The following is a 115,343-nucleotide window of genomic DNA, read 5'->3' on the forward strand; positions in this document are numbered from 1 at the left end:
GGAAAGCATGTTGGTTCCCCGCAACCGGTCAGAAGAAGGTGAGGACGCCGCCGCTGACGCGGTAATCATCCTCCACCAGGGACAAAAGCCGCCATTTGTCGAAGGTGGTGCAGGGGTGGGAGATGCCGAAACACACCATGTCGCCCACCCGCAACGGGCTGTCGTCGGGCAGTGACAGGTAGCCATGCTGGTCGTTCATCCCGATCAGACGATGGTCGGTCAGCAGCAAAGGCCCCGCCCCGCCGATGCGGTGCCAGGCGACGGGCATGGGCAGGTCGATATCGGTGCCGGCATCGCGCTTGCCCAAGGTGACGATGGCGCGGCCGGGATCGGGCCGCGACTGCACATAGGCCCACAGCTCGATCGCCGGACGCGGGGCCGGCGCCAGGCCCGCCAGATGCGGGCTGCGTTCCAGCAGCCTTTGCCACGCCCGTTGCGCCCAGCCATGGTCATGGGTCAGATAGCAGCCGCTGCGCAGCACGATCTGCACGGGGGACGACAGGCCGATGGCCCGCATGGCATCGGCCGCCATGTCGTAATAGATCGACCCGCCCGCCGACAGCAGCACGGGGCCGGGCCGGAACCAGCCCTTCATCTCTACCGCACGCGCGACCTGGCCCATCAGGGCGAACAGTTCGGCGATGCGCGCCTCGATCGCCGCGTCGTCGGAGCCGGGCAGGATGCCCTCGTAACATTCGATGCCGGCCAGGGACAGCAGATCGGGCACCGAAGCCACGGCAGCAGCCACGGCCAGGGCATCCTCCAGGCTGCGCGCGCCCGTGCGCCCGCCCGACTGCCCGACCTCCAGCAGCACATTCAGCGGCCGGGTCGGGGCGGCGGCGCGCAGATGCCGGACCAGCAGGTCGACACCGTCGAGACTGTCCACCAGACAGTAGAAATCAAAATCCGGATCGCGGGATATCTCCGCCGCCACCCAGGCGACATCCGGGCGCGACAGAAGCTGGTTGGCCATCAGGATGCGATTGATGCCGAAGCGGCGGTATGTCGTGGCATGACCGATATTGGCCGCCGTGACGCCCCAGGCACCGTCGGCCAGCTGGCGATGGAACAGCTGCGGGCACATGCTGGTCTTGCCATGCGGGGCCAGCGACAGGCCGGTCTGCGCCAGGAAAGCCCGCATCCAGCCGCTGTTGGCGTCCAGCGCCGACCGGCGCAGCACGGCCGCCGGCAAGGGCAGATCACCCGCCAGCAGGTTCCAGCCCTGCCGCCCCATGTCGCGCAACGCGAAGGGGGCCGTGCCGGCCGGAATGCCCTTGAACCGGTCATCGATCTCCATGTCTTCCAGCATCATCCCTTCCCTCACATTCTTATCCTTGTCGCCATGGCCGGCCGGGCCTGCAGCTTTGCCAGCAGATAGGCCGCCACCGCCAGATCCTGCGCCACGATGCCCACCGATTTATAGAGCGTGATCTGGTCCGCCCCCGTGCGCCCCGGCACCGTACCGGCCAGCACGCCGCCCAATTCGCCCCTGATATGGTCGTTTGTGATCAGCCCCCGCCCCAGCGCATCCTGGATATCGCCACCCAGGGCCAGGGCCGACGGCAGATGGTCCACATAAAGCCGGCCGCGCGCCAGCAATTCGCCATCCACCTCCCGATGCTGGGGGAAGGAGGCGCCGACAATGTTTACATGGGCTCCCGCCGGCAGCCAGGGACCGGACAGGATCGGCTCCGCGGCGGATGTCGTGGTGCAGATGATGTTGGCCGACGCCACGGCATACCGCACGCTGGCGGCGGGTTCGGCGGACAGCCCGTGCCGGTTCCGCATGTCGCGGCAGAAGGCGACCGCCTTGTCCGCCGACCGGCCCCAGACCGACAGGTGCGTCAAGGGCCGCACCAGGCCGATCGCCTGCACATGCCGCCGCGCCTGCTCGCCTGTGCCCAGCAGGGCCAGTCTTCCGGCATCGGGGCGGGCCAGTGCCCTTGTGGCCACGGCACTGGCGGCGGCAGTGCGGATGGCGGTGATGGCACCGGCATCGAACAGGCCGACAGGGGCGCCGTCCACCGCATCGAACAGCAGCACAGCACCCCGGTGCGAGGACAGTCCGGCGGCGGTATTGCCGGGAAAGGCCGTGGCCACCTTGATGCCGAAACAGGCCGGATCATCGATGTAACCCGGCATCATGCCCAGCAGCCGGCCGGAACCGGGCAGGTCCAGCCGGCTGCGCGGCGGCTGGCGTACATCGCCCAGCGCCATGCGGGTCATGACCCCGGCCACGGCCTCAATGGCATCTGCCATGGGCAGCAGCGCCTCCACCCCGGCCGCATCCAGCACCGCCAGGCTCATAGCGGGTCCAATGGCCAGACGGGCCGCTTCAGGTGTTGAAACCGGATGTCGCGGAAGCCCAGGTCGATGCCGCCGGGCGTATCGACATAGAGGATTCGATCTGTGATCGAAACGAAATTGCTGAAAAAATGCACCGTGGATTTCGGCACCAGAATTCGTTTCGATAAAGGATCAATCCCTAGTTCCGTATAGACATCCGGGCTGAAGGTCTGGCTGCGCCCTTCCGTCACCACCACATCCACTCCGCCGATGCGGATGGCGGCCGCCCCGCCGATGGGCAAAGGCGGGGTTTCCACCGCGCAATGGCGCTGCACCCCGTCATCACGCAAGGCAAGCACGGTGGCCGTGCCGGTGACGGGTTCGCCCGAACAAGCCTCCCGCCTGCCACCGATGCGGGCCTGGAACGTACCGCCGATCCCGGCGGCCCAGGCGGTCTCCACCGTTTCCGAATCATGCAGCAGCCCGACCGCCGCCCCCTGCACCCCCGCATCGATCAGGCCGCGCAGGATATGGGTGGCGTCACCCGGCGCCCCGCCGCCGGGATTGTCGCTGCCATCGGCCAGGACGAAGGGCGGGCCCGGCGGTGCCGTCGCCACGATGGCCAGCGCGTGGTCCAGCGGGATCGGCCGCAGGGCCAGTTCCTCCCGCTGCCGCCAGAACCGGGTCGCGATCTCTTCCGCCGCTGCCTGGGCCTGGGCCGGGTCACCATCGGCGATGGCCAGGGCCCGCGCCCCTGCCTGTTCATGGTCACCCCAGGGGAAGCCATGGATCAAGGAGACGGACAGGATGCCATCCCGCCCCTCCATCTCCACCATCCAGTCGACGAAACCAGCCATGGCAGGCCGCACCGTGGGGAAGGCGCCAATGACGGGTACCGCCACCATTTCCATGACCGGCCGCACCTGTCCCAGCGCCGTGGCCAGGGCCAGCCGGTACAACTCCCCCGCCCGTGCGGCGACATCGGTATGGGGATAATGCTTGTAAGCCACCAGCAGGTCGCAGCTTTGCAGCAGGCCCGGCGACAGGTGGCAATGCAGGTCCAGAAGCGCCCCCACCACCACGCCCGGCCCCGCCAGATGGCGGATATCATCCATCAGCACCGCCTCGCAATGCGTGCCGTCGTCGGCCAGGGTGGCGCCATGCAGGTTCATCAGGATGATATCCACCGGCCCGGCGGCGCGCAGATCATCCAGAATGCGTGCCCGCAGCGCCTGCCAGCAGGCCAGTTCCAGCGGGCCGGTGGGCGGGGCGAAGGCGATGGTGCCGCCAAGCACCTGATGCCCGCCAGCCTGGGCCAGGGCCGCCATGTCGCTATGGCCATTGGTGGGCGTGGCCATGCGGGGCTCGGCACCCTCGCGATACAGGCAATGGAGGGCGAAATCGTCCAGGGTGGCGCGGGCGGTGACGAAACTGTTCACCTCGCACCCGAAGCCGGCGATGAAGATGCGCATGATGGTCATCCGAAGGTTCAGGGTACGGAGAGGACGAACTGCCCGTTCGCCGCCAGCAGCCCCAGATAGAGGCCCAGCAGCAGGATGAACCCGCCCTGGCCCCTGGATCGGAACCGCCCCAGCAGCGCCGCGACGCCCAGCAGCAACGCCGACAGCCAGGGCAGCAGGAATGCCGGCCGCAGGCCCAGATAGCCCATGCCGTAGAGCAGGTCCCATTGCGAGGCGGCGGCCAGGACCAGCCCGATCCAGACCGGGAAGGCCAGGATGCCCAGCGCCGACAGAGCCAGCATCACCGACCCGGCCCGCAATGCCGGCCGGCGGATGGCGGTGATGATGCCGTACAACAGGGCCGCCAGCGCCACCGCCAGACCCGCCAGCAGCAAGTGCAGCTTGATCGCCGACTGGCGGTACCAGGGAAGCGGCAGGGCCGAGAGGTTGTAACCGGCAATGTCCAGATGGAGGGTGCTGACCGAACCCGATCCGTCGCGCACCACCGACAGGATGCGGCCGACGCGGTGACTTTCATCGTCGGGAAGCAGGCTGTACCGGTCGGGGGCCGTTTCCACGAACCGATGGCTGGTGCCGCCATAAAGGCCCGGCATGGACAGTGTCAGCACGCCGTCGGCTGCGGCGGTCAGGCGGAATTCGCTCAACATCGACAGCATCAGCAGCGGATCGGGATTGGTGAAGCGGAAATCCTGATAGGTGCCGGCGATGGCGGCCGCGTCGGCGGCGGCACTGGGCAGTGCCACGGGTGCCGCCACCGTCTCCGGCAGATATTCATTCTGGAAGGCGGTCAGGAAATCCCAGGGCAGAAAGCCGCCATCGCCGGTAATGGCCAGGAAATAGCCGAAACCCTGTGCCGGGAACAGGCGCAGGTCGGTGGAAAGCCCCCGCTGCCCGCCGGAATGGCCGACAACCAGGGTCTCCCCCACCTGCTGTCGCTGCCAGACCAAGCCCAGGGACGTGGCGATATCGGGGTTGCCGCCCTGGTGGCGCAGCAATTCGCCGATGCCGGCGGCCGGGATCAGGGCCGTGTCGCGACCCGCCGCCCCTGCCAGATAGGCCATCATATAGCGGGCCATGTCGCTGGCACTGGCCTGCAGCCCCGCGGCACCGATATTGAGGGAATATTCGGTCGGGGCTGGCACCAGCACCCCGCCGGGCCCGACCTCATAGGTGCGGGCCGGCCTGGCGGCGGGATCGGTGGCGGGGGCGGCCCCCGGCAGGTTGAACCGGCTGTTCTCCATGCCCAGCGGCGCCAGCACCTTGTCGCGCAGCAGCCCGGCATGGTCGCGGCCCGTCACCTGTTCCAGCACGCCCGATGCCAGAGCGGTGCCGAAATTGCTGTAGGAATGCACCTGTCCCGGCGGCAGTACCGGGGTGGGCTGACGCGCCGACAGATATTCCTTCAGCGGCAACAGGCTGCCGGGACCCCAGGCGGAACTGCCGATCATGCGGTCGGGGATACCGGTGGCATGGGTCAGCAGGTCGCGCACCGTCACATCCCGTTCGCCCGCCTGTTTCAGGGGGAAGGAGAGATGGCGCTGCACGGGATCATCCAGACCCAGCCTTCCTTCCACCATCAACTGCGCCACGGCGGTGGCGGTGAATGTCTTGGTGATGGAGGCCAGGGGAAACATGGTATGGTCGATTTCCACGGGCAGGCCGGCCTCCCGGTCCGCCATGCCATAGGTGCGGGCATGGAACACCTGCCCATCCTTGACCGCGATCAGTACCGCCCCCGCTACCGGCCGTTCCGCCAGCTTCGTGAACAGCACCCGATCGGCGAAGGATGCGAATTGCGCCGGGTCGGTCGGCATATCCGCCAAGGCCGGCGATGAAGCCAGCAGAAGGACCAATCCCATGATCGAACGCAGCATCGTCCCAGCCCTTCCCCTTGCAACCAAGTCACAGGATGATTGCGCCATAAAATGATATTGTTTTCAAGTTCAGTTTTTGGCAATCTCAATTCCGACAGGTCCTGCGGAGCCATCCATGCGTATCCTGGTCGTCGGCGCCGGCATCATCGGTGTCACCAGCGCCCATTACCTGCATGCCCAGGGGCATGAGGTCACCATCATCGATGCCGCACCCGCCGTGGCGGAAGGGGCCAGCCACGCCAATGCCGGGCAGGTGAGCTGGGGCTATGCCAGCCCCTGGGCGGCCCCCGGCATTCCGGTGAAGGCGCTGCGCTGGATGTTCGCCCAGCATCCGCCGCTGCTGATCCACCCGTCGGCCGACTGGCGGCAATGGCGCTGGCTGGGCTGGATGCTGCGCAACTGCACGCATGAACGGTATCAGCGCAACAAGATTTGGATGCTGTCGCTGGCCCGGTACAGCCAGCAGGCGCTGGCCGCTTTACGGGCGGAGACCGGCCTGCGCTATGACGACCGGCAGCAAGGCACGCTGCAATTGTTCCGGGCGCAGAAAGCCATGGATGCCTCGGCTGCCGACAGCAAGGTGCTGAGCGACCTGGACATCCCGCATGCCCTGCTGTCCCCCGATGAATGCGTGGCGCGGGAACCGGGACTTGCACACATGCGCGACCGGCTGGCCGGCGGCCTGCTGATGCCGGGGGACGAGACCGGGGATTGCCGCATGTTCACCGAATTGCTGGCCGACAGGCTGCGTCAGGCAGGTGTCACCTTCCATCTGGACACCTCCGTCGACCGGGTGGTGCGCCATGGCGACCGGGTGACGGGGCTGGTACTGGGCGACCGCATGCTGGCGGCCGATGCGGTGCTGATTGCGGCGGGGTATGAGACGGCGGGGCTGTTGCGCCCGCTGGGGCTGGACCTGCCGGTGATGCCGGTGAAGGGCTATTCGGCCACCGTGCCCATCACGGACCCAGGCAAGGCGCCCGTTTCGACCATCCTGGACGATCATCACAAGATCGCCGTGACCCGGCTGGGCGACCGTATCCGTGCCGCCGGCATTGCCGAGTTGGCGGGACCCGACCGCACCCTGACGCCGCAACGCTGCGACACGGTGCGCCATGTCGTGGCCGACCTGTTTCCGGGGGCTGCCGATATGGGTGCCATCCGCTTCTGGACCGGCCTGCGCCCGATGACGCCCAACGGCGTGCCCATCGTGGGGGAAAGCGGCGTGAAGGGGCTTTATCTCAATACCGGTCACGGCACGCTGGGCTGGACCATGGCCTGCGGGTCGGGACGGCTGGTCGCCGATATCATCGGCGGGCGCCCGGTGGCGATCGACGCCGCCCCCTATGCCTGGCCCCGGCCCTTTGCCGAATGAAGGACATGATGCGCAAGGATCATCCGCTTCGCCAACCTGCACAACGCCTGTCGCTGGCCCTGGCCGATCTGTGCCGGCAGGGCACGACCGGCGCCGTTCTGGGCCTGTCGGTGCCGGGACGCGACCCGCTGCTGCTGGCGGCGGGCCATGCCGACCGGGCGGGCACCGAACCGGTCACGCCGGACCACCGTTTCTGCATCGGCAGCCAGAGCAAGGTGTTCACCGCCGTGACCGCCCTGTCGCTGGCGCGGGCCGGGCTGCTGGATATGGACCGGCCGGTGGGCGAATATGCCCGCGACCTGCGCCATGGGACCGGGGTGACGATGCGGCAATTGCTGACCCACCGGTCCGGCCTGGGCAATGGCCATGCCCTGCTGACCCCGCCCAAGCGGCTGCCGACCCGCGACTTCACCTTTGATGAGCTGGAAACCCTGTCCCTGGCCGACGGGCGGCATTTCCCGGCGGGCGAGCGGTTTGAATACAACAATTACGGCTACGCCCTGGCCGCCCATGTCATGGGCTGTGCCACGGGACAGGATTATGGCCGGCTGCTGCGCGACCGGGTGCTGGACCCGCTGGGGCTGGCGCGTACGCGCCTGGGGCCGGGAACTGGGCCGATGGCATCGGGCTATTTCCGGCCCGAGGGGGCGACAGATCCCGTCGATGTCAGCCAGGGCGGCGACCTGTGCTGGGCCGGTGCGTCGGGTGCCATGGTGTCGGACGTGGCGGACCTGCTGCGCTGGTATACAGCGCTTCGCGACGGACAGGCGGGCGGCATCGGGCTGACGGATTGTCTGGCGACACAGGTTGCCGATCCCAATCCGGGCATGCGCACCGCCTATGTCATGGGCCTGGAGCGGCGGATGTTCGGCGGCATTCCCTGCTGGGGCCATGGCGGCAAGGTGATGGGCTATCTGTCTGCCGGCTTCATCGAGCCGGAAAGCGGCATCGTGCTGGTGCTGCTGACCAATCTGGCAGAGGCGGCCAACGCTGACCTGACCGCGACCATGATGCTGATCCAGTCGGTGGCGTCGCTGGCGCTGGCCGCCGGCCTGGACGGGGTGGAATGATGATCATCGACATCCCCACCCTGCCCCGGCTGGGCGATTATCTGGGCCATTACGCCCATCACACACCCGACAGCGATGCCGCCGTGCTGGACGGGCGGCGCCTGTCCTATGCCGGGCTGCATGCGGGCGTGACGGCGGCGCAAAGGGCGCTACTGGCGCTTGGTTTGCGGCCGGGAGACAGGGTGGCCATGCTGGCCCCGCCCTGCCCCGCCTTCTGGACCCTGTTCCTGGCCGTGTCCGGCATCGGCGGCATCTGGACCGGGCTGAACCCGAAATACCGCGCGGCGGAATTCGCCCATGTGCTGGCCGATGCCGCACCGGCGCTGGTGATCACCGTGCCGCATTGGGGTGGGCGCGATTATCGGGCCGAACTGACGGAACTGGCGGCCGATGTGCCATCAGTGCGGCGGGTGCTGTGCCTGGAAGGCGACAATCTGCATCCCGACCTGCTGGCCATGGGCGACGGCCTGTCCCCCACCCTGCTGGCCGCCGCCAAGGAACTGGTGACCCCCGACAGTCCGGCTCTGATCGTCTATACGTCCGGTTCCACGGGCAAGCCCAAGGGGGCGGTCCTGCTCCAGCGCGGGCTGGTGGAATGTTCCCTGGTACAGGGGGAACATTTCGGCGGGCCGGGCATGCGCATGCTGAACAACCTGCCCATCAACCATATCGGCAGCGTCGGCGACGTATCCTGCGCCACCCTGGTCCAGGGCGGGGCCATCATCTTCATGGAAGGGTTCGATCCCGCTGGCATCGTGCGGGTGCTGGATGCGGAGCGGGTAACGGTCTGGGGCCAGATCCCCACCATGTTCCAGCTGGTGCTGGACGATCCGGCCTTCGCATCCGCCCGGCTGGACCATCTGCACGACATCGTCTGGTCAGGGGCGGCGGCACCGGAAGGGCTGGTGCGGCGGCTGGCTCTGCTGGGCAAGCGGCTTGTCACCTGCTTCGGCATGACGGAGACGACAGGCAACATCACTTTCACCAAGCCCGATGCCGACATCGCCACCCTGGCTGGCACCATCGGCTGGCCCGATCCGCATTATCAGGTGCGGCTGGCCGATGCGGATGGCAATCCGGTGCCCGACGGCACCGCCGCGGAAATCCAGGTGCGCGGCGGCTGGGTCATGCAGGGTTATTTCAACCGGCCTGAGGCGACGGCGGAAAGTTTCACCGCCGATGGCTGGATGCGCACCGGCGATCTGGCGGAAATCGTGCCCGGCCTGGGCTGGCGCATCGTCGGGCGGCTGAAGGAGATGTTCAAATCCGGCGGCTACAACGTCTATCCGCGCGAGGTGGAACAGGTGATCGAAGCCCACCCCGCCGTGGAACTGGCCGCCGTGGTCGGCGTGCCCGACCCGCTTTACCGCGAGGTCGGATACGCCTTCATCCAGCCGCGCGCCGGCCATCCGCCACCCGACGCGGCGGCATTGGCGGCGCATTGCCGGGAGAACCTGGCCAATTACAAGGTGCCCAAACGCTTCATCCTGTCCGATACCCTGCCCCTGCTGCCCATCGGCAAGCTGGACAAGCAGGCGCTGAGGGTACAGGCGGCGGGTTTGGCGGCAGGTGGCGTAGGCCAGGTCGAGGCGCAAGCCGAGCCCTGACAGCATTGCTTTCAATCCGTTTCTGTCAGGGCTCGCCTCCGGCTCGACCTGACCTACGGATGCCTTGAACGCAACAGCCCTTGCCTTAAAAATGAAATTGTGTTCGATTTCTAAAAAAATACCATGCGAAGAGCCGGGACCACCGGCATCCACAGATCAGAACAAGGGGGTTTCAATGGTTCGGGAAAGCAAACGGGTACGGCTGGCATGCGCCTCCACCCTGGTCCTGCTGGCGGCCACCGCCGCGCAGGCGCAGGAGGCAATCCTGCTGGAGGAGATCATCGTCACGGCACAGCGGCGCATCGAAAATCCGATGGATGTGCCGCTGTCCATCACCGCCATTTCCGGCGATGCGCTGGACCGCGCCGGCATCGGCACGGTTGATCAGGCCATCCGCCTGATCCCCAACGTGTCGCTGGACAATAACAACTCGCTGCGCTCCGGCCGCGTCTCCATCCGCGGCATCACCTCGGACGTCAACAATCTGGGCACCGAGGGCAGCGTCGCCGTCTCCGTCGACGGGGTCTATCAGGGTCGCGCCACCACGCTGAACAGCGACCTGATCGACCTGGAACGGGTGGAGGTGCTGCGCGGACCACAGGGCACGCTCTATGGCAAGAACACCACCGGCGGCGCCATCAACATCATCACCCAGCGCCCGGCGAAGGCGCCGGAAGCGGCGGCCGACATCCGCTTCGGCAATCACGACACCCGGCGCTACCGCGCCACCGTGTCGGCCCCGCTGGGCGATATCTTCGCGTTGCGCGCCTCGGCCTCCGTCACCCGCCGCGACGGGCTGCTGACCAACAGCTTCCAGGGCCGCAAGGTCAACGATATCGACAATGAAACCGGGCGCCTGACGCTGGAGGCGCGGCCGTCGGAAGTGGTCACCATCCGCCTGTCCGCCGATGGCAGCCGCGATGACGGCACCGGCGACAGTAAGTCGGTGCTGACGCTGGGCGGCACGGTCGGCGGCTTCGCCCAGGCCGTGGGCGTGCCCCTGACAGTGCCGCCCTTGTTCGACCGCGTCACGGCGTTCGACGCGCCCAATAACGAGAACCGCCGCACCTGGGGCACGGCCGCCACCATCGACTGGGACACGGGCGAGGATACGGTCACGTCGATCACCGCCCTGCGCGGCTTCACCTTCGACAATCAGAGCGACAATGATTTCACACCGCTGTCGCTGGTGCAGTCGGGCCTGCGGGAGAAGCAGCACCAGTTCAGCCAGGAGCTGCGCTATGTCGCAGCGGAGCGCGACAATTTCCGCTACACGGCCGGGCTTTATTATTTCCACCAGATCCTGAAGGGCAATCAGGTCGCCTCCGTCGGTCCGCATTTCTCCCTGCTGACCGGGGTGATGACGGGCGGGGCGCTGGTGGTGCCGGCGGGGTCCGTGGCCCCGGCCTTCGTGCGCACCGAAACCGACAGTTACGCGGCATACGCGGAGGGCACCTATGACCTGACCGAACAGTTCAGCCTGACCGCCGGCCTGCGCTACAGCCACGAGACCAAGGATGTCCGCCACGACCAGTCGAAGGTGAACCCGCTGTTCGTGCCGCTGGGCTTCCCGCCGCCCATCCCGGTCTTCACCGCCGGGCTGAAGGAGAACAATGTCTCGCCCAAGCTGACCGCGCAGTACCGGTTCAGCGACGACACGATGGCCTATGCGACGGTCAGCCGTGGCTTCAAGGGCGGCGGGTTCAGCACCGGCCTGATCAACAGCGCCGCCGATACCGAGTTCAAGTCGGAAAAGGCCACCAATTACGAACTGGGCCTGAAATCCACGCTGATCCCGCGTCGGCTGAACGCCACGCTGACCGGCTTCTACCTGGATTACAAGGATCTGCAGGTCTCAACCTTCGTCACCAACCGCTTCATCGTCTCCAACGCCGCCAGCGCCACCAGCAAGGGCGTGGAACTGGAGCTGGAATTCAAGGCGACGCAGGAACTGCTGTTGCAGGCATCGGCGGGCTATCTGGATGCCAGCTATGACGACTTCACCAACGCCCCCTGCCCGGCCGGCAGTGCCGCGCGCACCTGCGACCTGTCGGGCAAGCGCATGTTGCGCGCACCGGAATGGACCACGACCCTGACCGCTGACTATGAGCGGGAGATCACGGCCGGCATCAACGGCTATCTGCGCGCCGACTATACCTACAAGTCCGGGCAGTTCTTCACCCTGGAACAGGACCCGGACCTGTCGCAGTCGGGCTATGGGCTGGTGGGCGGCAAGGCGGGGCTGCGCTTCAATGACGGTGCTTATGAACTGTCGGTCTATGCGCAGAACCTGTTCAACCGGCATTACATCAATGGCGGCGGCACGGGCATCCCCTTCTCCGACACCAAGGGCGTGACGCTGGGCGACCCGCGCCTGTGGGGCGTCGAATTCAAGGCCCGCTTCTGATGCGCGATGCCGGCCCGCCCACCCCGCACCTTGTCATCGACCGCGACGTCCTGGACCGCAACCTGGACAGGATGCGATCCATCGCCGACCGGCACAGGGTGCAACTGCGCCCCCATATGAAGACCACCAAATCGGTGGAAATCGCCCTGTTGGCGCAGGGTGGACGGGCCGGCCCCATCACCGTTTCCACCCTGCGCGAGGCGCGCTATTTCGCCGAATCCGGGTTCACGGACATCCTCTATGCCATCACGGCCACCCCGGCGCGGGTTGCGGAGATCGCCAGCATCGGCACCCGCATCACCATCGTGGCGGAGGATGCGGCGACGGCGGCACAGGTCGGGGCGGCTTGCGTCACCCGCGGCGTTACCCTGCCCGTCCTGATCGACATCGATTGCGGCTATGGCCGTTCCGGCCTGCGGCCCGACGATCCGCAGTTGTCGGCACTGGGACGCCTGATCCATGACCATCCCGGCCTGATCCTGGCCGGCGTGATGACCCATGCCGGTCAGGCCTACGATTGCCGCGGGATCGACGCGGTGCGCGTGGCGGCCCGGCAGGAGGTGCGGGCCACCGTCGCGGCGGCCAACCTGCTGCGGGCCCATGGCCTGCCCGTACGCAGCGTCAGCATCGGATCGACGCCGACCATGCTGGCGGCACAGGACCTGACCGGCATCACGGAAATCCGCCCCGGCAATTACCAGTTCCTGGACCTGACCCAGGCTGCCATCGGCGTCTGCACCCAAGGCGACATCGCCTTGCGCGTGGTGGCGGAACTGTTGAGCCATCACCCGTCCGGCCATGCGCTGATCGATGCCGGCGCCCTGGCCCTGTCCAAGGATACCGGCGCCGACGGGCATTACGGCATCGTCGCCCGCATCGGCGACAACCCCGCCCCACCCGGCCTGTTCATCGCCAAGGTGGCGCAGGAACAGGGCTATCTGCGCGGGCCGGCGGGGCTGGATCTGCCCACCCTGCTGCCGGTGGGCACGCGGGTGGAGATCCTGCCCAACCATGCCTGCATGACCGCCGCCGCCCATGATTTCTATCACGTCCGTTCCCCCGGCCGGCCCCCCGCCCTCTGGCGGCGCGCCAATGGCTGGCACTGACAGAGCACAAGGAAAACAACAATGACCGAGAATGCCCGCCCGCATATGGACCAGTTGCCGGACCTGATCGGCATGGAGTTGGGTGTATCCCGCTGGATCACGCTGGGCCAGGAGGATAACGACCTGTTCGCCCGCGCCACCCGCGATCCCGACCCGCTGCATATCGATCCCGACTGGGCAAGGCGCGAGGGGCCGTTCGGCGGTACCATCGTCTTCGGCTTCCTGACGCTGGGCATGCTGACCCATCTGGCCAATGATATCGGCCTGCCCAGGGGATCGAAGTACCAGCTGAATTACGGGTTGAACCGCATGCGCTTCGTCTCCCCCGTGCATGTCGGATCGCGCATCCGGCTGCGCATGGTGCTGGCGGAGGTGAAGGAACATGCACTCGGCATGCTGATCACCAACAACTGCACCATCGAGATCGAGGGTTCCGACCAGCCGGCCATCGTGGCGGAATGGCTGGGCGTGCTGGTGCGGGAGGATTAAGGGAAATGCGGAAAGTCTGAGCTGCCGGGGTGACGGTAGAAAGAATGGCAATGAAGGTGCCCAAGGGCATTGTAGAAGTGTCAGCACAAGCGGAGCGGTGCTAACTTATCCTTCTGCCAAAGCTAGCGCTCCTGGTCCGTGCGTGCAGCCAGCGATCTCGCCAAGCGCTCATTCTGTCAGAGAAGGGCGCGGGTCGGCGTCCGCCTTTGTTATGCGGGCACGAATGCTGGCCAAACGTTCAATATTCCGCATCTTCACCCCCCCCCCCGCTCCTGCGTGGATGGTAACGCAGAGCATTGTCCCATACCATCCACACAAGCAAGGGGGAGCCCAATTACGGCTTCGCCGGCAGCAGTTTCAGGAACCGTGCCGGCGTCACCGTGCCTGGTGCCGGCTTCATCCCCTGCAAACGTGGCGAAACCAGCAGCTTGCGCGACACCTGCAACAAAGGGATCACCGGCGCCTCCTCCATGGCCAGCCGTTCCGCCTCCCCCAGCTTCGCATACATCTGCGCCAGGCCCGGCTGTTGGCGTGCTTCCTCCAGCAGCCGGCCGAAGGTGGGGTTGCGGTACCCCGGCCCAAAGCCGCCGCGTTCTCCGTCCAGCAGTTCCAGATAGGTGACGGGCAGGTCGGAATTCCAGCCGTTCAGTGCCAGATCGGGATAATCCCGCGCCCGCAGATGCGCCACGACCGACTTGGTTTCCTCGTTGCGCAGATTGGCGGTGACGCCCAGCTTCTGCTTCAGCATGGCGGCCACGGCGATGTTGATCTGGCGGAACCGGTCACCGGTGGGATGCAGGATCTCGATCACCAGCGGCTTGTCCTTGCCGTAGCCGGCTTCGGCCAGAAGCTGCCGCGCCTTGGCGTCGCGTTCCGCCTGGGTCTGTTTGGCCCAGGACAGAACCGGCTGCGTATAGCCTGGAATGCCCGAGGGCACGAAATTATAAGCCGCGATCTCCCCGCTGCGCAGCACCTTCTGCGATAGGGTTTCCCGATCAATGGCCAGGCTGATGGCCTGTCGCAGCTTGACCTGCACGCTCCATGGCTCGCGCGTCAGGTTGGGGCTGAGATACAGCACCCCGGCGCTGGGATAGACCATCAGCGCGTCCCCCCATTCCGCCCGCACGGCATCGAGCTGCCCCGGCGGCACGGAAACCGTCATGTGCAGATCGCCGGTGCGGAAGCGCTTGAACTCCGTCTGCTGGTCCTCCGTGACATGATATTCCACGGTTTCGGTGGGCACCGATGCAGCATCCCAGAAATAGGGGTTCTTCTGCAACCGGACCAGCGCCTGCGGCTCCCGCGCCACGGCCACATAGGCACCGTTGGAGATGGGCAGCGGTGGGGCGTTGGTCCCCTTCTCCAGGCTGGGCCGGTGCACCGGGCACAGCATATGTTGCGGCAGGTAGGCGGCGAAATCCGCCTGCCGGCGCGACAGGCGCACGGTGAAGGTATGCGCTTCCGGTGCCGCAACGCCCAGCGTTGCCGGATCGGCTTTGCCCTGCAAAATGGCCTGGGCATTCTCCACATTCAGCAGCCGGTCGGCCGTGGCCGCTGCCGTGGATGGTGTGACAAGCCGGCGCCAGCCGGCCACGAAATCCGCCGCCGTCACCGCACTGCCGTCCGACCAGCGTGCATCGGGCCGCAGCTTGAATGTGTAGGTCAGCCCATCGGCCGAAACGTTCCAGTCCGACGCCACGCCCGGAGTGGCCTCCCCCGACGCGCCATAGGCCAGCAGCCCCTCGCACAGATCATTGGCCACCCGCACCTCGAACACGGTGGATGCCTTTTGCCAGTCCAGGGTGGAGATGTCCGGCCCATTGCCCAGCCGCAGCACCTCCGCCCCCGTCGCAGCAGGAGCCGCCAGGCCCAGTGCCGCCAGCATGCCCATGGTCACAACGCGCATGAAACCCCTCCCGCATCGGTTCCGGCGGGACCGTTTCGCGATTTCCGCAAGGGTCCGGCCGACAGCCCTTATTGACACACCATCGGGCCGATGTTTCAATAGTGAAGTTGCTTTCAATTTCATAAATCGGAGGTCTTCATGTGGTTCAGGTCCCCAGGCCGGCGTACGGTCCTGGTCAGCCTTCTGGGATTGCTTCAGGGCATCACGGGGGCCAGCCACGCCCAGGATGCGGCGGACGGCGAGATCATGCTGGAAGAGATCATCGTCACCGCCCGCAAGCGGCAGGAGAATATCCAGGAGACCCCCGTTTCCGTCACCGCCTTCACCGCCGTTTCCATGGAACGGCTGGGGATCGAGGACATTGCCGACGTGGCCAAGCGCACGCCGGGCCTTCAGTACGGCGATTTCGGCGATGTGAAACTGTCGCCCACCACCCTGCGCGGGGTCATCGGCGGTGCGGGCTCCGCCGGTTCCGACCCCGCCGTCGGCTATTATGTGGATGAGGTGTTCGTCGGCCAGGGGGCGGGGGCCAACCTGGACCTGTATGATATCGAACGGGTGGAGGTGCTGCGCGGGCCGCAGGGCACTTTGTTCGGGCGCAACACCATCGGCGGCGTGGTCAGCCTGACCACCAAGCGCCCAACCCAGGACCCCGAAGCCTCGGTTCAGGCTCAGTACGGCAATTACGATTACCTGCGCCTGGGCGCGTCGGTGTCGGGTGGGATCAGCGAGGCGGTGGCCGCCAAGCTGTCGGTGCTGCGCGAACGGCGCGACGGCACCATGGAAAACATCTTCCTGAACCGCGACGCCAACACCCAGGGCTCGCTCAGCCTGCGCGGACAGGTGGCCGTCACGCTGGGGCCGGATACCGACCTGCTGCTGACGGGCGAATACCGCAATGTCGATCAGCGGCCGCTGGCCTATGAGACCTTGCGCTACAACAACGCCACCACCCTGCCCAACGTCATCGATCTGTTCGGATACGACCGCAATACCGATCCCGGCGACCGCCGCATCCTGCTGGACGATCCCAACAAGGAAACGCTGGACGCCTATGGCTTCGCGGCCCGGTTGGATACCAGTTTCGATGATCTGGACCTGACCAGCATCACGTCTTACCGCTGGCACGATTATTACAGCCGCGCCGACACCGACCGCTCGCCGGTGAAGTTCCTCTATGATGGCGATCCGGAAAAGGTCGACCGCTTCTCCCAGGAACTGCGCCTGGGCCGGGAGGGGGAGGTTTTCGACTGGATGACCGGTGTCTATTATTACCGCCAGGTCGCCCGCAATCAGAGCTTCGTGGAGGTCGGGTCCGATCTGGCCACCCTGCTGGGGGCGCCGGAACTGGCGGGTCTGGTCACCGGGTCGGATGCGAAGATGAAGACCACCAGCCTGGCCGGCTTCGCCAGCCTGACCTGGAAGGCCACCGACAAGTTCGACGCCACCGCCGGCACCCGCCTGACCCGCGATAAAAAGAAGATCGATTACGCCCAGGATGATCCGATCAACCTGCTGGGCGGCACCTCGCAATTGCAGGGATCGGACAGTTGGACGCGCCTGACGCCCACCATCAATGCCCGCTACCGCTTCGATGGCGATGTGATGGCCTATGCCACGGTCAGTTCCGGCTTCAAGAGCGGCGGTTACAACGACGCGCTGGGCGACGCCGACGGCATCGCCTTCGCCCCGGAAAGCTTGTGGAATTATGAGCTGGGGTTGAAGTCCGATCTGTTCGACCGCCGCGTCACCGCCAACATCGCCCTGTTCTACATGGACTGGAAGGATATCCAGATCACCCAGGACGACCCGCGCACCCCGCTCTACGATCCCGTCATCAGCAATGCCGGTGCCGCCCATTCCAAGGGCATCGAGATCGAGGTGAATGCACGGCCCGTCCAGCCCCTGTGGATCGGCTTCAACGCCTCGATCCAGCAGGCGGAATTCGACGAGGGCACGATCCCGGCCCGCCCGCCGGCCCAGCCCATCCGCCTGAACAAGGTGCCGCAATCGCCCAGCTATACCGCCACCCTGTTCGCCGAATATACCGTACCGCTGACCGGCCTGGGCGATCTGTCCTTCCTGGGCGAGGTGGTGGCGCGCGGCCCGTCCTACCTGTCGCTGGACAATCAGGCCGACGGGCGCGTCGGTGCCCACCGGCTGCTGAATGCCCGCGTCACCCTGGCGGCGGACAATGGCTGGCGGCTAGCCTTGTGGGGCAAGAACCTGACCGATGTCCGCTACCACACCCGCCTGTTCGACCTTTATAATACCGATGAGGTCGGGCAGAAGCTGGTGATGCTGGGCGATCCCCGGACCTATGGCGTCGAACTGCGGGTGGATTTCTGATGAGCGGACGCCTGCGCAACGCGATCATCGCCGGCGTGGCGGGCGGTGCCCTTCTAGGCATCGCCGTGCCCGATGCCAAACCCGATGGCTGGAGTGACCAATCCTATTACCTGTCCATGCGCGACGGGGTGCGGCTGGCGCTCAGCCTTTATTATCCCGACGGCACCCCGCCGGCCGGCAAGGCGCCGGTGCTGCTGGTGCAGACGCGCTATGGCCGCGCCGGGGTCTATCTGTCCAACCCCGATTACGGGCGCTGGCGCAAGGCCGGCTATGTCGTCGCCATCATCGATACGCGCGGTTCCACCGCCTCCTTCGGGTCCCGGCTTGTGGATATCGGGCCGGATGAACAGGCCGATATGGCGGAGATCATCGCCCATCTGGCCACCCGCCCCTGGTCCAGCGGGGAGGTGTTCACCCATGGCGTCTCCTACATGGCCGACACGGCTGACTGGTCCACGGCCAGCCCCGCGCCGGCCCTGAAGGGGGCCATGCCCAGGCAGACGGATTTCGATGCCTATCTGCATCTGTTCATGCCGGGGGGCGTATCCAACGACTGGTTCCTGTCCGAATGGGGTGGCTTCACCCAGCGCATCGATACCGGCCGCGCGGGGCGGGAGGATTGGGATTGCGTGGCAGACCTTGCCGACTGCCCCAAACTGTTCCCCGCCCTGCAGCCGGTGGATGGCGATGATGGATATCGCCTGATGCGCCAGGCCGTGACCGGGCGGGAACGCTGGGCGCCCGGCGATTACATGGATGCCCCCTTCCGCGACGATCCCGGCCGGAACGGGCACAGCCTGTTCAATTCCTCTCCGGCATCGGCCCTGGACGCCATCCGGCAACAGCGCAAGCCAGTGCAATATTGGGGTTCCTGGGTCGATGGCGGCACGGCGGAGGCGGCGCTGGCCCGCTACCGTTCCGCCCCGGACGTGCCGATGGAGGTGTGGATCACCGCCAACAGCCACCAGCATGATGTCGGCGCCGATCCCTTCCTCCCCGAACGGCGCGAGCCGCTGCCCGATATGGAGATGCAGTTCGCCCAGAACCTGGCCTTCACGGAGAAGGTGCGACAGGGCGGCAAGCCCGACCGGATGATCCATTATTACGTGATGGGCACCGGCCGGTTCCGCGACACCGATATCTGGCCGCCGGCCGGCACGCGGGAGACCAACTTCCATCTGGCCCCCGGCGGCGCCCTGTCGGCCACACCGGCACCCTCTGGCAGCATCGCCCACAAGGTGGATTTCACCGCCACGACCGGCGACGCCACCCGCTGGTCCACACAGTTCGGCACCCCGCCGGCCTATCCCGACCGGCGGGCGGAGGGGGAAAAGCTGCTGAGTTTCAACAGCCCGCCCTTCGAGGCGGACATGGAACTGGCCGGCACGCCCAGCGTCACCCTGCATGTGGCCAGCGCCACCGCCGACCCGGCCTTCTTCGCCTATCTGGAGGATGTGGCGCCGGACGGGCGCGTCACCTATCTGACGGAGGGCATGCTGCGCGCCGTGCATCGCAAGCCGGCGGACCCGGCCAGCCTGCCCTATGACCAGGGATCGGCCCCGCATTCCTTCCGCCGGGCCGACGCCCTTCAGGTGATACCGGGAGAGGCGATGGAGGTGCGCTTCGCCCTGTTTCCGACGGCCGCCCTGATCAAGCGCGGCCACCGCCTGCGCCTTTCCATCGCCGGTGGCGACGCCAAAATCTTCCGCCGCTATTCAGAGGGCAAGGAGGAGGTGTTCACCGTGCAGACCGGGCCGGCGAATGCCAGCCGGGTCACGGTGGATCTGCGTCCCTGGCGGGATTAGCAGCGCCGGATAAACACCATCGACCCCGCCAGCAGCACCGGCGGCACCAGCAGCATGAATAGGCCGGCCCCCGTCACCTGGGCCTCTCCCGCCATTTGCAGGGTGAGGCCCAGCAGCATGGGGCCGGCCGCCAGCCCCAGCTTTTCCACCGCCGTCCACACGCCGGTGAACACGCCGACCGCCGATCCGCCCTCTGCCCGCGTCAGCCCGGCCAGCAGGGTGAAGGGCAGCACCTGCAAGGCCGCGAACGCCACACCGCACAGCGACAGCAGCCCCAGCATCAAGCCCCAGCCCAGGCCCAACAGGCCGGCCAGCCCCAGCAGGACCAGCAGCAAGGCATAAAGCCCGGCCCCGGCCAGGGCCGCGCGCCCTTCACCGACCCTGCGCCCCACCACAGCCCAGATGGGCGTGGCCAGCACCGTCGACCCCAGCATCACGCCCATGGCGACACCGATCGCCGCCTCCCCCTGCCCCGACAGGCGGGCGGCCAGATAGGGCAATGCCGCGGTGGAACCGCTGGCCGCCGCCATCTGCAGCAGATAGGCGATGGCCAGCGCCCGGAAGCGCCGGCTGGCCCAGGCCTGGAGCAGCGACCCGGCCAGGGACGCTGCCCCTCCCCCGCCACTTGCCGCAATCCCGCCCAAACCCAGCAAGGGCAGCAGCATCGCCAGCAGGCAGAAGCCACCCATGGCCAGCGCCATGGCACCATAGCCCGGCCGATCACCCCCGAACCACGCCACCAGGGTCGGCGCCAGGGCCGCCCCGGCCAGCACACCGGACAGGGAGAACACCATGCGCGCCGCGACCAGCCGCGACCGCCGTCCGGCATCCGCCTCCATCAAGGCCGGCATCCCGACATAGGGCACGGCGAACAGCCCGTTGAAGCAGGTCAGCGCCAGATAGAAACCGGCAACCCAGACGAAGGCACCGGCCATCGGCGCCTGGAACAAGGCCGCGAAACAGGCCGACGCACCGACCGCCCCCACCAGCAGGAAGGTGCGCCGCCGCCCGGTGCGATCCGCCCACAGCCCGACCAGCGGGTCCCAGACAATCGCCCAGCCCTTGGCCAGCAGCAGCGCCAGCCCGATCAGGCCCGGCGCCAGCCCCAGCGTCTGGGTGCAGTAATAAAGCAGCAGCACCGCTGGCACGGTGGACAGCACGCCCGTGCCCAGCGACCCCGCCGCATAGGCCGCGATCAGCGCACGACCCCGCCGCTTACCCTCCCCAAGGTCCATGTTTCTCTCTCCCCGCAAAGCCCGGTATCATTCCCGGACTTGCCAAAGAAGAAATTGAATACTATTTCATTTTCTGTCAACCAGCCGGGAGCGAAGCAACATGCGCGTCTTCATCTGCGCCGATATCGAGGGGGTGGCGGGCGTCGTCACCCGCCAGCAGACGGCGATCAGCGGCTTCGAATATCAGCAGGCGCGGGAATGGATGACGGCGGAGGTCGCCGCCGCGTGCGAGGGCGCCATGGATGCCGGCGCCACGGAGATCGTCATCGCCGACAGCCATGGCGAGGCGCAGAACCTGCTGCTGGACGGGCTGCCCGATCAGGTACAGGTGGTGCGGTCCTGGCCGCGCCCCCTGGCCATGATGCAGGGGATCGAAACGGGGCCGTTCGCCGCCTGCCTGATGATCGGCCACCATACGGGCGTGCATCACGCCGACGGCGTGCTGGCCCATACATTTGCAGGCCTAACCATCGCCGGCCTGCGGCTGAACGGGAATCCTGCGTCGGAAATCAGCGTGAATGCCGCCATCGCCGGCCATTTCGGGGTTCCGGTCACGCTGGTCACGGGTGATGACTTCACCTGCCAGCATGCGCGCGAATTGCTAGGGCCGGGTGTGGAGACCGTGGCCACGAAATACGCCTATGGCCGTCTGTCGGCCCGCAGCCTGATGCCGGCCGAGGCAAGGCGACGCATCAAGGCCGCCGCCGCCGATGCCGTGACCAAGGCGGCCGGCATCGAACCGCTGCAACCGGTCACGCCCCTGGCGGTGGAAGTCCAGTTCAAGAACCACTGGAACGCGGAACTGCTGGCCTATCTGCCCTGCTTCACCCGGCTGGACGCGGTAACCATCGGTTTCACGGCCGAGGATGCGCCGGCCCTGGCCCGGACGCTGAAATTCATCACCAGCTACACACCGGTGCCCTGAAACCGGTGGCGAGGGGGAACCGTAGGTCAGGTCGAGCCGAAGGCGAGCCCTTACAAGCGACGGTGCCAATGAATGTCAGGGCTCGGCTAACGCCTCGACCTGACCTACGGCAATTATGCTTTCAGGCCGGACATGCCTTGGAAATCGCCCAACTGATCGCCGGGTGGGTTGGCCAGGAACACGATGCGGTACCACAGGATCGACAGGAACCGCGCAATGCGCGCCGGGTCCCGGCCCGCGTCCGCCAGATCGGGCACGGGCTGGACGTAAAGGTCGAACAGCGCCCGGTCCACCATGCCGCCCAGCGTATGGGCCAGGGCCACATGCAGGGCCGGGTCGACCCCGGCATCGGCGAAGCGGCGCTGGGTATTGGCCGCCACGCGCTGGCTCCACGCCGCACTCACCTCCTGATAGAAGGCGGCGAAGCGGGGTTCGGAATCCTCCAGCTGCAACAGGCTGCGCATGATGCCCGGCCGTTCGGCATATTGCCGTGCCAGCACCTCGGTCGCGCGCTGCAACGGATCGAACCCGTCCACCCCGCGCTGCCGTCCCTCCTGCGCCATGGACAGGCGCAGCCGTTCCATCATGTCGGTGACCGCCTCCTGCAGCACTTCCATGGCCAGGCTCTCCAGGTCCGGATAATAGTGGTACAGCAGCGAGATGGGCACATCCGCCTCCGCCGCCACATCCACGACGCGCAGCGCCCGGTAGCCTTCACGCTCCAGCACCTGGGCGCAGGCTTCCTTGATGCGTTGACGGCTGCGCGCCCCCCGGTTGGTGACGGCCGCACTACTCTCCCCCTGCGACATCGAATATCCGTGCGGTGATTGTTGCGGGTGCCAGCCTACCACCCCTTGCCTTTGCCTGCCTAGTTCCGCTCCAATAAAATGAACTTGTTTTCAATATCATTTTATGATGTCATCGCCGCCGTTCCCGACAGCGTGGATCCTTTAGAGATGGAAGCCGGTCAGGCCGGCGAACCGGCCCAGGCGATCCGTCGGCGGATCGCACAGATAGAGCGCGCGATGCCAGAGCAGCGACACGAACAGCGCCATATCGTCCCGGTCCTCGGCGAAGACGGGGGCCAGCAGCGGGCTGCGCAGCACCAGGCATTCATAGACGAAATTGTCGACCATGCTGCACAGCGCATGGGCCAGCATCAGCCGCTCCCCCTCCCCCAGCGTCAGGTCGGGGAATTGCCGCGCGATGGAGCGGGCGACCGCCTGGTTCCAGCGCTGCGACATCTCGCGGAACAATTGCTGGAATTCCGGCTCATCCCCGCCGAAGGCGATGATGCAGCGCAGCAGGCCGGGATTGCGGGCATAGAGGTCGATGATCCGCCGGTTCTTGTCCAGGATGCGGTCGAAGGCGGCGCCGGCACTGTCCGCCGCCAGCACATCCTGCACCTCGTCGCGCAACCGGGTCAGGGCCGCCAGCACGATCTGCGGCTTGCCCTTGAAATAGCGGTAGATCAGGCTGGACGGCACGTCGGCTTCGGCCGCGATGTCGGCCAGCCGCAGATCCTGATAGCCCAGGCGGTTGACCATGCTGGTCGCCGCATCGATCAGCCGTTCCCGCGTCTCCAGCCCCTTGCGGGTCCGGGGCAGGCCCGGGTCCCGCTGCACGGCGTTGCGTCTGGGCCTTGTCGTCACGCTTCCCCCACCATCCGGCACCATGCCGACAGCACCAGAATAAATGAATTTGATTCCAATGTCGGTTGGAAAATGCCGACAGGACGCGCACCCGCGCGCAACCAGTTCCCCCTACATCGCAGATTAAGGAGATAACCCCATGTCCATCATCGTGCTGGACCGGCACGCGGTCGAAACGCTGCTGCCCATGGATGAATGTATCGATGCCGTGGCCCATGGCATGGCGCGCACGGCCCGCGGCGGCACGCGCCAGCCGCCGCGCAGCCGCCTGGACCTGCCCCTGCCCGGCAATCTTCTGTCGATGATGCCCGGCTGGATCGATGAACCGGAAGCGTTCGGCATCAAGGTGGTCAGCGTCTTCCCCGGCAATTTCAATGTCGGGCTGCCGTCGCATCGCGGCCTGGTGCTGCTGTTCGAGGCGGTGCATGGCGCCCTGGTCGGCATTTTCGATGGTGGCGCCATTACCGCCATCCGCACCGCCGCCGCCAGCGCGCTGGCCACCCGCCTGCTGTCGCGGCCGGATGCCACCCGTCTGGCCGTGCTGGGCTATGGCGAACAGGCCGAACAGCATGTCGCCGCCATGCTGGTGGTGCGCCCGATCAGCCATGTCGCGGTCTGGGGTCGGTCGCCCGACAAGGCCGCCGATTTCTGCCGCCGCCTGTCGGAAAAGCACGGCATCGATATGGAACCGGCCGCCAGCGTGCAGGAAGCCGTGGCCAAGGCCGACATCATCTGCACCACCACCGCTTCGCGCGAACCGATCCTGCAGGGCGCCTGGGTGCCGGAGGGGTGTCATCTGAACATCGTCGGGTCCAGCTTCCCGCAGAACCGGGAGATCGACGCCGAAACCGTGGTCCGCAGCCGCTTCTACGTGGATTACAAGCCCTCCACCCTGGCGCTGGCCGGCGATTACCAGGACGCCCTGGCCCGGGGGCTGATCGATGAGAACCACATCATCGGCGGTACCGGCGACGTGCTGGAGGGGCTGGCCCCCGGCCGGGGCGACGCGCGCGACATCACCCTTTACAAGTCGGTGGGCATCGTCGCGCAGGATCTGGTGGCCGCCCAGCATCTGCTGAACAAAGCGCTGAACGATCCGGCGGCGCGGGACAGCGGGCTGGTGCAGTCGATCAGGCTGTAAGGGAAACGGCGGGGAGCCTTCGCCTCCCCGCCGCCATCCTCATTCCTTCACGATGCCTTCACGCCAGGCATAGACGGCGGCCTGCGTCCGATCGGTCAGGTACAGCTTGCCCAGGATATTGCTGACATGGGACTTGACCGTCTTTTCCGAGATGGTGAGGCGCATAGCGATATCCATGTTGGACAGGCCGCCCGCAATGCATTGCAGAACCTCCATCTCCCGATCGGTCAGGTCCCCGTGCAGCGGGGCCGCCCCCTCCTTCCCGCCCCGCTTGCGCGTGACCATGGTCATCATCGCCTTGGCGATACGGGGGCTCAGCGTGCTTTCCCCCACCGCCGCCCGGCGCACGGCACGGACAAGGTCCTCCGGCGTCGTGTCCTTCAGAAGGTAGGAGATGGCGCCGGCCTGGGTCATGGGCGCCACATGCTCCTCCCCCTCATGCGAGGTGACGATGATGATCTGGCTGCGCGGACTGACCTGCCTGATCTGGCGCACCGTCTCCGCCGCCGGCTGGTCGGGCATGAACAGGTCCAGCAGCACTATGTCAGGCGCATGCCGCATCGCGGCGGATACCGCTTCCACACCGCAGGTGGCGGCGGCCATCACCGCGATGTCCGGGGCGGTGGCCAGGAAGGCGATCAATCCCTTGCGGACCATGGCATGGTCGTCGGCCAGGATAAGGGTGATCTTGTCGGTCATGCCCCATTCTTCCATGACAGCCTGACCTGTGTTCCCACACCGATGGCGCTTTCCATGGCAAATGTCCCGCGCGGCAGGTCGCGGGTCCGGTCGCGCATGGAGATGATGCCGAACCCGTCCGATTTCCGGCCGGTATCGAAACCGACACCATTGTCGGTGACTGTCAGCAGGGTCGTGTCGCCATTGATCCTGCCGGCGATGACGATCTTCGCCGCCTTGCCGTGCCGCACGGCGTTCATCAGCGCCTCCTGCACGATGCGCAGCACCTGATGCTCCGTATGGGCGTTGCCGGATTGGATGGGGCCGCAATGGTTCAACTCGATGGTCACGGTGAAACGGCGGCGGAAATCATCAACGATGATACGCATGCGGTCGTGAAGCGAGGTGTCACTGGTTCCCGACGGGCGCAGCTGGGTGATGATCTGCATGAGGTCGTGCTGGGCCTCGCGGGTGATCGTCTCCGCTTCAAGCATCTGTTCGCGCGCCGCCTCCATCACCGCCGGCTGTGCCCTGGCCGCCGCCAGTTGCAGGCCCAGGGCGAATAGTTTCTGCTTCACCGTGTCGTGCAGTTCCCGCGCCATGCGGTTGCGTTCATCCGTTACGGCGAGGTCCTGCTTCAGGCTGAGGGATAGGGCCAGATCCTGCGCCATGTCGTTCAGGTGCTGGCTGTGGCGGATCAACACGTCATCGTTGGGCAGTGCGATGCGCACCTGGAAATTTCCCCGCCGCCAGCTTTCCGTCACCTCGTTCATCCGGCCCAGTTGCCGCGTCACATAGCGGGCAGCCACCAGACCACAGGCAATGCCAATGGGCACAGAAAGCAGGATGACGGCTCCGATAGCACTCAGCAGGAATTCCACGATGCTGCGGATCTGGATCCAGATATCGAATTCGGCGATGTAGAGGACCAACAGGCGGCCCATGTTCCCGCCATCGGCATCCTGGATGGGCATCTCCACCCAGATCGGCCCGTTATCCGCCAGCCAGGCGGCGCCATCCGCGTCGACGGGCATCTTGCTGCGCGCAGCGAACAGGGGGGCCACCTGTTCGGGCAGAATGGCGGGGTCGGACAACAATGCACGCCCCTGCCCATCCTCGATCCGGATATAGACTTCGGGCCGGCTGGAATTGGCGATGCGATAGATAGAGGCGCCATCGCCATGCTCGATATTGAGCAGTTTCTCGCGGATGCTGTTGACCGCCTTGTCCCGCCATCCGGCATTGCCGGGATCGCGGATCGCCTGTGCCACGGCCAGCCTTTCACCGGCCACGCGCTGTTCGACATTCACAAGCGTCACGGCCTTGTGAAAATCCCTGTAATCATTGATGCCGTACAGGGTGACGATCAGCAGCGTCATGGCGCAGAAGGCAAGCAACGTGTAGCTGACAGCCAGTTGGAACCATAAACGCCGTGTGAAAGCCGGAAGATAATCAGGCCAGTTCCTCATCCATCCACCCTTCCCGCCAGCCGGATTTCGCCATCCGATCTTCAGCAGGATAAAGGACAGATCGAAAACCGCCTCCTCCTTACGGCGGATGTGCGGCCAGGAAAAGCCCATAGGATCGGGCGCCAGGTATCAACCCGAAGCCCTGGAGCCTTCGTTCATGACCGGTCACAAAGCCTCTGTTTTCCTGCGTTCCATCCCGCTGGCGGCAGGTCTCGTCCTCATCGCCGCCACGATCGCCCAGGCTGCGGATAGCCTCTCCCCTGCTCCGGAAGGGGAATTCACATCCCCTCTGGATGGGCCGACATCAGCAAATGATTGGAAACTTTCCGCCGGCATTGCCACCCTCTACATGCCCGCCTTCGCCGGTTCCAAGGATTACCAGGCCATGGTGCTGCCCGATATCAAGCTGGAATATCGGGACGAATTCTTCGCGTCGCTGTTCGACGGGGTGGGTTACAACCTGATCAACAATGACGGATGGCGGGCCGGCCCGATCATGAAGTATGATTTCGGCCGTACCGAGGATGACGACAACCCCTTCCGCATCGCCGGCAAGAAAACCAAGGCCCTGCGCGGGCTGGGCGATGTCGATGGAACGGTCGAACTGGGCGGCTTCGTCGAATATAATTTCGATCCGGTCAGCTATACGGCGGAACTTCGCCAGGGTGTGGGTGGGCACAAGGGCCTGACGGGGGAGGTCGCCATCAGCTACATGGGTATGCTGGACGGGTTCGGCCCACCGGTGATTTACGCGATCGGTCCCCGTGCCACCTTCGCCAATGCCAAGTACAACAATGCATATTTCGGCATCAGCAGGACCCAGTCGGCCAATTCCGGATTGGACCGGTACACGGCCGATGCCGGTCTGGTGTCATACGGGCTTGGCGCGTTCGCCATGATGCCCGTGACCGACAGCCTGTCGCTGGGCCTGATGGCCCGATATGACCGTCTGGGCAGCGAGGCGGCGGATTCCCCCCTCGTCCGCGAACGCGGCCGGAAGAACCAGATGATGGGCGGCCTGCGCCTCACATACGAGTTCGGTTTCTAGAACGGCTTACGGGTGGATTTCCGGCAGCACCCGGCCGCCAGCCGTCACCGGCTTCGCTTCGATCAGGATGAAGGCGATACGGCAGATTTCGGTTGGTGACGGGTTGCGCCAGAGATGGTTGGTGGCCCGCTGCACCACGATATCCCCGGCCGCCAGCGGCGTCACCGACCCGTCATCCAGTTCCAGTTCGAGCACGCCCGACAGCACGATGCCGTAATCGATGGAATAGGATCGGTGCAGGGGTGACGCCTTGCCCGGCAGCATGTCCACGATGCGGATCACCGACCCGCCATGCAGCGTCTTGCCGGCGGCCAGCATGCCGTCGGTCCCGTCATTCAGATCGGCCGGGACGGTCGGTGTGGCCCAGACCAGTTGGAAGGCCGCATCGCCGCTGTCGATCAGGCTGGGGGTCAACGTGTCGACGGCACGGATGATGGAGATGCCATCGTCATTGTGATCGGTGACGATACGGCGAAAGGACGGGGTCATCGGGAACTCCGGACACGGATGAACAGGATAAGAGCGATGCCGGCCACCAGCAGGGAACCGGCACCGATCAGCGGCAACGTGTCGATCACCGCCCCCATACGCAGGGCCAGCGCCGGCACCACCAGGGCTGACAGGAACTGGCCGATGGCGAAGCTGGATTGCCACAGGCCGGTCCCCCTGCCTCGCACCTCGAACGCCAGGGCCGACATGGTCCAGGTCAGCAATGTGGGCAGCAGCAGGCCGGCGGCGATCTGCCCGACAAAGGCCGCCGCGATGAACCAGCCTTCGTCGGGCGCGTTGCCCATGGCGACGAAAGCGGCCGCCATCAAGGCGAATTCGCCGGCCAGCAGCAGGCGCACATCGCGTCTGGCCAGGGCCCAGAAGATCAGGCTGCCCAGCGGCGTGCCGATGCTGGCCAGGGCCGACAGCAGGCCGATGCGGCCGGGATCGGTGACGCCGAAGCCGGGCAGCACCGTGCCGACATTGATCTGGATCGTGTAGAACAGGATGGCGGCCAGCACCGTGGCCCCGCAGGTCAGCGCCATGTGACGGCCCGGCAGCAGCGACCAGCCCGGCATGGATCGTTCTACCCGTGCCGGTTCCCGCACCAGCAGCAGCACCGCCAGCGCCATGGGCCAGCACAGGCCATAGACCAGGAACGGCGCCTGCCATCCCTGCCGGCCCAGCAATCCGCCCAGCGCCAGGAACAGCAGGGCGGAAACCGACGCCACCGCCGTCTGCGACGACAGAAAGCGCTCCCGCGTCCGCCCGTCGAACAGATCGCCAATCAAGGTGGTGCTGAGTGTCAGGATCAAGGCCTCGCAGATGCCGACCAGCACACGGCTGGCCAGGATCTGATGCAGATCGTCCAGCATCATCGGCGCCATGCCGGCCAGCCCATAGGCCAGCATGGCGATGATCAGCAGCCGGCGCCGCCCGAACCGGTCACCCAACAGCCCGGCGACGGGGGAGAACAGCGCGATGCACAGACCCGGCAGGGTCAGCAGCACCGGCACCAGGAATTCCACCCCCGGAACATGGGCGAAGGCCGCACTGATCTGCGGTGCGACGGGCACCAGCAACAGAATACCCATCACCGCCGATGTACAGGGCAGCAGCAGCGCCAGACCCTGTGCCAAACCCGCCTTTTGTGCGCTTTCCATCCCCGCACCCATCAGAAGCTGACCGAACCGCGCAGCCCATAGGTGCGGGGCGGACGCAGGCCGTTATAGACGACGTTCAGGATTGGCCGGGTGAAGGAGGTGGAGTAGATATCCTTGTCTTCGATATTGTTCACGAAGGCCGTCAGCGACCAGCCCTGACCCGGGGCATCCAGCGTCAGCCAGGCGTCGGACGTCATGTAGCCGCCCTGATGCTGTTCCGGGCGATAATCGATGGACAGGAACCGCCCGCTTTCGATGCGGCTGCGGGCCCCCAGCACCAGATCATGGTCGGGCGACAGGGTGAAACTGTGGCTGTAGGTCAGGTTCAGCGACCATTTCGGCGCATTCACCGCCGGCTTGCCCGAACAGTCGATGGTGAACAGCCGGGCGGGTGCCGCCACAGGCAGCGAGGTATTGGGCGTGACGCTGCAACCGCTGGGCAGCGGCGCGCCGGCGGCGGAAATGGCCGTATAGACGAAGCTGTTATATTTGGTGTCCATGTACTGAAGGTTCACGCCGAATTCATCGGCCGGGGTCGGGCGGAACTGCGCCTCGATCTCCGCACCCACCATCCGGGCCTGACCGACATTGGCCGTTACCGCCGCCTGGGTGAACACGCCGGGTGCCGTTTCCACCGGCCCGATATAGCCCACCTGCTGGTCCTTATAGTCCCACCAGAAGGCTTCGGCGTTCAGTTGCAACCGGTTGTCCAGGAAGCGGTTCTTCGACCCGACCGTATAGGCCGTCAGCTTCTCCGGATCGAAACTGTTGTTGCGCACGGCGGCGAAGAAGCCGCCCGCCTTGAAGCCGGTGGCGACATTGGCATAGAGCAGGGATTGCGGGCCGGCATCGAACTCCACCCCGCCTTTCCAGGTCACACTCTCGAAATTCTCATCCCCCGTGGCCAGCAGATAGGGCGGGTTGGGATTGGCGGCACTGCTCTGGCGCACCGGTGTGGCCTGCTGCTTGTTCTCATGGGTGTAGCGGACGCCGGCCACCAGACGGAAACCGGGCTGCAGGTCGTAAGTGCCCTGGCCGAACACCGCCTTGCTGGTGGTTTCCAGGTTGGGCATGAAGGTCGTCGTCGACAGCCCGCCCTGGAAGAAGCTGTTATAGGCGTCCATCTTGTCCTTGAACCAGAAACCGCCCAGGACATAGCGGAAAGCCTGCGCATCGTCGGACGCGAACCGCACCTCCAGGGAGCTTTGCTTGGACACTTCCTGCACCGTGCCCTGGAAGCCGGGGCTGTACATGACGAAGTCCGGCCGGCTGTCGCGGTAGGCTGGCAGCACCGTCAGGGTGCCGGCATCGAAGCTGTAATCCAGCGTCGCCGACACGCCCCAGAATTCACTGTCGATGAAGCCGTCATCCTCAGGCGGCACCACCAGACCGGAATTGACCAGACCGGCGAAGCGGGTGCGCAACTCCGCAATGCTGGCCGCCTCCGACCCGCCGATGCGGTCGCCCACGGCGGGGGCGGTGGGCGTCAGGCTGCCCGGCACCAGCACGGAACCCACGCCCTTGCCGCCCTGGTGATAATAATCACCGGTCAGCAGCAGGCTGACCCGTTCCACCGGCTCCCACAGCAGGGACGCACGGCCGGCCTCCCCTTCCTCGTCATCATACCCGTCGGACAGATAGCCGTCGCGATCCACCAATTGCCCGGCGATGCGCAGGGTCAGGGTATCGCTGACGGGAGCATTCAGCATGCCGGTCAGCTTGCGGTGCTGGTAATTGCCGATCTCCAGCCCCACCTCGCCCTTCGTGCCGCCATTGTCCGGGCGGTTGGGGATGACGTTCACCGCACCACCGGTGGCGTTGCGGCCATAAAGCGTGCCCTGTGGCCCCTTCACCACCTCCACCCGCGCCAGATCGAAGAAGGCGCCGACCGGGGCCGTGGGCCGGCCGATATAGACGCCGCCATAATTGAAGGCGATGGCATTCTCCGCAAAGGAATTGGGACCCAGCGAGCCGACGCCGCGCAGGTAGAAGCCGGTATTGGACCCGCCCGCCGGCTGCACCACCAGGGCCGGGACCAGCCGCGTCAGGCTGGCGGCCTCCGTCACCCCGGCATTGACCAGATCGGCGGCACCGATGGCCGACACGGCCACGGCCACCTTCTGCAAATTCTCCGACCGGCGCTGGGCGGTGACGATGATTTCCTCCAGCATGCCCTGATCGGCGCTCTGGGCGCTGGCCGTGACGGCGGACAGAAGGGCTGTGGTCAACAGCAAGGTGGCGCGCATGATGGTTTCCTCCCTGGTTCTTCTTGAAGTTCCCGGAAGGCAGGCGGACGGGTTCAGTGCCGCCAAATAAAGGCGGCCTGTCATTCATCTGGATATGGAAGCGGTTTCTGCTCCCCCGGCCGTTGGCCGGCATCTCCCCGATCGCCGGCCTATGGACCGGTCAAATTTTCTTTGCTGATGGAACCATAACAGCCGCAAATGCATCGGCGAAATCGTATTTCACGATCCGACCTATCGCCCCGACCAATAGTTCACCCGGCATCCTGTTCGGCCGCACAGCGCCGCATCAGGCCCCGGAACCAGACCAGGGCCGGGTCGCGCTGGAAATGCCGGTGCCATTGCACCATCTCCGTCAGGACGGGAAATTCGATGGGCAGCGGCAGGATGCGCAGCGGCAGCCTGTCCACATAAAGCCTGGCCAGACGCTCATGCATCGTGGCCACCAGGTCGGTGCCGATCAGCATGTTGGGCACGGTGGTGAAATCAGCCACGAACAGCTCGGCATTGCGGCTGTAGCCATAGCGGTCCAGGAACCATTGATCGAAGCTGGGCGCGCGTTTCATGCCGAAACGCACCAGCACATGGCCCATTTCCATATACTGCTCGAAACTGATCGTATCGCCCAGCTTGGTATTGTCCTTCCAGGTCACCACGACATGGGTGTCGGTGAACAGCATCTCCTTGGGATGATCGGGATGGGTGAAATTGTCGGGCGTGACCAGGAAATCCACCTGGCCGCGCGACAGCCGCTCCAGCACCAGATCGTCCATCCCGTCGATCTCCACCTTGATGCCGGGGGCCAGGCGCCGCGCCTCGCGGATGACGCGGGCCAGAAGCACCTCCGTCACGTAATCCGACGCGTGCATGCGGATGGTGCGGGTGGCGGTGGCGGGGTCGAAGCTGGGCTTGGTCTCGATGGTGGACTGGATCTGCATCAGGATATCGCGCACCGGCACCGCCAGGCTTTCGGCCAGCGGCGTGGGCACCATGGACCGCCCGATCTGGGCCAGGATGTCATCATCGAAAAATTCGCGCAGCCGGGCCAGATTGCCGCTGACCGCCGACTGGCTGAGGTTCAGGCGATGGGCGGCGCGCGACACGCTGCGTTCCTCCAGCAGCACGTCCAGCACGACCAGCAGGTTCAGGTCCAGCTTCTGGAACCGCATCTTTCATCCCCCCAATCCATCGGCCAGGCCGATAGTTCGCCTCCATAAATACGATTTTGGCGATGGAGGTCGAGCCCTTAACGTGCCCGCATCGAAAGAAGCGGAGTTGAGGCCCCATGGACGCGACCGATTATGGCCGCCTGTTCGACCTGTCGGGCAGAACCGCCCTGGTCACCGGCGGGCAACGCGGCCTGGGGCTGGGCATCGCCACGGCCTTGGCCAAACATGGGGCCAGCGTCTGGATCTGCTGCGAGGATGAAGCGGCCGGTGAGGCGGTTTCGGTTGATCTGCGCACCCAGGGCCTGGCGGTGCAGGCCATCGCCTGCGACGTGACCGACCGTGTGGCCCTGGCGGCGATGGTGGAGCGGGTGGGTCGGCTGGACATCCTGGTCTGCAACGCCGGAGTGGCGCCGCATGCCGGTCCCATCGCCACGGCCAGCGACACCGACTGGCAGGCGACGATGAGTATCAACCTGCAAAGCGTGCTGTGGCTGACCGGACTGGTGCTGCCCGGCATGGCGGATGCTGGTGGGGGCAGTGTCATCATCATGTCGTCGATCGCCGGGCTGCGCGGGAACAAGGCGCTGGGGCTCTATGGGCTGTCCAAGGCCGCCAATGCGCAGCTGGCCCGCAATCTGGCCGTGGAATGGGGACCATCCAACATCCGGGTCAACGCCATCTCCCCCGGCTTCATCCGCACCGATCTGGCGCGTGACCTGCTGGCCAATCCTGCCTTCATGGAAAAGCGCATGGCCATGACACCGCTAAGGCGGCCGGGCGAGGTGGCAGAAGTCGCCGGCGTGGCCCTGATGCTGGCATCGCCCGCCGGTGGCTTCGTGACGGGGCAGAACATCGTCGTCGATGGCGGCACGCTGATCACCGACGGCAATTGACGAGGCATAAGATGCATATCCTGGTCACCGGCGCCGACGGGTTTGTCGGCAGCCATCTTGTCCGCCGCCTGCTGGACGGTGCCCTTGCCTTCGACCGGCTGACCCTGGTCGATCAGCGCTTTGCCGAGGCGGCCACCGATCCGCGTGTGCGACAGGTGGCCGGCAGCATCGCCGATCCCGGTATCTGGGCCGGGGTGGTGGATGGCGGTGCGGATATGGTCTTCCATCTGGCCAGCATTCCAGGCGGGCTGGCGGAGCGGGAATTCGATCTGGGCCTGTCGGTCAACCTGCAGGGCACCATCGGCCTGCTGCAAGCCTTGCGGCTGCAGGCCAAACCCGCCCGGCTGGTCTTCGCCAGCAGTGTCGCCGTCTATGGTGATCCGCTGCCGGATGTCGTGGATGACGACACGCCCACAGCCCCCACCCTGTCCTATGGCGCGCAGAAACTGGCGGCGGAACTGCTGGTGACGGATTACAGCCGGCGCGGCTTCATCGACGGACACAGTTTGCGCCTGCCTGGCATCGTCGCCCGCCCGCCGACGCCGTCGGGCCTGATCTCCGCCTTCATGAGCGATGTCATGTGGGCGGCAGCACGGGGGCAACCGGTATGCGTGCCGGTATCGGCGGGTGCCGTCTGCTGGTGGATGTCGGTTTCCTGCTGCGTGGACAATCTGCTGCATGCGGCCGGTTTGAAGGCCGACAGGCGCGTCTGGCTGCCACCCGTGCTGCGCCTGACCATGGGCGAACTGGTATCGGCCCTGGAAAACCGGTTCGGTGCGGTGGATATCACCTACGCCCCCGACGCGATGGTCGAGGCACGGTTCGGCCGGCAGCCGCCCATACAGGCCGACTGCGCGCTGGTAGCCGGTTTCCGCCATGATGGTGACGTGGACCGGCTGATCACGGCGTCGCTGGGGCTTTAATCCGCCATGATGGCAACCGCCCGCGTCCATCCCGCCGACGCGGCGCGGACCTTCACCGGGAAGCACGCAACCGTGAACCCCGTTGCCGGCAGCGTCTCCAGATTGGCCAGCTTCTCCATGTGGCAATAGCCGACATCCTTGCCGACATAATGCCCTTCCCAGATCAGGGAAGCGTCACCCGTCTCCTTGAACCGGGCGGCGGTATGCGGGAACGGCGCATCCCAGCTCCAGCCATCGATGCCCGTCACCCGCACACCGCGTTCCACCAGGTACAGCGTCGCCTCCCGCCCCATGCCGCAGCCCTTGGCCAGGAATTCCGGCGTGCCATAGGCGGCCCCGGCGGTGGTATTGACCAGCACGATGTCCAGGGGCTGCAGCACATGGCCGATGCGGGCCAGTTCGGCTTCCACCTCGGCCGCCGTGACGACATGCCCATCCGGCAGATGCCGGAAATCCAGCTTCACGCCGGGGCGGAAGCACCAGTCCAGCGGCACCTCATCAATGGTGATGGCGCGTTTGCCACCATCCATCGTGGAGTGATAGTGCCAGGGCGCGTCCATGTGGGTGCCGTTATGGGTGGAGATTTCCACCCATTCCGCCGCCGGCCCCTCGCCATCGGGAAGCTGTTCGGCCTTCAGGCCGGGAAACATCCGGCAATATTCCTCCGCCCCCTCCTGATGGGACGCATAGCGGATCTTGGGCCGCATGAAGGGCGGGTCGGCCGGGACGTCGTTTTCCAGATGCACGGACAGGTCGATGATGCGGGGCATAGGGTCACCTCGGGTGGATAACAGCGACGCGCAGGCAGGAACCGGGGCGCATCTGGCAGGACAGGCGGATGGCGGGATCGGTGATGTCGAGCTGACGGCGCAGATGCGCCTCGCCCTCACCCATCGGTCCCGGATCGCCATCCAATACACGCACACGGCAGGTGCCGCAGATACAGCAACCGCCACACAGGGCCGTGATCGCGTCACGGCCCTGTGTGGCGATTGCCTGCATCAGGGACTGGCCGGGAGCGACGGGGATGTCCCGCACCTCCCCCACCAGTTGCAGTGTGACATTCACGCCGTCCGCCCGCCCAGCGTATCGGCGAACCAGTCGGCGATATAGTCGCGGCCGAACGACATATTGTCGGCCCCGACATGTTCCACCCCGCCCTCGCGGTCGGTGAAGATCTTCAACTCGCGCTTGGGGGAATTGACCAGCTGGTCATAGGTCTGGTGGGCATAATCGACGGAGATCTGCCGGTCCTTGGCGCCATGGGTGACCAGGAAGGGCACCTTGATCCGGTCCAGCATGCCGTTCAGATGCATGCCCTCCGCCTTGGCGAAGAAATCATCCATGTCCTTGGCACCGAACACCCAGCTGACATGGGCCCAGTAATGCGGCACGGGGTTCTCCCCTTCCCGGTTCAGGCGCTTCTGCTGCACTTCCCGCCAATCATGGTTGGCACCCCAGACGGCACCGGACGCGAAGCGCGGCTCGAACGCGACCGCGCGCGGGGTGAAATAGCCGCCCAGCGAGATGCCGACCATGCCGATGCGGTCGGCGATCACGTCCGGACGGGCTGCCAGCCAGTCGAATACCGGCGTGGCCCAGCGCTCCGTCTCATGCGTGGCATAGAGATGGTTGGCGCGCAGCGCCTCGCCCGTGCCCGGCTGGTCGATGCACAGGGTGGATATGCCGCGCCGGGCCAGCGCATGCGGCAGCCAGGACCAGAACAGCAGTTCCTTGCTGCTGTCCAACCCGTTCACATACAGCACGCACGGCGCTGGGCCGTCCACGCCCTCGGCCTTGGTGAACAGGCCGGGGATGAAACTGTCGCCAAAGGGGATTTCGACACGGGTGCAGTTCTCGCGTGCCAGGACCACGCCCTTGCGGAAACTGTCCTGGCCCTTGGCGAACGTCTCCTCCCGGCCCGGATGGCCATGGCCCTGCATACGCTCGGCCGTGATGTAGTAGAGCGAGGCACGCTGCAATTTGGCCCCGGCGGACAGGGCGCGTCCCCGCGCCTCATCCTCCGCCGCCAACGCCACCAGCTTGTCGCCCATGGCGACCCACTGCGCCAGGAAGGCACCGGTGCCGGCATCCTCGCCACGGGCCGCCGCCTCCAGCAAGGGGCGGCACATATCCTCGATCTCGCCGACCCGCGCACCGCTTTCGATGGCGATATTGACCGACAGGTTCCAGATGTAATTGTTCGGGAAATACTGGAAAAGTGCCATGGATCAGACCTCCGCCGCCTGGAACAGGCCGGCATCGGGGACGGGATGCGGCATGGTCTGCGGGCCGCCGCTGCCGGCACCCCACTGGTCCATGGTCTCCGGGGTCGGCACATGCACGCCGGCCACCCAGGTCGCCTCGTCCACCCGCTCCAGTTCGGCCGTGTATTCCACGGCGAAGCCGGCGGGCGTGGTGAAATAGCTGAACGTGTTGTTGCCGGCCGTGTGGCGGCCGGGGCCCCAGCGCAGTTCCACCTCCTGGCGCTTCAGCTTACCCACGCCGCGCATCATCGCGTCCATGTCGGCCATGTCATAGGCGACATGGTTCAGGCAGGGCGGGCCGGGCAGGATGGCGACCCGGTGGTGCCATTCATTGCAGCGCAGGAAGCACATGAAATCGCCCAGCCAGTCCGACACGCGGAAGCCCAGGACATTGACGAAGAAATCCACGGCCCCTTTGTGATCGGGCGAGTGCATGACGATATGGCTGATCTTTTCCGGCAGCGCCTCCTTGGCGGCCACGTCGCGCGACGGGCCGCGTTCCACGCCGGCGGATATCTCGAAGCTCAACCCATCCTTGCCGAAGAAGCGGAAGCCGTAACCGCCGCCAAAACCGGTCAATTCCCTGGGCGTGAAGATCACGCGACAACCGGCTTCCACCACCTTGTCATGCAGCGCATCCACATCGGCATTGGTCTCTGCCGCCAGGGCGATCACGTCCACGCGCTTGGTTTCCGACGCGCGCAGGCGGACGACATAGAGTTCCGGCGAGCCTTCGGCCGCCAGATAGACCAATCCATCCCGGGCCGCCACCTCGCGCAGACCCCATTTGTCGCGGTAGAAGGTGCGTTCGGTCTCCAGGTCGGGCACGGCATAGCCGACATAGCGGATATCGGTAACGCGGTTCATTTCAGGGTCTCCTCAAAGCGGTTGGGCCAGGGCGGCCATGGTGGCATTCATCAGGCGGGGATGTTCCTCGCTATGGACGCCGCTCTGTTCGATCTCGCCCAGGCGGACGGAATTGTTGACGACCAGGGCGGCCCGGTCGAAACGCCTTGCCATGAAGGCACTTAGTGCTGCAGGCAGGCTGTCGGCGGCGGCCAGTTCCGCGCCCAGCACCACCGCATCCTCCATGGCCATGCCGGCCCCGCTGGCCAGATGCGGGGTGGTGGCATGGGCGGCGTCGCCGATCAGGATGGTCCGGCCGGTATGCCAGGGGCCGGGCAGCAGCAGCGCCTCCAGCGGCCGGAAATTGATGATGCTGTCATCGGTGATCTGATCGCGCACGAAGGCGATGGCGCCACCGAAGCCGGACAGGCGCTGGCGCAGCAGATCGGGCAGGTCGGCCGGCGTATGCCGGGTGTTGGGGGCAATGCTCTCCAGCGCGAACAGATACATCTTGTCGGCGGCACATGGGTTCACCCCGGCCTTGATGGGGGCGCCCAGATACATCTCCACCCCCGTCACCTGCGGCGGGCGGGGCACGGTGATGCGCCAGCAGGCTTGGCCGGTGAAACGCGGCCGGGGTGCCTCGGGAAACAGCAGGGTGCGCATGCGCGAATAGATGCCGTCGGCCCCGATGACCAGATCGTAACGGCCTTCGCGCCCGTCGCTGAACTGCACATCCACGCCCTCCGCATCCTCGGTCAGGCTGTCCACGGTGACACCCAACCGGATGTCAGCTGCCGCAGTACGGGTCCGGCTGGCCAGCATCTCATGCAGGATCGGGCGCATGATGCCGCCGCCGGCCGGCAGGTCGGCGGCCAGGGGCGGCGTGGCGATCTCCCCGATCGGGTGGCCCTGTGGCGTAAACAGACGGGTGTCCGACGCGCAATAGCCGTGCTGGCGGAAATCCTCCAAGATGCCAAGATGCTGGAACGCCCGCAGGGTCGGGCCGGTGATGGAGATGCCGGCGCCATAGACCCGCCAGTCCGGGTCCTGGTCCACCAGATCGATCTCAATCCCAAGGCGGGACAGGACCAGGGCGGCCGACATGCCGGCGATGCCGCCGCCGACGACAAGCGCATTGCGGATCAAGGGCACAATGATTTCCTCCCGGACCGCCGTAATCAAACGGCAGCCCGCCTCGCCCGCCGACAGAACGGCGGATCGTTATTCTGGGAATGGGTGGTGGCCGCCGCCGTCGCGGAACGCCATGTCAGCAACGATACGGCGTGCGAACAAATCACCAAAGGCGTTTGTACTGATACTATGCATCGGCAAAACTGATCGATCAGATCACCCGCCCGCCTTCACCACCTGCTGGTCGATGGCACCGAACAGGCTGACGCCGTCATTCAGCGCTTCCATGCGCACCCGGTCGCCGAAATGCATGAAGCCGGTGCGGGCCGCCCCTTCATCCAGCAGTTCGATGCCGCGCCGTTCGGCGATGCAGCTCGACCCGATCTCCCGGTAATTCTCGTTCGACACGGTGCCGGACCCGATGATGGTGCCGGCACACAGGTCGCGGGTGCGGGCGGCATGGGCGATCAGTTCGCCGAAGCAGAAACCCATGGCCCCACCATTTGCCGCCCCGAAACGCTTGCCGTTCCAGTCAACCAGAAGGTCCAGATGCACGCGCCCATCCTCCCAGGCGTCGCCCAACTCATCCGGCGTCACCGCGACAGGGGCGGCGGAACAGGCGGGCTTGGCCTGGACCCAGCCGAAACCGGTGGCCATCTCCGCCCTGCCCGTGGCGCGCAGAGACCAGTCATTGACCAGCAGCAGCAGCTTCACATGGCCACGCGCCGTGGCCGCGTCCGTGCCCAGGGGCACATCATCGGTGATGACGGCGAACTCGCCTTCAAAATCGATGCCATCCGCCTCCGTCGGCAGGGGCACGGGGGCGGTGGCCGGAATGAAGCGGTGGGACATGCCCTGATACATCAGCGGCCGGTCGGACTGCGGATTGCTGATGCCGAAGACCTTGGCCATCAGTTCGCCATGCGCATGGAAAGCCGACCCGTCCAGCCATTGCCAGGCGCGCGGCAACGGCGCCAGCGCCCGGGCGGGATCGAAAAGGATGGCATCGGATACCGACCCGGCATTCAGCGCATCGGACAGGACCTGAAGGCGCGGGGCAACCCCGTCCCAATCATCCAGGGCCTGCTGCATCGTATCGGCGATACCGGCGGCCGGCACCGCGCGGGAAAGGTCGCAGGCGACAACGAAAAGCCGCCCGTCGCGGGTGCCATTATCAAGGCTTGCCAGTTTCATCCCGGTTCCCTTGGGAATTGAAGAAGGGATTCCTGGCATACGCAGGATGCGGCCGGTCTTTAAGTCGGTATTACCGAAGCCTGGTATCGGCGCCGGCGATACAACCACACATAGGCACCTCGCGGGCAGGGCGATCTACGCAACCGGGGTACCGGTGATTTCCACACAGGTTCCATCCGGTGTGGCAACCACCGCTTCGTAAAAGCCGTCGCCCGTGACACGTGGGCCCGACAGAAGCAAACCGTCAGTCCGGCATCGCGCCGCCAGCCTGTCCACCGCTTCCCGGTCCCCCACGCAGATGGCAATGTGATCCCAGCCCACCATGTCCGTATGGAGCCGCCTTTCTTCCAGCCAGGGGGCCGTCATTAGTTCGATCTGGCCGCCACAAGGAAGCCGCGCGAAACGCGAGACGAAGCCGGGGCGGCGATTGCTGTGATAGGGCTCCCCCACATCGGCGTCGAAATGAAGCCGCCAGAAATGGGCGGCCGCTTCCAGATCCCGGGTCCACAGCGCGATATGGGCGATCGGCATGTTTCTTCCTTCACAGAGCGGGGGAGAAAACCGGTCCGGCGGACGCCATCATGATCGTGGCACCGGCCTGTTCCAGGGCCGCCACCATCCCGCATGGCGCGTCATGCTCAACGACAAGCCGGCCCAACCGGGCCACCGGCGTCACACGGTGCGGGGACCGCGTGTCCAGCTTGTCGCTGGTCACCATGGCCACGCACGTGGCGCTGACCGATATCAGGACGCGTTTCAGTGTCGCGTCGGCGAAATCCACGGTGCTGATGCCCATGGCGGCCGATATGGAACACGCGCCCAGGAAACAGCGGTTGATATTCATGCGCTCCACGGCCTGCAGGGCCATGGCATCGACAGCGCCCCCGATGATCGGATCAACGGCCCCACCCACCATGATCAACCTGATCTCCGGCCGGCGCAGAAGCACGGTGGCGATGTCGATGGAATTGGTGGCAACCGTCAGATCGGGAAGATCAGGCAGGAATTCCACCAGAGCCAGGTTCGTGCTGCCATTGTCGATGAACAGGAATTCGCCGGGTTGGATCAGCGACGCCGCCGCGCGGGCCAGCAGACGCTTGCGATCCTGCTCTTCGCCCATGCGGGCCGACATCGGGCCGGCGCCGGGCGTGATCGGCAGCGCACCACCATAGACCCGCCGGCAAAGCCCATCTGCGGCCAGGGCACGCAGATCACGGCGGATCGCATCCTCCGAAACCGCGAATTCCACGGCCAGGGCGGCAGCAACAACCGCCTGCCCCTGGGCAAGCCGGCCGGCGATGATGTCACGTCGTGCGAGAGGGATGTCCGTCATGATAATCACGCACTAACATGCAATATTTCAAATGGTCAATGGATAATCATGCATAATCAAGAATCGGTACTCTCTTTATTTTACACGATTTTCCGCTTCGGCCGCGCGATCCAGACGCCCTGGACCTGCTGCCGGCTTTCGCGGATTTGTTTCAATCGCCGCCGCGCGACGGGTTGACGGCCATGATCGCCGCACATATGGTACCGCTATCAAGAATAATAGTATGACTAATCTGGGAGAGAGCCATGAAGAAGCGGGGCGGGGGCCCACGGCATCCTGATCCAGACATCGCCAATCCTATCCGACGGCCCTGAACAGGCGGGACCGGTCGGACGGTAATCGCGGCCCCTTGAAAGGCCGCAAGAAAAGCAGCGACATGACACCGGTAGCATTTGATGGTGCACGAACCGGAAGCCCCTTATCCACCAGCCTGCTGCACGTCCGTAAACCAGCACCCCTTGCCGCCCCGGCGCCGGCCTTGATCTCGTAGACCAACAAGAACATTGATGAGAGGGAACCCAGAGATGACCGACATTTCCCGCCGCAATGCCCTGAGCCTGGCCCTGATGGGCGGTGCCGGTCTAGCCGCCGGCCCCGCCGCCGCTGCACCAGCGGCACCCCCTGCGGCTGCCTGCATTCCCCCCGGCAAGCCGGGCGGCCCGCAATGGGCGCGCGGGCTGGACAATCAGCGCAAGCCCGACCTGGGCGACGGGCGGTTCTTGAACCCGCTGATGTCCGGCGACCATCCCGATCCGACGATCTTGAAGGATGGGAAGGATTATTACATGACCTTCTCCACCTTCGACAGCTATCCGGGGCTGGTGATCTGGCATTCCCAGGACATGATCAACTGGCGCCCGGTCACGGCGGCGCTGACCAAATATATCGGGTCGGTGTGGGCGCCGGAACTGACCAAGCACAACGGCCGCTATTTCCTGTACATCCCGGTGAAGGGCAAGCCGGACGGCACCTATGTCATCTGGGCCGACAGGATCGAGGGTCCGTGGAGCGAGCCGAAATATCTGGGCCTGCCGGGCCATATCGATCCCGGCCATGCGGTGGGCGAGGATGGGTCACGCTGGCTGTTCCTGTCCAAGGGCGACCGTATCCGCCTGTCCGATGATGGTCTGTCGACGGTGGGGGAACCCGAGCATGTCTATAATCCCTGGCGCTATCCCGAAGACTGGATCGTGGAAGGGTTCGCGCCGGAAGGGCCCAAGATCACCCGGCATGGCGAATATTATTACATGATCACCGCCGTGGGCGGCACGGCCGGCCCGCCGACCAGCCATATGGTGATCGCGGCACGGTCGAAATCCATCCATGGCCCGTGGGAGAACTGCCCCCACAACCCGCTGGTCCGCACCAGGGATGGCGACGAATATTGGTGGTCGCGCGGCCATGCCACCCTGGTGGAGGGGCCGGCCGGCGACTGGTGGACCGTCTATCACGGGTTCGAGAACGGGTTCTGGACCCTGGGCCGGCAGACATTGCTGGACCCGGTGGAATGGACCGACGATGGCTGGCTGCGGATGAAGGGTGGGGACCTGTCGCAGCCCCTGCCCGCCCCCAAGGGAGGCAGCAAAGGGCCGCACGGCATGGCCCTGTCGGATGATTTCCAGACGCTGAGCATCGGTACAAGGTGGAACTTCTTCAAGCCCGGTCCGGATGAGGGCAAGCGGGCAAGCGTATCGGGTGGGGTGCTGTCCCTGGTGGCCAGTGGCGCGGCGCCCAAGGACAGTTCGCCGCTGCTGCTGGTCGCGGGGGATACGGCCTACCGGTTCGAATGCGATATCGAGATCCAGGCGGGTGGCGTGGCCGGGCTGCTGCTGTTCTATGACCAGCAGCTTTATTGCGGGCTGGGCTTCGATGAGCAGCGGTTCGTCACCCACCAGTACGGGATCGAACGCGGGCGGCCGGCCAATCCGCATGGTCGCAAGATGCGCATGCGCCTGACCAACAACCGGCACATCGTCACCTTCGACACCAGCAATGACGGCGGCAAGAGCTGGGCGCGGTTCGATCGCGGCATGGAGGTATCGGGCTATCACCACAATGTCCGCGGCGGGTTCCTGATGCTGCGGCCCGGCCTCTATTCGGCCGGCGCCGGCACCGCGAAATTCACCAATTTCACCTTCAAGGCGCTGTGAGCATCAGTTCAGCCCGGGGGACGGGCGGCATGCAACACGCAACCGCGGCCAACGCGCTACCGTGACAGCAGCCCCCGCACCTTCAGCCAGGTATGGAACTGGCCGGGCCACAGGTCGCTGGTGGTGCCCTGGATCTTCATGCCGAACCCATGATCGCCGCGTTCATAGAAATGCAGTTCCACCGGTGAGCCCGCTTTCTGCCATGCCTCCACCAGACCGAAACCGCTGCGCCCGAACAGCGGATCGTCGGCGGCCAGGGCCGTGAACATCGGTGGTGCCCCCGCCGGTACGGAGACATGGTTGGTCGGGCCGTAGATCAGGCCCACGAAATCGGGGCGCGCGTCGGGAAGGTTGGCCAGCGTCACCTGCAGGGCCGTCATGGCACCGGCGGAAAAGCCGATCATGCCGACGCGGGCCGGGTCGATCTTCCATTCACCGGCCTTCGCACGGACCAGACGCAATGCCTGCTGCCCATCGGCGATGGCCAGGGGCTGGTGGATCGGCGGCACCTTGTCGGCCCCGGCCCTGGCCGCCGCCCCGAACCGTTCACCGGCGACACGCAGGAAGGCGGCCGGGTCTTCGTCCAGCCGGTATTTCAGGACGAAGGCAGCGATGCCCTGATCGGCCAGCCATTTGGCGACCTTCCATCCTTCCTGCTCCATGGCCAGCATCATATAGGCACCGCCCGGCGCCACGATCACCGCCGCCCCCGTCGCCTTGGCCGGATCGGGCAGGAACGGCGTCAGCGTGGGCCGCGTCACATTGCGCACCACTTTGTCGCCGAAGATCAGGTTCCATTGCTCGACCTGACGCGCGCCCTCCGACCCCGGCGCCACGCCATTGTAAAGCGGGACGGCGCCCGCTTCCGGCGGTGCCGGGATCGGCGTGGCCGTCACGTTCTGTGGGAAGCCGGGCGGCTTTTGCTGTGCGACAGCCGGCAGACAGGCCAGGAGGAATACCAGGGCAAGGGCTGATACCGTCTTCATTCTATCCCCCTCAGGTGACCTCATAGACGCGGATGATGGCCCGGTCGGGCCGGCGCGCGCCCACGCAGATGAACAGGCTTTCGTTCAGCCAGCGGTGCGGGCCGTCGCCGACTTCGAACGCTGGCGTGGCGCGGAAATAATAGTCGCGGGGGCTCATCGCCTCCCCCGCCATCAGCCGCCGCATCACATCCGGCGGTGCCCGGCGCAGGCTCCGGTTCTCCACCCCGATGACGGCACCGTCACCGGCCTGCAGCCAGTGGCAGGCATGGACGCGCGTCAGGCCATCGGCGGGGCGGATGCCCTGCCAGTCGGCCCCACCCGGCATCACCCGCCCCGCCAGGCGCGGTCCCGCCACGCGCCCGCCGGTGATGGGCACGATACGCCGACGCAGGCCATCGACCGTGCCCTGTTCCTGCACCGGTCCCAGTTCGACATCGATCTGGAAGGCAAAGGACAGGCCGGGTTCGGGATAATCCTCCGCCGCCCCGGCCACCGACGCCACAGGGCAGGACGGCACCAGCCCGCACCAGCCAGCAGCAGCCGGCGCCGGTCCAGCAACGGCCCCGGCATCAGAAGCGGGTTTCCAGGGAAACGCCCAGAGTCCGCCGCCCCTCGCGCACATTCCAGTTCACGTAATTGCCGACATTGGCAAAGGGCGTGGCCAGGATGGCGGCCTTGAAATTCTCATCGAACAGGTTGCGGGCGAACAGGCTGATCCGCCAGGCATTGTCGCTGTCGGACACGCCCACGGATGCATTGAACACGCCGTAGGATGGATGCTTGGTATCGGTGTTGCCCACGGCGTTGAAGGTCTTGGACCGCCATGCGTAATTGGCCGACAGGTCCGCCACCAGACCGGCGAACACGTCCTGTTCATAGGCGAAGCCCAGATTGTAGGTGACCTTCGGCGCATTGGCCAAAGGATTGCCCTTGGCCTGATAGAGCGGAGTGGTGGCCGTGGAACCGGGCGCGTTGCACTGTGCCGCGATGGCCGCCGCCCCCTGCTGCTGGATATTGTTGGGGCACGAGGTGAGATAGTCGGTGAAGACCGCGTCGGAATAGGCGATGGCGGCATTCAGGCGCAGCTCGCGCGTCACCTGCAGGTTGCTTTCGATCTCGAAACCCTTGGTGCGCAGGCCGCCGGCATTCTCCGTCACGAACTCGTTGTTGCGCAGCACGGCGGTCTGCAAATTCTTGTACTTGTCGTGGAACAGGTTGCCGTTCAGCGTCAGGCGGCCTTCCATCAGGGTGGTCTTGGCACCGATGGTGAAATCATCCACGGTCTGCGGGTTCACCTCCGTCCGCGTACCGCTGAGGCCGGAGAAGGTGACGGTGGGGCCCAGATAGCCACGGGCAAAGGTGGCGAACAGCATCACATCCTCGACCGGCGTATATTCGCCGCCAAAGCGGCCGGACACGCTGGCATCCGTCACCTTGCCTTTTGACAGGGCGCGCGGCGCATAGGGCACGACACCGGCCGGCAGGGTCGTGTCGATCTGGGAGAAGCTGCTGGCTTCCACCCAATCCTTCGTTGCGCGCAGGCCGCCCAGCAGGCGGAAATCATCCGACAGGCGCAGCTTGCCATCGGCAAAGGCCGCCGCCCCCTCCGTCGTCGTCTCCCCCTGCGACAGACCGGCGGTGATGGACACGGTGACGGGGGCAAAGGGCAGCGCCGGGCGCAGCAGGGCGCTTTCACCCGTGTTCGTCACCTTCTGGCGGAAGATGTAAAGGCCCGTCACATATTCCAGGCTCTCGCCAGACGGTGAGGTCAGGCGCACTTCCTGCGAGATCAGGGAGCGGTTATTGCCCACGCGCCGCGCCTCGAACACCGGCAGCGGGCTGGCATCAATGGAATAGAGGCCGGGCTTCTCATCCTGGCGGCGCCAGGCGGAAAGTGCCGTCAGGCTGTAATCGCCCAGGGCCCAGGCCAGTTCCAGGGAAGAACCGAAATTCTCCACCTTCTCCGACCCGCCGCCATTTTCCACCGACGATTCATTGTCGAAGGACGGGGTGACGCCCAGGGTCGCCAGGTTCACGCCCGGCGGGTTGAACTTGGGATCGCCGGCCGGCACCTTGTTCAAGGTCCAGAGCTGGCCCGGCCCCTTCTGGCTGCGGCGCGAATAATCGCCGATCAGGTAGGCGCTGAAATTGTCGCTGACATCCCATAGCAGCTTGGCGCGGCCGCCGGTGCGCTTGTTGGCCCCCCACATCTCGTTGCGGACGACATTCTTGACGAACCCGTCATGGCGGCGGTCGAAGGCATAGACGGCCATGGCCAGATTGCCGGCCAGCGGCAGGTTCAGGTTGCCATGGATATCCGTCTCGTCCAGCGAGGCGTAGGAGGCGAACAGGTCTCCCGACGCGGCCGTCGCATCGGGCCGGCGGGTGGTGATGGAGATGACGCCCGACGACGCGTTCTTGCCGAACTGCGTGCCCTGTGGACCCTTCAACACCTCCAGCCGTTCGATATCGCCCAGGCTTTCCACCGGGTTGCCGAAGCCGATGACGACGCCATCCACCACCGTGCCCACCGGGCTTTCGGACGCGCTGGCGAAGCCGCCGGCATTGCCGACGCCGCGCAGGCGGAAACCGGCATCATTGGGGGTGGAGCCGAACTGCACGCCGGGCGTGGTGTACTGGATATCGGTCAGGTCCTTGATGCCGGTCTCCTGCAGCTGTTCCGCACCGATGGCGGTGACGGCCAGCGGCACTTCCTGCAGCCGTTCCTGCCGGCGGGACGCGGTGACGACGATCTCCTCCAGCGTGACCGCCTCCTGTGCGGCGGCAGCCGGGGCCAGACCGGCCAGCAGGGCGATGAGGGCAGCGCCGGCATGCAGCGGCGAACGGACAAGCGTGTTCATGGTTAAAGACCTCCCTTTTGATTTTGTTTGCGGGCCAAGCCGGGGCCGTTTCCGGCCGGCGGGGCGGTCGGATCGGGGAGAGGCTTGCCGGATTTTCAGATGATGGGTGCGGCTTGCTCAGACGCGCCGGATCGGTGCCAACGACCGGATCATGTTGTTCCTCCCCTTGGGCGGCCCGTTTACCGGGTTCCTGCCGGTGACGCGGTCACCAAACCTTTTCACATCCCATCCATAACAGAGGCCCGTCCCAACCGGTCATTTTCATTCAACATCATGTGTATTTCGCAAAATGATGATTGAACGCGGGGAACTATTTCCCGGATTGATCCATCCCCGCCGCCACGTCGCGCATGAAGGTGCGCATCCAGGCCATGCCGGGATCGGACGAACGGTGCTTGTGCCATTGCAGCATCTGGGTGAAGCCCCCCAGTTGGATCGGCAGTTCCAGCAGGCGCAGCGGCAGACGCCGGGCCCAGATATTGGCCGACCGGCGATGCATGGTGGCGATCCGGTCGGTGCCGACCACGGCATCGGCCACCAGGGTGAAATTGGGGGCATAAACGGTGATGTTGCGCCGGAAACCGCGACCGGCCAGCAACTCGTCATCGATATGCGGCACCTTGGTCGGCCCCATGCTGGTGCCCACATGTTCCAGGTTCAGATATTGTTCCAGGGCGATGGTGTCGCCGATCTTGGGATTGTCCTGCCAGCAGACACAGACGAAATCATCGCGGAACAGCGGCTCGCGCGGATATTCCTCCACCGTGCGCTTCTCCGGCACGATCAGGAAATCGGCCACACCCTGGCGCAGATGCTCGGCCGCATTCTCCGTGGTCAGCACGGTGCGCAGCCGGATACCCGGTGCGCGCTCCCGTAGGCGCCGCACCACCTCCGCCACGAACACCAGGAAGGCATAATCGGATGTGATGACGGTGAAGTTGCGCTCCTCCGTCGCCGGGTCGAAGCCGGCGCGGCTGGTGGAGATGCGTTCCAGTTCCACCAGCGTGTCGCGCACCTGGGCGCCCAGCATTTCCGCGAACGGCGTGGGCACCATGCGCCGTCCCACCTGCACGAACAGCTCATCCTCGAAATATTCGCGCAGGCGGCGCAGCGCGTTGCTGACGGCGGATTGCGTCATGTTCAGCTGCTGCGCAACCTTGCTGACGCTTTCCTCCGCCAGCAGCTTGTCGAGGATGACCAGCAGGTTCAGGTCAAGCCGGTTGAAACGCATTATCCACCCTGGGACTTCTTGTCATTGGCCCCAGCCTAGCCGTTCCCGCCGGGCAACGCCATGCGGACCAGCCGCACGGGGCCGACCAGGCCGGACGGCAGAAGCGGCGCCTTGGGATCGGGATGCAGCAGCGGATGGGTATTGGCCGTCACCCGCACCCCGCCAACACCCAAGGCATCACCGGTGATGCGGTTGGGCCAGAGATTGCTGACCGCCACCTCCACCTTGTTGGTGCCGGCCTTCAGCAACGGCCCGACATCGACGCGATAGGGCGGCTTCCAGGCGATGCCGGCCTCCCTGCCGTTCACCCGCACGGTCGCCACCTCATACACCCGGCCCAGATCGATCCAGGTTGGCTTGCCCAGCCAGGATGCCGGAACCTTCACGTCCGTGCGATAAGTGGCGGTGCCGGAGAAATGCCGGACAGCCGGGTCGGGCAGATCGTTCCACAATCCCAGCTTGGGAAGAAGGACGCTGTCCGGCATGGCCTGGGCCTTCGGGAAGAACAAGGTCCAGGCACCGGACAGCGCCAAGCTCTCCGCCTCCACCGGCGCGTTCACCGTGCGGGACGCTGCCACCGCCGCCCCGCGCTGCACGACGAACAACGCCTGATGCGGGGCCAGCGACAGCGGTACCAGGGTGCGACCACCCTCCTGGCGATACCCCGCCGGCTCCACAGCACCGCTGTCGGCATGCCACAGGGCGACATCCCGCCCGTCGCCGCGCAGGGAAACGGTCAGTGCCTCCGCCCGGCCCTTCTGGTTGGCGATGAACCAGATATCGGCCTCATCGGTGCGCCGGTGGGCCCAGGCGATGTCGGCATCCCCTTGCATCACCAGATCGGGTGCCTGCCCCAGATCCGCCATGGCGGCGGCGATATCGGCGACGGGGTACAACCGGCCCTTGCCGATGGTGCGCGGCGCCGTGGCCTGGACATCGGCCCCCCAGATCTCCGTGATCAGCGAAGCGACCTGGGCCGGATCATCCCCCAGGCTGGGGCTGCCATCGGGACGCGCAGCGAGCACAGCCGCCCCCTGGCCCAACAGGTCACGCAGCCGGGTCAGGGCGGAAAGGGTCAGCCCCTTCACCCAAGGCGGAATGACCAGCAGCCGGTAGCTGGCGCCCGACGGGGCCACCAGCCGCCCATCCTTCACCGACAGCAGTTCGGTCAGGGCGTCACGCCCCACGAAATCCAGCCGGTATCCGGCGGGTACCGTCAGCGGCAGCCGGTCCGGGTCGGGTGCCGACAAAGCCGCCCCCTCCCCCGCCAGCCAGACGATATCGGCGACATCGCGCCCCTGCTGCATCAGGAAGGAGGAGCGGGAGAGATATTCCATCCACGGCCCCGCCTGTTCCGCCCAGGTCTCGTGCCGTGTGAAATATTGCCCGAACGGCCCCAGCGTGATGCCGGGGCGCAGATCGTCGGATGGCTGATGGACCGACGTATGGACCACGAACCGGTTGACCCCGCGCGCCAGGAACCGGTCGGCGAACGGCTTCAGCGCCGCCGGCGTCGCCGTGAAGGGCGGCATGAAGGGCAAGGCAGTGAACGCCTCCGCCGCCACCAGGTTCTGGCCATAGAAATGCGCGGCGGACGCGGCCTCCGCGATGTCGCTGGTATGCGACGGGTCGGACGGCGCACCCGGCGGCATCTGCCAGAATTCGCCCATGGGAATATCGGTATAGCGCTTGTTCAGGAAGCCGTCGCCGGTGGTCGGCAGGCGGGTGCCCATCGCCTCCCCGTAATAGCCCAGGCCCATTTCATGGGCGAAGTCGCGGATGGTCTTGAAATGCGCCTCGGCCAGCAGGTCGGCGATGGTGCGGCGGAAATCCCAGAGGAAACGCTCGCTGTCGGCCGCGGAACCCAACACCCGGCCGGTCAGGACGGGCAGCCAGGGCAGCATGTCGTATCCGCGCCGCCCCTTGAACTCCGCCGGCAGGGCCGGGGTCCAATTGGCCTGCCCCGCCTCCCAGCTGTCGGTCAGCAGGTTCTTCAGGCCACGATTGCCGCGCAGTTCCTTCAATGCTGTATCGATGGGACCCAGATAGCCCTCCAGATAGGCGCGGACGGCGGCTCCATCCAGCTTGTCCACCTCGAACCCTGTCCCCTCCGGATCGGCCGGGTGGTTCTTGATGCCGGTCAGGGAATATCCCAGGCGCAGCACCTGCCAGCGCCCCGCTGGCGGGGTCCAGTCCAGCGTGCCGTCGGATTTCATGCGACTGGTCAGGTCCATCACCTGATCCCGCGCGGGGGCGGCGGGCGCACTGATGCCGGCATCATAGGATCGCGCCGTGTCATAGGCGGCCTTGGCCTGCCAGCGATCAACCATCGCCTCCGTCTCGAACCGGATTTCGGTGACGGCGTGCACCGTCTGCTGCGGCATGCCGGGCAGGGCCAGCGCCTGCGGCGGGATCGGATCCAGGCGGAAGCGCCAGCGCTTGGAACTGGCCTTGGGCAGCGACACCGTGCGCACCGGAGCCGATGCCGGAAAGGCCACCACCTGCTGCGGGTCAATGCGCACCAGTTCGCGGAAGGTGCCGGTATCGTCCGCCACCTCCACCAATCCGCTGGGCGACAGGGCGTTCAACGGGTCCTCGATGGCGGCGGCCAAGGTCAAGGCCGGCAGGCTTACCGGCCGGTCGAAGGCATATTCCACCCAGGCCAATTGCCCGTCCGGCGTCTTCTGTTCCAGCCGCAGGGGCGTGGCGTAGCTGCCATCGCCCAGGATGGCGGCGTCACCGGCACTACTGCTGATGCGCGGCTTCAGGTCGGACAGCGGTACCACCCCGTCGGGCAGGCGATAGGCGATGATGGCCACATCGGCATAATGGGTCGGGTCCGGCCCGTGCGGGGCGGCCGGCGGCCGTGTCCGCGCACCCGGCACCGGCGGCGGGGGCGGCAGGCGCAGTTCCGGCGCCGGCGCCATATCCTGGAACGGGCCGTTGCCGGTGGGCGGGGCCGGCAGCCGACCTTGGAACCGTTTGCCGCCTGTGACAACCGTCTCGCTCCAGACCAGCTTCTTCATGGCCTGCTCCGGCCTGACCCAGGGACCACCCGTCTCGCTCCACCCGGCCGAGGCGGCCATGGTCATTTCCAGGCCCAGCGCGTCGGCGCGCTCCGCCGTGTGCCGGACCATGGACCGCCATTCGGGGGAGAAGAACACCACCGGCCGGTCGACCAGCAGCGGGGTTTCCAGATTGCCGGAGAACAGCTGGAACCCGCCGATGCCGACCCGGCGCATCCAGGCCAGGTCCTTGTCGATGCCGTCGGCCGTGACATTGTTGCCCAGCCAGTGCCACCAGACGCGCGGCCTGGCGCTGTCGGGCGGGGCCTGGAACCCGTCGCGCATTGCATCGGCAGCCAGGGCGGATGTGCCGGACAGCAGGCAGGCGGCCAGCAGGATCATTGCCTTACGCATGGATTTCCCTCCCCAGGCCGCGCAGCGACCAGGATGTGACGGCCAGGGCGATCACGGCACCCAGCGGCATTTTCAGATAGAGCACCTGTGCCCAGTCCAGCCCCTCCACCCCGCGCAGCAGCAGGCTTGCCGCCGGCACCACCAGGGCGGCGGACAGCAGCGCCAGCCCCGCGCCGCGCAACAGGATGAAACGCACGGACAGGACCGGCGTCAGACGGCGACGGTTGATCAGGCTGGGCACGACAGAGCCCATCAGCGCGATCATGAAGGCGGTCGGGATCAGATCGATCACCAGCGCATCGACCGCCACAAGTTCCACCCCATGAAAGGCAAGCCAGGTGAAGCCCAGGTTCAGTGCGCTGTTGATGGCGATGCTGACCGCAACCTCCCGGACCAGAAGCCCGCTCACGCCGCACCGTTACGCTTGGCGATGGCGCCCAGATAGGCGGCACTGGGCTTGGGCGTGCGCTTCATCGTGGTGCGGTCCACCGCGACCAGCCCGAATTTGGGCCGGTAGCCGAATATCCATTCGTAATTGTCCAGGAACGACCAGTGCAGATAGCCCTTCACCGGCACACCATCGCGCACGCAGTCGCGCATGGCGGCGACGGCCGCGTCAATATAGGCGATGCGGCGGGTGTCGTCTTCGGTCGCGATGCCGTTTTCCGTGACATAGACGGGCTTGCCGGTGGCCGCATGGGCATAGCGGACGGTGGCACCCAGGGCCTGGGGATAGAATTCCTCCCCCATCTGGGTCAGTTCCACCCCTTCCGGCGGGTGCATGATGCCTCTGGCGTCGAACCGGTTGCGGCCATAGGTCTGCACGCCGACGAAATCGTCGGCCTTGGCCGCCTCCAGCCAGGCATCGTTCAGATAGGATCGCACCGCATCACGCTTGCTCCCCTCCCCCACCGCCTGATCATCGACGATGGCCAGCGACACGCCGACGGGGAAGCTGCCCGGCCCCGCCTTGATGGCAGCGACACCCTTGCGGTGGCCGTCGAGCATATTGGGCAGCATGGCATCCTGATCGCCGAACTGCGCGGCGGAGAAGCGGGTGGAACCGGCCAGGGCGGCCGCCCCCTGCATGGCCTTGCCCATGTCGGCGACGATGGGCGGGGGCAGGATGACGCGCAGCAGCCGGCCCAGGTTGGGCTCGTTCAAGGTGGTGGCGATGCCGGCGAATTCACCCACCGCCTTCACCGCCGCCTCGCAGAAGCGGGCGAACCTGTCGCCCGATCCCGCCACTTCCCACCCGCCCTGCTTGGCGAACCATAAGGGCGTGGTGAAATGGTTGAAGGTGATGGCCGGCGCCATGCCCTTTTCCCGGCAGGTGGCGGCCACGCGGCGGTAATGGTCCAGTGCCTTGACGTCGAACCTGCCCTCCTCCGGTTCGATCCGCGACCATTCCAGGGAGAAGCGGAAGGCGTTCAGGCCCAGCCGGGAGGCCAGTTCCAGGTCCTGTTCATAGAGATTGAGGAAGTCGCACGCCTTGCCCGACTTTTCCGAAAACGGGCCGGGCGACAGCTGTTCCAGATGCCAGATGTCGCTGTTGCTGTTATCGCCCTCCGTCTGGTGGCCGGAAATGGCAGCACCCCAGAGGAAATCCTTGGGAAACGCAATGCCCGCGGCCCGGCCCGGCAGTGCCGCCAGGGCCGCCCCCGCCGACATGCCGGCCAGCAGCGCGCGGCGCCCGATGCGATCATTGGTCAACATGGCTGATCCTCCCTGGTTCATCATTCATTGTTCGGGCGGCGGCGGAAACGGAACACGCGTTCGGCCTCCCCCAATGCCGCCATGTCCTTGCCGGAAATGCCCCATTGGTCGATGCGGTTGGGCGGCCAGGACCAGTCCTCCGGCGTGCCCGTGCGATAATCCTCGCCCACCACTTCCACCGCGGTGGAGAATTCGACGACGGCACCGAAGGGCGCGATGAAATAGGCGAAGACATTGGCGCCCGGCCCATGCCGGCCCGGGCCCCAGGCCGGCACCATGCCGACATCGCGCAGCCGCCCGATACCGCGCATGACGGCATCCATATCCGCCATCTCGAACGCGATATGGTTCAAGGAGGCAAAGCCGGCACGGGCGAAGGCGATGGAATGGTGCGAGCTGTTGCAGCGCACGAAGACCATGCCCTTGGTCCGGTCCGAGACACGGAAACCCAGCATATCTTCGGCAAACCGCGCCGTCGCCTCCGCATCCACGGCGTTCAGCACGACATGGGTCAGGCGCACGGCCCGGTCGGGGAACCCCGCCACCGGCGCCACCCGCCCGGCACCGGCCAGAAGGCGGATGACCGCCCCGTCCGGCAGGGACAGCGTGATGCCCGCCCCGGCACCGGGATCGGCGGACGACACCTCCGCCACCGCCACATCGCGCTGTGCGGCGCGCAGGCGCACCGCCTCGATCTCCTCCGCATTTGCCAGGAAGGTGACGGAGCGGACCAGCGGATGATCGGCGCGGTGCAGGCCCACCAGATAGGGCTGGTCCCCCGATCCGCGCAGGTAGCTGCTGTCGGTATCCCCACCGGCATCGCCCAGGCCCCATGTGCCGGTCAGGAACCGGGCCGCCCCGTCGGGATCGGGCAGGTCCAGTTCGATGCTGCGCAGTTCCATGGCCGGTCTCCTTGCTTCAGGCGGCACGGGCGGCGGGAACACCACCGACCAGATCGCGGACCAGGTCCCAGGCCAGCCCGGTGATCCCGCCCGCATCCGTCGCGATGCCGTAGATGTAGAAATCCGGACGCAGCAGCACGGCCGCCGCCCCGTTCGCATCGAACCAGCGCGACAATTGTCCCTCCGGGTCCGACAGCCCGTCCTGCCCCACCTGCCATACCGTGCCGCCAACCACCCGCCACAGGACCGGCAGTGCGGGCATGCAAGCATCGGCGCGCAGGATCAGGCGCCAGCCGCCGCCGGTGATATCGTCCAGCAACCGGCCATCACCATCGCGTGGCTGGATGAAGCGCTGTCCGGCGCCCGGCCGCACGATGCCGGCGGCAATTGCCGGGATCAGGTCGGCGGCGGTGCGCGGCGGGCCACCGGCCATCTGTGCCCGGATGGTGCGGTCACGCTCCGCCGCCTTGTCGCGGTCCAGCACGCAGATATAGCGTCCGGCCGCCACGGCGGCACCGATGACGCTGCGCACATGCGGCTCGCGTTCCGGCTGATACGTATCAAGCAGCGCGTCCGGCGCCTGACCCTTCAGCACCATGTCCAGCTTCCAGGCCAGATTGGCCACGTCGCGGAAACCGTGGCACATGCCCTGGCCGAAGAAGGGCGGGGTCTGATGCGCGGCATCGCCGGCCAGGAACACATTGCCCACCCGCCATCGTTCCGCCACCAGCCCGTGGAACCGGTAGGTCGCACCGCGCACGATGCTGTGCGGCACACCCCGGACCCAGGGTGCCAGCAGGCCGGCGACCCGCTCCGGCCGCATCATCTCCCGGTCATCCTCGCCCGGCAGCAGCATGAATTCCCAGCGGCGCAGGTTGCGCGGACCGGGCACGATGGTGGCGGGCCGCGACGGATCGCACATCATCACCGACAGGCGCTGCAGATCAGCCTGCGGCGGCAGTCCGGCGATGGACGGAAAGGACAAGGGCCCGTCGACCTCCGCATCCACCACCAGCCAGGGTTCCTCGAACCCCAGATCATCCAGCCGCACGCCCAGCAACTTGCGCAACGGCGAACTGGCGCCGTCGCAGGCGATGGCATGGCGGACGGTGACACGGCTTTCCACCTCCCCCTCCTGCAGGGTCAGGACCACCTGGCCGCCCGCCTGCTCCAGCCGCGTCAGCCGGCAGCCCAGGCGCAGTTGCACATGGGCAAACCGCGACAGGCCGGCACGCAGGGCGTCTTCCAACTCCGGCTGGTAGAAGAAATAGTCGTTGGACCAGCCGAAGGGCCGCGCCTGACCGCCCGTGCCCATATAGCGGATGACCCCGCCATCGGCCCCGACATGCAGATGCCCGTCCGTATCCCGCATCAGCGGCAGGATCGTTCCGGTCAGGCCGATATACTGGAAAATCCGTACCATTTCGTGATCGATATGAACGGCGCGGGGCAGCGGATGGGGGCTGGCGGCCTGTTCCACCACCAGGGTGCGGATGCCGCGCCGTCCCAGCAGATTGGCCGCCAGCGCCCCCACGGGGCCGCAGCCGATGATGGCGACATCGAATTCCATTACCGCCCCCCGACAAGATGCAGTCGCAGAAAACGCAGCAAATCGGGGGCCAGCTGGGCGCTGAAGCCGCCCTCTTCCGCCGGGTCCTGCTCGCTGAACCAGAAATGGGTGGCGCCCAGGACGGGCCGCCCACGGACGGGAAAGCCGGCCTGGCGCAGGGCGGTCAGCATCCCCTCGCTCTGTCCCGGCAGCACATCGCTATCATGCGTGCCCCAGGCCAGCAGGACCGGCAGTCCGTTGCCCACCCGCCGCACCTGCCGCAAGGGCGAGGCATCGGCATAGAGGCCGGGATCGTCATAGGGATCGGCGCCCAGCATGCGTGCCGCCGCATCCTTGCCCGGCCCGGCATTGCCGGCAAGATCGGCCTGCCAATGGCTGAACAGGTCATAGACGCCATAGATGCCGACCAGGGCGCGCAGGGAAGGCAGCGACGCGTCGCCATCGGCCTTCACCGGCGCCCTGTCGCCGGCCAATGCCACCAGGGCGGCCAGATGCGCCCCCGCCGATGCCCCCAGAAGGGCGATGCGGTCGCCATCCAGCCGCAGTTCCTCCGCCTTTCCGGCGATGAAGCAAAGGGCTGCACGCACATCCTGCGCATTGCCAGGAAAGACCGGCCCGGCAACGGCCCGGCGGTAATCGATGGCGAACAGCGCGATGCCGCGCGTTGCCAGATACCGGCCCCAGCTACCCAATGCCGCCTTGTCACCGCGCAGCCAGGCACCACCAGGCACGGCCACCAGCACCGGATGCGGCCCCAGCCCGTCCGGGCACCACAGGTCCCCGACCAGATCGCCACCCGGATGGGCACCGAAGACCAGGCTTTCCGGCCTCATGCCGCCACCGCCGGCGCCTTGTGGAAACGGCCGTCCAGCATGATGGCCGACAGGCGGCCCTTGTCCTGCAGGATGCGGACATCCGCCGTCGGATCCCCCGCGACCAGCAGCAGATCGGCCAGATAACCCTGTTTCACCAGCCCGACCGGCAGGTCCATGATCTGCCCGCCCAAACCTGTTGCCGCCGCCAGCGCCTCTGCCGGGCTATAGCCGAACAGGGTGACGAAATGCTCCAGATCGCGGCCGTTGCGGCCGTTGGGATTGAAGGGAAAGCCGTAATCCCCGCCCGGCAGCACCCGCACGCCGCGCTTCTTCAGTTCCGGGATCAGGCGCGTGGCGCGCTCGATGACGGGCTTGGCACTTTCCTTCATGGAACTCATGTCGATATGGGGCGGGGGCTTGGCCTCCAGCGTGGCGACGATGATGCCGATGGCCGGGGCCATGAAGATGTCGGCCTTCGCCGCCTCCAGCATGTCCACCGCCTCCTCCTCGGCATAGGTGCAGTGGTAAAGGACGCGCACCCCGTGCCGCAGGCCCATCTTCACCGCGTCGGATGCCTGGGTATGGGCATTCACCCACAGGCCCTGCTCCCGCGCCCGCTGGCACGCCGCCGCGACTTCCGCATCGGTATAAAGGATATGCTGCGACGATCCCGGCAGCAGCGCATCCTCCCCCGACAGCAGCAGTTTCACGCTGTCGATGCCCAGGCCCTTGCAATGGTCGATGAAGCCGCGCATGGCCTCGGCCCCGCGGCCATGGTCGATATGGCCGGTTTCCACCCCGTCGCCGCCGGGCGGGCTGCGTTCAATGGTGGACGCACGCAGGCGGGGGCCGGGCAGATGGCCGCCCGCAATGTCGTCGCGCAGCACCACCTCCACCCGCTCCCCCAGGGCGCCGGCGGAATAGACGCTGGTGAAGCCATGGTCCAGCAGGACGCGGGCATTGCGCGCGGCGGCCAGGGTCATCTCCTCCGGCGGCAGTTCGAACCGGTGGATGATGCGTTCCACCGATGACGGCCAGGTCAGGTGGCCATGCGCCTCCACCAGGCCCGGCATCAGGGTACCGCCCTTGCCATCGACCAGCGCCGCGCCCTCGCGCGGCAGTTCCGGGTCGCGGCCCAGCCGCGCCACGGCGGCGATGCGCCCGTCCGCCACCAGCGCCTCACCCCGGAAACGGTCGGCCCCGGTGCCGTCGAAAATCCAGACATTGCTGAACAGGTGCCGCATGGGCAGCCTCCCTCATGGCCCGTGTTCACGGGCGAATTTCCCTGTTCGCGGCCGGGGCGTGCCCGGCGCGTCGATCGATATCCATGTGGCTTGGCGAGAGGTCAGGCCGGCAGGCGTGCCGTACGATCCCGATATGTCGGCTGCAATTTTACCTCCCTGGCCGTCCCCGGTTCATCCGGGGATCGCTTCACCGACCCCACTATCAACACAGGGCGGGGCAAGTTTGAAATTGAATGGGTAAATTCGATGCATCACCGTTTTGAATGCGACGCGACCTGAAGCGGGCACCCTATGCCAGCGCCGCAAGAAGCGTTGCGATAGCAAGGAAGCTTGTCACCGCCATGACCAGTGGCAGCCAGCGCGGCCGCCAGGTGAGGATGGAGACCGGCACAAGCCCCGCCACCGTGGTCAGGGCAACCCATTCGACCGGGGCGATGGTGATATCAGTACGCAGGAACGCCGCCGCCAGCGACAGGGCCAGGAACAGCCAGCCGCCGGCCCGCCAGCGCGTTTCCTCCGCCGGCCGGGGAAATCGGCCCCGCACCTCGGCATGGTGGCGGGAAAGTGACAGGCCAAGGAAACAGCAGCCCAGCAAGGCCAGCAGGAACATCGCGACCATGCTCATTTCCTCATTTGCTCGCGGCGATGCAGGGTACCGGCGATCAGCAGCAGCCCGCCGCCAATGGCCAGGAAGGCCAGGTCGAACGACGCCATCAGCCCGTCGCCAACGGCCAGGTGCCTGAAGTTGGTGGCCAGGTCGACCAGTGGCAGCAGCAGATACACAAGGCCGGCAATCCCGAACCCTTCCACCCAGGCCCGACGCGCGGGACGCAACAGTGCCGGCAGGTGCATCAGGCCCCAGACCCAGAAGGTGGCCGCCACCTCCATCCCGGCACGCCCCGCCAGATCGGCGGGCAGCAAGCGGTTGGCCAGGAAGAAGCAGGCCATGCCGGCCGGCAGGCCGGTGATGGTGCCGATATTCAAAATCTCCACCAGCCGCTGGCCCAACGGCAGCTTACCCGACACCGGCATGGGTGTACGCCGCTTCACCGCCCACAGGACAAGGCCCGTGCCCACCATGGCCGTGCCCATCAGGCCCGACAGGAAATAGAGCCAGCGCAGCACCGGCCCCGCGAACCAGCCCACATGCAGCCCCACCATCACCGACCCGGTGGTCACCGCCGGGCCGGCCGGTCCAGGGTTGGTGATCAGGCGCCCATCGGTGCCGCCATAGACCAGCGGGGCGTTCCATACGCCCAGTTGGCCACCGCCATCGCGGTAAAGGGCGATGCTGGCCGCCGCATCGCCGGGATGGAACACCACGACCCGGCCGATGCCAGCCCCCTGCCATTGCCGCCGCGCATCGCGCAGCAAGGGGCCGATATCGGCCAGGGGCGCCTTCACCCCGGCGGCTTCACCGGGCACGGGATCGCGGAACGTCTCCCGCTGATAATCATCCGGGTTCGGATAATTGGCCATGATGCCCCAGGGCATGTAGAGCACGACCAGCGTCACCAGCCCCGTATAGGTGATCATGGCATGGAAGGGCAGTGCCAGCACGGCCATGACATTGTGCGCGTCCAGCCAGGAACGCTGTCCCTTGCGCGGGCGGAAGGTGAAGAAATCGGCGAAGATGCGCTTGTGGGTGATGACACCGCTGATGATGGCGGCCAGCATCATCATGGCGCAGGCCCCGGCCAGCCAGCGCCCCCAGGGGCGGGGCAGTTGCAGCTGGAAATGGAAGCGGTAGAAGAATTCCCCGCCGCGCGTCTCCCGCACTACCGCTGGCGCGCCCGTGGCCCCGTCCAGGGTCACGTCGCCGAACGTGCCCGCCGCATCGCGCCAGAAGGCATGGATGCCGGCGGTGCGGCCGTCGGGCACCATCACCGTCCATTGCCTTGCATCCGGTGCCGCCCCCGCCAGATGGTCCAGCGCCGCCAGGGTGGCGCGGTCGGGATCGGCGGCACGGGTCAGTTCCGGCTGCATCCAGGCCGTGATCTCCGGCCGGAAATAGCTAGCCGTGCCGGTCAGGAACATGGCGAACAGGATCCAGCCCGCCAGCAGCCCCGCCCATGTGTGCAGCCAGGCCATGGATTGGCGCAGATTATTCTTCATGGCGCATGCATCCCCAGCCCCAGATGGACGAACAGCGCCATGCCGCCCGCCAGCGGCAGGATGATGGCCCAGACGCGCGCCACGCTGCGTGCCGAGAAGGCCCAGAGCGCCACGGCGACGAACACCAGGAAGGAGGACAGCATGGCGGCATTGGTCACCTCCACCCTGGACAGCGGCAGAACACGGGCCAGGAAGGCGGTGGTGGCGGCGGCCACACCATAGCCGCCGGCAATGGCGGCCAGGGCCCGCAGGGCTACGTCGATCCGCTGTCGCGGGGTGGGTTTGACGGCTTTCCTGGCCATGCGGGCGCGGCTCCGGTTCACAATAACATTTCGATGATAATATTAATGAAGGTGGATTGACCATATCCATCCGCAATACGTTTGCGCCGGGAATGGAGTGCCGTAAATCGAATAGACATTATCACCGTAATGCGTAAAGATCACCGACCGAACAATGATGCCAACGGCACGTCACGGGGAACGGGTAAAGAATGGGTCAGCAGTCGGCGGCTGTTTCGGCATCCGCGAAACCCCGGTCAGCGATCAGCAATACCGGTTTCTTCGTATTGGCCTTCGGCAGCATCGTCGGGTCCGGCTGGGTCGTGGCCATCGGTGAATGGCTGCATGCGTCGGGGCCGCTGGGTTCCGTGCTGGCCTTCCTGGCCGGGGGCCTGCTGATGGCGCTGGTGGCCGGGGCCTATGCGGAACTGCTGGCCCGGCTGCCGCGATCGGGAGGCGAGTTCTATTTCGTCCAGAACGGTATCGGGCCGCGTGCCGGCTTCCTGGTCGGCTGGTTCACCCTGCTGCATATCGTCAGTTTCACGGCGTTCGAGGCCTTCGCCCTGTGCTGGTTCCTGGAAACCCTGATGCCGGCCCTGGGTTCCGTGCCGGCGCTCTATCATTCCATCGCAACGCCGGTCACCGCCGTGACCCTGGCCGTGGGCCTGACGGGGATCGCCACCATCACCTGGTTCAATTGCCGGGGCGCCCACCTGGCCGTGGGGCTGCAGCGCGTCATCACCTTCGGCTTCATCCTGATCTCGATCGTGCTGATCCTGATCGGCTTCACCTTCGGCGATGCACGCAACATCCAGCCGCTGTTCGCGGCACCGGCGGAGGGGGCGGTGCTGCCGGGCATGTTCTGGACATTCGCCACCTCGCTGCTGTTCCTGTCGGGCTTCCAGGGCACGGCCAACGCCATCGAGGAACGCCGTCCGGACACGACCATGGCCAGCGTCGCCCGCGCCCTGATCGGCAGCGTCCTGGCCGCCGCCCTGTTCTATGCCCTGATCGTGCTGGCCGTGTCGCTGCTGCGCCCCTGGCAGGGGCTGGTCGGGGAACCGCTGCCGGCGGCGGCGGCCTTCCGCGATGTGCTGCCGGGTGGCGGTGTGTCGACGCTGGTGCTGGTCGCGGCTATGATCTCCCTGGTCAAGACCTGGAACGCGCTGCATCTGGCCGCCTCGCGCCTGACCATGGCCCTGGCCCGCGACGGGCTGTTGCCATCGGATCTGGCCCGGATCGATCCGGTTTCCGGGGTGCCGCAGCGGGCGATCCTGGCCGTGGCCCTGGGCACTGTCCTGTGGCTGGGCATGGGGCGCGGCGCCATCCTGCCCATCATCAACATGTGCACCATCTGCGTCACCATCATCATGATCCTGTCGCTGGTGGCGCTATGGCGGCTGCGCGGCCGGCAGGCCGAGAAGCCGGCTTTCGTCCTGCCAGGCGGCAATCTGGTGCTGCTGGTCGCCATCGGCGTGGCCAGCCTATCCGCCACCATCGCCATCGGCGCCGTTTTCGACGGCAAGGGCGGCTTTCCCATCGAGATCCTGCTGCTGATCGGCTGGGCCGTCGCCGGGATCATCACCTCCCGCCTGATGAGGCATCGGCATGCTTGAAACCGCACGGCCCCCCGGCACGCCCGACCTGTTCGGTCATCCCAAGGGGCTGACCATCCTGTTCCTGACCGAAACCGCCGCCTATTTCTCGGCCTTCGGCATGCAGGCGCTGCTGGTCCTCTATATGGTGCAGTCGCTGGGTTTCGGGACGGCCAAGGCGTCGATGATCTTCGGGCTGTATGTCGGCTGCGCCAACCTGACCCCGCTGCTGGGTGGCTGGATCGCCGACCGCTTCATCGGGCAGCACCGGGCGGTGACCGCCGGCGCCCTGCTGATGGCGGCGGGGCATGGGGCGATGATCTGGAACGGGGGGCTTTATCCCGGTCTGGCGCTGGTGGCGCTAGGTAACGGTTTCTTCGCCACCTCCCTGGTCAGCCGCATCGGCGCGCTCTATGCCGCCGACGATCCGCGCCGTGACCGCGCCTATATGCTCTATTATCTGGGCATCAATGTCGGCAGCTTCGCCGCCCCGCTCTGCTGCGGCTGGCTGGCCCAGCAATATGGCTGGCATGCCGGGTTCGGGGCGGCGGCCATCGTCATGGTGCTCGGGCTGGGCTTCTACCTGTCCTTCCAGGGGCTGGTGCCGCGTGGGGGTAAGGCGTCGGCCCGCTCCAGCGGGGACGAGATGGCGCCACAGCGCGGTGCCATGCTGTTGCTGGCCGCCATCCTGGCCCTGGTCGTGCTGTTTCGCCTGGGGTACGAGCAGATGGGCAATTCCATCGCCCTGTGGATCGACCGGGATGTGAACCGCAACCTGGGTTCTCTGCTGGTGCCCACGCCCTGGTTCCAGTCGCTGAACCCGCTGTTCATCTTCCTGCTCTCGCCCGTGCTGGCCTTCTATTGGCGCCGGCGTGACGAGGGTGGGCGCACCATCGCGCCGCTGGCCAAGATGGCGACAGGTGCGGGGTTCGCGGCGGTCGCCTTCCTGGTGCTGGCCATGGGTGCCGCTAGCGGTGCGGCGGTGTCGGTCGGCTTCGTCCTGGGTTATTTCCTGCTGATGACGGTTGCGGAGCTGCATGTCTTCCCCATCGGTCTGGCCCTGGTTGCCCGCTTTTCCACCGACCGCAACCGATCGACCATGATCGGCCTGTGGTATTTCGTGAAGTTTCTTGCCAGCATGGCGGCCGGCGCGCTGGCGGCACTGGGTGGCCAGGTGCCGGCCACGATGTTCTTCGCCGCCAATGTCGCGCTGGCCCTGGTCGTTGCCGGCCTGATGACGGGTCTGTACCGGACAACGGCATCGCGCCACGATTTTTCAGCTCATTAAATATTATCATAGTAATGATAAATGAAACGGAGGATCGATCTTGGATGCGTTGACCGACGAATATTGGATCGACGGCGCGGCGGAGCTGCGGGCCCTTTACGGCGAACCCGACGAACTGCCCATCGCCAAGGTCCTGCCCCGGCTGGACGAACATTGCCGGCAATTCATCGCGGCCTCCCCCTTCCTGGTGCTGGCCACCCATAATGGCGAGGGGCGGTGCGACGCCTCCCCGCGCGGTGATGCGCCGGGCTTTGTCGATATCATCGATGATTGCCACCTGTTCATGGCCGACAAGCCGGGCAATGACCGGATCGACAGCCTGATGAACATCCTGCGTGCACCGGATATCGGCATGCTGTTCCTGATCCCCGGTGTGCGGGAGACGTTGCGTATCAACGGTACCGCCCGGATCACCCGATCCCCTGAACTGCTGGCCAGACATGCGGAGAACGGGCGCACGCCCAAGACCGGGCTGGTGATCGCGGTGCGCGCCGCCTATCTGCATTGCGGGCGGTCGCTGCTGAAGGCCAACCTGTGGAACCATGAGACCTGGCCCGAACGCAAGGTGGTGGCCACCGCCGGCCGCATCTGGGCCGATCACATCGCGCTTTCCAAGCAGATCGAGGAAACGTCCCGATGAAGTGCTTCCACGCGCCGGAACAGGCGCTGCACGCCCCCACCAGCGAGTTGAACCGCGGCACGATGGGCCCGCCGTTCGAGGCGGTGTCGCGGGCTGCCACCGTAGCCGATGCTCTGACCGCAGCCGGCTTCGGCCCATTGGCACCACCGCCGACCTTCCCCGATGCGATCGTCGCCCGCGTGCATGACGCTGGTTTCCTGGAATTCCTGCGCACCGCGCATGATCAATGGCAGGTATTGGGGCGCGACGGCGATGCCATGCCCATGTGCTGGCCCGGCACCACCATGTATCCGCTGCGCCCCGGCGCCAATCTGGATGCCAAACTGGGCCATTATTGCTTCGACATCATGACCCCGATCACCGCGACAAGCTGGATCGCGGCACGGGCGTCGGTGAATACCGCGCTGGCGGGGGCGCGGATGCTGGCCGATGGCGGCCAGGGCAGCGCCTTCGCGCTGTGCCGCCCGCCCGGCCATCATGCCGGCATCGCCGCCTATGGCGGATACTGTTTCCTGAACAGTGCCGCCGTGGCAGCACAATATCTGCGCGACAAGGGTGCCCGCCGGGTGGCGGTTTTCGATCCCGATTACCATCATGGCAATGGCACCCAGCAGATTTTCTATGATCGCGACGACGTGCTGTATGTCTCCATCCATGCCGATCCGCAGACCGATTTCCCCTTCTTCAGCGGCTTTGCCGATGAGGTCGGGATCGGCGCCGGCGAGGGCTTCAACCTGAACCTGCCGCTGCCGCGCGGCACGGGCTGGACGGAATGGGAGCAGGCGCTGGAGGCCGCGATGGCCGCCCTCACCCGTTTCGCCCCCGACGCCCTGGTCATTTCCCTGGGCGTGGACACGCTGGAGGGCGACCCGCTCTGCCATTTCCGCCTGCACAGCGACGATTTCGCCCGACTGGGCCAGCGTGTCGCGCGGCTGGGCCTGCCGACCCTGTTCGTGCTGGAAGGGGGCTATCAGTTGGACCTGATCGGGCGGAATGTCGTCCGCACCTTGCAGGGGTTCCTCAACCGATAGCCCCTACCTTCACACCGGGGGGCGCCGGTGGCTCCAGGGTGATGCCTCCTCAAGATCGGCAGCCAGCCGCAGCAGCGTCTCGTCCCCGCCGAACGGGCCGGACAGCATGGAGCCGACCGGCAACCCATCCGGCGTCAGATGCAGGGGCAGCGAGATGGACGGGGTGCCCGACAGGTTCTGCAACGGTGTATAGGCGATATAGTCGAACATGTCGGCGAACAGCGCGTCGAAGTCGCGGGTACCGGCCAGATGACCCAGGAGCGGCGGCGGGCTGGCAACCACCGGGGTCAGCAGCACGTCGCAAGTCTCGAAGAACCGCGCCACCGCCCGCGTCACCTCCCCGATCCCGGCATAGCATTCACCAAGCTGCACCGGGTCCATCATCGCCGCCCGCTCCGCCAGCCCCAGCGCCCAGGGTTCCAGCAGGCCGGACAGGTCGCGCCCGCCGGCAGCCGCCCGGCAATGTTCCACCCCGTCACGGGCCAGGAACTGCCAGAGCAGCCGGAACAAATCCCCCGCCGCGCAGAGATCGGCGGGCAGATGGTCGATCCGTTCGACATGGTGCCCCAATTCGGCGCAGAGCCGGGCGGTGCGGTCGATGGCATCCGCCACCGCCGGGTCCGGCAGGGCACCGTTCATGCCGCGATTGCACTGGACGATACGCAACGGCCCCGGCTTGGCCTGCTGTTGCACATGCGCCGGGCGCAGCCAGCGGGCGAACCAGGCCGTATCGCGCACCGACCGGGTCAGCATGGCATCACTGACCAGGATATCCTCCAGCAGGTGAAAGCCACGCGCGCGCAGATTGGCGCCGCGCGACGGCTTCAGCCCCACGACACCGCAGCACGACGCCGGAATGCGGATCGACCCGCCACCATCGGCCGCATGCGCCACCGGTACCATGCCCGACGCCACGGCCACCGCCGCACCGCCGCTGGACCCGCCCGCCGACCGGGTGCGGTCCCAGGGATTGGCCGTCGGCCCCAGCAATGCTGATTCCGTGGTGGGCAACAGGCTGAATTCCGGCACGGCACTCTTGCCCAGCAGCAGCAGCCCCGCCGCATCCAGCCGGTCGGCCAGCGCAAATTGCGATGCGGCCACCGGTGCATCGGCCAGGAAACGGGACCCGCATTCCATGGGCAGGCCCGTATAGGGCAAACTGTCCTTGACCAGCCAGGGAATACCCTGCATCCGCCCTGCCCCGTGCCGTGCACCCGTCTGGCGGCGGGCCAAATCGAAGCTGCGATGGCTGACGGCGGTCAGGCCGGGGTCCACCGCCTCGATCCGGGCGGTCGACAGTTCGCGCAACTCGTCTGCCGTCAAATGTCCGTGCGACAGCAGTTCGGCCTGTGCATGCGCATCCAGGAAAAGAATATCGGCCCCATCGACCATGGGCTGTCCCCTTGCCATCCGGTTTGGAAGATTCATAATTCACATTACGGTGATAATTGTTATACGTATCGGAAGCCGGGTGTCAACGCCACCTGCGGAACCGGTCCGGCATAAGGTTTAAGAAGCCAAGGGGGAATTCATTGGTCATGCGATGCAAGACGAAACTGATGGCGCTCGCCCTGGCCGCCACCCTGTCGCTGGGTGGTGCCGGGATAGCCTATGCGCGTGCCGGAGAAGCGGAAATCCGCTGGGACGAATGGGACGTGGCCCATGTCAGCGCGCCCGACGATGTCGCGGCGATGCGGGCCCTGGGCTGGGCGCAGATGCAGGCCAATGGCAACCTGATGCTGTCGCTCTATGCCCGTGCCCGTGGCCAGGCGGCGGAATATTGGGGGGCGGACTGGGCCGCGTCGGACATCCGCTTGGCTACGGCCGGCCTTCCCGATGCCGGTCGGGCCTGGGAAAAGCATCTGACATCGTCGGAACGCGCCCGCATTGCCGCCTTCATTGACGGCGCCAACGCCTATGCCGCCCGCCATCCCGACCGTATTACGGCGGAAAACAAACCGATCCTGCCGCTGCGACTGTCGGACCCGTTGATGCATGTGCTGCATGTCGTGGTCGGCACCTATGTTGCCGGTGCTCAGGTGCAGAAGGCCCTGACCCTGCCGACGCTCACCAAGCCGGAAGACCCCAAGGGATCGAACGCCTATGCCGTGGCCCCTTCGCGGTCGGCCAGTGGCGAGGCCATGCTGCTGATCAATCCGCATCTGCCCTGGGGCGATCTTTATACCTGGTTCGAGGCGCAGATATCGGTGCCCGGTCATTCCTATTACGGGGTGGCGCAGGTCGGCTCCCCCTTCCTGGGCATCGCCTTCAATGAACAAGGCGGCTGGACCCATACGGTGAACCAGTTCGATGGTGCCGACCTCTATCAACTGACGCTCGACGATGACCGCTACCAGATCGACGGACAATGGCGGGACCTGGAGAGCGAGACGAGGACCATCAAGGTGCGCGGCGCGGATGGGCGCCTGACCAGACAGGACATCACCATCCAGCGTTCCATCCACGGCCCCCTGATCCGGCGCGAGGGCAACAGTGCGCTTGCCCTGCGGCTGGTCGGTTTGGACAGTTACGGCCTGATCCAGCAATATTGGGACATGGCCAAGGCCGATGGCGTGGACGCGTTCGAGGCGGCGACGCGACGGCTGCAGATGCCATTCTTCAACACCATCTATGCCGGCCGCGCTGGCGACATCTATTACCTTTATGGCGGGCGGTTCCCCAAACGGGGCCAAGGGGATCACGCCTTCTGGGAAGGGATCGTTCCCGGCAACCGCTCGGCCTTCCTGCCCGACGGGTTCCTTGCCTATGAACAGGTGCCGCATTTCCGCAATCCGCCGGGTGGCTTCATCCAGAATGCCAACGACCCGCCCTGGCTGACCAGCCTGCCACAGGTGCTGAAACCTGGCGATTATGTAGCGGATATCGCGCCGCTACCGGCGCTGGACTGGCGGGCACAGCAATCGCTGCGTCAGATCGCCGACCGGCCGAAGATCAGCTTCGACGATCTGGTCGAAATGGAACGGTCGACGAAGGTGGAATCCGCCGACCGGTTGCTGCCCGACCTGCTGTCGGCGGCGGCGACATCCACCGACCCGCTGGTCACCCAAGCGGCCAAGGTTCTGGCGTCCTGGGACCGGCGGGGCGAGGCGGCCAGCCGGGGCGCCATCCTGTATGGCGTCTGGGCGCGCAAGCTGTTGGACCAGGAACCCGGCCGGACCTTCGCCGCGCAATGGTCGCCCGACCGGCCGCTGGCCACGCCCAGCGGCCTTGCCGATCCCGACCTGGCCTTGCGCCTGCTGACCGATGCGGCGCGTGAGGTGCAGGAACGCTACCAACGGCTGGATGTGGCCTATGGGGAGGCGGTGCGTTTGCGGCTGGGGCCGATCGACCTGCCGGCCTCGGGCGGGGATGTCTATCTGGGCTCCTACCGCGCCAGTTGGCATGGCAAGGGGCCGGACGGGGTCAATCAGGTCCGGGGCGGCAATTCCTTCGTCGCCGCCGTATCCTTCGGCCCGCGCCTGCGCGCCGTCGGGCTGCTGCCCTATGGCAATGCCACGGCCCCCGGCTTCGAGGGTGCGGCCGCCCAATTGCGCCTGTTCTCCGACAACAAGCTCCGCCCCATCCATTTCTACCCGGATGAGGTGGCACAGCACACGGTGCGGACCGAAACCGTTCCCGCCGGAAAGGGCAAATGATGACCCGGTTCACCGTCACCGTGGCGCCCGAACGACGCCCGCTGGCCCGCCCCTTCGTCATCGCACGGGGCACCATCACCGATGTCGAATTCGTCACCGTCAAGCTGGTGGCCGACGGTCATACGGGCTGGGGCGAAAGCTGTCCGGTCCCCTATTTCGGGGAATCCGTGGAAGGCGTCATCGCCCTGGCGCAGAAGACGGGCAAGGCCCTGGCACGGGGGGAGGATTGGCTGGACATCCATGACCTGTGTCCCCCCGGTGCCGCGCGCAATGCGCTGGATTGCGCCTGGTGGGATTGGCAGGCCAAATCCAAGCATAGTGCCGCCTGGGAATTGCTGGGCCTGCCGGCGCCTAAGCCCACCATCACCGCCTTCACGATCGGCATCGATACGCCCGATGTGATGGGCACGCGGGCGGCAGAGGCGGCGGCGAAACATTCCCTGCTGAAGATCAAGCTGGGGACAGCCGGCGGCGATGTCGAGCGTATCCGCGCCGTCCGCGCCGCCGCCCCGCGCACCACCCTGATTGCCGATGCCAATGAGGGCTGGACGGTCGAGGACCTGACCGTCGCCATGCCGGTCCTGGCCGAATGCGGCTTCGCCATGCTGGAACAGCCCTTCAAGGCGGGCCAGGACGCGGTCCTGGCTGGGATCACCCGCCTGATGCCCATCGCGGCGGATGAATCCTGCCATGTCGCGGCCGATGTCGCGCGCATCGCCCCCTTCTACGACATGGTCAATGTGAAACTGGACAAGACCGGCGGCCTGACGGAGGCGCTGCGTCTGCTGGATGCGGCCAGGGCCGCCGGTAAGGAAGCGATGGTCGGCTGCATGCTGGGCACGTCGCTGGCCATGGCGCCGGCCCTGCTGCTGGCCGGGCGCTGCCTTTATGCCGATCTGGATGCGCCCTTGCTGATGGGATCGGACCGCGATGCGGCCCTGATCTATGAGGGCGACCGGGTTCTTCCACCGACACCCGCCCTGTGGGGTTGAAGGATAATATTGATGAAGAAGATCATCCTCAGCGCCGCCCTGACCGGCGGCCATGATGTCAGCCCACGCTATCCGGCGGCGCTGAATTACCCGATCACGCCGGCCCAGATCGCCGCCGATGCCATCGCCGTGGCCAGACGCGGGGCGGCCATCGTCCATATCCACGCCCGCGATCCGCAGACGGGCAAGCAGACACGGTCCATCCCGATCTACCGGGAAATCTGCGACCGCATCCGCGACAGCGGCGTCGATGTCATCATCAACCTGACCTGCGGGCATGCCGCCTATTTCCTGCCCGACCCGGCCGATGAAAGCCGCGCCGCGCCGGGCAGCGATGTCGGCAGCGTCGATGAGCGTGTCGCCCATATCGAGGCCTGCAGGCCGGAAATCTGCACCCTGGACGTGACCACGGCCAATCAGGTCGATGGCGGCGTGGATTTCGTCTATCTCAACACCCCGCGCACGCTCCGCGCCATGGCGGAACGGTTCCGGGCGGCGGGCGTGAAGCCGGAACTGGAAGTGTTCCAGGCCGGCGACGTGCTGCTGGCCCGGCACCTTTACGAACAGGGTGTGCTGGCAGGCCCGCCCTTGTTCCAGTTCGTGCTGGGCGTGAAATGGGGCGCACCAGCCACGCCGCAGAGCATGATCTATATGCGCGATCTGCTGCCGCCCGAGGCCGTGTGGGCGGGGTTCGGCATCGCGGCCCTGCAGATGCCGATGGTGGCACAGGCGGCTTTGCTGGGCGGCAATGTCCGGGTCGGGCTGGAGGATAATATCTATCTGCGCCAGGGCCGCTTTGCCACCAACGCGCAACTGGTCCGCCGCGCGGCGATCATTCTGACCAGCATGGGGTTCGAACTGGCCACACCGGCGGAGGCCAGAATGATCCTGGGCCTGCCGCCGCGCTGATCGGGTCTATTGGATACGGACGAAGTAGATCCGTCCGTCCGCCAGATGGCGAAAATCGACGTGCCGCGCATAGGTGGGAAACTGTGCGCGGTAGCGTCGCCGGCGCAACCCGTCCGCGTCCATATCTTCCTGCACCAGGACGAAACCGGTCATGGTTTCAACCTGTCTGGCGGTCAGTTGCGGGATCACATAATCCCGATCGGCCGCCAGATGCAGCGCCTGTTCCGGTGCGAACAGCGCCTGATCCAGGGGCTGTTCGGCGCGGGTGACGATGGATCTGGCCTGCGCCGTCAGGGCTGGTTCCGTGTCGGCAATGGGTGACAGCGACAGGGGCGTGGTCCCGCCCGCATATTGTTCCAGTAGTCGCCAGGCGATGATGGACGCCGCCGGCGTATCGGCATTGGCCACCGCCATGATCGACAGGTCGCGGTGGGGGATGCGGATATGCATGGTGCGGAAGCCGGGCACGCTGCCGCCATGATAGAGCAGTGATTTGCCATCCGGCATGCGGTCCAGCATCCAGCCCAGCCCATAGGGGATCGGCCGGCCTGTGGACAGGCGAACAGGTGTCGCCATCGCGTCCAGGCTGGCATTGGAAATGACCTTGCCACCATGCAGAACACCGACCCAGGGCGCCACATCGCGCATCGACATCAGGATGCCGCCCGCCGCGACCGACGAGACCTGCCCGCTCATGCGGGTGGCATGGGTGTAATGCCCGTCGATCCAGGAATGGGGCTCGGCCCGGCCGGAAATGGGGATATCCGCCTGATCCACACGGCTGTCGGTCAGGCCGTTGGGGCGGAACAGGTCATCGCCGACGATGTGGGCGTAATCCTTGCCGGCAAGGTCCTCCAGAATATAGCCGACCAGCACATAGGCGGCGTTGGAATAGTTCCAGGCCGTCCCCGCATCGAATTCCGCCGGATAGTCGCGCATCAGCCGGTGGAACCTGTCCCGGTCGAAGGGCCGGTCCCATTCGATGGCCTCGCTGTAATCGGGAAAGCCGCTTGTATGGTCCAGCAGGCTGCGGAACGGGCGGCTGGCCAGATGTGGCGGCAGCTTCGGTGCGTAATCGCCGACGGGGGCGTCCAGCGACAGCTGGTCCCGCTCCACCAGGCGCAGGGCGGCGGCCACGGTGATGTGCTTGCCCACCGACCCGGTATGGAACAGCGTCCGGTCGGTGACCGCCACACCCAGGCCCAGGCTGGCCCGCCCCCGCGCGATGCTGGCGATGGTCCGGCCGCCCTTTATGATGGTCACGGCGATGCCCGGCGCGTGATGTTCGGCCATCACATCCCCGATCCAATCCAGATCATCGGCGCGTGACGCGGTTGCGGCAGTGGCGAGCGCCAGACTACCCGTGAACAGGCCGCGCCGTGACAGGTTCATCGATTGCATTTCTCGATTCGGCCCCCGTACCGTGCCATAGATATTGTTGCCGCGATAATATCACCGGGCGCCATGAGCCCGGTCCCGACAGGTTCCCGTGCCTGCATCCATCGATGTGCCGATGGAGGTTGTCACACGATTATCATCATGGCAATAATGTATTCAGCATCGTGATATGACCGGGAATGGCAGATGATCCAGACGCCCACCTTGATTCTTGATACCGAAAAGCTGCGCGCCAATGCCGCGCGCATGCAGACGGCGACCGACCGTCACCGCGTGCTGCTGCGCCCGCATGTGAAGACCAGCAAAAGCATCGATGTCGCCCGCGTGCTGCTGGGCGACGGGCCGGCGGCGATCACCGTTTCCACGCTGCGGGAGGCGGAGTTCTTCCTGTCCCACGGCATCCGCGACCAGATCTATGCCGTCGGCATCACGCCCAACAAGCTGGACCGCATCTTCGCCCTGCGCGACCAGGGGGCGGATCTGAAGATCATCCTGGACAATGTGGAGGCGGCGAAGGCCGTCGCTTCGGCCTGTGCGGCGCGCGGCGCCTCCCTGCCCGTCCTGATCGAGATCGACAGCGATGGTCATCGCGGCGGCGTGCGCCCCGATCAGGTGGTGGAACTGACCGCCATCGCCGTCAGCCTGGGTCGGCATGTGGAACTGAAGGGCGTGCTGACCCATGCCGGCGGCAGCTATGCCGCGCGGTCGGAAGCCGACCTACGCCGCTATGCCCGCCTGGAACGCGATGGTGCGGTGGCCGCCGCCAACCATCTGCGTGACGCCGGCTACCGGATCGACATGGTCAGTGTCGGATCGACACCGACGGCCCTGTTTACCGAGGATCTGTCGGGGGTGACGGAGGTGCGGGCCGGGGTCTATGGCTTCTTCGATCTGGTGATGGCCGGCATCGGTGTCTGTGACACCAGCGAGATCGCCATCGGCGTGCTGGCCAGCGTCATCGCCGTACAGCCGGACAAGGGCCAGATATTGATCGATGCCGGCTGGATGGCGCTGTCGCGCGACCGGGGCACGGCATCGCATCCCGTCGATCAGGGTTACGGCCTGGTCTGCACGCCCGATGGCCAGCCCTATCCGGACCTGCTGGTGCTGTCCGCGAACCAGGAACATGGCGTGGTCGGGCTGCGGCCCGGCAGCGGCGCGCCCCTGCCCCCTCTTCATGTCGGCGATCTGGTGCGCATCCTGCCCAACCATGCCTGCGCCACCGCCGCCCAGCATGCCGGATACGATCTCTGGGATGCGGCGTCGGGCACGATCCAGGGGCATTGGCCCCGCATCCAGGGATGGTGACGATGAAACACATCCTGAAGGCCGGCACGCTGGAAGCCGGCGGCCATTACGCGCTGGCTACCATCGCCGGCGACCTGATGTTCGTGTCCGGCCTGCTGCCCACCCGACCGGGGCGTGATCACGCACTGGTGACAGCACCCTTCGCCGATCAGATGACGCAAGTCTTCGCCCATCTGGACGCCATCCTGGCGGAGGCCGAGGCCACCCGCGACCAGGTCGCCAAGCTGTCGGTCTATCTGGCTGACATCACGCATTGGCCGGAATGCAACACGCTCTGCGCCCGCTACTTCGCCGATTCCCGGCCCGCACGCTGCATCGTGCCGGTGCCGACGCTGCATTACGGCTATCTGCTGGAGATCGAGGCGGTGGTGCATCTGACCATCTGATCGGCCCGCCTGCCGATTTGGCCACAACACCAGTTGACAATATCACCATAATATTAAAAATGACCTCCGCCGGGCCAATCGGCACATAACGATAAGGGGGAGGTTTTCCGTGACGAGAACGAAGGGAGACATGTCGTGACGAAGAAGATGGGTTGGGCGGCGTCGGTATCCTGCGCGGCGTTGATGCTGGCCAATGCCGCATCCGCCGTGGCGCAGGACACCAAGCCCGCCGCCAAGCAGGATTCCGAGACCATGCTGTCCGAGATCCTGGTGATCGGCCGCCGGTCGGAGAGTTTCGCCAATGACAAGGCGCTGGCCAGCATCCGGGAAACACCCAGTTCGGTGACCCTGATCGACAGCGAGCGGCTGGAGAAGCAGAACCTGCTGACCCTGGACGATCTGCTGAAGCAGACGGCCGGCGTCACGGTGGTGCGCAACATCTCCACCTATCCGCGCTTCTTCGCGCGCGGGTTCCAGATTTCCAGCTTCCTGATCGACGGCACACCGCAGCAGGGCTTCGCCTCGGCCCCCTATTCGCTGCCGGACCTGTTCCTGTTCGACCATGTCGAATTCCTGCGCGGGCCCTCGGCCCTGTTCAGCGGTTCGGGCAGCCCAGGCGGCAGTATCAACCTGGTGCGCAAGCGTCCGAAGAAGGAATTCGCCCTGGCCGGTTCGGTCAGCACCGGTTCCTGGGATTTCTATCGCGGGGAGATCGACGTCTCCACGCCGCTGAACGACGATGGTTCCGTCCGTTCACGCGTCGGTGCGATGATCCAGGATGCGGGCGAATTCACCGACAATTACAAGAAGGACCGCCGCAACATCTTCGGTGCCGTCGATGTCGACCTGGGCGAGGAAACCACCCTCAGCGTCGGTGGCTATTACGACGATTACGAGACGACGCTGTCCACCGGCCTGCCTGGACAGACCGGCGTCGGCCTGCTGGACCTGCCGCGCGACACCTATCTGGGTGGTGACGGCAACGAGGCGCGAACCAAGCTGGCCCAGGGCTATGTGCAGTTGAGCCACGATTTCGGCGGCAGCTGGAAAGGCCGCGCCACGGTCCAGTATAACGACCTGAAGCGCGACGAATTCTACCTGTTCTCGCGCGGGCCGGTGACCACGGCCAATGCCGGCAAGCTGAACATGGAAACCTATGCCGGCACGCATGACGCGGACTCGCTGTCCGGCGATGTCAGTCTGACCGGCCAGTATGAGCTGTTCGGCCGGCCCGCCGGCCTGATCATGGGCGGCGATTATCAGCGGTCGGATTGGAAATTCGCGTCGAACTACGCCTATGCGCAGACCCCGCCGCTGCTGATCGACGTCTTCAATCCCGTGCCGCCGCCGCTGCCCAATTTCACGGTCGGCCCCAACAGCCCGGATTATTACCAGGGCCGGGAGATCATGGAACAGTATGGATTCTATGGTCAGACCCGCATCCAGCCGATCGAGGATTTCACCATCGTGGCCGGCGGCCGCGTGGGCTGGGTGACCTACAAGGCGCAGGATTTCGACCTGACGCCCAACGGCATCTATTCCGTTGATGGCAAGCTGTCGCCCTATTTGGGCCTGGTCTATGACCTGACCGAGGACATCGCCGCCTATGGCAGCTATGCCGACGTGTTCGAGCCGCAATCGGCCTTCGACCGCAATGGCGACCCGCTGGGCCCCGTCAGCGGCAAGCAGCTGGAAGCCGGCATCAAGGCCAATGTGTTCAGCAACCGTTTCCTGCTGACCGCCGCCATCTACCGCATCCGGCAGAGCAACCGCGCCGTGGCCGACCCGGTCGATGTGAACGCCTCCATCGCGTCGGGCCTGGTCCAGGGCAAGGGGTTCGAGGTCGAGCTGAACGGCCGTGTCACCACCGAATGGACGATCAGCGGCGGCTATAACTACAACAAGAATGCCGTGCTGTCGGATACCAACCCGCTGCTGGTCGGCACGCAGTTCACGCCGGTCACGCCCAAGCATTCCATCAAGCTGTTCACCGATTACGCCTTCGCGCAGGAGACGTCCCTGGCGGGCTTCAGCGTCGGTGGTGCCATCACCCTGAACAGCAAGCAGCGCGGCACCAGTGTCGAACAGGACGGGTATTTCGTGGCCGACCTGCGCGCCGGCTATGATTTCACCGAGAACCTGACCCTGACGGTCAATGTCAACAACATGTTCGACAAGAAATACTACTCGGAAATCCGCGACCTGCGGTTCAACAACTGGTACGGCACGCCGCGCAGCGCCTTCGTGACGCTGAACGCCAAGTACTGATGCCTGAACGCGCCCGTTGACCGATCACGGTCAGCGGGCGCTTCCACTTTCGCCAACCGGGATGACCCCATGCCTTCTTCCGATACCCAGGAACTCCGCTCACGGCTGGGCCAAGCAACCATCGTGACCGATATGGTGTTCGTCTATGAGCCGCCCATCGGCAATGGCGACAACCTGTTCCCGTATTATCAGGCAGCTGGGGTCGATTTCATCCAGTGCCACCCGGCCGGCGACGACCACAATATCTCCCAGGCCATCCAGCGCATCGCCCGGCTGCGCCGCGATGTCAGGAAACGGGAAGATTGTCTGCTGGTCCACAGTATCGAGGACATCGAACAGGCCAAGGCGGCCGGCAAGCTGGCCGTGGGTATCCAGTTGGAAGGGTTCCGCTGTATCGAGCGCAACCTGGATATGATCGATCTCTATTACGATCTGGGCGTGCGGCTCTGCCACCCGATCTTCAATATCGTGAACTCCATCGGCGGCGGCTGCACCGATGGCGACGATCTGGGCCTGACCCGTTTCGGCCGCCGCGTGGTCGAGCGGATGAACGATGTCGGCATGATCGTCGATGGCGCCCATGCCGGCGTGCGATCGCAACTGGACATGATCGAGACCTCCCGTGATCCGGTGGTCTGTTCCCATCATGGCATGCGCGCCATCCATCCCCATGCCCGCAACCTGACCGATGAGGTGGTGCGGGCCTGCGCGGCGCGCGGCGGTGTCGTGGGGCTGACGGGGGCGGGTTATTACCTGGGCGGGCAGCCTGACGCCGACCGCCTGTTCGCCCATGTCGATTATGCGGTGCAGATGGTGGGGGCCGGTCATGTCGGCCTGGGCCTGGACTGGACCGCCGATGCCGGATTGCTGGAACGCGCCTTCGCGTCGGCGCCGGATGTCTGGGGTCCGCTGGAGAACTGGCAGCCCATCGCCTTTTTCGGGCCCCAGATGCTGTGGGACTTGGTCGCGAAGATGGATGAGGCCGGCTATGGCGACGCGGCGATTAAGGGCATCATCGGCGGCAACTGGATGCGCATCGCAGGGGCCGTGTGGAAATGAAGCCGATCTTCCGTCTGTTCGTCGCCGCCTGTCTGCTGCTGCCGGGTTGCGGGACCACGGTACCAGAAAAGCCGGCGGTACAGGCCGAGGCGGCCCAGCTTTTCGACGGCTATCGCCGCGGCGTGCCCTATTACCAGTTGGAAATCGCGGACGGACGGTATTACACGCTGCGACGCTGGAACCCGAAGGATGCCGCCTGGGGCCCGGATGTCGCCGCCACTGAAGCCGATCTCGCCCAGCGTACGGCGGATTTCAAGCTGAACGGCGCCCTGACCGGCCTGATCCCCGCTTTGTCGCGGATCAAGGCGGTAGGCTGGCGCGATCTGGACGCCGCCTCCTGGCCGGGCTCCACCGCCGTCTATGTCCGCCACGCCCGCATCGCGCGGAGCATTGGCGGGCGTGAGGTCGCGGTGACGCGCTGGGCGCAGAAGGATGCCACCGACCCGATGGACCTGTTCATCGCCGATGACGGCATGCTGGTCGCCGCCATCGACGTCAATGACGATACGGTCATGGTCCGGCGGGGGTTTGAGGCTTTCACCAATGTTGCCGCCTGGCAGGCGCCGGGCATGTCGCAGCCGATCCATGGCTATGACGCGCTGGACTTGGCAATGATGCCAACGCGCAATGGTGAAAGGCTGGCCACCCGCGTCTATCTGCCCAAGGGTGCGGGAGCCAAGGGCCCCTTCCCCACCATCCTGGTCCGCAACCCCTATGGCATTTCCGACCTGCTGGGCCGGTATGAGCAATATGTGGTCAAGGGCTATGCCGTCGTGTTGCAGGCAGTGCGCGGTACGGCCTATTGGGACCCCGAATCCCGGTCGGAAGGCACGGCACGCCTGCAATTGCAGGAACATGAGGATGGTGCCGACACGCTGGACTGGATCACGCAACAGCCCTGGTCCAACGGGTCGGTCTGCATGCAGGGTCTCTCCTATCACGGCTTCACGCAATGGGCCGCCGCCATGGCGCGTAACCCGGCGCTGAAATGCGTTGTGTCGGAAAGCACGCTGGGCACCGCCTTCGGCGACCAGCCCTATATGGGCGGCACCTTCATCCAGGGCACGCCCTTCTACCTGTTCTGGATGTTCGACCGCAAGCTGCTGCCCGGCCGTACCTGGCCGGACGTGCTGCGCCACCGGCCCATCCGCGACCTGGATGTCTATGCCACGGGAACGGAACTACCGGCCTGGCGTGGGGCGATCGAGCATTGGAAGAACGACGAATATTGGCAGCCGCAGAACTGGTTCCTGGACCAGGGCCCGCGCGACTTCGCGGCACTGGAGATCAGCGGCTGGTTCGATGACGACTTCCCTGGCACGCGCAGCACCTGGGCGATGATGAGCCGATACGGGACCAAGCCCAACCGCCTGATGATCGGCCCGTGGAAGCACAGCTACAACCATGACCGCACGCTGAACGGCTATGCCTTCGGCGCCAATGCCCTGCGGGACGATATCTGGCTGACCAAGCAGAAATGGTACGACCATTACCTGAAGGGCGTGGCCAACGGCGTCACCGACAAGGTGGTCGATTATTTCGTCCTGGGCAGCAATGAATGGCGACAGGCCAGCGCCTGGCCGCCCAAGGAAGCCCAGCCGCGCGCCTTCTATTTCCACAGCGACGGCAAGGCGGCGCGGGATTCCAATGCAGGATTGTTGACCACCACGGTACCGTCAGGCCCGCAGCCGGTCGATGCCTACAGCTACGACCCGGCCGATCCGCCGCGCAACTGGTACAATTTCGACCTGATGGGCGAATATGCCGATGTGCAGACATTCCCCTATGATTTCAAGGATATCGAGGATCGCGGCGACGTCGTGACCTATACCAGCGCCCCGCTGGAAGCAGACATGACCATCGCCGGCGATGTGAAGCTGATCCTCTATGCCTCCACCGATGTGAAGGACACCGACTGGTGGGCGCACATATCGGATGTGGATGCGGACAACCGGTCCAACCGCCTGACCATGGGCGTCATCCGCGCTCGGTTCCGCAAGCTGGAGGACCCGGATTTCCATGTGTTCGGCCAGAATTTCACCGAGGCGCATCCCCTGTCGGGCAAGCTGAAGGATGTCGTGCGCTATGAGATCAGCCTCAAGGCCATCGCCAACACCTTCCGCAAGGGCCATCGCATCCGCATCGCGGTGATGAACGCCATGGATAATTACTCCTTCCCCAATTCCAACACCGGCGGGATCGAGGCGGACGTGACCGAAACCAAGGTCGGGCGGATGCAGATCCATCACGCAATGGGTGCCGCCAGCCACGTGATCCTGCCGGTGATGCCGCAATGAAAGGGCACCCTATGCAGTCGCAATTCCGCCTGGGCATCATCGGCCTGGGGCTGGTGGCCAAGGAACATATCGCCGCCTATCAGGAGCTGGACGGCATCCGCATTGTCTCCGTCTGCGACGTCAATGCAGACGCGGCCCGGCATTGGGGCCAAGCGCTGGATGCCGCCCATTACACCGACTATCGCGACCTGCTGGCCAGGGGCGGGGTCGATCTGGTCCTGGTGCTGACGCCAGCTTCCACCCATCGCCCGATTGTCGAGGCCGCTGCCGCCGCCGGCTTCCCCATCCTGTGCGAAAAGCCGCTGGCCGTGACGGTGGAAGATGGCGTGGCCATGGTGGCGGCCTGTACCCGGCATGGGGTAAAGCTGTTCTACGGCTCCATCTATCGCTATCTGCCGGCGGTGCGCACGGCCAAGGCGCTGATCGACCAGGGTGCCATCGGCAATATCCAGGTGATGACCGAACAGATGATCGGCGGCAATGGTGCCGCCGCCTATCGCCAACTTGCCCCCGTGCATTATCCCCATGGCGGGCCGGGCGGTTCCGGGATGGGGCTGGTCGATCATGGCGTGCATCTGATCGATGTCTTCTCCTGGTTCACCGGCGGGGCGCCGGTGCAGGTGATGGGCAGCGGGCAGATTTCCGGCGCCCCCTTGCGGTCCGAACATCTGACCATGCGCTTTGCCGGCGGGGCCATGGGGCACCTGATCTATAATGCCGGCACCTATTCGACATATCTGCCGAACGAGGGCATGTTTTCCGGAGGGATGAGCTGGCTGACTGATGGCAGCCTGGCGCCGCCCGGCACCTGGCTGGGGGAGCCGGGGTCGATCTCCGTCCATGGCACGACCGGCAGCCTGCGCATCTTCCATTTCGCCAATGCCCTGTTCCTGAACCAGGGCAAGGGCATGCGCCAGATCGCGCTGGAAGGCCGCCCCTGCCCCGACCATTTCGCCACGCAGTTGGAAGATTGCATCGCCGCCATCCGGGACGACCGCGCCCCGTCGATCGGGGGCGAGGATGCGTTGCGCGCCCTGCGCGTCATCGAAGCGGCCTACCACTGATCGATTGAGGGAGAAGAGACATGGACAGGATCGAACTGGCATCCTTCATGGACGGGCTGCGCGAGACGGTAAGCAAGGCCACGCCCGAACAATGCCTAGAGCCGATGAGCGGCACCGTCACCCAGGTGCGCGGCTTCCAATCCATCGCCCGTTTCGGCGATGTCGAGACTTTGGTGGATGAGCCGACCGTGTTCGGCGGCACCGGCACCGCCCCCAACCCGGCGGAAATCGCCCTGGCCGGCCTGGGCGCCAGCATCCAGGTGACGATGCTGTGCTACGCCGCCCACCTGAGCATCGATGCCACCGACATCGTGGTGAAACTGGCCGGCGCCCTGGATGCGCGCGGCTTCTTCGACATGTCGCCGGACGTGCCCGTGGGGTTTTATGAGGTGACGGCGGATGTCACCTACAAAGGATCGGCCAGCGAAGCCCAGGTGGCGCAGCTTCTGGATTATGTGAACCGCTGCTGCCCCGTGCTGGCTGTGTTCCGCCAGCCGATGCAGGTCAAGCTGTCGATGCGGCAGGTTCCATGAGGCAAGGCATGATCCGCGCGGCCCTGTGCGCCCTGGCCCTGTTCTGGGCCGCACCTTCCTTCGCCGATGCGCCGTCCAGCCCACGCCTTGAAGCACTGGCCCGCGATACCGGGCCGGCGCGGCTGGAACAGTTCTGGACGGAGATGGCGGCCAAAGGCACCCCGCTGGTCGAACCGGCGGCGGGCGATCCCGGCCGCGCCATCGTCACCTTCCTGTGGCGTGGTCCGTCGGATGCGGCGGCACCCGGTGTGTTCGGCGTGTTCAACGAGGTGCCCTGGACCAGCGGCGACCCGATGCGGCATCTGGCCGGCACGGATATCTGGTTCCGCACCTACGATCTGCCCGCCGCCCTGCGCTCCCCCTACACCCTGATCGGTTCCCGCACCGCCCTGCCACAACTGACCTGGCAGCGGGAATGGCAGGGGGAGACACAGACTTACGACCTTTTCCTGGACCCGCTGAACCAGCGGACCATCGACGACATCTATTACCGCCGCCTGACCCACGACAATGTGTTCGAAGGACCGGCGGCCCCACCGGAGGCTTGGGAGAACGCCGCCAAGCCGATGCGCGGCCAGGTGGTCGAATTCGAACTGGCCAGTACGATCCTGGGCAACAGCCGCAAGATCGTCGTATACCAGCCGCCAGGCAGCGCATCCGGTAAAAAGCCCGGCCTGCTGCTGCTGTTCGACGGCCTGTCCTACCGCACGCCGGGCATGGTGCCGGAGATGCTGGACGGGCTGATCGCGCAGGGCAATATCCCGCCGCTGGTGGCGGTGATGGTGGACAGCCTGTCCCCCGATCTGCGCCAGGCGGAACTGAATGCCAGTAAACCGTTCGAACGGTTCGTGGTCACCGAACTGATGCCCATCATCCGCCAGCGTTTCGATATTTCTCCCGACCCGCGCGATGCCATCGTCGCCGGCGCCAGCCGGGGTGGGTTGGCCGCCGGGTCGATGGCGCTGCGCCATCCCGACCTGTTCGGCAATGTCATCGCCCAGTCCGCCGCCTTCTGGTCGGCGCCCGACGAGAAGGACCATGAGACCGACTGGCTGGCCCGGCAATATCTGGCCCTGCCCCGCCCCCTGCCCGTGCGTTTCTATATCCAGCCCGGATCGATGGAGAGTGTCGACGGCATGCGGGGCCCCAACCGGCGGTTCCATGACATGCTGGCGGCCAAGGGCTACCAAAGCTGCTATCGCGAATTCCTGGGCGGTCACAACTTCCTGCATTGGCGCATGGCGCTGCCCGAAGCCATCATCGCGATGACCCGGCCGCAAAACAGCGCGGATTTATGCAATGCGGGGCCACCACCGGGCTAAATTTGGCTGGCGGAAGCGGCAACCCGACTGTTAAGAAATACGGAATAATTATCCTGGAGATAATGTGATGCCCCGCCCCAAAGCCGACCATGAAGAACGGCGCGCGCGTCTTGCCAAGGCGGCATGCGAGGTCATCCTCGATATCGGTCTTGAGAATGCGAAACTGTCCGATATTGGCACCCGCGCCGGCCTGACGACCGGTGCGGTGCAACATTACTTCCGCAGCAAGGAAGACCTGCTGTTCTTCGCCAAGAACCATGTCTTCGACCTGATCCTGGACAAGACCAGGACGCCGCCTCCGGAACTGGAGGGGGCCGAACGGCTCTACTATATCATCCGCCGGCACCTGCCGATCACCACCGAGCATCTGAAGGCGGTGCGGCTGCTGGAGGCGTTCCGTGGCCGGGCCATCGGCAACGCCACCCTGCTGCGCAACCAGCACAAGCGCGACCTGACCTTCCTGTCGCTGCTGGAGGAGGAGTTGGGCCGGCTGAAGGATGCCGGCCTGATGCACGCCGATATGGAAATCCCCACGGCCGCCCTGGGCCTGAACGCGATTATCGAGGGGATCGGCTGCATCGTCATGGCGGCACCCGGCGCCTATAAATCGATCAACCTGTTCGCCATCGTCGCCGACTACATCACCGGTGTGCTGGGCGCACCGCCGCCGCTGGACAGTGCCGCCAAGCCGGCCCGCCCGCGCAAGCCCGATGCCGAGGCCCCGCCGGAGAAGAAGCCGGCCAGGAAGAAGGCCGCGCCGAAGGGCTTGTGACGGCGGCGGGGATATTTTCGCGCAAACCCTTGCCACCCGCCGCCATGGGGATTATATCGGTCGCATCGACTTTGCTACTGGGTTATCTGCCGGCTTCGGCCGGTTCGTCCCTGTCGTGACTTTGATGCCCGATCGCACTCTCGCGCCGGGCAGCTCCGAACGGGAAAGATCCCAGGAGGTTTACATGACCACCGGTACCGTCAAGTGGTTCAACAGCACCAAGGGCTTCGGTTTCATCCAGCCCGAGGATGGCTCCGCCGACGTTTTCGTCCATATCTCCGCCGTCGAGCGGGCTGGCCTGTCCACCCTGAATGAAGGCCAGAAGGTCAGCTTCGACGCCGTCCGCGATCCCCGCAAGGGCAAGACCGCGGCCGAGAACCTGCGCGTCGCCTAAGCGACTGCTGGTCCGGATCAAGGCGGCGGCGTGGTTTCACGCCGCCGCCTTTTTCATGTCCGGACGGCGGGAGCGGTCCCTATCGTATCGGCGGGGCCCCGTAATAGTCCGGCGCCCCGTCCAGCCGCACATCGATCCGGTCCAGCAGGAAGCCGGGGTCGAGCGCATGTAGCCTGATCCGGTGCGCCCCGGCGGCAAGCTGCCCCAGTGCCAATGTGCGCGTGGCACTGTTGGACAGGACATTCTCCTTCCATTCCTCGCTGCGGCCATGCGTCTGGTAATCCAGCACCTGGACCGCACCATCATCCACCTGCACGCCCAGACGCAGACAGTTGTCCGCCGTCAGCGGATGCACGGGCAGGGCCACGATACGCAGCTCGGCATCCGTTTGCGCACGCGTCTGGAAGGCGAAGGTCAGCGGCGGTGTGGCCGCCGCATCCTCCACCGATGGCAGCGTGAGCCTGGACCGCAATGCATCGCCGCGCGAACCCAGGCCGGGCACCCTCTCCCACCCTGCATCCGGGTCCGGGACGGCATCCGCCGCCGTCAGGGAAATGATGCGGTTCAGTTCCAGGGGCATGTCCGGGGATGGGGCCGGCAACAGGGTGGCCGCCACCTTGATGGCCCGGCCGGCGCATTGCACCGTGCCGGCCTCCAGCACCTCCCCGCCATCATAGCGCAGCGCCACCCGCTGCTCGAACCCGTTGGCGGCGTCCAGCCGGCCGGCTGTGACAGCCGGTACCGCACCCGCCACCCCGGCCAGCGACCAGTCCGCCGCCTCGCCATGGCTGTAGATGGTCAGGCTGTGGCTGGCGGGCCGGCCGGAAACGAAAGCCAGTTCACCCGCCTCCACGACACATCCGGGACGTGCGGCGATATCCACCCCGGGATAGGCGGGCTCGGCAAAGACCGGCAGACGACGCGGTGCCATGTCCATCATGCCGCGCCATTTACCGCCATTACGGTCGTTATAGGCGGCGGTTTCAGCGATGATTGTGGCATGCGCCGTGCGGGCCCGTTCGGTATGGGCGTTGACATTGGCCCGACCCCGCCGCCCATGCAGCGCCGCCAGGTCCAGCGTCAGATTGCGTTCATTGATGGCGGCGGCGGCACGCACGGGATAGAGCACGAGCTGGAAATAGGCATCGCTCCGATCCGCGGGCAGCCGCGACGCCAGCGCCGTGGCCCTTGCCGCCAGGTCGGCATAGCGCTCCATCCGCGCATAGGCCTCGGCCCCGCCCGTGCGGATGTAATCGCCGATGCGGATGGGCCGTGTCGGCTCCGTCTGGCTGAAGCCCATGAATTCCGGCCGTCGCTCGAACGCCAGATCGTAATAGCTGGTGAGGATGCCGGCAACCTCCCCCGCCACTTGGCTGCCGAACTGCCTTTCCGCCCATGCTTCCAGGTGCCGGCGCGGGGCCGGGGCCAAGGCACGATGATCGAAGGCCAGATCCAGGAAATACTGGGTCAGATACTCACCCGGCTTGATGTCACCGACATTCACCACCCAGATCCTGCGCGCCTGCATCTGCCAGGCCCTGTCCATCTGCTCGCGGATCAGGGCCGGGTGGGTCGTCGCCAGCCATAGATAGTCATGCGGCCGGCCCCAGTATGAGATGTGGTAATAGACGCCCGATCCGCCGCTGCGGGCCTGTTCGCGGGGGCTGGAAAGTCGGTTGATATAGCCGTAATTATCCTCCGGCCAGACCAGGGTGACGTCGTCCGGTACCGCCAGCCCCGTCTTGTAGATGTCCAGCACCTCCTTGTAGAGGGTCAGGACCTGGGGCATCTGGTCGGCCGGGCGGTTCTGCGCCTTGGCCAGCAGGTCGCGCTGGATGCCCATCACCTGTTCCATGGCCGCGCGCGCCGCGTCGGGCGTGGCCGCACCCTCCATGGCGCTGTCATGCTTGCCGCGAAGGCCGATGGAATAGATGTTGTCGAACCCCTTCACCTCGTCCGCCCGCTGGCGCCAGTAATCGACCATGGCATCGCGGTTGGTGAAGAAATTGAAGGGCCCCCGCGCCGCCTCGTCCCATTCCCGCACATTGTTGCGCATCATCGGCTCGGCATGCGAGGTACCGACGGTGATACCATAGGCCGCCGCCATCTCCGCATTGCCGGCGATCTGGTAGAAGGGTTTGGTGCTGTCATGCATGGCGGGCCAGATCAGGTTGGCCTTCAGCCGCCACATCAGTTCGAAGATGCGGGCATAGGTCTTCGGGCCGATATCGCCCGTCTCCGGCTCGTACGTCTTCGCCGCCCAGGGCTGCAGCCCCCAATCCTCGTCATTCAGGAAGATGCCGCGATACTGGACGGACGGGCCCTCCGACAGGATGCGCCCACCATCGACCGGCAGGCGCTGCACCCGGCGCGGCGTGACATCGGCCCACCATTCCCAGGTGGAAACACCCATCTCGCGCGTCAGGTCGATCACACCCCAAACGGCGCCGCGCGGGTCCGACCCGGCGATCAGGAGATATTGGCGGGACGGATCGCGCCTGGACCGGATGGAAAGCCGCAGATAGCGTTCCCACTGTCCGGAAAGCGCCGACAGGTCGACCCCTTCCTCCCGCGCGATGGTGCTGACCAGGTCGGATGTCGCCGTGCCTACAATGATGCAGAGCCGCCCGCATTGCGCCGGATCGGCTGAAACTGGGGGCGCATGCCCCGTCAGTTGCACCAGATCGCGGGCCAGCAGGTCACCCGCCAGCCCCGTGGGCTGGCCGCCATCATGGATGATGCCGGCGACGCGGCTGCCGTCGAACAGCTCGACGGGCCTGGCTGCAGCGGTCGCGCAGAGCAGGGACGCGGCGATGACGGGCAGAACAAGGCGCGAAAGATGGAACATGGGCTCCCTCGACAATGGGGCGGCCCCGCATACTATGTTCAGGCTATTTATCATACAATATAGAATATTATTCCATTATATGAGACCAAACCACCGATCAAAATGTTTGACCGTTGGTACGGCGGCGACTGCCGCCGCGCGGCACGTGCCGCGTAGCCAAGCCCACGGATGTGGGCGCCGGCGACTGAGGGGCATGAAACATGCCGGGAAATATCACCGTGCCGGGGCCGGCCCGGTGCTCTCCCGCTCCCGCAATGCGAAAGGCGCCACATGGTGGCGTACGGCCGGGGCGGCCCCGCCGCGCCGTTCCTTGATGAAGTCGGTCAGCATCTCCACGGCTTTCGACGCCATCTCGGCGATGGGCTGGTGCACCGTGGTCAGTTGCGGCCACATCAGCGATGCGATGGGCGTATCATCGAAACCGCAGATGGACAGGTCGGCCGGCACGCGCAGTCCGGCCCCCAGGGCGATGGCCATGATGGCCGCGGCCATGTCGTCATTGCTGGAGAAAATGGCGCTGGGCCGCGGCTCGGCCCCGGTCAGCAGCCGCCGCCCCGCCTCCAGTCCGGAACGATAGCTGAAATCCCCCTGCACCACCCATTCCGGACGCACCGGCTGTCCCGCTTGGGCCATGGCGGCACGGAACCCCTCCTCCCGCCGCAACGCCGGGGAGTGGCTGGGATTGCCGCGCACGAAGGCGATGTCGCGATGGCCCAGCGACAGCAGGTGGCGCACCATGGCCCGCGCACCCTCGAAATCATCGACCAGCACGGCCGATGAATGGGATCGCGGGTCGGCCGTGGCGAAGCTGAGTGCGGCGATGTCGGATTGCCAGAGCAGGTCCAGCGCCTCCAGGCTGTCGCACAGCGGCGGGGGCAGGATCATGCCATCCACCCCGGCGGCCACCAGCTTGCGCACCGCGTCGACCGGAGCGGGATGGGCCGCCACCGGCTCGATCACCAGTTGGCTGCCGTCGCGCCCGCTCTGATGGAAGGCACCCATCAGGAAGTCGCCCAGGTTGGAGGAACGCGGATTGTTGAACAGCACGCCGATGCGCAAACTGCCCGACCGCGCCACCCGGGCGGCGACGTTGGGCACATAGTTCAGCTCGCGGATCGCGGCTTCGACCTTCTTGCGCAAAGGTTCGCGCACCTTGGTGCCATTGGCAACGCGCGAGACGGTCATGGGTGATACGCCGGCCAGTTTGGCCACGTCATGGACCGTGACAGCCGGCTTGCGGCGGCCGGTGCCGGGATTATCGTTCTCGTCGCCCAAAATATCCCCCGTGCCCTGCAATCCCCGCTTCCTGCATGTCACGATAACAGGTGCCGGGATTCCACCCTTCTCAAGGCGTTATAGGCCGGGGGCGGCGGTTAGGGAAGTGGCGGCGCACGTCCGGGTCGATAACGATATCCCGACCATTCATCGGGCAACACCAATGTCAATTATAGAGCGGTGTCGCCCCGCCGCCGGTCCGGACAATGGCTTCCACCTCGCTCGCGGTCATGTCCATGATGTCGGCGGTCTCGTCGATCGTGAAATCTTCAGACAGGACGAGGAACAGCACTTGGCGGGCCTGCCATGACAGTTGCCGATACCCGTCCTCCTCCCGCCGGTCCTGGTTGAAAAGATTGGCATAGAGGCGGTTGTACAGCTTGAACAGGCCGACCTTGCTGCTGGAACCGGCCGGCAGGATGCTGCTGTCCGTGGCCAATATCTCCAGCAAGGCGCCGGTATAGGCGTCGGCGGATGCCTGGCTGCCGGACATCGCCTCGGCATGGCGGCGCAGCGCCGGCAGGTGCGGTTCCACGCCGCTCAGATCGATCAGGCAGGTCTGGAGGTGAAATGCCGTTTCATTGATCGCGACTTGCATGTCCATGTCTCCCGGATGGGTGAATTTGGGGGGCGATATCATGCCCATGCCCGTAACCTTCATTCACCATCAGGACTGGAAACTGCCGAAACGACAAGAAAACTTCCTGGCTAAGGCATTGTTATTGCCATGGTTCTATACGGGCCGCCGGCTAAATCATTCGCAATAGGTGTGGACACGGGCTATGCCGCCCGCGCCAATGCGGACTATTTCCAAACGGCAGGGTTGGTCTTGCGGACCTGGGCGGATGGAAAAGACCGATGGAGCGGCGGCCGCCGGCTCCGGCAGGTCCATGCGCTTGGCATGGACCTGCCGGACAGCCGAAACTCAGCCGCCCAGCGCCTGCACCACCTCCGGTGGGGCCGTCCGGGACGACCCGGCATTGAACGGCGGGTGGGGGTCGTACTCGATGGCCAGTTGCGCCATCATCGCCCGCTTCGGGCCGTACAAGTCGGCGATCAGGGCCAGGGTCAGGTCGATGCCGGCCGAGACGCCGGCCGAGGTCCAGTATTTGCCGTCGCGGACCCAGCGTTCCGGTACGAAGGTCGATCCGGCCTGGTCCAGCATGCCGGTGAATTTCCAATAGGTGGTGGCGCGCTTGCCCTTCAACAGGCCGGCATGGGACAGCATCAGCGATCCGGTGCAGATGCCCACCGTATAGACCGACGTGCTGTCCATGCGCCGCAGCCAGTCCATCGTGGCGGGGTCGTTGGACGCGTCCATCAACCCCTTGGCCCCGCCGGGCACCAGCAGCACATCGGTACGGTCGATCTGGTCGAACGTGGCATTGGCCTTGTAATCCATGATGCCGCTGTCGCTTTTCATCAGGTCCAGGCTCTTGGCGGCCAGCACCACCTCCACCCCTTCCACCCGGTGCAGCGCCTCATAGGGGCCGACCCAGTCCAGCACCGTGGTGCCGGGATAGAGCAGCATCGCCACACGCGTTTTCTTGCCCGCACGGGTGCCCTCCCCCTCCAGCGCTTGCGGCTGGGCCGCCTGCACGCTGCCGCCGGTCAGCAGGGCGGCGCTGCCGGCCAGCCCCATCGCGGCGAAGGAGCGGCGGTCGATCATATGGTTCATGGCATTCCTCTTTGTTGATCAGGGTCGCCGGCCTTACGCCTTGGGCCCGTCGCTGTTGAAGATGTCGCGGTGGCGCTTCCACCGCCCCTCATCCCATTTCCAGACCAGGACATATTTGCCGTGGTCGATGATCCGTTCCCTGCCTTCCTCTACCGCCCAGACGGTGGCCAGCCCGGTCTCGATCACCAGCGGCCCCTCGATGATCTGGTCGACCAGATCGAACAGGCTGCGCAGACGTCGGGCCGGATTGCTGGTCGCCGCCATCCAGAAGGCGATGGCGGCATCGCGTCCCCGTACCAGCGGCCGCCCCGCCGGCAAGACCAGCGTGTCGGCGGTGAACAGGGCCGGCAGGGCGGCGTGATCACCAGTGAACAGGATCTCGGCGAAGCGGCGCCGGGCCTCGGCCGTTTCCGCCAGGATGGCATCGCGGCCGGGTACGGTTGCCGCCTGGGTGCCCGTGGCCAGCAGGGCGCCACCGGTCAGGCCCATCACAGCCAGGGATCGGCGATCGATCATGATCTGTCTCCGGAAAGGTCGGCACCGGTCGCCCGCTCCATGTCCTGCGCCACGTATCGCGCCCCATAGGCGAACATCAGCGCCCCCAGCGTGGCGAAGCCGGCCATGATGGCCAGGGCATAGCGCAGGGCCTCGTCCCCCATGCCATCACGCAGCCCGTCGCTGATCATCCCGGTCAGCACCGGGCCGATGCCCTGGCCGGTCAGCACGGTGGCCACCATGACCAGGGCGGTGGCCAGGCCGCGCATGGAGGGGCGGGCCAGGTTCTGGGTCAGGCCGAAGGCCGGCCCGAAATGCATCGCCGAAATCACCGTCCCGGCGGCATAGATGGCCAACCCGGTATAAAGATCGTCCGCCAAGCAGAACATCGCGAAGAAGGGCGTGGTCAGCAGGGTGACGATGGCCGGAAAATACAGTCTGACACGCGGATTGTGTTCCGACATCCAGTCCGATAGTCCGCCCCCCACGAAGGTACCGATGCCCCCGGCGATGCCCAGCACCAACCCCAGATGCACCCCGACCTCCGTCAGGCCCAACCCGTGCACCTTGATCAGGAAGGCCGGTGCCCAGGCGGCATAGGCACCCTGCGTCACCGCCGTGATGGTCAGGCCGCCGGCGGCGGCCAGATAGGCGCGCTGTTGCCCCAGGAAGCGCAGGGACGCCCCCGTCGCCTCATCCCCGCGCAAGGCGGCCGGTTCGAACCGGCCGCGCAGCGGTTCCTTCACCGTCAGGCGCAGCATCAGGGCCAGCAGCAGGCCCGGCGGCCCCAGCATCAGGAAGGTCATCCGCCAACCGAACCGTTCCGCCAGAAAGGAGCCCAGCAGGAAGCTCAGCATGATGCCGATATAGATGCCGCTGGAATAGATGCCCATGGCCAGCGCCCGGCGCTTGGGTGCGAAATAGTCCGCGATCAGGGAATAGGTGGGCGCCCCGCCGCCCGCCTCCGCCACGCCCACCACGGCACGCGCCGCAAGCATCTGGCCGAAGCCGGTGACGGCACCGCAGATGGAGGTCGCGACACTCCACACCGTGACGGCCAGTGAGACGAGGTTGCGCCGGTTATGCCGGTCGGAAAACCGCGCGATCCACAGGGTGGCGATGGCGTAAAGCACCGCGAATCCGGACCCGCTCAACAGCCCCATGGCCGTGTCCGACAGGCCGAATTCCTGCTGGATCGGCACCAGCAGGATGGAGATCACCAGCCGGTCGATCCAGTTCAGGATGAAGATCAGCACCAGCACGAACAGCACGTAATAGGCGTAGAGCGGGTTGGGTGGTGCATCGGTCGCGGTGGGATCGGTCATGGGCAATCGGCACTCCCTTGGGCGGGTCATCGAGCGATTGTGTCAGTCGTCCATCGAAGCGCAAAGGCCGCTGGACGGGCAATTTCGGCCAGGGCGGTCAGCGGCTGATCCGCACGGTCTGCAACTGCATATATTCGTCCAGCCCGTGGAGGCCGAATTCCATGCCGATGCCGGATTGCTTGGCGCCGCCGAAGGGCGCGTCGGGGGAGATGGTGCCATGGTCATTGACCCAGGCCGTGCCCACCTGCATCCGTTCGGCCAGCGCCCGCGCCCTGGCCAGATCGGACGACCAGACCGACCCGCCCAGCCCATTCTCATTGGCATTGGCGCGGGCCAGCGCATCCTCGGCATCGGTGAAGCGGATGAGGGGCAGGATGGGGCCGAACTGTTCTTCATCGACGATGCGCATCCCGTCCGACACATCGACCAGGATCGAAATCGGGAAGAAATAGCCGTCGCGATCCAGCGGCGCGCCGCCGGACAGGAACCGGCCGCCCTTGGCGCGGGCGTCGGCGGCGAGCGCACAGACATAGTCGAACTGTGCCCGGTTCTGCACCGGGCCGAACTGTGTGGACGGGTCGTTGCCGGGGCCAGTGCGCGCTTGGCGGGCCAGGGTCGCCAGCTTTTCCGCCAGCGCGTCATGCACGGCGTCATGCACGTAAAGCCGTTTCAGGGCGGCACAGGTCTGGCCATTGTTGCTGAAGGCCTTGGCGAAGATCTTCGGCGCGATGGCGTCGATATCGGCATCGGGCAGGACGATGGCCGCGTCATTGCCGCCCAGTTCCAGGGTCAGGCGCTTCAGATTGCCGGCACCGCTGGCCATGATGCGCCGGCCGGTCGGCGTCGATCCGGTGAAGACGATCTTGTCGATCCCCTGATGCTCCGCCATCGCCTGTCCCAACGCCGCATCACCGGAAACCGAATTCAGCACGCCCGGCGGCAGATGCGCATTGGCGATCTCGATCATCCGCAGCACGCTGAGCGGCGTATAGGGGGATGGTTTCAGCACCACTGTATTGCCCGCGACCAGGGCCGGCATGATGTGCCAGATGGAAATCAGCACCGGATAGTTCCAGGGTGTGATCGAGGCGACGACACCCAGCGGCCGGCGATGCACCTCCACCCCGTCCTTCACCAGTTCCACCAGCGGGCGCAGGGCGGCGGTGGCGCGGGCCCAGGCGGCGGCACCCACGATCTCTCCCACCGCACTGCTGTGCAGGGGCTTGCCCTGTTCACGCGACAGCAGGGCGCCCAGGCTGTCGCGTTCAGCCTCCATCGCGGTGGCGATGCGGTCGACGGCGGCGGCGCGTTCGTCGATCGCGGTGGCCGCCCAGGCCGGGAAGGCCCGCCTTGCCGCCGCCACCGCCCGGTCCAGATCGGCCAGACTGGCCAGCGGTGCGCGGGCGAAGGCCCGGCCGGTGGCCGGATCGATGACATCCTGCGTCTCGCCGATTGGCAGCGGTCGGCCATCGATGATCAGGGCCGGAATATTCTCCATCGGGTCCTCTCCTTGGCGCCCCGCTGCCGGCCATCGTCCGGACAAGGGCTCCCTTCCGGCCCCATCGATGGGGCCGGTCTGTATTCTGGAATGTGTTTCAGGGGATCGGTCTATTCGGACGCGTGCTTGGCCCAGTCATTGCCGGGCAGCAAAGCCTCGGTGAAGCCGAACTTGGTCATGTCGCTGATACGCTGGGGATAGAGGATGCCGTCCAGATGGTCGTATTCATGCTGGAACAGCCGGGCATGGAAGCCCCTAGCCTCCCGTTCCACGACATTTCCATCCTCCAGCGTGCCGCCATAGCGGATATGGGTGTGGCGCGGCACCAGCCCGCGCATGCCCGGCACCGACAGGCAGGATTCCGGCGCCTGCACCGTTTCTTCCGTCAGGATTTCCAGCCACGGGTTGATCAGGGCGGTCAGCGGCACCGGCTGTTCATCGGGATGGTATTTATTGGGTTCTATGCCAAATATCAGAACACGCAGATCGACCCCGATCTGCGGTGCGGCCAGCCCGAAGGAATTGGCGGCATGCAGCGTGTCGTACATGTCGGCGATCACGGTTTTGAGCGCCGGATCGTGGATATCCGCCACCGGCTTGGCGACGCGCAGCAGGCGGATATCGCCCAGCTTCAAAATCTCCCGGATCATGGCCGCCCTCCCGTTGCGTTGTTCAGATATTCATTTGCCAATCGGCAGCACCCGTCGATCAGCATGGCCGCCTTTTCCCGCGCCGTCTGGGTTTCCGACCTTGTCTGCAGCCAGCCCAGATATGTCGTCGCCCGCAGGAAGCGGAACAGCGGCAATTGGTCGAGGTCGGGCAGCGGCCGGATGCTGCGATAGCCGGCGAACAGCTGCCCGCGCAGCACCGGATCGGCCCCGTCGGGCATGGCGTTGATCACCGTCGCCAGTTCGAACAGGTACCAGCCAAAGCCGCAATCATCGAAATCGATGGCCTGCAGCCGGTCGCCATCCGGGATCAGATTGTCGCGGATCAGGTCGGCATGGATCATGCCGTAACGGTCTTCCGCCTTGCCATAGTCGGCAAGGTCGGCCAGCGCCCTTTCCCGTGCGCGCAGCAGCAGGTCGCGCTGATCCGCCGACAGGGCCGGCAACTCCCAGAACCGGCCCCAGACCGGGTTTTCGCCCAGCAGACCGCCAGCATCCCAGCTGTGGCGGTCGAAATCGGCCGGCAACGGGATTTGCGACCCCTGGCTGTGCAGCCGGGCCGCCAGCTGGCCGATCCTGAAATAATGGTCGTCCCTGGGCCCGCTGCCGCCCGACAGCCAGCCCAGCATGTCCACCTGCCGCACCTCCGGCACACCATCGGCCCCGGCATGGACGAACAGGCTGCCATCGGCGGCGGGCAGGACGGGGGGAACCGGGATGCCGGCCTCTCCCAGCGCCCGCATCCAATAGAGTTCCGACCGCAGCGAGCTGTCGCCATGATACCCGGCGCGATGGACGCGCAGCGCGAACCGTGCTCCGTCTTCGCGATGGGTGGTGAACACGGCATTCTCCCGGTACTTGAACAGCACCGGATCGCTGAACCGCCCGTCCCAGCGGGCGAGGGCCGCCCGGGCAAGGCCAGTCAGGTGTCGGGCTTGGTCCGCGTCGGAGAGTTGGTAGAAATCGGCCAAGGATCGATCCCCTATAAGGCGGCCAGTGCATCGTCCATGACGGACAGAAGATGATCGGCATTGTCGGTGGAGAACACCAGGGGCGGTCGCATCTTCAGGATATTGCTGTTGCGGCCGGCCCGGCTGATCAGCACGCCATTGTCGCGCATGCGGTTGATCAGCTGCTTGGTCTCCACATCCGCCGGGCTGCCGTCGGGGCGGATCAGTTCCGCCCCGAAGAACAGGCCGCGTCCCCGAACATTGGCGATGATCGGGTGTTTGGCCGACAGTGCCTGGAGCCCGGCGCGGACATGGGCGCCCACCCGACGGCTGTTGGCCTGGATATCCTCCCGTTCGATCACCGACAGCACCGCCATGCCGGCGGCGGCCGCCACCGGATTGCCGGCGAAGGTGTTGAAATAGCGTGACGCGGCACCGAACCGGTCCACCCAATCGCGCCGCGTCACCATGCCGGCGACGGGATAGCCATTGCCCATCGGCTTGCCCAGGGTGACGATATCGGGTGTGACGCCGGTCAGTTGGTGCCCCCACATCGCATCGCCGGTGCGGGCGAAGCCGGATTGCACCTCGTCACAGATGAACAGGCCGCCAGCCTTGCGCACAATCTCCACCGACTGTTCCACGTAACCCGACACGGGATCAGGCAGCCCTTCATTGGCGAAGAAACTGTCCATCAGCAATGCTGCGACCTGGATGCCATCGGCCTTCAGGCTGTCCACCGCCGCCTGGACCTGGGCCGCGAAGGCGGCGGCCAGTTCGGCATCGGTGCGGCCCTGGCGGTCATGCACCGGATCGGGCACCCGCACCGCCCGGGCGAAGGACGGAAAAAGTTCCCCACCCGGAAAGGCGCTGGCCAGGCTGGCCAGGATGGTGGAATTGCCGTGATAGGAGAGGTCGCTGACGATGATCCCTTGCCCGCCGGTGATGAAGCGCGCCAGCCGCAGGGCCAGTTCGTTCGCCTCCGTGCCCGAACAGGTCAGCATCACACTATCCAGCGGATCGGCGAACAGGCCCGTCAGCCGTTCCGCATAGGCGATCAGGGTTTCATCCAGATAGCGGGTGTGCAGGTTCAATGTTGCCGTCTGCCGGGCGATGGCATCCACAACATGCGGGTGGCAATGGCCGACGCACGGGACGTTGTTATAGACGTCCAGATAGGCACGGCCGGTCGCGTCATAGACCCAGGCGCCCTCGCCGCGCACCAGATGCAGCGGCCGGTCGTAGAAAAGCGGGCTGTTGCGGCCCAGCACCATTTGCCGGCGCAGGATCAGCGCGTCGATATCAGACATTCATCTCTTCCCATCCGCCAACGAACTCTCCACACGAAAGTGTGCGCGCCCCGGCTTTTGAGGACCGGGGACTGCGATGTGCCTTGAAGAGAACGATCACGGATAAGGGCGCACAATACAACGCCACTTACTGGCAAAATTCGGCCAAGTGGCCGAGTAGGGCCTGCGGTGGCCGGGTACTGGAGAGACCAGCCCAGCGGCCAAATAACTCAATTTATATCAATGGTTTGTTGCCATAATTCCCACCTCTACCGGCACCGTTCCATGGAGGAAAGATGCCCATGCTCACGCATCATCCGGCCAAATCTGGCCGAAATTGCCCGTGGTTTGGCCCACCAGCCATCCCCGCTTCAAGTAACCTCCCCATCACAAAAGCAGCAGTTTCGCCGTGACAGAAGACAGGGTTTCAGCATGCTGACCCGGCCGGCGACGCTCCAATCCAAATCCAATTGAACGAACGGGGGTTAGTATGAACGGGGAGTCAGTAAAGCGTATGGGCTGGCTGTCGCTGGGCGTCTGCACGGCGGCGTTGATGGTGTCACCGGTGCTAGCGCAAACGGGCACGACGACGGAGCCGGCCGGTGCCTCCATCCTGGAAGAGATCATCGTCACAGCCAACCGGCGCGTGGAAAGCGTGAACCGTGTGGCGGCCAGCGTCGCGGCCCTGGATCAGGCGGCCCTGGACAAGCAGGGAATCCGTAGCTTCACCGATATCGTGGCCCAGACGCCGGGCCTGTCCTTCACCCCGCCCAGCACCTTCCAGCCGGCCAATATCGCCATTCGTGGCGTGCGGTCGGTGGTGGGTGGTGCCACCACCGGCATCTATATCGACGATACGCCGATCCAGGCCCGCAATACCGGCCCGCAGAATGCCGGCGATGCCCTGCCCACCATTTTCGACCTGGACCGGGTGGAAGTGCTGCGCGGGCCGCAGGGTACGTTGTTCGGCTCCGGTTCCCAGGGCGGGTCGGTGCGTTTCATCTCCCCCACCCCCGATCTGGACGATGTGAAGGCTTATGCCCGGGCGGAGGTCACCTCCACCGACAGCGGCGGCATCGGCTATGAGGGGGGCGTGGCCACCGGCACCCCGATCATCGAGGACAAGCTGGCCGTGCGGCTCAGCGCCTCCTATCGCCGCGAGGCCGGCTATGTCGACCGCATCAATGAGCGCACGGGCGCCATGGTCGACAAGGATGCCAACAGTTCCACCGCACATACGATGAAGGCGGCGGCCCTGTTCGCCCCCAACGATATCTGGCGCATCACGCCGTCCGTGAATTTCCAGGAAACCCGCGCCAAGGACTCATCCCAGTTCTATGCCCGCCTGTCCGACCGGGACGATCAGAAGCTGATCAGCGGTCGCACCCTGGCCCAGCCGTCCAAGGACCGGTTCTATCTGCCGGCGCTGAAGGTGGAGGCCTATCTGGACGGGATGACGGCGACGTCGGTCACCTCCAACTTCACCCGCCGCCAGTCGGTAATCCTGGATTACAGCAATCTGGATGAGGGTGTGGCCCGCCTTTACAACACCAACCGCGTCGGCGGCCCGCTGCCCGGCATCGGGGTGCTGCCACTGCCCATCCTGCTGCCCGAGGCGTTCGTGGCCGCCGGCGGGGCGGAGAATGTCGTGGGTAACCGCCAGGACAATTTCACCCAGGAAATCCGCCTGCAATCCGATGGCGACGGCCCGTTCAGCTGGCTGGTCGGCGGTTTCTTCCAGCGGGCCAAACAGGTCAACACCATCGCCGTGAACGACTCCTATTACGCCGACGAATTCGAAACCCTGCTGGGCTTCCGCAACGTCAACGGCATCACCCGCTATTTCCGCGATTACCATGGCGAGGATGAGCAACTGGCGGCCTTCGCCAATGCCGATTACCAGCTGGGCGATCTGAAACTGTCGGGCGGTATCCGGGCGGCGTCGATGAAATTCTCCTATGAGGAGGAATTGAACGGGTCCTTCACCCGCGGCCGGCAATTCACCACCGGCAAGCAGAAGGAAAGCCCGATCACGCCCAAAGTCAGCCTGACCTGGGAGGCGACCGACGATGCCATGGTCTATGCATCGGCTTCCAAGGGCTTCCGCACCGGTGGCGCCAACATCCCGATCACCCCGACCCCACCCTGTCTGGCCGCCTTGTCACAGCTGGGCATGTCCAGCGCGCCCAAGACCTATGACAGCGATACGGTGTGGAATTACGAGGTCGGCAGCAAGGTCAGCCTGTTCGACCGGGCCATGCAGGTCAATGCCAGTGCCTATCATATCGACTGGAGCAACATCCAGAGCGGGGTGACGCTCAGCGGCTGCCCCGGCGCCTTCACCACCAACCTGGGATCGGCCAACAGCGACGGTTTCGACCTGGCGGTCAGCGCCAAACCCACCGATGCGCTGTTCCTGTCGCTGTCGGCCGGCTACAACCGCTCGCGCTTTGCCGAAACCGTGACGTCGAACAACATCATCCTGGCGCAGAAGGGTGCGCTGGTCAGCGACAGCCCACCCTGGCAGATCGCCGGCACGGTGGAATATTCCCTGCCGCTGGATGGTGATGCCGACGGCTATATCCGCGCCATCCACCAGTACGCCTCACGCGCCGGCGGATTGTTCGCCAAGTACGATACGCCCACCTCGTCCGGCTATGACGTCAATGGCCGGCGCAATCAGGGCTATCACCTGACCAGCCTGCGCGTGGGCTGGCGGAACGAGGATTTCGACCTGTCGATGTTCGTCGACAATCTGTTCAACTCGGCCCCGCAGTTGAACTACATCTCCAACGCGTTCCCCACCGACACGACCTATTACGCCAACACGCTGCGCCCGCGTACGATCGGTGCGACGCTGACGGCGCGGTATTGATGTCACTGCTGTCCTGGGATGGGACGCACCTGGCCCCGCTTCTTCGGAAGCGGGGTTCTTTTGTTGCCCGTGCCTCTGCGAAAACGCATGGGCACCTTCGATACCCCCCCCGGCCTCCGCCGGGGTGACGGTAGAGAGGGTTGAACCCAAGTGCCCCAGATTTCCCCAGACACTACTCCCCCTCCTCCCCCGGCCAGATGATCGACTCCCGCTGCAACGCCCGCCGCAGGTTGCGTTCGTCGCCGAAGCCGTAATCGCGGGCGATGCGTTTCAGGGTGGAGGTGCCGCGTTCCATGGCGTTCTGAGCCGCTTCCAGCCGTAATGCTGCGATGGCGCGGGCCGGCGTGCGGCCGGTCTGGTCGCGATAGCGGCGGGAGAAGGTGCGCACGCTCATCCCCGCCACTTCCGCCATGCGTTCCACGGTCAGCGGCTGGGCCAGATTCTCGCGGATCCAGGCATGCAGGGCGGCGAAGCTGTCATCGGCGGCCTGGAGCGACAGTGGCTTGCTGAATTGCGACTGCGATCCCGGACGGCGCAGATAGACGACCAGATAGCGGGCGACATCCATCGCCGCCTCGAACCCGTAATCATCCTCGATCAAAGCCAGGGCCAGGTCGATGCCGGCGGTCACACCTGCGCAGGTCCAGACATTGCCGTCGCGCAGATAGATGCGGTCATCCTCCACCTGCGTCGTCGGTGCACGCTTGCGCAGCAGGCGGGCCGCGGCCCAATGGGTCGTGGCGGTGCGCCCATCCAGCTGTCCGGCAGCGGCCAGCAGGAAGGCACCGGTGCAGACCGAACAGAGGCGCCGGACCTTGGGCGCGATCTCGGCGATCCAGCGCACCATGTCCTCGGGCACCTTGGGGGATTGCGGGCTGCCGCCGCCGGGGATGATGACGGTATCGACGGGCCCGAGGGCACTGCACGCCAGGGTTTCGATCAGCATGCCGCTGGAGGTGCGGACCTGCCCGCCCTTCAGCGACACGATGGTCAGGCGGTAGCGGGGATCATTCTCCTCCCCCGTATCATTGGTCGCCAGCCAGAAGGCTTCCAGCGGGCCGCCAACATCCAGGAAGTTGACATCCTCATACATCGCAAACGCGATATGCAGCGGCTTGGTCTGTGCCATGGCCCAACGTTACCAATGGACGATCCGGGGTGCAACTCAGCCGATAATGGCCGATTTCAATGCCATGAAGTCGCGCGGGGCGTTCACGCAATCCGCCGCGATGATCCGGCCACCGCGCAGATAGGTCAGGACCGTTCCCTGTCCGTCGGCGGTGCGCCGCATCTCCGTCGCGTGATGGCCCAGCGACAGGCCGGCGGTCTGGATCTTCAACTCATACTGGTTGGACCAGAAGGTTGGCACAGTGGCTGGCGGCGGCGGATGACCCGTCAGGGCGCAGGCGGCCAACATGGCCTGCTCCATGGCGTTCTGGACGGATTCCACCCGCAGGCGCCTGCCATCGGCGAAGGGGTTCACCCGCGCGGCACAGTCGCCGATGGCCAGGATGCCGGGCAGGCTGGTGCGGCAATCGCTATCGACATCGACTCCGTTGGACCCTTCGGCACCGGCATCGCGCAACGGCCCCACGACGGGGACAATACCGATGCCGACAATGGCCAGATCGACGGGCAGGTCGGTGCCATCCGACAGATGGGCCAAGGCCACGCGGCCATCGATACCGGAAAGCCCGGCGACGGTGACGCCCAGGCGCAGGTCAATACCAGCCGCCCGGTGCCGTTCGGCCAGCAGACGCGACAGGTCGGGGGCGGCGACGCGGGCCAGCAGCCGGTCCTGCGCCTCAACCAAAGTGACGGCGTGGCCCAGCTTGACCAGCACCGCCGCCGCCTCCAGCCCGATATAGCCGCCGCCAACGATCAGCACATGTCGGGCGGCATGCAGGTCGCCACGCAGCCCATCCACATCGGCGCGCGTGCGGATGACATGGATGCCGAACAGGTCGGCACCGGGACAGGTCAGGCGGCGGGGCGCGCCGCCCGCGGCCCAGATCAGGCGGCCATAGGGGATGCTATCCCCGTCGGCTAGCGTCAGCCGGCGGGCGGCGGGATCGACGGCCACAACGCGGCGGCCGGGCATCAGGGCGATATCCTTGGAAGCCCAGAAGGAAGGCGAGCGGAGGGCGAGCCGCTCCAGCGGCCGCTCGCCGGCCAGATATTCCTTGGACAAAGGCGGGCGCTCATAGGGCGCGTCGGGTTCATCGCCCAGCAGCAGGATGCGGCCCGTGTACTGTCGCTGGCGCAGGGCGATGGCGGCCTGGGCACCGGCATGGCCGGCACCGACGATGACGATCGGGTCATCCATCGGCTCAGCCCTCCGCCATGACCGTCACGCACAGCCCGTCCAGCGCCGGCGACAGGGGCACCTGGCAGGACAGGCGCGACGCCGGTGTGACGTTGGGCAAGGCACCCAGCAAATCCTGCTCATCGGCCGATGGCGGCGTCAGCGCATCAATGGGACCGCCGGTCACCACCACATGGCAAGTGGCGCAGGAACAGCAGCCGCCGCACATGGCCAACAGCCCTTCCGCCCCGGCATCGCGGATGACGGACATCAGGCTGTCACCCTCCGTCCCCTCCAGCGACAGGATGGTGCCGTCGGCATCCTGGATGGTCAGCCGGATGCTCATGGTGCCTCACCCGTGCGGGCGGCCATGTCCAGCGCCTGACGCAGCACCTGGCGGTCGCCGATATGGTTCGCCAGGATCAGCACCAGCCGGGCGTTCAGCGCGTGGCTCTCGGCTTCCGCCCGGCCCTGGTGCAGGGCCAGCAGTTCGGCATAGAACCCGTCCGGGTCCGGGATATTGGGGGTCAGGGTCAGGTCGCTCATGCGGTAAATCCCATGGCCTTGCGGTGGGTGGCGGCGATGGCGGCGGCATAGGGCCGGTGCCATCGGGCCACGACATACTGGTCGGGCCGGAACAGATAGGCCGATCCCGGCACCATGGCGTAGCGGCAGCCGGCGGCGCTGTCGGCGACAACGGATAGCAGCCGCACCCCATCGGGCAGCGGCCCTTCCCAGCCATCAGTCATCAGCACGAAATCCCCGCCCAGCTTTTCCAGCAGCCAACCATCGTCCAGGGCGGCATCCAGCGCCGGACCGCCGGGCGGCACACCGCCATCCCAGTTGTCGGCATCATCGCTGTTCAGCGGCCCGCCGGGGTAGCTCACCGGCGTGGACAGGCGGCCGGAATTGACCATGGGCCGGGCGAAGGGGCAGTGCCCGGCCAGGTCCAGCACCGCATCGCGGAACAGCAGGCTGACCGGCGATTTCGGGGTCAGGAAATCGGTGGAGCGGCTGGAATTCAGGATATTCTCATCCGCCGTCACAATCGCCTCATGGTCATAGCTTTCCAGCAGGCCGGGGCCGGCCAGCCCGCGCAGCACCAGATCCAGCTTCCAGCCCAGATTGTCGATATCGGCCAGCCCGCCATTGCAGCCCCGCGCCCCGAAGGGGGAGACGAGATGGGCGCTGTCGCCGGCGAAGATCACGTTCCCATGCAGGAAACGGCGCATGCGCCGGCACTGGAAGGTATAAAGGCTGGTCCAGACCAGTTCATACTCCACATCGTCGCCCAGCATGGCGCTGGCCAGCCGGCGGACATTGGCGGGATCCAGGGCCTTGTCGCGGTCGATGTTCCAACCCAGCTGGAAATCCAGGCGCCAGACATCGTCCGGCTGGCGGTGCAGCAGGGCCGATTGGCCGGGATTGAAGGGCGGGTCGAACCAGAACCAGCGCTCCGCCGGCCTTTCGCCCTTCATGCTGATGTCGGCGATCAGGAAATGATCCTCGAACACCCGCCCGTCGAAATCCAGGCCCAGCAGGGATCGGATGGAAGACCGGCTGCCATCGCAGGCGATCAGCCAGCGGGTGCGCAGCGTATAGGCGCCCTGTCCTGTTTCCACAGCCAGGGTGGCGCCGTCGGTATCGGTCACCACGCCGGTGACGTCATGGCCCCAGCGGATCTCGACATTGGGCAGGGCGGCCACGGCCCGCCACAGATATTCCTCCACATGGTACTGCTGGATATTCACGAAGCCCGGCCGCTTCTGCCCCTTCACCGGCAGCATGTCGAACTGGTAGAGCGGATCGGCGGCGTCGCGGCGGAACACCTTGCCGACATTCCAGACCACACCCTTGTCCATGACGGCGTCGCCGATGCCCAGCCGGTCGAAAATATCCAGGGAACGTTTGGAAAAGCAGATGGCCTTGGACCCGGCGGGGATGAAATCCAGCCGGTTCAGCACCATGACCCGGTGTCCGCGCCGGCCCAGATCCAGCGCCATGGCAAGGCCCACGGGGCCGGCACCGACGATGGCGATGGGCACGTCACCGGTATTGCCGGCGGGGAGTGGGCTGGCTTGCATGGAAAGCCAGACGGGGATGTTACCGCGTACCGACATGGCCCTCACCCCTGCAGCTGCGCCCAGACGGCGCGATCGCGTTCCATGGTCCATATACGCGGCCAGTCGATGCCGTCCAGTTCGTCCCACAGGCGCTGGATATTGAAGGGCAGGCAATGTTCGAAGATCGGCCAATGGCCGAATTGCGGGGACAGCGCCTGGTGCGTCGCTTCGAACGCCTGCTTCAGGCTGCCGCCGGCCGCATGCACCGGGCCGACATGGCCGATCATGCCTGTCAGGAAGCCGCGGGTCTGTTCGATGGCGGCATTCACCGCCACCGGCCCGCGTGCCACGGCACCGCGCCCACCGACCAGCTGTTCGGCACCGAACGCCTTCACCCGGTCCAGCGTGGCGCCGGCCCAATCCATGTGGAAGGCGTCGCCGGTGTAAAGCGCAGCTTCGGCCTCCACCAGATCACCAGCGAACAGGCTTTTCGACTTGCCATGCCAGGCGACAATGTCGCCTGCCGTGTGGCCGCGCCCACAGAAGCGCAGTTCCAGCGTGCCGCGTGCGCCACCCAACTCGATCTCCACGCCATTGTCGAAGGACAGGTCGGGGAAGGTCAGGCCGGGGATTTCATCCGCCCCTTTGAACAGGCGCGGCATGCGGCCCTGCTCGCTGTCCCAATCCTGCCGGCCGCGTTCCTGGATCAGGGTGCGGGTGGGGGCACTGGCCAGCACGATATCGGCGCCAAAACCGGCGGCACCCAGCGCACGCACGGCATGGTAATGGGTCAGCACCAGATAGCGCACCGGCTTGTCCGTGTGCCGGCGCAGCTGCGCCAGCCAGTCGCGCGCCGCCGAGGGCGTAGCGCGGGCGTCGATGCAGACAAGGAAATCCTCCCCCTCCACCGCACCGACATTGGGATCGCCCTCCGCCGTCAGGGCATAGACCCCGTCCGACACGATCTCCAGCGTTTCCCGCTTCTCCGCCAGATCGGCGGAGGATGCGAAGGACTTGGTCATTGCGGGGCTCCCCATGCTTATTGGTGATTAGTCAACGATATGAACCTGAATATCAGGATGCGCAACCAAACGCGTCCCCTGTCGCGGCTGCCGCAACTAAGCCGGCAGCCAGACCGTGAAGCCGCAGGAGGAACCGGTGCCTCCCTCCGTCCGATAGAGGCGCTGGTAATCCACCAGTTCCATCTTCAGCCCCGCCTGGTTCATGGCCGCCGCCGTGGCGATCCAGCTTTTGCATTCCGATGTGCCGGCCATCAGCTCGTTCTGCGGAATGGCGCGCAGCCAGTCGGGCTTGCCCGACGCCATGGCGGCCAGGAACTGCCGGTCCCATGCCTCATCCACCACGAAATGCGTCAGGCCACCGGTGGTGAACAGGGCCACGCGCGCATCACTTTCCCAGGCGGCGATGGCCTGTGCCAGGACCATGCCGAAATCATAGCAGCGGGCGGCGGTGGGGCTGTTCTCGTAATACCAGCAGTTCACATCGACCGGCACATGCGGCTTCACATGATCGCGCATAATGTTCTTGTAAAGGAAGCCATAGGCGTGCGGCATGCCGTACAGCAGGGACTGGTCACCCTGCACCGTCGGCTTTTCATGGCAGAGGGTCACGTCGAACCCGCCTTCACACACCAGATGCCCGGCCAGATGCAGACCCAGCGCGCGGTGGCCGGGATAGTCGGTGTGCCCGTCGGGCAGATGACCATGGTCGGCGATCTCGATCCCCGCCGGCAGGCGGGCATTCTGTTCCGCCGTGCGCGGCATGTTGGCGATGGTCGGGGCGGCGATGATGGCGAAGGCCGGGATCATGCCGCTGAAAATCTCCTTCTGGTCATTGCCGACAATGACCACGATGTCGGGATCAACCTGCCGGTAAAGCGCGTGCAGCCGGTCCATGGCGGCGAAGCTGCGTTCCAGCGCCTGTTCGCGGATCGGCATGGACAGCTGGCTGGCGATATCCTCATCCCGGCGTAGCGCTTCCAGCTCGGCATAGGGCAGCTTGCGGCCCTTGTACCAGAAGGGCACGCCATCCTGCCGGTCGCGGGCCGCACGGATATCCCAATCCCGGGCCAGCGTGTGCAGTTGCGGCGTGTGGGCGCAGCCGATGCCCAGGACGATCTCAGCCATGATGCGCACTCCATTGGTTGACAAGTCAACGATATCGGGTTTATGCCAATGCCAGCATCGAACGGGAAGGAAGTTCCATGAAGCTGGCGACGATCGAACATCAAGGACGCATGCGCACCGTTGCCCAGACGGCGGACGGACTGCTGCTGGACCTGGCGGCGGCCGATGCCGCCCCCTTTCTGACCGGCATGCAGGCGATCATCGAGGCGGAGGAACGGTCGCTGCCCGTGATATCCGGCCTGCTGGCCCGCAACCGCGGCGACCATCTGCTGTCGCCGGACGATGTGCGGTTCCTGGCGCCGCTGCCGGTGCCCAACTCCATCCGCGACTTCGCGAATTTCGAGCTGCATTGCCTGCAGGCGCTGGAAACCAGCATGCGCATGCGCGCATCCACCCAGCCCGATCCGGAAGCAGCCTATCAGGCCTACAAGGCCAGCGGCGCCTATGCCCTGCCCGCGATCTGGTATGAGCGGCCCTTCTATTTCAAGGGCAACCGCATGACCTGTTCCGGCCATGGCGGCACCATCCAATGGCCGCGCTTCAGCCGGACCTTGGATTACGAGGTGGAATTCGCCGCCATCATCGGCCGCAAGGGCGTGGACATCACCGTGGACCGGGCGCGGGACCATATTTTCGGCTATACGATCTATAATGATTTCAGTGCCCGCGACGAACAGGTCCGCGACCAGCAGTTCCGCATGGGGCCCAGCAAGGGCAAGGATTTCGACACCGGCAACGCCATGGGCCCCTGGATCGTGACGCGTGACGAAGTGCCCGATCCCTATGCCCTGACCATGCAATGCCGCATCAATGGCCAGACCCAGGGCGTGGGCCGGTCCGGCGACATGCAGCACCGGTTCGAAGCCTGCATCGCCTTCCTCAGCCGGGACGAGACCCTGTTCCCCGGCGACGTGCTGGGGTCGGGCACCATGGGCAATGGCTGCGGGTTCGAGACCGGGCGTTATCTGGAACCGGGCGATGTCGTGGAGATCGAGATCGACGGCATCGGCACCCTGCGCAATGTGATCGGGGAGAGGCGGTAGGGGCATGGAGGCCCTGTCATGGCAACTGCCGATGATGGTGCGTGGATGGTTCCCCATGCCTTTCCTCCCAATTTCCCGTCATCCCAGGCTTCGCGCAGGGGCGCTAAGGTAATCCCTTGGAATAAGGTGCTTTTCCCGCAAAAGCTTGGGCTGCAATGGTTTCAGCAATATCTACCGTCACCCCGGCGAAGGCCGGAGCCCAGTTCGTAGGGCGAAGCTCTTGTGACTGGGGCCCCGGCCTTCGCCGGGGTGACGGTAGAGAGTGTGTAACGGCAGTGCCCAAGAGCTTCGCGAAGACCTCACGAAAATGGGGAAGGCAGGAATGAGATTGCCTGAGCCTATTGCTCCTACAGCCCGAACAGCTTCTCGGCCGTCCCGCCCCTGATCTGGCGGGCCGCCGCCCCACCCATGGCGTTCACCCTTTCCAGGCAGCCCGCCATGTCGCCGATATTGTGCGGATAGTCGGAGCCATACATCACCCGCTCCGGCCCGCCGGCCACATGCACGCACAGGTCCAGCGCCGCCTTCTCATAGACCACGGCGTCGTAATAGATCTGGCGCAGGTAATGGCTGGGCGGCAGCTTGATCTTCTCCGCACAGGCCGGGATACGCTCATGACAGCGGTCCAGACGCCCGGCCAGATAGGGCAAGGTGCCGCCGCCATGGGCGGCGATGATCTTCAGGTTGCGATAGCGGTCCAGGAACCCGTCGAAGATCATGCGGGCGATGGCCAGGGTGGTGTCGAACATGAAGCCGACGGGCGGCACCAGCCCATATTCGTCCATACCCATCTGCGCCGCACCCTGTGGGGCGGTGGGATGCACCAGGACGGGCAGCGCGTGCCGGTCGATGGCGTCCCAAATGGGCGCGAATTGCGGGTCGGTCAGGTTGCGTTCATCGACATTGGCGGTGACGAACACACCGGCAGCACCCAGCGCCACCGCCCGGTCCAGTTCCGCCACGGCAGCACCGGCATATTGCCAGGGCAGCGTGGCGAACCAGCGCAGGCGCTGCGGGTGCCGGTCCTGCTGTTCGGCCATCAGGTCGTTGATGATGCGGGCGGCTTGGGTGCTGACCGCCTCCCCACCCCAATAGGCGCTGGGGCAGGTCAGCGACACGATGGCCAAATCAACCCCGGCCCGGTCCATGTTGCGGACCCGCAGATCGAAATCCAGCATCTCCGGGAACAGGGTCATGAAGGGCGCGCCATGCAGGAAGATGCTTTCCTGCCCGGCCTTGGTATGTTTGACCTCATATTTGGGCGCCCCGTGGTGGCGCAGCATGTCCAGCCATTCGGCCCCGATCATGTGGGTATGGACGTCGATGACGCTCATCTTCCATTCCCTCACTTCACCAGATTGACGCGGTTGGTCAGGCGGCCCAGCCCTTCGACCTCCACATCCGTCAGCTTGCCGTCATAGAGGCCCAGATAGGTGCCGACATTGCCCTTGGGGTGCTTGGCCGTGCCCTTGGACGCCGTGCCCGGATGGATGCAGTCGCCCGGTTCCATGGTGAACCATTTGCTGGCCTCGGCGATCACCCGCTGGATGGGGAAGAAGTAGTTGGCCGTGCTGTCGTCGGTGTAGCATTCCCCATCGATATAGCCGCGCACCGACAGCTTGTTGGGGTCCTTGACCTCGTCCTTCGTGGTCAGCCACGGGCCCATGGCGGCGAACGTGTCGGCCGCCTTCGATTTGGCGTGGTAGATGAAATAGAGATAGGTGTCCTCCGGCCCGAACGTCTCCCGCCAGGCCAGATGATGGGGTTTCACCAGATCGGGCGTCTGTTTCAGGGCAATGGCGTCCTGGCTGAACTTCACGCCGCTGGCCGTGACGTCGTTGGTCAGGGTGTAGCCGAAGACGTAATCCAGCGCCTCTTCCGGCTCGACATTCTTGGCGACCTTGCCGAACACGATCACCGGTTCGGGTTCCGGGATCGACTGGCCATGTTCCTTCAGGATGTCGATGGTCTTGTTGTGGCCGGTCAACGCGTTGCGGCCCTTGATGAAGAACATCGGGGCCGTCATCGGCTTATAGGCCTTGCTGTTCAGATTGTTGTTGTTGACCGCACAGCCCAGGATCTTCGACGGGCGCGGGTTGGGCGCCATCCAGTCGGCATCGGCCAGTTCGATCACCGGCAGGCTGCCGGCCACCGCCCGCGCAATGGCATCGGCCGCCGCATCCAGCCCGGAATCGCCGGCCAGGATCAGGTCCTCCATCCAGGTGAAGGGCAGCGCCACGCCCTTGTCATCCGCCACCCGTGCGATCACCTGCGGCTTTCCATTCAGCCGGATCGTGCCCAGTTTCATGCCTTGACCCTCCGTTACATTGTTGACTTATCAACTTCATGGGCGCACTAAGCCCCTGATGTCCTTGCAGAGCCGGCCACCATGACCCGCACCGAAACAGCCGATATCGAAACGTTCCTGTCCTACCGGCTCTCCATCGTGTCGCGGCTGATCAACCGCCGTTCCACGCGCTACTTCACCGAAAAACACGGCCTGACCCTGGCCGAATGGCGGGCCCTGGCGCAGATCGCGGCCGGCCGGGCCACCAGCGTCCAGGCCATTGCCGCCCGTACCTGTTCCGACAAGGGCCAGATCAGCCGGGCCATCGCCACCCTGCTGGACAAGGGGCTGATCACATCCCTGCCCGACACCAATGACCGCCGCCTGATCAATTTCGACCTGACGGCGGCGGGTGCCGCCATCCATGACGAGATCCTGCCCATGCGGGCAGAGGAAAACGCCATGATCGCCGGCCTGATGAGCGAGGAGGAGTTGACCCTGTTCCATGATGTCCTGGATCGTATCCAGGCCCGGTTGGATTAAAGCGTCTCCACCGCATCCTCGGCGATCATGCCCATGGCGATCTGGTATTCCCGCTTCACCTCTTCCGGCTGGCCGGTCTGATGCTGGTAATGCGGCTGATTCAGATTGTAGGCCAGCTTGCGGGACAGGGCCCGGCTCTCCTCCAGCGTCATGGACTGGGTGAAAAGCTCACGGTGTTTGATCGGCAGCTCGATACAGCGGTTGCGGTCCGGATCGCGGACCAGGCCCATCGGGTCCTGCCCCTGTTCCACCAGCTTCATGTTCTTCTCGAAACAGCGACGCATCATGATGATGCCCAGGTCGCTCTGGCCCAGATGTTCGGCCGTACGGTCGGCGATGGTGCCCTGGCCGGCCCAGGCGACGATATCCTGGTTCATGACATGGGAGACGATCCAGCGCCCGGTCTCGTCCTTGATCGGGCCCTTCCACCAGGGCACGCGCTTCTGCACGAAGGGCTCGCGGTTGCTGGGCACGCGGTGGAACATCCAGGTGACGGACAGGGTGTTCTCGTCATCCACCGGCACGCGCCATTCGATATGATCGCCCAGGAAGAAGGCATTGGGCCAGAGGGCCGTGGCGCCCACCGTCCAATGCTGGTTGTCCCGGTCCGTATCCTCGCGCACCCGTCGATAGATATGGCCGAATTCGAACTCGTCGAATTTCAGCTCCAGATGCGTGGGCCCATAGGACCCATCGCCGAACAGGCGCGAGGACCAGTTGCGGTGCATCCATTCGAAATGCACGGGATCGCAGCTGTTCTCCTGGCACTGGAACCAGTTGCAGGGAATATCGGCGAACACCACCTGGGTGAAGCCGTTCTCCCAGGTGAAAGGCTCCCAGTTGGGCACCAATGGTGCGGGGTCCGGCCCCATATAGGCCCAGAGCATACCGGCCCGCTGTTCAACCTTGTAGGCCTTGATGCGGATCTTGTCGCGGAAGCGGGCGCGGGGATTGGCGATATCCTCGAACGGCTGTTCCGTGCACTGGCCCGACTTGCCAAAGCACCAGCCATGATAGGAACAGCGCAGCCCATCCTCCTCCAGGATGCCGTAGGACATGTCGGCACCGCGATGCGGGCAGTGGCGATCGACCAGGCCGTGGCTGCCGTCGCTGTTGCGGAACAGCACCAGATCCTCACCCAGCAGGCGCACAGTCTTGATGGGATCAGCCTCCAGCTCCGCGATGGCCGCCACGGGGTGCCAGTAGCGGCGCAGCAGGTCGCCCATGGGTGTGCCGGGACCGACCCGGACCAGACGTTCATTCTGTGCGGCACTGACCATCGTTTCGCCTCTCTCGCCGGTATGGTCAGACCCTAAGGTTTCCGTACCGCCAGCCGCAACAAGTGGCCCAGCGAAGTTGCACCAGCCGCAACACGGGAATAGGCTTTCCTGATGATCGACCGTGACCCGCGCCGCCGCGCCCCGCAATCCGCCCCGCCCAAGATCGAAACCGTGGCCACGGCCGCGACCATCATCGATTTCCTGGCGGAGGCAGAGCAGCCGCAGGGCGTGCAGCAGATCGCCGACGCGTTGGGCATCACCAAATCGCGCGTGTCCCGCCACATGGCGAACCTGGAGGCATTGGGCCTGGTTTCCCGCCTGGCCCAGGGACGGGGGTTCCGGCTGGGCTGGCGCGTGGTGCGCTGGGGCCAGATCGGGGCCGGGCGGCAGAACCTGTCCGCCCTGCTGGACCCCGCCCTGCAGGCGCTGAACCGGGAAACGGGGCGCACCGTGCTGCTGTGCGCACCGGCCGGGGGCGACGCCATCGTCAGCAAATGCCTGCCGGCGACCAGCGCCATCCGCATCGATGTCAGCGTCGGGCTGGTCTTGTCCCTGCCCCATTCCCCCACCGCCCGCATCGCCTATGCCTTCCAGCCGCGCGAATGGCGCCACGAGATGCTGGCGCATCTGAAGCAGCGGGAGTCGGATTTCCGGGTGGAGAATGAGGAGATATTCACCCGCCAGATCGCGGATATCCATCGGCTCTACCATTGCTGGGACCGCAACAAATACAATGTCGGCTATGGCGCCATCGCCGCCCCGGTCTTCGGCGAGGACGAGGCGCTGGTCGCCATCATCGCCCTGATCATGCCCAGCGAGGAACTGGCGGGCACCGCGCCCGCCCCCGCCCTGGTGGAGGCGCTGCTGCGTCATTGCCAGGCGGCCACCGCCCTTCTGGGGTCCCGGATGCGGTTCCCGGTACAGGGCGGCCGGATGTGAAATTTCTTTGAAACTTCTTTTGCGGTCGGTGACGGGACATGATCCCTTCTCCAGCCGCAAACGTTTTCCTTCCGATCAGTCCCTACGGAGCCACCTGAGATGGATTTCTTCCGCCGCTTCAATTTCCTGGTCTGCGCCCCCGCCTTCGAGGCCGACGAACTGGAAGGCTCCCGCCTGCAGGACATCATCGGCGAGGTGGAGCGGCTGGGCTTCGAAGTGACCAAGGCGCGCCGGATCGAGGATGCGGAACTGGCCATCCGCACCGACGCGGCCATCGGCTGCATGGTGCTGGACTGGGGTAAGCGCTGGTCGGAGGGCAAGGCGGCGGCCCTGATCTCCCTGGTTCGCGCCCGCGGGCTGGAGATGCCTATCGTGCTGGTGGTGCGGCGCAAGCGGCTGGAGGATATCCCGGTCGACGTGATGCGGGAGATCGATGGATACATCTTCCTGGCGGAGGAGACGCCGCAGTTCATCGCCAAGAACCTGATCAGCCGCCTACGCCAATATGCCGAAACGCTGAAGACCCCGTTCTTCGGTGCGCTGGTCGATTATGCCGAGGAGGGCAACCAGCTCTGGACCTGCCCCGGCCATAATGGCGGCATCTTCTACAGCCGCAGCCCCATCGGCCGCATCTTCGTGGAACATCTGGGCGAGGCGATCTTCCGCGACGACCTGGATAATTCCGTCGTCGATCTGGGCGATCTGCTGGTCCATGAAGGCCCCGCCCTGCGCGCGCAGAAGGAAGCCGCCAAGATTTTCGGGGCGGAGCGCACCTATTTCGTCCTGAACGGCACCTCGGCGTCGAACAAGGTGGTGCTGGGGGCGCTGGTGGCGGAGGATGACCTGGTGCTGTTCGACCGCAACAACCACAAGGCCGCCCATCATGGTGCGCTGCTGCTGGGCCAGGGCACGCCGATCTTCCTGGAGACCGACCGCAACGCCCATGGCCTGATCGGTCCCATCGATTACGAGGCGCTGGACGAGGACAAGATCAGGGAGAAGATCCGCACCCATCCGATGGTGAAGGACCCCGACGCCTGGAAGAAGCCGCGCCCCTTCCGCGTGGCGGTGATCCAGCAATGTACCTATGACGGCACCATCAACAATGCCGACCTGCTGGTGCAGAAGCTGGGGCCGCTCTGCGACTATATCCTGTTCGACGAGGCCTGGGCCGGCTTCATGAAGTTCCACCCGCTGTTCCAGGGCCGTTTCGGCATGGGCGTGAAGGAACTGGGCCCCGACAGCCCCGGCATCATCACCACCCAGTCGACCCACAAGCAGCTGGCCAGCTTCAGCCAGGCATCGCAGATCCATGTGAAGGACAAGCATATCGGCGATATCGAGCGGCGGGTGGAACATCGCCGCTTCAATGAAAGCTTCCTCCAGCACGCCTCCACCAGCCCGTTCTATCCCATCTTCGCCTCGCTGGATGTCGGCGCGCAGATGATGAAGGGCAAGTCGGGCGAGGTGCTGTGGGACGACACGATCCGGCTGGGCGTGGAAATCCGCAAGAAGCTGCGCACCATAGGCCGGGAATTCCTGGAGAAGGAGAGCGATCCCGCCCGGCAATGGTTCTTCGACCCGTTCGTGCCCGACGTGACCAATCTGGACGGGCTGGATGTACGGTGGGAGGATGTGCCCACCGACGATCTGGCCCGCGATCCGTCGCACTGGATGCTGGAACCGGGCCGCGACTGGCACGGGTACAAGCATCTGGGGCCGGATTATGCCATGACCGACCCCAACAAGCTGACCATCCTGACGCCGGGCTTCGACCGCAAGACCGGCGCTTATCTGGATCAGGGCGTGCCCGCACCCGTGGTGGCGGAGTACCTGCGTGAAAACCAGATCGTGCCGGAGAAGAACGACCTGAACTCGCTGCTGTTCCTGCTGACGCCCGGCGTGGAGAGCAGCAAGGCCGGCGGCCTGATGAGTGCCTTGATCTTCTTCAAGCGCCTGCATGACGACAACGCGCTGCTGGATGAGATCATGCCCGATTTCGTCCGCCGCCGCGCGCCCCGCTATAATGGTGTACGCCTGGGCGACCTGTGCCGCGACATCCACAGCTTCTATCGCGACCACAATATCAGCGCCCTGCAGCGCCGGCAGTTCCGGCCCGAACATCTGCCGGAAATGGCCATGCTGCCGCACAAGGCCGCCAAGCAGCTTGTCCGCAACAAGGTGGATTTCGTCACCCTGGACCAGCTGGAAGGCCGCATCGCCACCACCCTGATGCTGGTCTATCCGCCCGGCATCGCCACCATCCTGCCCGGCGAGCGGCTGACGGAACGGGCCAAGCCGATGATCGATTACCTGAAAGTGTTCGAAAAGGGGGCCAACCTGTTCCCCGGCTTCGACAATGAGATCCAGGGCGTTTATCGCAAGCTGGACCCCGATGGCCGCATCCGTTTCTATACCTATGTCGTTCGTGAATAGGATCAGCAGTACCCATGACTTTGACGCCTGTTACCGGCCCCGCTCCCGCATCCACCCTGATCGTCCGTCCGTCGACGGAGGCAGATGTGGAGGCGATGCTGGCCATCTATGTCCATTACATCAACCGGGGCCTCGGCGATTACGAGCCTGAGGACCCGGACGAGGATGATATCAAGCGCCGGCGCAAGAACATGCTGAGCAAGCGGCTGCCGCATGTGGCGGCCGAGCTGGACGGCGTGGTGGTGGGCTATGCCTATGCCGTGCCGTTCCGCAAGCGCCCGGCCTATCGCTATGCCGTGAAACATTCGATCTATGTGCATCATGACCATTTGTCCACCGGGGTGGGCAGGCGGCTGATGCAGTTCCTGATCGATGCCTGCGCGGCGGCGGGGTTCCGGCAGATGATCGGCTATATCGATGCGGCCAATGAAAAGTCGCTGCGCTTGCATGACAGTTTCGGCTTCACCCGCTGCGGCTTCCTGCCCTCCGTCGGCTATAAATACGGCCGCTGGACGGACAGCGTCATGGTCATCCGGCCGCTGGGCGAGGGCAACAGCACCCCGCCCCTGCCCATGCCGAAGAAAGTGAAGGCGAAGCCGCCGGCCGGCGACATGCCCGCCTCCTGATGCGTGTCACGCCCCGAGCGGCACCCGGGTGCCAAGGCCTTGGTCCAGGCTGCGGCTGACCGCGAGGCCGGCAACAGCCAGATCCTGGATGGCGGTCCCCGAACTGTCGAACATCGTCACGGTATCCGGGGGCACGGGGCGCCCCTTTCCCAGGATGACGGCACCCAGTGTGGTGACATCACCGGGGCCGATCAGGCCGGCGCGGGCAGCCGACTGGCATTCGCCGATGGATAGCGACTGAGCGATGCTGTCCGCCACAAGCAGGGAAGAGGCCACCAGGGCCGTATCCAGTTCCTGCTTGCCCGGCGCGTCGGCACCCATGGCGGAGATATGGGTGCCGGGGCGGACCCATTGCGCCCTAACCAGCGCCTCGCGCGCGGCCGTCGCGGTGACCAGGATGTCGGCGCCGCGTGCCGTTTCCTCCAGCGACGTCGCCGCCGCATCAAGGCCCAGCCCCCGGGCACGTTGTGCAAAGGCGTCGGCCCGGACCGGATCGCGGTTCCATACCAGGACGCGTTTGATCGGACGGACATGGCGGATGGCCAGCAGGTCGTACCAGGCCTGGTGGCCAGCACCGACAATACCGAGCACAGCGGCATCCGGCCGGGCCAGGTGCCTGACGGCGACCGCATCGGCCGCCGCCGTGCGGATCGCGGTCAGGCCGGTGGCACTGACCAGGGCAGCGGGAAAGCCGGTGGCGGTGTCCATCAGCAGCACCGTCGATCCATGGCTGGGCAGGCCGGCGACACGGTTGGCGGGCCAATAGGTGCCGAGCTTCAGACCCGCCAGATTGCGGTCACCGACAACCCCGCTCTTCACCGCGAAGAAACGGTCCGGTGCCCCGCCATGGCCTGTCACGACGGGAAACAGTTCCGCCTGCCCCTGCTCCAAGGCGATGAAGGCCTGCTCGACGGCGTCAATGGCATCCGCCATCCCAACCGCCTTCAGCGCCGTCTGTTCATCGATGATCAGCATGCCATCGCCTCCGCCAGCAGGCCGGGATCGAGATTGCCG

At 65.7% G+C, this 115,343-nt stretch carries 97 protein-coding genes (1 of these 97 running past the window's edge); 37 read left to right on the forward strand and 60 right to left on the reverse strand.

The features are described 5' to 3' along the window. Positions 1–28 precede the first annotated feature (28 nt). Genes ACM9HJ_RS04705 through ACM9HJ_RS04720 form a run of 4 tightly spaced genes read right to left on the reverse strand, consistent with a single transcriptional unit; the run spans position 29 to position 5,641 of the window. Positions 29–1,312, reverse strand: a complete 1,284-nt coding sequence (locus ACM9HJ_RS04705; protein WP_416570538.1) for an amino acid deaminase — start codon at positions 1,310–1,312, stop codon at positions 29–31. A gap of 8 nt (positions 1,313–1,320) precedes the next feature. Continuing rightward, positions 1,321–2,307, reverse strand: coding sequence for an ornithine cyclodeaminase family protein (locus tag ACM9HJ_RS04710; protein ID WP_416570539.1), 987 nt, complete (start codon positions 2,305–2,307; stop codon positions 1,321–1,323). Then, positions 2,304–3,758 (reverse strand): M81 family metallopeptidase, encoded by a 1,455-nt coding sequence (locus ACM9HJ_RS04715; RefSeq protein ID WP_416570540.1) that lies wholly within the window; start codon positions 3,756–3,758, stop codon positions 2,304–2,306. The genes ACM9HJ_RS04710 and ACM9HJ_RS04715 overlap by 4 nt, the downstream gene beginning before the upstream one ends. Before the next feature lie 17 nt (positions 3,759–3,775). After that, on the reverse strand, positions 3,776–5,641 hold the full coding sequence (locus ACM9HJ_RS04720; RefSeq protein ID WP_416570541.1) for a serine hydrolase domain-containing protein: 1,866 nt from the start codon (positions 5,639–5,641) through the stop codon (positions 3,776–3,778). A gap of 115 nt (positions 5,642–5,756) precedes the next feature. Here ACM9HJ_RS04720 and ACM9HJ_RS04725 point away from each other — a divergent pair, with 115 nt between their 5' ends. The 6 genes from ACM9HJ_RS04725 to ACM9HJ_RS04750 all read left to right on the forward strand — a co-directional run bounded on the left by ACM9HJ_RS04725 (position 5,757) and on the right by ACM9HJ_RS04750 (position 13,695). Then, positions 5,757–7,016, forward strand: a complete 1,260-nt coding sequence (locus tag ACM9HJ_RS04725; RefSeq protein WP_416570542.1) for a D-amino acid dehydrogenase — start codon at positions 5,757–5,759, stop codon at positions 7,014–7,016. Between the two features lie 5 nt (positions 7,017–7,021). Beyond that, on the forward strand, positions 7,022–8,086 hold the full coding sequence (locus ACM9HJ_RS04730) for a serine hydrolase domain-containing protein (RefSeq protein WP_416570543.1): 1,065 nt from the start codon (positions 7,022–7,024) through the stop codon (positions 8,084–8,086). Further along, on the forward strand, positions 8,083–9,693 hold the full coding sequence (locus tag ACM9HJ_RS04735; RefSeq protein WP_416570544.1) for a class I adenylate-forming enzyme family protein: 1,611 nt from the start codon (positions 8,083–8,085) through the stop codon (positions 9,691–9,693). The genes ACM9HJ_RS04730 and ACM9HJ_RS04735 overlap by 4 nt, the downstream gene beginning before the upstream one ends. Before the next feature lie 175 nt (positions 9,694–9,868). After that, the gene (locus tag ACM9HJ_RS04740) at positions 9,869–12,100 is read left to right on the forward strand and encodes a TonB-dependent receptor (protein WP_416570545.1); all 2,232 of its coding nucleotides are present in this window, start codon (positions 9,869–9,871) and stop codon (positions 12,098–12,100) included. Continuing rightward, the gene (locus ACM9HJ_RS04745) at positions 12,100–13,206 is read left to right on the forward strand and encodes an alanine racemase (RefSeq protein WP_416570546.1); all 1,107 of its coding nucleotides are present in this window, start codon (positions 12,100–12,102) and stop codon (positions 13,204–13,206) included. Before ACM9HJ_RS04740 ends, ACM9HJ_RS04745 begins: the two co-directional genes overlap by 1 nt. Before the next feature lie 21 nt (positions 13,207–13,227). After that, positions 13,228–13,695 carry a MaoC family dehydratase gene (locus ACM9HJ_RS04750; protein WP_416570547.1) on the forward strand — a complete coding sequence of 156 codons (468 nt, stop codon included), beginning with the start codon at positions 13,228–13,230 and terminating at the stop codon, positions 13,693–13,695. A 334-nt stretch (positions 13,696–14,029) separates the two neighbouring features. On the opposite strand, the gene ACM9HJ_RS04755 is transcribed toward ACM9HJ_RS04750, so the two are convergent. Continuing rightward, complete coding sequence (locus ACM9HJ_RS04755) at positions 14,030–15,601, reverse strand: peptide ABC transporter substrate-binding protein (protein WP_416570548.1); 1,572 nt, start codon at positions 15,599–15,601, stop codon at positions 14,030–14,032. A gap of 138 nt (positions 15,602–15,739) precedes the next feature. Between ACM9HJ_RS04755 and ACM9HJ_RS04760 the strand changes: the two genes are divergently transcribed. Together ACM9HJ_RS04760 and ACM9HJ_RS04765 are read left to right on the forward strand one after the other, a co-directional pair. Beyond that, complete coding sequence (locus ACM9HJ_RS04760) at positions 15,740–17,950, forward strand: TonB-dependent receptor (RefSeq protein WP_416570549.1); 2,211 nt, start codon at positions 15,740–15,742, stop codon at positions 17,948–17,950. After that, on the forward strand, positions 17,950–19,755 hold the full coding sequence (locus ACM9HJ_RS04765; RefSeq protein ID WP_416570550.1) for a CocE/NonD family hydrolase: 1,806 nt from the start codon (positions 17,950–17,952) through the stop codon (positions 19,753–19,755). The genes ACM9HJ_RS04760 and ACM9HJ_RS04765 overlap by 1 nt, the downstream gene beginning before the upstream one ends. Here the strand turns inward: ACM9HJ_RS04765 and ACM9HJ_RS04770 are convergent. After that, positions 19,752–20,990 (reverse strand): MFS transporter, encoded by a 1,239-nt coding sequence (locus tag ACM9HJ_RS04770; RefSeq protein ID WP_416570551.1) that lies wholly within the window; start codon positions 20,988–20,990, stop codon positions 19,752–19,754. The genes ACM9HJ_RS04765 and ACM9HJ_RS04770 overlap by 4 nt on opposite strands. Before the next feature lie 100 nt (positions 20,991–21,090). Between ACM9HJ_RS04770 and ACM9HJ_RS04775 the strand changes: the two genes are divergently transcribed. Further along, positions 21,091–21,915 carry a M55 family metallopeptidase gene (locus tag ACM9HJ_RS04775; protein WP_416570552.1) on the forward strand — a complete coding sequence of 275 codons (825 nt, stop codon included), beginning with the start codon at positions 21,091–21,093 and terminating at the stop codon, positions 21,913–21,915. A 113-nt stretch (positions 21,916–22,028) separates the two neighbouring features. Here the strand turns inward: ACM9HJ_RS04775 and ACM9HJ_RS04780 are convergent, their stop codons facing one another. Together ACM9HJ_RS04780 and ACM9HJ_RS04785 are read right to left on the reverse strand one after the other, a co-directional pair. Further along, the gene (locus ACM9HJ_RS04780; protein WP_416570553.1) at positions 22,029–22,724 is read right to left on the reverse strand and encodes a TetR/AcrR family transcriptional regulator; all 696 of its coding nucleotides are present in this window, start codon (positions 22,722–22,724) and stop codon (positions 22,029–22,031) included. 141 nt (positions 22,725–22,865) lie between these two features. After that, positions 22,866–23,591 (reverse strand): TetR/AcrR family transcriptional regulator, encoded by a 726-nt coding sequence (locus ACM9HJ_RS04785; protein WP_416570554.1) that lies wholly within the window; start codon positions 23,589–23,591, stop codon positions 22,866–22,868. A gap of 115 nt (positions 23,592–23,706) precedes the next feature. Between ACM9HJ_RS04785 and ACM9HJ_RS04790 the strand changes: the two genes are divergently transcribed. After that, on the forward strand, positions 23,707–24,708 hold the full coding sequence (locus ACM9HJ_RS04790; RefSeq protein WP_416570555.1) for an ornithine cyclodeaminase family protein: 1,002 nt from the start codon (positions 23,707–23,709) through the stop codon (positions 24,706–24,708). A 39-nt stretch (positions 24,709–24,747) separates the two neighbouring features. Here the strand turns inward: ACM9HJ_RS04790 and ACM9HJ_RS04795 are convergent, their stop codons facing one another. Together ACM9HJ_RS04795 and ACM9HJ_RS04800 are read right to left on the reverse strand one after the other, a co-directional pair. After that, positions 24,748–25,407 (reverse strand): LuxR C-terminal-related transcriptional regulator, encoded by a 660-nt coding sequence (locus tag ACM9HJ_RS04795; protein ID WP_416570556.1) that lies wholly within the window; start codon positions 25,405–25,407, stop codon positions 24,748–24,750. Beyond that, positions 25,404–26,855: a histidine kinase gene (locus tag ACM9HJ_RS04800; RefSeq protein WP_416570557.1), complete on the reverse strand. Its 1,452-nt coding sequence runs from the start codon at positions 26,853–26,855 to the stop codon at positions 25,404–25,406. The genes ACM9HJ_RS04795 and ACM9HJ_RS04800 overlap by 4 nt, the downstream gene beginning before the upstream one ends. A 157-nt stretch (positions 26,856–27,012) precedes the next feature. On the opposite strand from ACM9HJ_RS04800, the gene ACM9HJ_RS04805 reads away from it, so the two are divergent. Beyond that, positions 27,013–27,903 carry a MipA/OmpV family protein gene (locus tag ACM9HJ_RS04805; protein WP_416570558.1) on the forward strand — a complete coding sequence of 297 codons (891 nt, stop codon included), beginning with the start codon at positions 27,013–27,015 and terminating at the stop codon, positions 27,901–27,903. Between the two features lie 6 nt (positions 27,904–27,909). Here the strand turns inward: ACM9HJ_RS04805 and ACM9HJ_RS04810 are convergent, their stop codons facing one another. The 4 genes from ACM9HJ_RS04810 to ACM9HJ_RS04825 form a co-directional block, all read right to left on the reverse strand. Beyond that, positions 27,910–28,392: a cupin domain-containing protein gene (locus ACM9HJ_RS04810; RefSeq protein WP_416570559.1), complete on the reverse strand. Its 483-nt coding sequence runs from the start codon at positions 28,390–28,392 to the stop codon at positions 27,910–27,912. Then, positions 28,389–29,555, reverse strand: coding sequence for an MFS transporter (locus ACM9HJ_RS04815; protein ID WP_416570560.1), 1,167 nt, complete (start codon positions 29,553–29,555; stop codon positions 28,389–28,391). The genes ACM9HJ_RS04810 and ACM9HJ_RS04815 overlap by 4 nt, the downstream gene beginning before the upstream one ends. A gap of 11 nt (positions 29,556–29,566) precedes the next feature. After that, positions 29,567–31,801, reverse strand: coding sequence for a TonB-dependent receptor (locus ACM9HJ_RS04820; RefSeq protein ID WP_416570561.1), 2,235 nt, complete (start codon positions 31,799–31,801; stop codon positions 29,567–29,569). A gap of 251 nt (positions 31,802–32,052) precedes the next feature. Then, on the reverse strand, positions 32,053–32,967 hold the full coding sequence (locus ACM9HJ_RS04825) for a LysR family transcriptional regulator (RefSeq protein WP_416570562.1): 915 nt from the start codon (positions 32,965–32,967) through the stop codon (positions 32,053–32,055). Between the two features lie 116 nt (positions 32,968–33,083). Between ACM9HJ_RS04825 and ACM9HJ_RS04830 the strand changes: the two genes are divergently transcribed. Continuing rightward, the gene (locus ACM9HJ_RS04830; RefSeq protein ID WP_416570563.1) at positions 33,084–33,860 is read left to right on the forward strand and encodes an SDR family NAD(P)-dependent oxidoreductase; all 777 of its coding nucleotides are present in this window, start codon (positions 33,084–33,086) and stop codon (positions 33,858–33,860) included. An 11-nt stretch (positions 33,861–33,871) separates the two neighbouring features. Next, complete coding sequence (locus ACM9HJ_RS04835; RefSeq protein ID WP_416570564.1) at positions 33,872–34,783, forward strand: NAD-dependent epimerase/dehydratase family protein; 912 nt, start codon at positions 33,872–33,874, stop codon at positions 34,781–34,783. On the opposite strand, the gene ACM9HJ_RS04840 is transcribed toward ACM9HJ_RS04835, so the two are convergent. The 8 genes from ACM9HJ_RS04840 to ACM9HJ_RS04875 form a co-directional block, all read right to left on the reverse strand. Then, complete coding sequence (locus ACM9HJ_RS04840; RefSeq protein ID WP_416570565.1) at positions 34,780–35,553, reverse strand: cyclase family protein; 774 nt, start codon at positions 35,551–35,553, stop codon at positions 34,780–34,782. The two genes, ACM9HJ_RS04835 and ACM9HJ_RS04840, sit on opposite strands and share 4 nt — an antisense overlap. A gap of 4 nt (positions 35,554–35,557) precedes the next feature. Continuing rightward, positions 35,558–35,851, reverse strand: a complete 294-nt coding sequence (locus tag ACM9HJ_RS04845; RefSeq protein ID WP_416570566.1) for a 2Fe-2S iron-sulfur cluster-binding protein — start codon at positions 35,849–35,851, stop codon at positions 35,558–35,560. Next, positions 35,848–37,011, reverse strand: a complete 1,164-nt coding sequence (locus tag ACM9HJ_RS04850) for an alpha/beta hydrolase family protein (protein ID WP_416570567.1) — start codon at positions 37,009–37,011, stop codon at positions 35,848–35,850. The genes ACM9HJ_RS04845 and ACM9HJ_RS04850 overlap by 4 nt, the downstream gene beginning before the upstream one ends. A gap of 3 nt (positions 37,012–37,014) precedes the next feature. Beyond that, on the reverse strand, positions 37,015–37,917 hold the full coding sequence (locus ACM9HJ_RS04855) for a VOC family protein (protein ID WP_416570568.1): 903 nt from the start codon (positions 37,915–37,917) through the stop codon (positions 37,015–37,017). 12 nt (positions 37,918–37,929) lie between these two features. Next, positions 37,930–39,051: an FAD-dependent oxidoreductase gene (locus tag ACM9HJ_RS04860; RefSeq protein ID WP_416570569.1), complete on the reverse strand. Its 1,122-nt coding sequence runs from the start codon at positions 39,049–39,051 to the stop codon at positions 37,930–37,932. A gap of 195 nt (positions 39,052–39,246) precedes the next feature. Continuing rightward, positions 39,247–40,224: a fumarylacetoacetate hydrolase family protein gene (locus ACM9HJ_RS04865; protein ID WP_416570570.1), complete on the reverse strand. Its 978-nt coding sequence runs from the start codon at positions 40,222–40,224 to the stop codon at positions 39,247–39,249. Between the two features lie 135 nt (positions 40,225–40,359). Then, complete coding sequence (locus tag ACM9HJ_RS04870) at positions 40,360–40,755, reverse strand: VOC family protein (RefSeq protein ID WP_416570571.1); 396 nt, start codon at positions 40,753–40,755, stop codon at positions 40,360–40,362. Positions 40,756–40,765: 10 nt separating this feature from the next. Beyond that, a complete protein-coding gene (locus ACM9HJ_RS04875; protein WP_416570572.1) occupies positions 40,766–41,557 on the reverse strand; it encodes a DeoR/GlpR family DNA-binding transcription regulator in 792 nt (263 codons plus the stop codon). 524 nt (positions 41,558–42,081) lie between these two features. Between ACM9HJ_RS04875 and ACM9HJ_RS04880 the strand changes: the two genes are divergently transcribed. Next, complete coding sequence (locus ACM9HJ_RS04880) at positions 42,082–43,707, forward strand: family 43 glycosylhydrolase (RefSeq protein WP_416570573.1); 1,626 nt, start codon at positions 42,082–42,084, stop codon at positions 43,705–43,707. Between the two features lie 56 nt (positions 43,708–43,763). Here the strand turns inward: ACM9HJ_RS04880 and ACM9HJ_RS04885 are convergent, their stop codons facing one another. The 14 genes from ACM9HJ_RS04885 to ACM9HJ_RS04950 all read right to left on the reverse strand — a co-directional run bounded on the left by ACM9HJ_RS04885 (position 43,764) and on the right by ACM9HJ_RS04950 (position 60,868). Then, on the reverse strand, positions 43,764–44,693 hold the full coding sequence (locus ACM9HJ_RS04885) for an alpha/beta hydrolase (protein ID WP_416570574.1): 930 nt from the start codon (positions 44,691–44,693) through the stop codon (positions 43,764–43,766). Between the two features lie 10 nt (positions 44,694–44,703). Next, complete coding sequence (locus ACM9HJ_RS04890; protein ID WP_416570575.1) at positions 44,704–45,210, reverse strand: DUF3237 domain-containing protein; 507 nt, start codon at positions 45,208–45,210, stop codon at positions 44,704–44,706. A gap of 52 nt (positions 45,211–45,262) precedes the next feature. Next, a complete protein-coding gene (locus ACM9HJ_RS04895; protein WP_416570576.1) occupies positions 45,263–47,554 on the reverse strand; it encodes a TonB-dependent receptor in 2,292 nt (763 codons plus the stop codon). Positions 47,555–47,864: 310 nt separating this feature from the next. Further along, a complete protein-coding gene (locus ACM9HJ_RS04900) occupies positions 47,865–48,785 on the reverse strand; it encodes a LysR family transcriptional regulator (protein WP_416570577.1) in 921 nt (306 codons plus the stop codon). A 35-nt stretch (positions 48,786–48,820) separates the two neighbouring features. Further along, a complete protein-coding gene (locus ACM9HJ_RS04905; RefSeq protein ID WP_416570578.1) occupies positions 48,821–52,204 on the reverse strand; it encodes a glycosyl hydrolase in 3,384 nt (1,127 codons plus the stop codon). Further along, entirely contained in the window at positions 52,197–52,613 is a 417-nt protein-coding gene (locus tag ACM9HJ_RS04910; RefSeq protein WP_416570579.1) for a hypothetical protein, read from the reverse strand. Before ACM9HJ_RS04910 ends, ACM9HJ_RS04905 begins: the two co-directional genes overlap by 8 nt. Beyond that, positions 52,610–53,920, reverse strand: a complete 1,311-nt coding sequence (locus ACM9HJ_RS04915) for a glycoside hydrolase family 1 protein (protein WP_416570580.1) — start codon at positions 53,918–53,920, stop codon at positions 52,610–52,612. The genes ACM9HJ_RS04910 and ACM9HJ_RS04915 overlap by 4 nt, the downstream gene beginning before the upstream one ends. Before the next feature lie 20 nt (positions 53,921–53,940). Further along, positions 53,941–54,822, reverse strand: coding sequence for a VOC family protein (locus ACM9HJ_RS04920; RefSeq protein WP_416570581.1), 882 nt, complete (start codon positions 54,820–54,822; stop codon positions 53,941–53,943). A gap of 16 nt (positions 54,823–54,838) precedes the next feature. Continuing rightward, positions 54,839–56,392 carry a bifunctional 3-(3-hydroxy-phenyl)propionate/3-hydroxycinnamic acid hydroxylase gene (locus tag ACM9HJ_RS04925; protein WP_416570582.1) on the reverse strand — a complete coding sequence of 518 codons (1,554 nt, stop codon included), beginning with the start codon at positions 56,390–56,392 and terminating at the stop codon, positions 54,839–54,841. Further along, positions 56,392–57,225: an alpha/beta hydrolase fold domain-containing protein gene (locus ACM9HJ_RS04930; RefSeq protein ID WP_416570583.1), complete on the reverse strand. Its 834-nt coding sequence runs from the start codon at positions 57,223–57,225 to the stop codon at positions 56,392–56,394. Before ACM9HJ_RS04930 ends, ACM9HJ_RS04925 begins: the two co-directional genes overlap by 1 nt. Beyond that, a complete protein-coding gene (locus ACM9HJ_RS04935; RefSeq protein ID WP_416570584.1) occupies positions 57,222–58,451 on the reverse strand; it encodes an amidohydrolase family protein in 1,230 nt (409 codons plus the stop codon). Before ACM9HJ_RS04935 ends, ACM9HJ_RS04930 begins: the two co-directional genes overlap by 4 nt. 289 nt (positions 58,452–58,740) lie before the next feature. After that, entirely contained in the window at positions 58,741–59,070 is a 330-nt protein-coding gene (locus ACM9HJ_RS04940; RefSeq protein ID WP_416570585.1) for a DUF3325 domain-containing protein, read from the reverse strand. 2 nt (positions 59,071–59,072) lie between these two features. Beyond that, positions 59,073–60,566, reverse strand: a complete 1,494-nt coding sequence (locus ACM9HJ_RS04945; protein ID WP_416570586.1) for a PepSY-associated TM helix domain-containing protein — start codon at positions 60,564–60,566, stop codon at positions 59,073–59,075. Beyond that, the gene (locus ACM9HJ_RS04950) at positions 60,563–60,868 is read right to left on the reverse strand and encodes an iron transporter (RefSeq protein WP_416570587.1); all 306 of its coding nucleotides are present in this window, start codon (positions 60,866–60,868) and stop codon (positions 60,563–60,565) included. The genes ACM9HJ_RS04945 and ACM9HJ_RS04950 overlap by 4 nt, the downstream gene beginning before the upstream one ends. Before the next feature lie 191 nt (positions 60,869–61,059). On the opposite strand from ACM9HJ_RS04950, the gene ACM9HJ_RS04955 reads away from it, so the two are divergent. The 4 genes from ACM9HJ_RS04955 to ACM9HJ_RS04970 are packed head-to-tail and all read left to right on the forward strand — an operon-like array spanning position 61,060 to position 65,401. Beyond that, entirely contained in the window at positions 61,060–62,463 is a 1,404-nt protein-coding gene (locus tag ACM9HJ_RS04955) for an APC family permease (protein WP_416570588.1), read from the forward strand. Beyond that, a complete protein-coding gene (locus ACM9HJ_RS04960; protein ID WP_416570589.1) occupies positions 62,456–63,730 on the forward strand; it encodes a peptide MFS transporter in 1,275 nt (424 codons plus the stop codon). Before ACM9HJ_RS04955 ends, ACM9HJ_RS04960 begins: the two co-directional genes overlap by 8 nt. A 40-nt stretch (positions 63,731–63,770) precedes the next feature. After that, entirely contained in the window at positions 63,771–64,370 is a 600-nt protein-coding gene (locus tag ACM9HJ_RS04965) for an MSMEG_1061 family FMN-dependent PPOX-type flavoprotein (RefSeq protein ID WP_416570590.1), read from the forward strand. Continuing rightward, complete coding sequence (locus tag ACM9HJ_RS04970; protein WP_416570591.1) at positions 64,367–65,401, forward strand: histone deacetylase family protein; 1,035 nt, start codon at positions 64,367–64,369, stop codon at positions 65,399–65,401. The genes ACM9HJ_RS04965 and ACM9HJ_RS04970 overlap by 4 nt, the downstream gene beginning before the upstream one ends. A 9-nt stretch (positions 65,402–65,410) precedes the next feature. Here ACM9HJ_RS04970 and ACM9HJ_RS04975 read toward each other — a convergent pair whose 3' ends face one another. Next, positions 65,411–66,793 (reverse strand): amidase family protein, encoded by a 1,383-nt coding sequence (locus ACM9HJ_RS04975; RefSeq protein ID WP_416570592.1) that lies wholly within the window; start codon positions 66,791–66,793, stop codon positions 65,411–65,413. 146 nt (positions 66,794–66,939) lie between these two features. Between ACM9HJ_RS04975 and ACM9HJ_RS04980 the strand changes: the two genes are divergently transcribed. From ACM9HJ_RS04980 to ACM9HJ_RS04990, 3 genes are read left to right on the forward strand one after another with little or no spacing between them, the layout of a single operon-like run. Beyond that, positions 66,940–69,057: a penicillin acylase family protein gene (locus tag ACM9HJ_RS04980; RefSeq protein ID WP_416570593.1), complete on the forward strand. Its 2,118-nt coding sequence runs from the start codon at positions 66,940–66,942 to the stop codon at positions 69,055–69,057. Beyond that, positions 69,054–70,049 (forward strand): N-acetyl-D-Glu racemase DgcA, encoded by a 996-nt coding sequence (gene dgcA, locus ACM9HJ_RS04985; protein WP_416570594.1) that lies wholly within the window; start codon positions 69,054–69,056, stop codon positions 70,047–70,049. The genes ACM9HJ_RS04980 and dgcA overlap by 4 nt, the downstream gene beginning before the upstream one ends. A gap of 12 nt (positions 70,050–70,061) precedes the next feature. Then, positions 70,062–70,958 (forward strand): 3-keto-5-aminohexanoate cleavage protein, encoded by an 897-nt coding sequence (locus ACM9HJ_RS04990; RefSeq protein WP_416570595.1) that lies wholly within the window; start codon positions 70,062–70,064, stop codon positions 70,956–70,958. 6 nt (positions 70,959–70,964) lie between these two features. Here the strand turns inward: ACM9HJ_RS04990 and ACM9HJ_RS04995 are convergent, their stop codons facing one another. Then, positions 70,965–72,359: a serine hydrolase domain-containing protein gene (locus ACM9HJ_RS04995; RefSeq protein WP_416570596.1), complete on the reverse strand. Its 1,395-nt coding sequence runs from the start codon at positions 72,357–72,359 to the stop codon at positions 70,965–70,967. Positions 72,360–72,542: 183 nt separating this feature from the next. Here ACM9HJ_RS04995 and ACM9HJ_RS05000 point away from each other — a divergent pair, with 183 nt between their 5' ends. From ACM9HJ_RS05000 to ACM9HJ_RS05045, 10 genes are all read left to right on the forward strand, one after another. Next, positions 72,543–73,664 carry an alanine racemase gene (locus tag ACM9HJ_RS05000; RefSeq protein ID WP_416570597.1) on the forward strand — a complete coding sequence of 374 codons (1,122 nt, stop codon included), beginning with the start codon at positions 72,543–72,545 and terminating at the stop codon, positions 73,662–73,664. A gap of 2 nt (positions 73,665–73,666) precedes the next feature. After that, a complete protein-coding gene (locus ACM9HJ_RS05005) occupies positions 73,667–74,050 on the forward strand; it encodes a RidA family protein (protein ID WP_416570598.1) in 384 nt (127 codons plus the stop codon). A 135-nt stretch (positions 74,051–74,185) separates the two neighbouring features. Continuing rightward, on the forward strand, positions 74,186–76,318 hold the full coding sequence (locus ACM9HJ_RS05010) for a TonB-dependent siderophore receptor (RefSeq protein ID WP_416570599.1): 2,133 nt from the start codon (positions 74,186–74,188) through the stop codon (positions 76,316–76,318). Positions 76,319–76,387: 69 nt separating this feature from the next. Further along, entirely contained in the window at positions 76,388–77,377 is a 990-nt protein-coding gene (locus ACM9HJ_RS05015; RefSeq protein ID WP_416570600.1) for a dipeptidase, read from the forward strand. Continuing rightward, entirely contained in the window at positions 77,374–79,674 is a 2,301-nt protein-coding gene (locus ACM9HJ_RS05020; protein ID WP_416570601.1) for a CocE/NonD family hydrolase, read from the forward strand. Before ACM9HJ_RS05015 ends, ACM9HJ_RS05020 begins: the two co-directional genes overlap by 4 nt. Positions 79,675–79,685: 11 nt before the next feature. Then, complete coding sequence (locus ACM9HJ_RS05025; RefSeq protein ID WP_416570602.1) at positions 79,686–80,738, forward strand: Gfo/Idh/MocA family protein; 1,053 nt, start codon at positions 79,686–79,688, stop codon at positions 80,736–80,738. 20 nt (positions 80,739–80,758) lie between these two features. Next, positions 80,759–81,271 (forward strand): OsmC family protein, encoded by a 513-nt coding sequence (locus ACM9HJ_RS05030; RefSeq protein ID WP_416570603.1) that lies wholly within the window; start codon positions 80,759–80,761, stop codon positions 81,269–81,271. Positions 81,272–81,279: 8 nt separating this feature from the next. Beyond that, a complete protein-coding gene (locus tag ACM9HJ_RS05035) occupies positions 81,280–82,593 on the forward strand; it encodes an alpha/beta hydrolase-fold protein (protein WP_416570604.1) in 1,314 nt (437 codons plus the stop codon). 67 nt (positions 82,594–82,660) lie between these two features. Continuing rightward, a complete protein-coding gene (locus ACM9HJ_RS05040; protein ID WP_416570605.1) occupies positions 82,661–83,365 on the forward strand; it encodes a TetR/AcrR family transcriptional regulator in 705 nt (234 codons plus the stop codon). 184 nt (positions 83,366–83,549) lie between these two features. Next, positions 83,550–83,759 carry a cold-shock protein gene (locus tag ACM9HJ_RS05045; protein WP_416570606.1) on the forward strand — a complete coding sequence of 70 codons (210 nt, stop codon included), beginning with the start codon at positions 83,550–83,552 and terminating at the stop codon, positions 83,757–83,759. Between the two features lie 79 nt (positions 83,760–83,838). Here the strand turns inward: ACM9HJ_RS05045 and ACM9HJ_RS05050 are convergent, their stop codons facing one another. The 10 genes from ACM9HJ_RS05050 to ACM9HJ_RS05095 all read right to left on the reverse strand — a co-directional run bounded on the left by ACM9HJ_RS05050 (position 83,839) and on the right by ACM9HJ_RS05095 (position 95,806). Then, the gene (locus tag ACM9HJ_RS05050; protein WP_416570607.1) at positions 83,839–86,607 is read right to left on the reverse strand and encodes a glycosyl hydrolase 115 family protein; all 2,769 of its coding nucleotides are present in this window, start codon (positions 86,605–86,607) and stop codon (positions 83,839–83,841) included. A gap of 213 nt (positions 86,608–86,820) precedes the next feature. After that, on the reverse strand, positions 86,821–87,903 hold the full coding sequence (locus ACM9HJ_RS05055; protein WP_416570608.1) for a LacI family DNA-binding transcriptional regulator: 1,083 nt from the start codon (positions 87,901–87,903) through the stop codon (positions 86,821–86,823). A gap of 145 nt (positions 87,904–88,048) precedes the next feature. After that, positions 88,049–88,480: a hypothetical protein gene (locus tag ACM9HJ_RS05060; protein WP_416570609.1), complete on the reverse strand. Its 432-nt coding sequence runs from the start codon at positions 88,478–88,480 to the stop codon at positions 88,049–88,051. A 327-nt stretch (positions 88,481–88,807) separates the two neighbouring features. Next, positions 88,808–89,560, reverse strand: a complete 753-nt coding sequence (locus tag ACM9HJ_RS05065; RefSeq protein WP_416570610.1) for a DJ-1/PfpI family protein — start codon at positions 89,558–89,560, stop codon at positions 88,808–88,810. A gap of 33 nt (positions 89,561–89,593) precedes the next feature. Further along, positions 89,594–90,076 carry a YybH family protein gene (locus tag ACM9HJ_RS05070; RefSeq protein ID WP_416570611.1) on the reverse strand — a complete coding sequence of 161 codons (483 nt, stop codon included), beginning with the start codon at positions 90,074–90,076 and terminating at the stop codon, positions 89,594–89,596. Continuing rightward, entirely contained in the window at positions 90,073–91,380 is a 1,308-nt protein-coding gene (locus ACM9HJ_RS05075; RefSeq protein ID WP_416570612.1) for a spinster family MFS transporter, read from the reverse strand. The genes ACM9HJ_RS05070 and ACM9HJ_RS05075 overlap by 4 nt, the downstream gene beginning before the upstream one ends. 97 nt (positions 91,381–91,477) lie before the next feature. Next, positions 91,478–92,878, reverse strand: a complete 1,401-nt coding sequence (locus ACM9HJ_RS05080) for an aldehyde dehydrogenase family protein (RefSeq protein WP_416570613.1) — start codon at positions 92,876–92,878, stop codon at positions 91,478–91,480. Positions 92,879–92,988: 110 nt separating this feature from the next. Continuing rightward, positions 92,989–93,528 (reverse strand): peptide deformylase, encoded by a 540-nt coding sequence (def, locus tag ACM9HJ_RS05085; protein WP_416570614.1) that lies wholly within the window; start codon positions 93,526–93,528, stop codon positions 92,989–92,991. Further along, the gene (locus ACM9HJ_RS05090; RefSeq protein WP_416570615.1) at positions 93,525–94,517 is read right to left on the reverse strand and encodes a phosphotransferase enzyme family protein; all 993 of its coding nucleotides are present in this window, start codon (positions 94,515–94,517) and stop codon (positions 93,525–93,527) included. Before ACM9HJ_RS05090 ends, def begins: the two co-directional genes overlap by 4 nt. Positions 94,518–94,528: 11 nt before the next feature. Continuing rightward, a complete protein-coding gene (locus tag ACM9HJ_RS05095) occupies positions 94,529–95,806 on the reverse strand; it encodes an aspartate aminotransferase family protein (RefSeq protein WP_416570616.1) in 1,278 nt (425 codons plus the stop codon). A gap of 469 nt (positions 95,807–96,275) precedes the next feature. Between ACM9HJ_RS05095 and ACM9HJ_RS05100 the strand changes: the two genes are divergently transcribed. Beyond that, complete coding sequence (locus ACM9HJ_RS05100) at positions 96,276–98,660, forward strand: TonB-dependent receptor (protein ID WP_416570617.1); 2,385 nt, start codon at positions 96,276–96,278, stop codon at positions 98,658–98,660. A gap of 172 nt (positions 98,661–98,832) precedes the next feature. On the opposite strand, the gene ACM9HJ_RS05105 is transcribed toward ACM9HJ_RS05100, so the two are convergent. The 7 genes from ACM9HJ_RS05105 to ACM9HJ_RS05135 all read right to left on the reverse strand — a co-directional run bounded on the left by ACM9HJ_RS05105 (position 98,833) and on the right by ACM9HJ_RS05135 (position 105,175). After that, the gene (locus tag ACM9HJ_RS05105; RefSeq protein WP_416570618.1) at positions 98,833–99,789 is read right to left on the reverse strand and encodes a GlxA family transcriptional regulator; all 957 of its coding nucleotides are present in this window, start codon (positions 99,787–99,789) and stop codon (positions 98,833–98,835) included. A 36-nt stretch (positions 99,790–99,825) separates the two neighbouring features. Beyond that, positions 99,826–100,986, reverse strand: a complete 1,161-nt coding sequence (locus ACM9HJ_RS05110) for an NAD(P)/FAD-dependent oxidoreductase (RefSeq protein ID WP_416570619.1) — start codon at positions 100,984–100,986, stop codon at positions 99,826–99,828. A 4-nt stretch (positions 100,987–100,990) separates the two neighbouring features. Next, a complete protein-coding gene (locus ACM9HJ_RS05115) occupies positions 100,991–101,311 on the reverse strand; it encodes a 2Fe-2S iron-sulfur cluster-binding protein (protein ID WP_416570620.1) in 321 nt (106 codons plus the stop codon). Further along, on the reverse strand, positions 101,308–101,511 hold the full coding sequence (locus ACM9HJ_RS05120) for a DUF2783 domain-containing protein (RefSeq protein WP_416570621.1): 204 nt from the start codon (positions 101,509–101,511) through the stop codon (positions 101,308–101,310). The genes ACM9HJ_RS05115 and ACM9HJ_RS05120 overlap by 4 nt, the downstream gene beginning before the upstream one ends. Continuing rightward, positions 101,508–103,085 carry an FAD-dependent oxidoreductase gene (locus ACM9HJ_RS05125; RefSeq protein WP_416570622.1) on the reverse strand — a complete coding sequence of 526 codons (1,578 nt, stop codon included), beginning with the start codon at positions 103,083–103,085 and terminating at the stop codon, positions 101,508–101,510. The genes ACM9HJ_RS05120 and ACM9HJ_RS05125 overlap by 4 nt, the downstream gene beginning before the upstream one ends. A 5-nt stretch (positions 103,086–103,090) precedes the next feature. Next, entirely contained in the window at positions 103,091–104,050 is a 960-nt protein-coding gene (locus ACM9HJ_RS05130) for an MBL fold metallo-hydrolase (RefSeq protein ID WP_416570623.1), read from the reverse strand. Positions 104,051–104,146: 96 nt separating this feature from the next. Continuing rightward, the gene (locus tag ACM9HJ_RS05135) at positions 104,147–105,175 is read right to left on the reverse strand and encodes a hypothetical protein (protein WP_416570624.1); all 1,029 of its coding nucleotides are present in this window, start codon (positions 105,173–105,175) and stop codon (positions 104,147–104,149) included. A 77-nt stretch (positions 105,176–105,252) separates the two neighbouring features. Between ACM9HJ_RS05135 and ACM9HJ_RS05140 the strand changes: the two genes are divergently transcribed. Continuing rightward, positions 105,253–106,218, forward strand: coding sequence for a fumarylacetoacetate hydrolase family protein (locus ACM9HJ_RS05140; RefSeq protein WP_416570625.1), 966 nt, complete (start codon positions 105,253–105,255; stop codon positions 106,216–106,218). 347 nt (positions 106,219–106,565) lie between these two features. Here the strand turns inward: ACM9HJ_RS05140 and ACM9HJ_RS05145 are convergent, their stop codons facing one another. Continuing rightward, positions 106,566–107,552: an amidohydrolase family protein gene (locus tag ACM9HJ_RS05145; RefSeq protein WP_416570626.1), complete on the reverse strand. Its 987-nt coding sequence runs from the start codon at positions 107,550–107,552 to the stop codon at positions 106,566–106,568. A gap of 11 nt (positions 107,553–107,563) precedes the next feature. Then, positions 107,564–108,526 carry a fumarylacetoacetate hydrolase family protein gene (locus ACM9HJ_RS05150; RefSeq protein WP_416570627.1) on the reverse strand — a complete coding sequence of 321 codons (963 nt, stop codon included), beginning with the start codon at positions 108,524–108,526 and terminating at the stop codon, positions 107,564–107,566. An 81-nt stretch (positions 108,527–108,607) separates the two neighbouring features. Between ACM9HJ_RS05150 and ACM9HJ_RS05155 the strand changes: the two genes are divergently transcribed. Further along, positions 108,608–109,048 (forward strand): MarR family winged helix-turn-helix transcriptional regulator, encoded by a 441-nt coding sequence (locus ACM9HJ_RS05155; protein WP_416570628.1) that lies wholly within the window; start codon positions 108,608–108,610, stop codon positions 109,046–109,048. Here ACM9HJ_RS05155 and ACM9HJ_RS05160 read toward each other — a convergent pair. After that, positions 109,045–110,328, reverse strand: coding sequence for a Rieske 2Fe-2S domain-containing protein (locus ACM9HJ_RS05160; protein ID WP_416570629.1), 1,284 nt, complete (start codon positions 110,326–110,328; stop codon positions 109,045–109,047). The genes ACM9HJ_RS05155 and ACM9HJ_RS05160 overlap by 4 nt on opposite strands. A gap of 111 nt (positions 110,329–110,439) precedes the next feature. Here ACM9HJ_RS05160 and ACM9HJ_RS05165 point away from each other — a divergent pair, with 111 nt between their 5' ends. From ACM9HJ_RS05165 to ACM9HJ_RS05175, 3 genes are all read left to right on the forward strand, one after another. Next, positions 110,440–111,267, forward strand: a complete 828-nt coding sequence (locus ACM9HJ_RS05165) for an IclR family transcriptional regulator (protein ID WP_416570630.1) — start codon at positions 110,440–110,442, stop codon at positions 111,265–111,267. Positions 111,268–111,366: 99 nt separating this feature from the next. Next, the gene (locus tag ACM9HJ_RS05170; protein WP_416570631.1) at positions 111,367–113,703 is read left to right on the forward strand and encodes an Orn/Lys/Arg decarboxylase N-terminal domain-containing protein; all 2,337 of its coding nucleotides are present in this window, start codon (positions 111,367–111,369) and stop codon (positions 113,701–113,703) included. Between the two features lie 14 nt (positions 113,704–113,717). Next, positions 113,718–114,329, forward strand: coding sequence for a GNAT family N-acetyltransferase (locus tag ACM9HJ_RS05175; protein ID WP_416570632.1), 612 nt, complete (start codon positions 113,718–113,720; stop codon positions 114,327–114,329). Positions 114,330–114,335: 6 nt separating this feature from the next. Here ACM9HJ_RS05175 and ACM9HJ_RS05180 read toward each other — a convergent pair whose 3' ends face one another. After that, positions 114,336–115,304 carry an ornithine cyclodeaminase family protein gene (locus tag ACM9HJ_RS05180; protein WP_416570633.1) on the reverse strand — a complete coding sequence of 323 codons (969 nt, stop codon included), beginning with the start codon at positions 115,302–115,304 and terminating at the stop codon, positions 114,336–114,338. Continuing rightward, positions 115,298–115,343, reverse strand: the 3' portion of a protein-coding gene (locus tag ACM9HJ_RS05185) for a threonine ammonia-lyase (RefSeq protein WP_416570634.1). It continues 881 nt past the right edge of the window; 46 of the gene's 927 nt are visible here — the last part of the coding sequence; its start codon lies off the right edge, out of view — the gene reads right to left on this strand; the stop codon is at positions 115,298–115,300. The genes ACM9HJ_RS05180 and ACM9HJ_RS05185 overlap by 7 nt, the downstream gene beginning before the upstream one ends.

The organism is Niveispirillum sp. KHB5.9 (assembly GCF_048066115.1).
GTDB lineage: Bacteria > Pseudomonadota > Alphaproteobacteria > Azospirillales > Azospirillaceae > Niveispirillum.

What these genes read in the sequence shown, in the direction of transcription:
- ACM9HJ_RS04705 (WP_416570538.1), bottom strand. Translation starts at nt 1,312, where the DNA reads ATGATGCTGGAAGACATGGAGATCGATGACCGGTTCAAGGGCATTCCG.
- ACM9HJ_RS04710 (WP_416570539.1), bottom strand. Translation starts at nt 2,307, where the DNA reads ATGAGCCTGGCGGTGCTGGATGCGGCCGGGGTGGAGGCGCTGCTGCCC.
- ACM9HJ_RS04715 (WP_416570540.1), bottom strand. Translation starts at nt 3,758, where the DNA reads ATGCGCATCTTCATCGCCGGCTTCGGGTGCGAGGTGAACAGTTTCGTC.
- ACM9HJ_RS04720 (WP_416570541.1), bottom strand. Translation starts at nt 5,641, where the DNA reads ATGCTGCGTTCGATCATGGGATTGGTCCTTCTGCTGGCTTCATCGCCG.
- ACM9HJ_RS04725 (WP_416570542.1), top strand. Translation starts at nt 5,757, where the DNA reads ATGCGTATCCTGGTCGTCGGCGCCGGCATCATCGGTGTCACCAGCGCC.
- ACM9HJ_RS04730 (WP_416570543.1), top strand. Translation starts at nt 7,022, where the DNA reads ATGATGCGCAAGGATCATCCGCTTCGCCAACCTGCACAACGCCTGTCG.
- ACM9HJ_RS04735 (WP_416570544.1), top strand. Translation starts at nt 8,083, where the DNA reads ATGATGATCATCGACATCCCCACCCTGCCCCGGCTGGGCGATTATCTG.
- ACM9HJ_RS04740 (WP_416570545.1), top strand. Translation starts at nt 9,869, where the DNA reads ATGGTTCGGGAAAGCAAACGGGTACGGCTGGCATGCGCCTCCACCCTG.
- ACM9HJ_RS04745 (WP_416570546.1), top strand. Translation starts at nt 12,100, where the DNA reads ATGCGCGATGCCGGCCCGCCCACCCCGCACCTTGTCATCGACCGCGAC.
- ACM9HJ_RS04750 (WP_416570547.1), top strand. Translation starts at nt 13,228, where the DNA reads ATGACCGAGAATGCCCGCCCGCATATGGACCAGTTGCCGGACCTGATC.
- ACM9HJ_RS04755 (WP_416570548.1), bottom strand. Translation starts at nt 15,601, where the DNA reads ATGCGCGTTGTGACCATGGGCATGCTGGCGGCACTGGGCCTGGCGGCT.
- ACM9HJ_RS04760 (WP_416570549.1), top strand. Translation starts at nt 15,740, where the DNA reads ATGTGGTTCAGGTCCCCAGGCCGGCGTACGGTCCTGGTCAGCCTTCTG.
- ACM9HJ_RS04765 (WP_416570550.1), top strand. Translation starts at nt 17,950, where the DNA reads ATGAGCGGACGCCTGCGCAACGCGATCATCGCCGGCGTGGCGGGCGGT.
- ACM9HJ_RS04770 (WP_416570551.1), bottom strand. Translation starts at nt 20,990, where the DNA reads ATGGACCTTGGGGAGGGTAAGCGGCGGGGTCGTGCGCTGATCGCGGCC.
- ACM9HJ_RS04775 (WP_416570552.1), top strand. Translation starts at nt 21,091, where the DNA reads ATGCGCGTCTTCATCTGCGCCGATATCGAGGGGGTGGCGGGCGTCGTC.
- ACM9HJ_RS04780 (WP_416570553.1), bottom strand. Translation starts at nt 22,724, where the DNA reads ATGTCGCAGGGGGAGAGTAGTGCGGCCGTCACCAACCGGGGGGCGCGC.
- ACM9HJ_RS04785 (WP_416570554.1), bottom strand. Translation starts at nt 23,591, where the DNA reads ATGGTGCCGGATGGTGGGGGAAGCGTGACGACAAGGCCCAGACGCAAC.
- ACM9HJ_RS04790 (WP_416570555.1), top strand. Translation starts at nt 23,707, where the DNA reads ATGTCCATCATCGTGCTGGACCGGCACGCGGTCGAAACGCTGCTGCCC.
- ACM9HJ_RS04795 (WP_416570556.1), bottom strand. Translation starts at nt 25,407, where the DNA reads ATGACCGACAAGATCACCCTTATCCTGGCCGACGACCATGCCATGGTC.
- ACM9HJ_RS04800 (WP_416570557.1), bottom strand. Translation starts at nt 26,855, where the DNA reads ATGAGGAACTGGCCTGATTATCTTCCGGCTTTCACACGGCGTTTATGG.
- ACM9HJ_RS04805 (WP_416570558.1), top strand. Translation starts at nt 27,013, where the DNA reads ATGACCGGTCACAAAGCCTCTGTTTTCCTGCGTTCCATCCCGCTGGCG.
- ACM9HJ_RS04810 (WP_416570559.1), bottom strand. Translation starts at nt 28,392, where the DNA reads ATGACCCCGTCCTTTCGCCGTATCGTCACCGATCACAATGACGATGGC.
- ACM9HJ_RS04815 (WP_416570560.1), bottom strand. Translation starts at nt 29,555, where the DNA reads ATGGAAAGCGCACAAAAGGCGGGTTTGGCACAGGGTCTGGCGCTGCTG.
- ACM9HJ_RS04820 (WP_416570561.1), bottom strand. Translation starts at nt 31,801, where the DNA reads ATGCGCGCCACCTTGCTGTTGACCACAGCCCTTCTGTCCGCCGTCACG.
- ACM9HJ_RS04825 (WP_416570562.1), bottom strand. Translation starts at nt 32,967, where the DNA reads ATGCGGTTCCAGAAGCTGGACCTGAACCTGCTGGTCGTGCTGGACGTG.
- ACM9HJ_RS04830 (WP_416570563.1), top strand. Translation starts at nt 33,084, where the DNA reads ATGGACGCGACCGATTATGGCCGCCTGTTCGACCTGTCGGGCAGAACC.
- ACM9HJ_RS04835 (WP_416570564.1), top strand. Translation starts at nt 33,872, where the DNA reads ATGCATATCCTGGTCACCGGCGCCGACGGGTTTGTCGGCAGCCATCTT.
- ACM9HJ_RS04840 (WP_416570565.1), bottom strand. Translation starts at nt 35,553, where the DNA reads ATGCCCCGCATCATCGACCTGTCCGTGCATCTGGAAAACGACGTCCCG.
- ACM9HJ_RS04850 (WP_416570567.1), bottom strand. Translation starts at nt 37,011, where the DNA reads ATGGCACTTTTCCAGTATTTCCCGAACAATTACATCTGGAACCTGTCG.
- ACM9HJ_RS04855 (WP_416570568.1), bottom strand. Translation starts at nt 37,917, where the DNA reads ATGAACCGCGTTACCGATATCCGCTATGTCGGCTATGCCGTGCCCGAC.
- ACM9HJ_RS04865 (WP_416570570.1), bottom strand. Translation starts at nt 40,224, where the DNA reads ATGAAACTGGCAAGCCTTGATAATGGCACCCGCGACGGGCGGCTTTTC.
- ACM9HJ_RS04870 (WP_416570571.1), bottom strand. Translation starts at nt 40,755, where the DNA reads ATGCCGATCGCCCATATCGCGCTGTGGACCCGGGATCTGGAAGCGGCC.
- ACM9HJ_RS04875 (WP_416570572.1), bottom strand. Translation starts at nt 41,557, where the DNA reads ATGACGGACATCCCTCTCGCACGACGTGACATCATCGCCGGCCGGCTT.
- ACM9HJ_RS04880 (WP_416570573.1), top strand. Translation starts at nt 42,082, where the DNA reads ATGACCGACATTTCCCGCCGCAATGCCCTGAGCCTGGCCCTGATGGGC.
- ACM9HJ_RS04885 (WP_416570574.1), bottom strand. Translation starts at nt 44,693, where the DNA reads ATGAAGACGGTATCAGCCCTTGCCCTGGTATTCCTCCTGGCCTGTCTG.
- ACM9HJ_RS04895 (WP_416570576.1), bottom strand. Translation starts at nt 47,554, where the DNA reads ATGAACACGCTTGTCCGTTCGCCGCTGCATGCCGGCGCTGCCCTCATC.
- ACM9HJ_RS04900 (WP_416570577.1), bottom strand. Translation starts at nt 48,785, where the DNA reads ATGCGTTTCAACCGGCTTGACCTGAACCTGCTGGTCATCCTCGACAAG.
- ACM9HJ_RS04905 (WP_416570578.1), bottom strand. Translation starts at nt 52,204, where the DNA reads ATGCGTAAGGCAATGATCCTGCTGGCCGCCTGCCTGCTGTCCGGCACA.
- ACM9HJ_RS04915 (WP_416570580.1), bottom strand. Translation starts at nt 53,920, where the DNA reads ATGTTGACCAATGATCGCATCGGGCGCCGCGCGCTGCTGGCCGGCATG.
- ACM9HJ_RS04920 (WP_416570581.1), bottom strand. Translation starts at nt 54,822, where the DNA reads ATGGAACTGCGCAGCATCGAACTGGACCTGCCCGATCCCGACGGGGCG.
- ACM9HJ_RS04925 (WP_416570582.1), bottom strand. Translation starts at nt 56,392, where the DNA reads ATGGAATTCGATGTCGCCATCATCGGCTGCGGCCCCGTGGGGGCGCTG.
- ACM9HJ_RS04930 (WP_416570583.1), bottom strand. Translation starts at nt 57,225, where the DNA reads ATGAGGCCGGAAAGCCTGGTCTTCGGTGCCCATCCGGGTGGCGATCTG.
- ACM9HJ_RS04935 (WP_416570584.1), bottom strand. Translation starts at nt 58,451, where the DNA reads ATGCGGCACCTGTTCAGCAATGTCTGGATTTTCGACGGCACCGGGGCC.
- ACM9HJ_RS04940 (WP_416570585.1), bottom strand. Translation starts at nt 59,070, where the DNA reads ATGGTCGCGATGTTCCTGCTGGCCTTGCTGGGCTGCTGTTTCCTTGGC.
- ACM9HJ_RS04945 (WP_416570586.1), bottom strand. Translation starts at nt 60,566, where the DNA reads ATGAAGAATAATCTGCGCCAATCCATGGCCTGGCTGCACACATGGGCG.
- ACM9HJ_RS04950 (WP_416570587.1), bottom strand. Translation starts at nt 60,868, where the DNA reads ATGGCCAGGAAAGCCGTCAAACCCACCCCGCGACAGCGGATCGACGTA.
- ACM9HJ_RS04955 (WP_416570588.1), top strand. Translation starts at nt 61,060, where the DNA reads ATGGGTCAGCAGTCGGCGGCTGTTTCGGCATCCGCGAAACCCCGGTCA.
- ACM9HJ_RS04960 (WP_416570589.1), top strand. Translation starts at nt 62,456, where the DNA reads ATGCTTGAAACCGCACGGCCCCCCGGCACGCCCGACCTGTTCGGTCAT.
- ACM9HJ_RS04970 (WP_416570591.1), top strand. Translation starts at nt 64,367, where the DNA reads ATGAAGTGCTTCCACGCGCCGGAACAGGCGCTGCACGCCCCCACCAGC.
- ACM9HJ_RS04975 (WP_416570592.1), bottom strand. Translation starts at nt 66,793, where the DNA reads ATGGTCGATGGGGCCGATATTCTTTTCCTGGATGCGCATGCACAGGCC.
- ACM9HJ_RS04980 (WP_416570593.1), top strand. Translation starts at nt 66,940, where the DNA reads ATGCGATGCAAGACGAAACTGATGGCGCTCGCCCTGGCCGCCACCCTG.
- dgcA (WP_416570594.1), top strand. Translation starts at nt 69,054, where the DNA reads ATGATGACCCGGTTCACCGTCACCGTGGCGCCCGAACGACGCCCGCTG.
- ACM9HJ_RS04990 (WP_416570595.1), top strand. Translation starts at nt 70,062, where the DNA reads ATGAAGAAGATCATCCTCAGCGCCGCCCTGACCGGCGGCCATGATGTC.
- ACM9HJ_RS04995 (WP_416570596.1), bottom strand. Translation starts at nt 72,359, where the DNA reads ATGCAATCGATGAACCTGTCACGGCGCGGCCTGTTCACGGGTAGTCTG.
- ACM9HJ_RS05000 (WP_416570597.1), top strand. Translation starts at nt 72,543, where the DNA reads ATGATCCAGACGCCCACCTTGATTCTTGATACCGAAAAGCTGCGCGCC.
- ACM9HJ_RS05005 (WP_416570598.1), top strand. Translation starts at nt 73,667, where the DNA reads ATGAAACACATCCTGAAGGCCGGCACGCTGGAAGCCGGCGGCCATTAC.
- ACM9HJ_RS05015 (WP_416570600.1), top strand. Translation starts at nt 76,388, where the DNA reads ATGCCTTCTTCCGATACCCAGGAACTCCGCTCACGGCTGGGCCAAGCA.
- ACM9HJ_RS05020 (WP_416570601.1), top strand. Translation starts at nt 77,374, where the DNA reads ATGAAGCCGATCTTCCGTCTGTTCGTCGCCGCCTGTCTGCTGCTGCCG.
- ACM9HJ_RS05025 (WP_416570602.1), top strand. Translation starts at nt 79,686, where the DNA reads ATGCAGTCGCAATTCCGCCTGGGCATCATCGGCCTGGGGCTGGTGGCC.
- ACM9HJ_RS05030 (WP_416570603.1), top strand. Translation starts at nt 80,759, where the DNA reads ATGGACAGGATCGAACTGGCATCCTTCATGGACGGGCTGCGCGAGACG.
- ACM9HJ_RS05035 (WP_416570604.1), top strand. Translation starts at nt 81,280, where the DNA reads ATGATCCGCGCGGCCCTGTGCGCCCTGGCCCTGTTCTGGGCCGCACCT.
- ACM9HJ_RS05040 (WP_416570605.1), top strand. Translation starts at nt 82,661, where the DNA reads ATGCCCCGCCCCAAAGCCGACCATGAAGAACGGCGCGCGCGTCTTGCC.
- ACM9HJ_RS05045 (WP_416570606.1), top strand. Translation starts at nt 83,550, where the DNA reads ATGACCACCGGTACCGTCAAGTGGTTCAACAGCACCAAGGGCTTCGGT.
- ACM9HJ_RS05050 (WP_416570607.1), bottom strand. Translation starts at nt 86,607, where the DNA reads ATGTTCCATCTTTCGCGCCTTGTTCTGCCCGTCATCGCCGCGTCCCTG.
- ACM9HJ_RS05060 (WP_416570609.1), bottom strand. Translation starts at nt 88,480, where the DNA reads ATGCAAGTCGCGATCAATGAAACGGCATTTCACCTCCAGACCTGCCTG.
- ACM9HJ_RS05065 (WP_416570610.1), bottom strand. Translation starts at nt 89,560, where the DNA reads ATGAACCATATGATCGACCGCCGCTCCTTCGCCGCGATGGGGCTGGCC.
- ACM9HJ_RS05070 (WP_416570611.1), bottom strand. Translation starts at nt 90,076, where the DNA reads ATGATCGATCGCCGATCCCTGGCTGTGATGGGCCTGACCGGTGGCGCC.
- ACM9HJ_RS05075 (WP_416570612.1), bottom strand. Translation starts at nt 91,380, where the DNA reads ATGACCGATCCCACCGCGACCGATGCACCACCCAACCCGCTCTACGCC.
- ACM9HJ_RS05080 (WP_416570613.1), bottom strand. Translation starts at nt 92,878, where the DNA reads ATGGAGAATATTCCGGCCCTGATCATCGATGGCCGACCGCTGCCAATC.
- def (WP_416570614.1), bottom strand. Translation starts at nt 93,528, where the DNA reads ATGATCCGGGAGATTTTGAAGCTGGGCGATATCCGCCTGCTGCGCGTC.
- ACM9HJ_RS05095 (WP_416570616.1), bottom strand. Translation starts at nt 95,806, where the DNA reads ATGTCTGATATCGACGCGCTGATCCTGCGCCGGCAAATGGTGCTGGGC.
- ACM9HJ_RS05100 (WP_416570617.1), top strand. Translation starts at nt 96,276, where the DNA reads ATGAACGGGGAGTCAGTAAAGCGTATGGGCTGGCTGTCGCTGGGCGTC.
- ACM9HJ_RS05105 (WP_416570618.1), bottom strand. Translation starts at nt 99,789, where the DNA reads ATGGCACAGACCAAGCCGCTGCATATCGCGTTTGCGATGTATGAGGAT.
- ACM9HJ_RS05110 (WP_416570619.1), bottom strand. Translation starts at nt 100,986, where the DNA reads ATGGATGACCCGATCGTCATCGTCGGTGCCGGCCATGCCGGTGCCCAG.
- ACM9HJ_RS05115 (WP_416570620.1), bottom strand. Translation starts at nt 101,311, where the DNA reads ATGAGCATCCGGCTGACCATCCAGGATGCCGACGGCACCATCCTGTCG.
- ACM9HJ_RS05120 (WP_416570621.1), bottom strand. Translation starts at nt 101,511, where the DNA reads ATGAGCGACCTGACCCTGACCCCCAATATCCCGGACCCGGACGGGTTC.
- ACM9HJ_RS05125 (WP_416570622.1), bottom strand. Translation starts at nt 103,085, where the DNA reads ATGTCGGTACGCGGTAACATCCCCGTCTGGCTTTCCATGCAAGCCAGC.
- ACM9HJ_RS05130 (WP_416570623.1), bottom strand. Translation starts at nt 104,050, where the DNA reads ATGACCAAGTCCTTCGCATCCTCCGCCGATCTGGCGGAGAAGCGGGAA.
- ACM9HJ_RS05135 (WP_416570624.1), bottom strand. Translation starts at nt 105,175, where the DNA reads ATGGCTGAGATCGTCCTGGGCATCGGCTGCGCCCACACGCCGCAACTG.
- ACM9HJ_RS05140 (WP_416570625.1), top strand. Translation starts at nt 105,253, where the DNA reads ATGAAGCTGGCGACGATCGAACATCAAGGACGCATGCGCACCGTTGCC.
- ACM9HJ_RS05145 (WP_416570626.1), bottom strand. Translation starts at nt 107,552, where the DNA reads ATGAGCGTCATCGACGTCCATACCCACATGATCGGGGCCGAATGGCTG.
- ACM9HJ_RS05150 (WP_416570627.1), bottom strand. Translation starts at nt 108,526, where the DNA reads ATGAAACTGGGCACGATCCGGCTGAATGGAAAGCCGCAGGTGATCGCA.
- ACM9HJ_RS05155 (WP_416570628.1), top strand. Translation starts at nt 108,608, where the DNA reads ATGACCCGCACCGAAACAGCCGATATCGAAACGTTCCTGTCCTACCGG.
- ACM9HJ_RS05160 (WP_416570629.1), bottom strand. Translation starts at nt 110,328, where the DNA reads ATGGTCAGTGCCGCACAGAATGAACGTCTGGTCCGGGTCGGTCCCGGC.
- ACM9HJ_RS05165 (WP_416570630.1), top strand. Translation starts at nt 110,440, where the DNA reads ATGATCGACCGTGACCCGCGCCGCCGCGCCCCGCAATCCGCCCCGCCC.
- ACM9HJ_RS05170 (WP_416570631.1), top strand. Translation starts at nt 111,367, where the DNA reads ATGGATTTCTTCCGCCGCTTCAATTTCCTGGTCTGCGCCCCCGCCTTC.
- ACM9HJ_RS05175 (WP_416570632.1), top strand. Translation starts at nt 113,718, where the DNA reads ATGACTTTGACGCCTGTTACCGGCCCCGCTCCCGCATCCACCCTGATC.
- ACM9HJ_RS05180 (WP_416570633.1), bottom strand. Translation starts at nt 115,304, where the DNA reads ATGCTGATCATCGATGAACAGACGGCGCTGAAGGCGGTTGGGATGGCG.